Raw genomic sequence first — 114177 nt, 5'->3', positions numbered from 1 at the left:
AGGTGACCCGCGTGTCCCGCGTGCGGCGCCGCGGCGGCCGGGTCCAGCCCGGCGCGGGTGACGATCCGGTGCGCGTCGGCCGGGCTCAGTGCCGAGCCGCCCGCCCCGCACACCAGTTTGGCCGCCATCCGGACCAGTGCTTCGTCCGCCCGGTCGCCGATATCCACGGTGAACTGCTGCCGCTGCCCGAGCCCGAACAGCGCGTGCAGGCCGAGCTGGCCGACGGCCAGCGCCGTGGTGATCACCGGGAGCGACCGCTCGCGCCCGGCGAACGGCACGGTGAGCGCGAGGACACCGAGGAACCCGAGGGCCAACGTCCACCAGGGGACGGTCTCGCAGGCGGCGAGTGCGTGCCCCAGCGCGGACAGCACGACGCAGACCGCGGCGAACACCGCGGCCCGCAGCAGCCGTGGACCAGCGGAAGGGGCAGACATGGCCGGGCCATCATCGCACTGCGCCCCCCGCCGCCACACGGCAGGTCCGGAAGGTCACCGTTTCACCGTCGGAGTCCGTAAGGCCCCGACACGATCCGGCACGGGACGACATACACCGGCGTACGGGCTACGCATATCCGCCGAACGGGGGCCGTGGCGTCAACGCGGCGCTTACGACCGACAGCGGGGGGCAATACGTATCGGTATGTCGAGCCGCAGCCAGGAGGCTGGAGCATGAGCATCTGGTGGTCTCTCCATTTGCGGCGCGAGGCCGCGAGCGTCCCGCTCGCCCGTCGCCTCCTCCTCGGCACGATGGAGACCGCGGGCGTCGACCCGGAGATCTCCTACGACCTGTCCCTCGCCCTCACCGAGGCGTGCGCCAACGCGGTGGAGCACGGCGGGCGGACGGGGACCGGGGACGTCTCGGCGGAGTACCGGGTGACGGCGTACCTGGACGGGGAGAAGTGCCGGATCGAAGTGGCGGACTCGGGCCCGGGTTTCCCCGCCGGCCCGGCGCCGACGGTCCGCCGGGCCGTCCCGGAGGCCGAGAACGGACGGGGCCTGCGCCTCATCGAAGAGCTGGCCGACCATGTCCACTTCGGCAACAGATCGGGCCGCGGCGGTGCGGTGGTGAGCTTCGACAAGATCGTCAAGTGGCGTACGGACGCCCCGCTGGTGGCCTCCTGACCCCGCTCGGCCCCTGCCCGCTCCTCCGGACGGCGGTTCACCGGCGGCGGCCCCCCGGCGGCACGCACGAGGCCCCCCGCCGGCGTACCGGCGGGGGGCCCGGCGCGAAGGCGCCGACACGACTCAGGGGGCGAGGCGCCCTAGCCCTTCAGGCTCGCCATCCAGGCCTCGACCTCGTCCGAGCGGCGCGGCAGCGCCGCCGACAGGTTCCGGTTGCCGTCCTCCGTGACCAGGATGTCGTCCTCGATCCGGACGCCGATGCCCCGGTACTCCTCCGGCACGGTCAGGTCGTCGGCCTGGAAGTACAGGCCCGGCTCGACGGTCAGGCACATGCCCGGCTCCAGCACGCCGTCCACGTACGTCTCGGTCCGCGCGGCCGCGCAGTCGTGGACGTCCATGCCCAGCATGTGACCGGTGCCGTGCAGGGTCCAGCGGCGCTGGAGGCCCAGCTCCAGGACCTTCTCGACGTCCATGTCGCCGAGCAGGCCCCACGACACCAGCCGCTCGGCGAGCACGCGCTGGGCGGCGTCGTGGAAGTCGCGGTAGTCCGCGCCCGGCCGCACCGCCGCGATGCCCGCCTCCTGGGCGTCGTACACCGCGTCGTAGATCTTGCGCTGGAGGTCGGTGAAGCGGCCGTTGACCGGCAGCGTCCGCGTCACGTCCGCCGTGTAGAGCGTCGTCGTCTCCACGCCCGCGTCCAGCAGCAGCAGGTCCCCGGAGCGGACGGGCCCGTCGTTGCGCACCCAGTGCAGCGTCGTGGCGTGCGGCCCGGCGGCGCAGATGGAGCCGTAGCCGATGTCGTTGCCCTCGACGCGGGCCCGCAGGAAGAAGGTGCCCTCGATGTACCGCTCGCTGGTCGCCTCCGCCTTGTCCAGGACCCGGACGACGTCCTCGAAGCCCCGGGCGGTGGAGTCGCAGGCGCGCTGGAGCTCGGCGATCTCGAAGGCGTCCTTCACCAGGCGCGCCTCGGAGAGGTACACCCGCAGTTCCTCGTCGCGTTCGGCGGTGACCTTGTCGGTCAGCGCCGCCTCGATGCCCGCGTCGTGGCCGCGGACGTTGCGCACCGGGCCGGTGGCCTCCTTGAGGGCGGCGGGCAGCTCGCGCACGTCCTTGGCGGGGATGCCGAGCCGCTGCTCCGCCTCGGCGAGGGAGTGCCGGCGGCCCACCCACAGCTCGCCCTGGCCGTCGAGCCAGAACTCGCCGTTCTCCCGGTCGGAGCGGGGCAGCAGGTAGACCGTGGCCTCGTGGCCGCCGCTCTTGACCGGCTCCAGCACCAGCACGCTGTCGTGGGTGTGGTCACCGGTGAGGTACGCGTACTCGGTGGACGGCCGGAAGGCGTACTCCGTGTCGTTGGAGCGGGTCTTCAGGTTGCCCGAGGGGATGACGAGCCGCTCGCCGGGGAAGCGCTCGGACAGCGCGGCACGGCGGGCGGCGGTGTGCGCCGCCTGCGGGATCGGCTCCAGGTCGTGGAGCTCGGTGTCGGCCCAGCCGGACTTCATGTTCTCGGCCAGCTCGTCGGACACGCCCGGGTACAGGCCGTTCTTGCGCTGCTTGATGGGCTCCTCGGGCTCTTCCGGGCCCGCCGCGGTAGCAGCAGAATCCGGATCAGCCGGGGTGAGCTCTTCGGCCACGGGTCCGCCTCCTGTTAGTACGACCATCGAACGGTCCCCGGCCTCCCGACGGTGGTCGGGCCGGCGAGGGGACCCCCACCATCGTACGGTCGTGCGGAAGACCGCACCGGGGCGTCGGGTCACTCGAAACGGGCGGCCAGCACCACCACGTCCTCGTCCCCGGAGCCGCCGTCCGGCAGTACCGTCCGCAGCACGTGGTCGGCGATCGCGCCGGGGTCGGTCCGGTCCGCCGCGGGCACGGCGGCCGCCGCCGCGTGCAGCCGCGCGAACGCCCTGTCCGTCGACTCCCCGGTACGGCGCAGCAGCCCGTCCGTGTAGAGGAGCACCGTCTCGCCGGGCTCGGGGGCGATCTCCACGCTCGGCGCCTCCCAGCAGGCCAGCATGCCCAGCGGCGCCGACAGCGAGGTCTCGACGTACTCGGTGCGCCGCTCGCCCACGACCAGCGGCGGGGTGTGCCCCGCGCCGGCCAGGACGATCTTCCGCCGGGCGGGCTCGGCGTAGGCGAAGAGCGCGGTGGCCGAGCGCGCCGGCTCCGTCAGCCGCAGCAGCAGCTCCAGGTCGGAGAGCACGGCGACGGGGTCCTCGCCCTCCATCACCGCGTAGGCCCGCAGGGAGGCCCGCAGCCGTCCCATCGCGGCCAGCGCGCTCGGGCCCGACCCGGACACCGAGCCCACGGCCAGGCCCAGCGCGCCCTCCGGCAGCGGCAGCGCGTCGTACCAGTCGCCGCCGCCCTGCGGGCCGGTGCGGTGCCGGGCGGCGAGCTGGACGCCGGGGACGCGGGGCAGCCGGCTCGGCAGCAGTTCCTCGGCGAGGGTGGCGAGCCGGGCGCGGCCCCGCTCCAGCTCCAGCAGCCGGGCCAGGTGCTCGGAGGCGTACCGCCCGTAGAGGCCGACGAGGTGGCGCCGCCCCTCGGCCGGCTCGGCGGGCTCGTCGTACAGCCAGACGGCGGCGCCCAGTCGCCCCGCCCCGTCGGTGACGAGCGGGACGGCGTAGCTGGCGGCGTAGCCGAGGCGGGCGGCGACCTCCCGGTGGCGGGGGTCGAGGCCCTCGTCGGCGAACAGGTCGGGGACGGCGACGGCGCCGGTGCGCCGGCCGGTGAGGGGGTCGCCGGGCGCGTCGTCGAGGATGCGGCCGTAGGAGGTGGCGCTGCGCGGCACGGTCTCGATGGTGCCGAGGTCGGCGTGGGCGAGGCCCAGCCCGGTGGTGGCGGTGGGACCGAGGCCGTCGGCGGGTTCGAGGACGGCCATGCCCCGGCGGGCGCCGACGAGCGCGGCGCCGGCGCGGAGCAGTTCCTGGAGGGCGTCGTCGAGGGTGCCCGTGCGGGAGAGGCGCTCGGTGAGTTCGTGCAGCGTGGTGAGGCCGGAGACCCAGCCCGCCAGCTTGTCCTGGATCATGGCGCCGGGTGCGACCGGTGGGGTCGGGAGGTTCGGAAGAGGCGCCGCAGTGTGCGCGGGCGCCGGAACGGTTGGATCGATTCCAGCCACTTTCGGCAGGTGAGGGGCGGTCATGGCAGCCGGCTCTTCGACGGGTGCGTGTCGCTGGATAGCATCGCAAACCCCCATGTCAATCTGCGCCGCTGTCACTGCCACCACATCTACACGCAGAAGTGAGGGGATGTCCAGCATTGTCACGGAGCGGGCACGCGGTATTTACCTGAGCCGCAACTTGGCTCAAAAATGCCCCCCATGGACAGTATTTGCGGTCGACTGAGCCCCGTTCGAAAAGGGGCACCCCTCGGAAGCGGCGTCGCCAGGCGCGGTCCGGGAGTGCGTCGTTCCGAACGGGCTGGGTACGTAACCGGTGTCGGCCAGGGGCAGTTGGGGCGAGCCCGGAACCCCGCGGGGAGCCCTGGCGTCCTTGACCCCGAAGGCCACGCCCCATCCCCGAGTGGCGGGGAAAGAGAACAGCGGGACGAGCGCGACAGCCAGTGCGCGCCACGGGTGCGCCACCCCTCGCCACGCGTTTAATGGACGGACGGCCGCACCGGGCCGCGGCCCGGTCCACGCTCGGCGGCCCCTATGCGGTGTTCCTTGCCGCGGGCGAAGACAGGCCGGTCCCCACACCGGCACCGGCACGGGGCGGTGACGCGCCGGACCGTACGCACAGTGACGTGACCACACCTGTGGTGATGTGGATGACCTCGGCGTTCAACGGAAAGGAACGAGCGCTCATGCGCGAGATCCTCGGAAGGCGACGCAGGCTCCGGTTGCGGCGCAAGAGGGGGCCCGCCCATCTGGACGCGGCCCTCCTGTGCGCAACCGAGTGGCACTGGCCCGTCCTCCCCGGCGTGGGACTCGGGGCGGCCGGAGGCACCTCCCGGGGCGGCGCCCCGGGGCGGGGCCGCGGGGGCGACCGGCAGCGCGGCTGTGCCTGTCCCGACCCCGAGTGCGTCGTACCCGGCGCACACCCCTTCGACCCCGGCCTGCTGGCCGCGTCCACCGACGAGCGCCTGGTGCGCTGGTGGTGGACCAACCGCCCCGACGCCCCGGTCGTGCTCGCCACCGGGGGCCGCGCGCCGTGCGCGGTGAGCCTGCCCGCCGTCGCGGGGGCGCGGGCCCTGGCGGTGCTCGACCGGATGGACATGCGGCTGGGCCCGGTGGTGGCCACCCCCACCCGCTGGTCCCTGCTGGTCGCCCCGTACACCCTCGAACAGCTCGGCGAGCTGCTGTACGCCAAGGACTGCGTGCCCAGCTCGCTGCGCTTCCACGGCGAGGGCGGCTACCTGGTGCTGCCGCCGTCGGACACCGGGACGGGCCAGGTGCGCTGGGAACGCGCGCCGCTCACCGGGTCGGCGTCGCCCTGGCTGCCGGACGTGGAGGCGGTGGTCGACGCGCTCGTCGAGGCGAGCACCAGCGCGCCGGACGGCGGCAGCCGGCTGCGCTACTGACGCCCGGTCGCGACCCCGGCCCGGTTTCCGGCCCCGCCGTCACCCCTGCGTCACTCGTACGGGTGTGAGCGGGGCCGAGTTGTACGGGATTCGGGGGCACGGACCCCTGGACGACGGCGTTCCGTCGCTATCGTCGCCTCACCGTCAGCGATCCCGGGCAGTTGGGCAGGTCCCCATGAATCTCCGCGTGACCGGGCTCGGGGCCGCCGTGGTGCTGACCGCGCTGCTGCCGCTGGCCGCCTCCGCCGGACCGGCGTCCGGCCCCGGCACCCCCGCGCCGGACGGTGGAGGGGGAGTGGCGCCGGCACTTCTGGCCGGAACGCGTGCCCCGTCCGGCGCCACCGCCGCGGCCGTCCCCTCCGCGCCCGTCCCCGCCCCGTCCGGGCCGTCAGCGGCCGATCCGTCCGCGCCGGGGCCGGGGGCGCGTGCCGCGGAATGCGGTCCGGAGGTCGCCTCGCCGGACGGGGTCGAGGCGCAGACGTGCGTACTGACCGAGGGGCGCGACATCTGGGCGCGGACCTACTACCGCAATGTGACGGGCGGGGAGCTGGGGGCCGTCCTCACCTTCATGGGCCCCGGCGGGCGCACCGTACAAGCGCAATGCGACGTACCGGCGGAGGACGAGCCGGGCGTATGCGAGACACCCAGGGAGCGCTCGCGCGGGACTTCCGCCGAATACACGGCGGTGGCGGAGTTCGCGGAGAGCGGGGAAAGCGCGCTGCTGCTGCGGTCGGGGAGCAACTCACCCGGCCCGGCGGCCAGTTGAGGCCAGATCCGGAAGATCGTATTCCGAAGAAATTGAAGGGCCCGGTCGCTGGCGACGGGGGATGCACCAGCGACCGGGCTTCAAGCACCGTAACAAGAGATCGGCTGTTCGCAAATTCGATCTCAGTTATTCGGACAGCGATTTACGCCTCAGTACGGGTTCGTTGTGGCGGAAGTCACCGACCGGTCGGGATGTCGGGTCCTCGCGAAGATCAGCTCAGCGTCACCTGGCGGTTGGTGAGACCACCGCGCGCCCGCCGCTCCTCCGCCGTCAGCGGCGCGTCGACGGCGAGCGCGCCCGCGAGCCGCTCGGCGAATTCGGCGGCCGGCCGCTCGCACTCCTTGGCGCCCATGCCCGTCGGCAGGTCCCACACCGGGACCACCAGCCCGTGTGCCCGGAACGACCCGACGAGCCGGGTGCCCTCGCCGAGCGAGGACGTGCCGGCGGCGTGCAGCCGGGCCAGCGCGTCCAGCAGCCGCTCCTCGGCGTGCGGCATGACCCAGCGCAGGTGGTTCTTCTCGGGCGTCTCGCACCAGTAGGCGGCGTCCACGCCGGACAGCTTGACGGTCGGGATCGCGGCGGCGTTGGCCCGCTCCAGGGAGGCGGCCACCTCCGGCGAGGCGCTCTGCTCCGAGTCCGGCACCCAGAACTCGAAGCCCGCGTGGACCACCGGCTCGAAGGCGGCGTCCGCGTCCAGCAGGTCCTGGAGGCGCGGCCCGTCCGCCGGTACGCGGTCGGCGGTGACCGGCGTGCCCGGCCGGGCGTCCAGCGCCCGCTGGAGCGTGTCGGCCAGGTCGCGGCTCAGGTCGCCGGAGGAGGTGTCGTTCTGCAGCGCGAGCAGGACGGAGCCGTCGTCGCGGCGCAGCGCCGGCCACGCCATGGGCAGCACGGTCGCGAGCGTCACGGAGGGCACACCCTCGGGCAGGCCGCCCTTGAGGTGCAGCGGCGCGGTCGCGGCGGGCACCAGCTCGCGCAGGGCGACCCAGTCGCACTCGCCGGGCAGGCCCTCGAAGGGGCGCTGGACCAGCTCGGTCACCGCGTGCGCGGCCGCCCGCCCGTGACAGGCCTTGTAGCGGCGGCCCGAGCCGCAGGGGCAGGGTTCGCGGGCCCCGACGACCGGGATCTCCACATCGGTCGCTCGCTGCTTCCCGGCCTTGGTCTGGGGACGCTTCTTGCCCATGGTTCTGACTTCTCCCGTGACGGCGGTGCGGCACTGCTGTACCGGCCGCGAGCCTAGCCGCCCGGCGGCGCGCTCCCCGTCATCGCGCGGCCCCCGCCGGGGCGCGCACCGGGAACGACCGCGCGGGGCCCGCCGTCCCCCGACTCCCCGGCGCCCGGGGTCAGTCGGCGTCCTCGCAGGCGTCGTACACCCCGTACACGTCCAGGAAGTCGAAGCCCGGAGCGGTGACGCGCGTAGCGAAGTCGTCGCGCCGGTGGCCCCCCGTGAGGACCACCCACACGGTCACCTCGCCGGCCGCGCCGTCCCGTACGCCCCAGTCCTGCGCCAGCGCGCTGATGATGTTGAGCCCCCGGCCGCCGCGCGCGGTCACCGAGGGCGTCGACGGAACCGGTCGGGTCGGACCACCGCCGTCCGTCACCTCGACGGTCAGCGCGCCGCGTTCGTCGACGCGCCAGGCGGCGCGGACGTCGCCGTCACCGACCTCCACCCCGTGGCCCAGCGGTCTGCCGTGCCGGCAGGAATTGCTGAGCAGTTCGGACAGGACCAGTACGGCATCGTCGACGACCGTGTCGGCCACACCGCCGCTGCGGAGCTGCTCCCGCATGCGGTGCCTCGCCTCACCCACGCCCGCAGGGCCATGGGGTACGGCCATGCTCGACGACGTGGGCACCTGCTGTGCCACCACCAACGCCACCCCCGAGACCTCCTTCGCCCCACGCCACGGTGTGAATGCCCCAATGGACTGGACCGGAAACCGGCCGACCGGTGTGTGGTGACGCACGCGGTACGGGCGGACACGGAGCGGACGCGCCGGAGCACTCCGGGTAACGGGAGTTACAGGCGGCCCAGTTGGGACAGGACCTGTTTGGGGCGGTTGGTGATGATCGCGTCCACACCGAGCCGGGCGCACAGCTCCACGTCCTCCGGCTCGTTGACCGTCCAGACGTGGACGCGGTGCCCGGCCCGGTGGAGCCGGGCGATGTAGCCGGGGTTGTTGCGGACGATCCGGATGGAGGGGCCGGCGATCCGCGACCCGGCGGGCAGCCGGCCGTCCCGCACCCGCGGGGTGACGAACTGCATCAGGTACACGGTCGGGACGGCGGGCGCCGCCGCGGTCACCCGGTGCAGGGAGCGGGCGGAGAAGCTCATGACCCGTACCGGCGTGGTGGTCCCGGTCCGCGGCCGGGCCAGCCCGTACCGCTCCAGCAGCTCCACCAGCCGCGCCTCGACCTGGCCGGCCCAGCGGGTGGGGTGCTTGGTCTCGATCGCCAGCTCGATGCGCCGTCCGGCGTCGGCCACGAGCGCGAGCAGCCGTTCCAGGGTCAGGACGGAGGTGTACTCGGGGTCGCCCCAGTCCGGGCTCTCGTTCGGGTCCTTCCAGGCGCCGAAGTCCAGCGCGGCCAGATCGGCCAGCTCCAGGGTGGAGACGGCGCCCCGGCCGTTGGAGGTGCGGTTGACGCGGCGGTCGTGGACGCAGACCAGGTGGCCGTCGGCGGTGAGGCGTACGTCGCATTCGAGGGCGTCGGCGCCGTCCTCGATCGCCTTCATGTACGCGGCCAGGGTGTGCTCGGGCGCGTCCTCGGAGGCGCCCCGGTGGGCGACGACCTGGATCGTGTGCTGCCGTGCGTGGGTCACCGCGTCATGGTGCCACCGCTGTTCGGCCCTCTTCGACAGGCATCCGATTTGTCGTGAATAAAGGATGACCCGAAGATGCACAGCTCCGGCTTACAGTGGCCTGACGGGCTGTGGGAAAGGCTGTCCGCAGACACGTGTGACCCCCGACGACGTGGAACCCAGAGGAGACCGAGCCGTGAGCACTGAGAACGAGGGAAACGCGGACCCGTCCGTTCCCTCCGCCCCGTCCACACCTCCGGTGCCGCCCTCGTCGTCCGCGCCGGCGGAGAGCACCCGCGAGACGCCGGCAGCGGCGCCGGAACCGCCCCGCACGCCTCCGCCGGCTCCCGGGCACGCCCCGGCACCTGCGCACGCCCCGGCACCCGCGCACGCCCCGGCACCCGGGCACGCCCCGGCACCCGGGCCGTCCCCGGTCCCGCCGGCCGGTGCGGGCTGGGCGGCCCCGCCGCCTCCTCCGGTTTGGGACGCGCCTCTGCCGCCGGCCGCCGAGCCGCCGCGCAAACGTTCCGGCGGCGGGCTGGTCGCCGCCGTCCTGGCCGCCGCCCTCGTCGCGGGCGGCATCGGCGGAGGCATCGGCTACTGGGCGGCCGAGCGGGGCGACGGCGCCGGCAGCTCGACGACCGTCGCCGCGGGCGAGGCCCCGGCCGACTTCAAGCGGGAACCGGGCACGGTCGCCGCGGTGGCGAACAAGGCCCTGCCGAGCGTCGTCACCATCGAGGCCAAGTCGGGCGGCTCCGCAGGTGAGGGCGGCACCGGCACCGGGTTCGTGTACGACGAGGAGGGCCACATCCTCACCAACAACCATGTGGTCGCCTCCGCGGCGGAGGGCGGCACCCTCTCCGCGACGTTCTCCAACGGCAAGAAGTACGACGCCGAGGTCGTCGGCCGCGCCGAGGGCTACGACGTCGCCGTGCTGAAGCTCAAGAACGCCCCCTCGGGGCTCGCCCCGCTCGCGCTGGGCAACTCCGACAAGGTGGCCGTCGGCGACTCGACGATCGCGATCGGCGCCCCGTTCGGGCTCTCCAACACCGTCACCACCGGCATCATCAGCGCCAAGAACCGCCCGGTCGCGTCCGGCGACGGCAGCGGCGCCGGCCGCAACTCGTACATGAGCGCCCTCCAGACGGACGCCTCGATCAACCCGGGCAACTCCGGCGGCCCGCTCCTGGACGCGCGCGGCGCGGTGATCGGCATCAACTCCGCGATCCAGTCGGCCGGGAGCGGCGGTCTCGGCCAGTCCCAGGCGGGCTCCATCGGCCTGGGCTTCGCCATCCCGGTCAACCAGGCCAAGAGCGTCGCCGACCAGCTCATCAAGACGGGCAAGCCGGTCTACCCGGTGATCGGCGCGACGGTGAACATGGCCGAGGAGGGCGAGGGCGCCCGTATCGCCGCCCAGGGCGAGGGCGGCACCCCGGCGGTCGTGCCGGACGGCCCCGCGGCGAAGGCGGGCCTCAAGCCGGGTGACGTGATCATCAAGTTCGGCAACCGCACGATCGACAGCGGCCCGACGCTGATCAGCGAGATCTGGACCCACAAGCCCGGCGACAAGGTCACCCTGACCTACGAGCGCGGCGGCAGGACGGCGACGGTCGACGTCACCCTCGGGCAGCGCAAGGGCGACGGCTGACGAACCCCCGGGGCCGCGACGTCTCGGCCCCGCGCCGGAGCCGGGCCGGAGCCGGGCCGGAGCCGGCTCCGGATCCGGAGCCCGGGCCCGCGCCCGTCACCCGCTTCCGGCCCCCGGCGTGCCGGGAGCCGGGCCCCGGGCCACAGTGAGTGCATGACCGCACAGCCGCCGCCCGTGACCGTCTCCCCGCCGAACCCCACCGGCGGCCGCAGCGTCCACGCCGAAGGCCGCCCCCTCGGCCTCGCCCACAGCGTCGCCGACCTGGTCGACCTGCTCGGTGCCGTGGGCCTGGAGCTGGGCGCGGACGACGTGGCCACCAGCGGTCTGATCCACTGGCAGGGCGGCGGCCCCGCCGTCTGGGCCGAGTCCCCTCCCTGACCGGCCCGTCACCCACCCCCAACCGGTAGGCTGTAGCCCGCTCCGCGGCAGGTGCCGCGGGGCGAGGGTGGGTTGCCCGAGCGGCCTAAGGGAACGGTCTTGAAAACCGTCGTGGCGCGAGTCACCGTGGGTTCAAATCCCACACCCACCGCAGCACGCCGGACCGCGTACCGGCCAGGAAGGGGCGCCCCTCACGAGGGGCGCCCCTTCGGCGTTGCGGCTTTCGGCTTTCGGTGTCCGGCCGGTCGGGGTCGGTCCGCGGTCGGCCGTGCCGTCGGGTCAGGGGTCGACGATGGCGCGGAGGGCGGCGAGGTGGGCGTGGTAGGCGTCGCGGCCGGGGCGGGTGAGGCGGAGCCAGACGCGTTGGCGGGTGTCGCGCACGGCCTTGCGCTGCTCGACGTACCCGGCGTCGACCAGCACCGTGACGTGCTTGCTGAGGACGGAGGCGGAGACGCCGAGCCGGCCCTGCACGGTGGCGAACTCGGCCTCGCCGGCGGTGTCCAGGAGCGCGCAGATGCGCAGGCGGTTGGGGGCGTGGATGGTGGCGTCGAAGCCGTCCATGGGGTCGGCGGTGGCGTCGCTCATGAGGCCTTCCGGTGCAGGCGGACGAAGACGAGGTGGAAGGCGACCGACACCGTCGCGCCGATGACGGACGCAGCGAGGAGCCACAGCGGCTGGTGGGTCGCGCGGAAGACGAAGGCCGAGCCGATGAGGACGACGGGCAGGCCGGCCACCAGCGGCACGGTGGCTCGCTTGGGCAGGACGTCGAAGCGGAGCGCCACGCCGGTCCGGCGGCGCCAGGCGGAGGCCGCGACGGCGAACAGCGCCAGGAACACCGCCGTCATCACCGTCATGACGATGCTCCAGACGGACCGCGACAGCAGCCAGTCGTGGTCGGCCAGCGTGCCCCCGTAGACCGGTGGTATCGCGGCCACGTACAGCGTGAGCACGGCGACGAACCAGCGCGGCCACGGTGTGGCGGACACGGCCGCGGTGCTCGCGCTGACGCGCTCGGTTTCGGCCAGGGCGGCAAGGGCCTGCTCGGCGGTCGGTCGGACGACATCCCCGTTGGTTTCCATGTTGGAAACACTAGGGGTTGGTTTCCAACATGGCAAGTGGAGATTTTCCGGAGCGGAAAGAGGGGGCCGGGTGTCGCCGTACCGCGTGGCGTAAATGCGTTGCCCGGGCGGGCCGGGCGGCCTCAGCATCGGGGGCATGACTTCCCTGACGCGTCTCCTGCCGCCGCCCTCCACCGACCGACCGGTGCGCGAGCAGCAGCAGCGGCGCGGGCCCTGGCGGGAGCCGGCTTCCGTGCGCGCGTGATCGGGGCCCTGGTCGCGGGGGCGCTCGCCGGGTACGGGATCGCCGTACCGGTGGGGGCCGTCGGGGCTTATCTGGTGGCACTCACCGCGCGGACCTCGTTGCGGGTCGGGGTCGCCGCCGCGCTCGGGGTGGCGACCGCCGACGGGCTGTACGCGCTGGTCGCCACGGGCGGCGGGTCGGCACTGGCGCCACTCGTCGCACCGGTCGTCGTGCCCCTCCGGTGGGCGTCGGCCGTGGTGCTCGTGGTGCTGGCGGTACGGAGCGGCGCCGTCGCGCTCGGGCAGTACCGCGGCCGGCGGACGGCGGCGCGGGAGGACGAGGCGCCGGTCGGCCCGTGGCGGGCCTACCTGGCGCTCCTCGGGATCACGCTGCTCAACCCCATGACCGTGATCTACTTCGCCGCCCTGGTGCTCGGCAGCCGCGCCACCGGCTCCCCGGAACCGCTCGAACAGAGCGTGTTCGTGCTCGCCGCCTTCCTGGCGTCCGCGAGCTGGCAGGTGCTGCTGGCCGGTGGCGGAGCCCTGCTCGGCCGGGCGCTGACCGGCAGCCGGGGCCGGCTCGTCACCGCCCTCGCCTCCAGCGCGCTGATCATCGCGCTCGCGGTCCATCTGCTCCTCGCGGCGCCGTGAGGCGGGCCGCCGAGGCGATGGTGGCGCGCGCCTCCCGGGCGCTGAGCCCCGTGTGCGCGGCGGCATCGGTGAGGACGTCCGCGAGGGCGTCGCCGATGCCGTCCTCGTACGCCCGGCAAGCCGCCCAGAACAGCCGGGCGTTGCGTTCGCCCTCGCGCGCGGTCGCCACGAAGTGCACCAGGGCCTCGCCGCGCGACGCCCCCGGGCGCCGGGCGCGGGCCGGCGGCGGTGAGGGTGACCGGGGCGGTGACGGTGACCGGGGCGGGGGCGTCAGGAGGCGGAGGAGGGCCGGAGGGCAGGGGGCCGGGCCGAGCGCCGCCGTGCCGGGGACCAGGCGGTAGGCGCCGCGCGCGGTGACCGAACCGGGGCCGGCCAGGTAGCCGCCGTGGCCGCGGATGTCGATGCCGGGGGCGAGGCGGCCGGCCGAGTTCGGCACCGTGACGCCGGGCGGGGCGGTCAGCCAGAGGTGGCGGCCGCCGCTCGGGGTGAGGACCGTGACGGTCTCCGGGACGGTGAAGCCGTGCGCCCGGGCGAGACGCCCGAGGACGGCCGGCTCGGTGTCGAGGTCGACGCCGATCAGGTGGTGGGGCGGGCACCCGCAGGCGATGCCGTAGCCGGTGGCCCAGGGTGCGAGGGCGAACAGGGCGCGGACGGCCGCGGGGTCGGTGGTCGCGTCGTGCACACCGTGCCCGGGCCGGCCGCACTCGCCGCGGCAGGGGGCCGGTGCGGAGGCGGGCACGGAGGCGGGGGCGGGCGCGGGCGTGGATGCGGGGGCGCCGCGGTGCGGGGACGGCAGGGCCGGGAGCTTGTGGGGGGACAGCGGGAAGACGGGCAGTCCGCGCTCGGCGGCGGACAGCGCGTGGGCCAGGGCTAGGGTGGCGGTGCGCCGGTAGGGAGCGGCCATGCACTCATTTTCGTACGTCTGTTCGAGTCTGGCCAGAGGGTGTCCCGTGGCGTCGCCCGTGCGCCGATACCGCCGGACGTTTACCGGCCTCTCCTCACGCTTGCGGGGGAAAGATCCCTTCCGGGCGGGTTCGCCGGGGATCCGGTGGGCAGTTCTTGGGCCACGACGTCGAGAACAGGCCGCAGTCGGCGCCTGGTCGAGGGAGGACACATGACAGGCATCCGTACCGCTCCCGCCGTCCCGGCGGTGGGCTTCACCGTCTGGTAGGACCGGCCCGGGGGACAAGGGGACGAGGTGGGCGACGGCCCGCGCGGCGGTGCTCCGGTACCGGCGCGCGGGCCGTCGTCGTGCCCCGGTCCCGCCCGCGCCCTGCCGCCCGGCGGTGAACCGACGGTCGGCGCCGGGCCGGCCGACCCTGAGCCGGCGGGCCGCGCCTCCACCTCCAGGAGGTGCGGCGGCCCACCGCCCTACAACCTGAGGCGGACCCCCGGTCGGCACCTCTGGGCGATCCCCCGGGGCGGTACCCGCTCATAGCGTGGTTCCCATGACCGCGACCGCCGGCACCGTCTGCACCGGGGCCTCCACCGCCGCCACCGGACACGCCTCCTACCCGTCGTTCTCGTCGTACGTACGGGCCCGGGGGCCCGTGCTGCTGCGTACGGCCCGGTCGCTGACGGCCAACCCGTGCGACGCCGAGGACCTGTTGCAGACCGCCCTCGCCAAGACGTACGTCGCCTGGGGGCGCATCGAGGACCACCGGGCGCTCGACGGCTACGTACGCCGGGCGCTGCTGAACACCCGTACCTCGCAGTGGCGCAAGCGCAAGGTCGACGAGTTCGCGTGCGACGAGCCGCCCGAGCCGCTCGGGCCGGCCGGGCCCGACCCGGCGGAGCAGCAGGCGCTGCGCGACGCGATGTGGCGGGCGGTGACGCGGCTGCCCGACCGCCAGCGGGCCATGGTCGTGCTCCGGTACTACGAGGACCTCAGCGAGGCCCAGACGGCGGAGCTCCTCGGGGTGTCCGTCGGCACGGTCAAGAGCGCCGTCTCACGGGCGCTCGGCAAGCTCCGTGAGGACCCCGAGCTCGCCCCCGTCCGGTGATCGACCGAGGCGGATGTACTCCCGGGTAGTGACATACCGCGTGGTATGTGCGCAGAATCTGCACACCTTCGATGCCACGCGCCCAACGGGAGGACGCCGTGCTGAGCACCATGCAGGACGTACCGCTGACTGTGACCCGCATCCTCCGCCACGGGATGACGATCCACGGGCGGTCCGTGATCACCACCTGGACGGGCGAGCCCGAACCGCACCGCCGCACCTTCGCCGAGACCGGGGCCCGGGCCACCCGGCTCGCCGGAGCGCTCCGCGACGAACTGGGCGTCACCGGCGACGAACGGGTCGCCACCCTGATGTGGAACAACGCCGAGCACGTGGAGGCCTACCTGGCCATCCCGTCCATGGGCGCGGTCCTGCACACCCTGAACCTCCGCCTGCCCGCCGAGCAGCTCGTCTGGATCGTCAACCACGCCGCCGACCGGGTCGTCCTCGTCAACGGCAGCCTCCTCCCCCTCCTCGCCCCGCTGCTCCCGCACCTGCCGACGATCGAGCACATCGTGGTCTCCGGCCCCGGCGACCGGTCCCTCCTGGACGACGCGGCGGCCACCGTCCACGAGTACGAGGAGCTCATCGCCCGCCACCCGGCCACCTTCGACTGGCCCGAGCTGGACGAGCGCGCGGCCGCCGCCATGTGCTACACCTCCGGCACCACCGGCGACCCCAAGGGCGTCGTCTACTCCCACCGCTCCATCTACCTGCACTCCATGCAGGTGAACATGGCCGAGTCGATGGGCCTGACCGACAAGGACACCACCCTGGTGGTCGTCCCCCAGTTCCACGTGAACGCCTGGGGCCTGCCCCACGCCACGTTCATGACCGGCGTCAACATGCTGATGCCCGACCGCTTCCTCCAGCCCGCCCCGCTCGCCGAGATGATCGAGCGCGAGAGGCCCACCCACGCGGCGGCCGTCCCCACCATCTGGCAGGGTCTGCTCGCCGAGGTCACCGCCCACCCCCGCGACCTCTCCTCGATGGCCACCGTCACCATCGGCGGCGCCGCCTGTCCGCCCTCCCTCATGGAGGCCTACGACAAGCTCGGCGTACGCCTCTGCCACGCCTGGGGCATGACGGAGACGTCCCCGCTCGGCACCATGTCCAACCCGCCCGCCGGCCTCTCGGCCGAGGAGGAGTGGCCGTACCGCATCACCCAGGGCCGCTTCCCGGCCGGCGTCGAGGCCCGTCTCGCCGGGCCCGGTGGCGACTTCCTGCCCTGGGACGGCGAGTCGGCGGGCGAGCTGGAGGTCCGCGGCCCGTGGATCGCCGGCGCGTACTACGGCGGCGCGGCCGGCGAACCCCTCCGGCCCGGGGACAAGTTCACCGAGGACGGCTGGCTGAAGACCGGCGACGTCGGCGTGATCAGCCCGGACGGCTACCTCACCCTCACCGACCGGGCCAAGGACGTCATCAAGTCGGGCGGCGAGTGGATCTCCTCCGTGGAGCTGGAGAACGCCCTGATGGCCCACCCGGAGGTGGCCGAGGCGGCGGTCGTCGCCGTCCCCGACGACAAGTGGGGCGAACGGCCGCTGGCGACGGTGGTCCTCACCGAGGGCGCCACCGCCGACTACGGGACGCTGCGCGCCTTCCTCGCCGAGTCCATCGCCAAGTGGCAGCTCCCGGAGCGCTGGGCGATCGTCCCGGCGGTGCCGAAGACCAGCGTGGGCAAGTTCGACAAGAAGGTGATCCGCAAGCAGTACGCCAACGGCGAGCTGGACGTCACGGAGCTCTGACGGCGTGACGGAGCTTTGACGACGTCACACGGTACGCACGAGCGACGAGGGGCGCCCTTTCCGGGGCGCCCCTCCCGCGTCAGTTCGTACCGATCTTCGCCAGCAGGTCCACGATCCGCGACTGCACCTCGGCGCTCGTCGACCGCTCCGCCAGGAACAGCACCGTCTCGCCCGACGACAGCTTCGGCAACTCCGCCTGCTGGAGGCTCGCGGAGGTGTAGACGACCAGCGGCGTACGGTTCAGCTGCCCGTTCGCCCGCAGCCAGTCGATGATCCCGGCCCGCCGGCGGCGCACCTGCATCAGGTCCATCACCACCAGGTTGGGCCGGGTCTGCGCGGCCAGCGTGACCGCCTCGCTGTCCGTGGCCGCCCGTGCCACCTGCATGCCGCGCCGCTCCAGCGTCGCCGTCAGGGCCAGCGCGATCTCCTCCTGCTCCTCGATCAGCAGGACCCGCGACGGGTGCTGTTCACTGTCCCGGGGCGCCAGGGCCTTGAGCAGTACGGCCGGATCGGCGCCGTACGCCGCCTCCCGCGTCGCCTGGCCCAGTCCCGCCGCCAGCAGCACCGGCACCTCGGCGGCCACCGCCGCCTGACGCAGCGACTGGAGCGCCGTGCGGGTGATCGGCCCGGTCAGCGGGTCGACGAACAGCGCCGCCGGGAACGCGGCGATCTGCGCGTCCACCTCCTCGCGGGAGTGCACGATCACGGGCCGGTAGCCCCGCTCGCTGAGCGCCTCCTGAGTGGAGACGTCCGGCGCGGGCCAGACCAGCAGGCGCCGCGGGTTGTCCAGCGGTTCGGGGGGCAGTTCGTCGTCCACGGGCAGCGGGGCGGGCTCGTTGGCCACCTCGACCGCACCGCCCGGCCCGTCCAGCGGCTCCGGGCCCTCGGCCGCGTCCTCGTCCGGTGCCCCTATCTCGTACGCCCGCCCCTGCGGCTGGGCGGCCGGGGCGGCGGGCGCCGGGGCCGGTGCCATGGGCGCGGGTGCCGTCGGGGCCGGGGTCGCCGGGGCCGGCGTGGCCGTGGCCGGCGGGACGACCGGCTCCTCCGCCGGGGGCGTGGCCAGCTTGCGGCGCCGCCCGGATCCGGAGGACTGCTGCTGGGCGACCTGCTGGGCGAACGGCACGCCCTGCCCCAGCGTGCGCACACTGAACGCCCGCCCCTGGGTGGACCCGTTGGCGGCCTCGTCACCGGCCGGCGCACCCGAAGGCACCTCCGGCGGCAGGGGTACGGACCCGGTGCCGGTGCCGGTCCCGGTGCCCGTGGCGGTCTCCGGGACCGCCCGGCGACGCCCCGTGGGCGCGGGCGCCGGGGGCTGGACCGGGTGCGGCTGCGCCGGGGTGTGGTCGGCGTCCGGCTCGATGGCCGCCGTGCCGTGGTGACCGTCGGGCGCCGGTGCGCCGGCGCGCTCCTCGGGGCGCCGGTCCGCCTCGGCGGGCGGGAGCGCGAACGCGGTACGGGCGCCCCCCTCGGGGGCCGGCGGAGTGCGGTCCTGTGCCGACCCGAGCGCACGGCGGGCCCGGCGGCCCCCGGCCGGTTCCCCGGCCCGCTCGTCGGTGGCGGGAGCGGCGGCCCCGGCGGCGGCCGCGGGAGCCGGGGCGGGTACCGCGCCGGGAGCACCGGCGGGCGTCGCGGCCGCCGGGAGCGCCGGCATGGCGCCGCCCTCGCCGGCCCGCCGTGCCCGCCGCCCGGCGGGCGGTACCGGCACCGCGTCCGCGGGCACGCCCTGCGGGGGCACCGTCTCGCCCAGCGCGGGGCGGCCCTGCGCGCTCTCGGCGGCCGTCACCACCGCGCCCTCGGCGGGGACGCCGGCCGGCAGGGCCATGGCCCCGGCCTCCGCCGGGCTCGGCCGGCCGCGCCGCCGCCCGGTCGGCCTGGCCGCCACCGGGTCCTCGGCCTGCACGGGGCTCGCGCCCGGCTCCAGGAAGGCGTCCGTCGAGGCGCGCCGCGCCCGCCGCCGCCCACCGCCCGAGGTGCTGCCACCGGATGTACCGCCCCCGGACGTACCGCCCCCGGACGTACCGCCTCCGGAGGTGTCGCCCGATGTCTGCGCGGGCACCACCGGCGGGGCCACCGCGGGGGCCCCGGAGGGGGCCGCCCCGGACGGCACGCCCGGCGCGGGCGTACCCGCCGCCTGGGGGCCGGCCGGTGCCTCCGGCGCGCCCGTGCCGCGCGGCTCCGCCAACGCCACTTCCGCGGCCGGGGCCGGGTCCGCCGGCTTCACCGTCCCGGCACCGTCACCGAGCGGCACCTCCAGGACGTAGGCGCTGCCGGGCATCCCCGGCACCTCGTGCGTCTGGAGCACGCCCGCGTGCGCCCGGACGATTCCGCGCACGATCGGCTCGTGCACCGGGTCGCCCCCGGTGAACGGCCCGCGCACCTCGATCCGTACGACGTCCCCGCGCTGCGCCGCCGCCACGACGATCGTCGAGTCGACGTACCCGCCGCCCGGCACCAGCCGCGCCTTGCCGGTCGAGTCGACCCCGGCGACGTCCGCGATCAGATGGGCGAGCGCGGTCGAGATCCGCACCCCGTCCACCTCGGCCTCGATCGGCGGGGCGTGCACCGCGAACTGCACCCGCCCCGGGCCGATCAGCTCCACCGCGCCCTCGACACCGGCGGCGACCACCGCGTCGAGCAGCACCTTCGTCTTGTGCAGCGGCTCCTCGCCGACGTCGAGCCGCTGGTAGCCCAGCACGTTGTCCACGAGCGTCGTCATCCGGGCGTACCCGGCGGCCAGGTGGTGCAGCACCTGGTTGGCCTCGGGCCAGAGCTGGCCGGCCGGGTCGGCGGCCAGCGTGCCCAGCTCGCCGCGCAGCTCCTCCAGCGGCCCGCGCAACGACCCGCCCAGTACGGCGGTGAGCTGGGCGTGCCGCGCGGCGAGGGCCGCGTACCGCTCCTCGTGCCGCTCGATCTCCACGGAGAGCCGCTCGCTGAGATCGGCCATCTCGGTGGCGTGCTGCTCGGTGAGGTCGGCGACCTCGGCCGTGTGCCGCTCGGTCAGCCCGGTCACCTCGGCGGCGTGCCGGGTCTCCTGCTCCTCGTACGGGCGCCGGTCGGTGAAGGTCATCACCGCGCCGACGAGCTGGTCCCCGTCCCGTACCGGCGCGGTCGTCAGGTCGACCGGCACCGCCGAACCGTCCTTGGCCCACACCACCTGCCCGCGCACCCGGTGCTTGCGCCCGGACCGCAAGGTGTCGGCCAGCGGCGACTCCTCGAACGGGAAGGCCTCCCCGTCCGCCCGCGAGTGCAGCATCAGCGGGTGGAGTTCCTTGCCGCCCAGGTCGCTGGCGCGCCAGCCCAGTATCTGGGCGGCGGCCGGGTTGACCAGCACGATCCGCCCGTCGGTGTCTGTGCCCACGACGCCCTCGGAGGCGGCGCGCAGGATCATCTCGGTCTGCCGCTGGGAGCGGGCGAGCTCCGCCTCGGTGTCGATCGTCCCGGAGAGGTCCCGCACCACGAGCATCAGCAGCTCGTCACCCGTATAGGCACTGCCGTACGAGTCGTACGCCTCGCGTCCGTCCTCCAGGCTCGCGCTGGTCACCTCGACCGGGAACTCGCTCCCGTCGGTGCGCCGCGCGACCATCCGCGCCGGCTTGGTTCGGCCCCGCGCGTCGGCGGCCTCGGGGCGGCGCATCGAGCCGGGGATCAGCCGGGAGTCGAACGCGGGGAGGAGGTCCAGCAGCCCGCGCCCGACCAGTGCCGTACCGGGCGTCTCGAACATCTCGAGGGCGATGGTGTTGGCGTTGACGACCGTGCCGTTGCAATTGACGAGTACGAGCCCGTCCGGCAGCGCGTCGAGTATGGCTGCGAGGCGAGCAGCGCCTCGGGATGGCCTGCTGCTCACGACGACGCTTCCTCCCACTCGGCCTGTCACTGGAGGGAGTCTAAAGGCAGGGGGTGTGGGCCCGACGGCGGTTGTGTGCGGGTTCCTCTACGACCGGGCCATCGGAAGCACCGGCTTCAGGGCGTCCCACCTGGCGATCTCGCAGCCGTCGGTCCGCTTGAAGTGGGCGTCGACGTCCTGGCCCTGCCAGGTGCCGGTGATGTGGGCGGTGGCGGCGCCGCCGTGCTGCATGGTGCACATCCGGTCCTTGCCCACGGGTGCGAACGGGTCCTTGCCCTCCTCGGCCAGCTCGTCGAGCCGGTCGCACGCGCCCTGCACGCGCGGGTGGTTCCCCTCGGCGGTCCGCAGCCCGCACTTCAGCTCGAAGGTGCCGTCCGCCATCGGGTTGCCCGAGTTCTTCACGGTGACGGTCAGCGAGTCGGTCCCGGCCAGCAGCGGCAGCGGCAGGGGCCCGCCACCGGCCATGGCGGCGGGCGCGGCGGCACCGAGCGCGGCGAGGGAGGCGGCGGAGGTGAGAACGAGACGGCGCAGCATACGAACTCCTGGGGGTACGGATCCGTCGGGATGCCCGGCATCCCTCACCCCACTAACGCTCCAGCCCCCGCCGCGTTGCGCAACCCGGCCGCCCCGCCCCCGTCCCGCCCGCACCGCCCGCCCGGAACGCCTTTGCCCTGCGCCCCGCCCGCCTAGTACCGTGGGGACCGATTGGTGACACCCCCTTGGGCTGTGTCATCATCTGCACGCACCACTCGCGCCCGCGCGGGTGCGGGCAAACAACTGGAGGCGTCGCCTAGTCCGGTCTATGGCGCCGCACTGCTAATGCGGTTTGGGTCTTAAAGCCCATCGAGGGTTCAAATCCCTCCGCCTCCGCCGCACCACCCGAAGCCCCGGCCCCACGGCCGGGGCTTCGGTCGTTCCCGGCCCGGAAATCCCCCCGCCGCACCCGCACGGGTGATCCCCCGCCGCACCCCCGGACAGCGCCCGTATGGGCGTTTTCCCAGGTCAGAGGGGGTGTGGTTAACGGATTTCGCGTCACGGCGCAGGTCATGTAATGTTGTTCCCGCAACGCCGACCGGGCAGAAAAGCCCGGGAAGCACAAGCACTCGTAGCTTAACGGATAGAGCATCTGACTACGGATCAGAAGGTTGCAGGTTCGAATCCTGCCGAGTGCACACAGACAGAAGGCCCCCGGGATTGTTCCGGGGGCCTTCTGGCGTATCCGGGTCGACATCACCGTCCACGGCCGGTCCCTCGGCAAGGACGAGCCCGCGTCACCGGGTTGGCGCTCCGGCCAGAGCCCGCGGCCCCGCGCGGATGCCGGGACGGACGTTCGGGGGCTTCGGGGGCGTTCGGGCGTGGGGTCGTACCGTTGCGCGCATGGGCTGGCGATGTGAGGGGCTGCGGTGGCGGGGCGGGGTGCCGGTCCTGGTGTGGGAGGGCGGGCGGGTCAGTTCGCCGGGGGTCGGGCGGGAGATCGCCTTCCGGGCGGTGGGGGAGCGGCGGTGCGTGGGGGCGCGGGGGAACCGGTGTCCTCTCGGGGCGGTCGTGGCGGGGCGGGGGACCGGGGCGCGGTGCGGGGAGTGCGCGCGGCTGGAGCGGGCGCACTCCGTGGCGGCGGACACCGTGGCGGACGACCCCCGGACGTACCGCGTGTATCTCGCCTGGTTCGGGGCGGGCATGGTGAAGGTGGGGATCACGGCCGAGGAGCGCGGTGACGCCCGGCTGCTGGAGCAGGGTGCCGTGGCGTACGGCTGGCTGGGGCGCGGGCCGCTGATGGCGGCGCGGCGGACCGAGGAGGTGCTCGGGACGGCGCTGGGGGTGCCCGACCGGATCCCGTACGCGGCGAAGCGGGCGGCACGGGTGGGGCTGCCCGGCCGGGCGGAGCGGGCGGCGGAGGTGGCGGAGCTGTACCGGCGGGCCGTGGCGGTGCCCGGGTGGGCGGACACGCTGGAGCCGGTGGAGCTGCGGGTGGCCGACCACGCGGAGGTGTTCGGGCTGGACCGGGTCGGCCGGATCGACGGGGTGGTGCGGGAGCTGGTGGACGGGGGCCGCGTGGCGGGCACGCTCGTCGCCGCCGCGGGGCCCGACCTGCACCTGGAGGCGCCCGACGGGCGGGCGCTGGTGCTGGACACGCGGCTGGTCACCGGGTGGGAACTGGTCGCGGCCGGGCGCGGGGAGGGGACGACCGTGCCGGTCGCCGGACCGCCGTCGCCGGGGGAGCAGGGCGGGCTGTTCTGACCGGGTGCGGGCGCGGGCGCGGGCGCCGGTGCGGGCCGCTGGAGGCGGGTGCCTGGGGGCATGTCGGAGGCGGACGCGTCCGGTGGGAGGCACCGGGGCCGGCGCCGGGGCACCACGGCGCGGGCGGGGGCCGGGCGCGGGCCGGGTAAAGACTCGGATCCCGTTCGCCGGGAGACCTGGACACCCCGCCGGGCCGCGACGGAGGGTGAGCCGCATGAGTGATCACCTTGTGAGCGGTCTCGAACCGCCTTACTACACCGTCGTCTTCACCTCCGTCCGCGCCGCCGACGACCAGGGCTACGCGGAGACCGCCCGGCGCATGGAGGAGCTGGTGCGGGACGTCCCCGGCTTCCTCGGGTACGAGTCGGCCCGGACGCCCGGCGGTCTGGGCATCACCGTCGGGTACTTCAGGGACGAGGAGGCCATCGCCGCCTGGCGGGCGAGCGAGGAGCACCAGGCCGCCATGCGGCGCGGCCGCGCCGACTGGTACGAGCGGTACGCCGTGCACGTCGGCCGGGTCGAGCGGAGCTACGGCTTTGAGCGGGGATGACGAGGCGCCGCGCGTCCGGGCGTTCTGGGAGCGGCTGGGGCTGCCCGGGCTCGTCGACGTGCACACGCACTTCATGCCGGAGCGGGTGCTGCGGAAGGTGTGGGCGTACTTCGACGACGTGGGGCCGCTGACCGGGACGCCGTGGCCGATCACCTACCGCGAGGAGGAGGACCGGCGGGTCGGGCTGCTGCGGGAGTTCGGGGTGGTGGCCTTCACGTCGATGGTCTACCCGCACAAGCCGGGCATGGCGGAGTGGCTCAACGACTGGGCGGCCGGCTTCGCCGGGCGGGTGGACGGGTGCCTGCGGACCGCGACGCTGTTCCCGGAGGAGGGCGTCGAGCGGTACGTGGCCGAGGCGGTCGACGGGGGCGCGCGGGTGTTCAAGGCGCATGTCCAGGTCGGCGCGTACGACCCCAACGACCCGTCGCTGGACGGCGCCTGGGGGCTGCTCGCCGAGGCCGGCGTACCGATCGTGATCCACTGCGGTTCGGGCCCCGCCCCGGGCGAGCACACCGGGCCCGGGCCGGTCGCTCGGCTGCTGGCCCGGCACCCCCGGCTGCGGCTGGTCGTGGCGCACATGGGCCTGCCCGAGTACGCCGACTTCCTCGGCCTCGCCGAGCGGTACGAGGAGGTGCGGCTGGACACGACGATGGCGTTCACCGACTTCGGCGAGCGCCTGGCGCCCTTCCCGAAGGGCGAGCGGGGGCGGCTGCTGGAGTTGGGGGACCGGATCCTGCTCGGCAGCGACTTCCCCAACATCCCGTACGCCTACCTCCACCAGCTCCGGGCGCTGGAGGCGCTCGGGCTGGGCGACGACTGGCTGCGGGCGGTCTGCCACGGCAACGCGGCGCGGCTGTTCGCGCTCCCCTAGACGGTCCCGGGGCCCGGCCCCGCCCCCCCTTTTCTCAGCCTTTTCACAGAAAGGGGAAAGGGACCTCTCAGGGACGCGCGGGAGCGTCGGACCATGACCGTCTCCTCGCCCCAGGGGCGCACCGAACTGCTCAGGCCCGACGGAAGCGCCGTACGGGTGCTCGTCGTGGACGACGAGGACCCGCTCGCCGAGCTGCTGTCCATGGCCCTGCGGTACGAGGGGTGGGAGGTGCGCAGTGCCGGGGACGGCGCCGGGGCGCTGCGCTCGGCGCGGGACTTCCGGCCGGACGCCGTCGTCCTGGACGTGATGCTGCCGGACATGGACGGGCTGACGGTGCTCGGCCGGCTGCGGCGCGAGGCGCCCGACGTGCCCGTGCTGTTCCTCACCGCGAGGGACGCGGTGGAGGACCGGATCGCGGGGCTGACGGCGGGCGGGGACGACTACGTCACCAAGCCGTTCAGCCTGGAGGAGGTCGTGGCCCGGCTGCGCGGGCTGATCCGCAGGTCCGGTACCGCGCCGGCGCGGGGCGAGTCCGTCCTGGTGGTGGGTGACCTGGTGCTGGACGAGGACAGTCACGAGGTGACGCGCGGCGGGCAGGGGATCCACCTGACCGCCACCGAGTTCGAGCTCCTGCGGTTCCTCATGCGCAATCCGCGCAGGGTGCTCAGCAAGGCGCAGATCCTGGACCGGGTGTGGAGCTACGACTTCGGGGGCCAGGCCAACGTGGTCGAGCTCTACATCTCGTACCTGCGGAAGAAGATCGACGCGGGTCGCTCGCCGATGATCCACACCCGGCGGGGCGCGGGGTACCTCCTCAAGCCGGGCGAGTGATGCGGCGCCGGTCGCTGCGGACGCGGCTGGTGGTGTCGGCGGTGGCGCTGATCGCGGTCGTCGCCGCCGTGATCGGCACGGTCACCACGGTCGCGTTGCGCTCGTACCTGACGGGCCAGAAGGACGAGCAGCTCACGGAGGCCGTCAGGAGGGCGGCCGGGCCCCGGTGGGACGACCTCCGGTTCGTCACGGCACCCGGGCAGGACCTCGGCACCGTCGGCGGGCGCGCGGACGGGCCCGAAGCGCCGCTGAGCACGGCCGGCCGGTCCGTGGGCGAGCGGCCCGACGACCCGCCCGGCCCGCTGGACCGGGCGCAGACCGCCGCGCTGTCCGCCGTCCCCCGGGACGGCCGGGTCCACCCGGCCTCCCTGCCCGGGCTGGGCGACTACCGGGTGCTGGCGTCCCCCGACGGCACGCTGGTGCTGGGCTTCCCCGTCGGCGACGTCCAGGACACCGTCGGCACCCTGATCCTGGTCGAGGTGTGCGTGACGGGGGCCGGCCTGGTCGCCGCCGGCCTCGCGGGCGGCGCCCTGGTCTCCGTGGCACTGCGCCCGCTGCGGCGGGTGGCCGCCACCGCCCGGCGGGTCGGGGAACTGCCCCTGCACAGCGGCGAGCCGGCGCTGTACGAGCGCGTCCCGGCCGCCGAGGCCGACCCGCGCACCGAGGTCGGCCAGGTCGGCGCGGCCCTCAACCGGATGCTCGACCATGTGCACGCGGCCCTGCGCGCGCGTCAGGAGAGCGAGATTCGGGTACGCCGGTTCGTCGCGGACGCCAGCCACGAGCTCCGGACGCCGCTGGCGTCGATCCGGGGGTACGCCGAGCTGACCCGGCGGGGCCGGGAGAGGCCCGGGCCGGACACGGAGCACGCGCTGGGGCGGATCGAGGCGGAGGCCACCCGGATGACCGGGCTGGTGGAGGATCTGCTGCTGCTGGCCCGGCTGGACGCCGGCCGCCCGCTCTCGTACGGCAGCGCCGATCTCGCGCCGCTCGTCGTGGACGCGGTGAGCGACGCCCGCGCCGCCGGGCCGGACCACCACTGGCGCCTGGAGCTGCCGGACGCGCCCGTCACCGTCCGGGCGGACGCCGCGCGGCTGCACCAGGTGCTGGTCAACCTGCTCGGCAACGCCCGCACCCACACCCCGCCGGGCACCACCGTCACCGCGCGGGTCCGCTCCGAGGGGCCGTGGTCGGTCGTGGAGGTCGAGGACGACGGGCCGGGCGTCCCGGACGGGCTCCTGCCGCACGTCTTCGAGCGCTTCGCGCGCGGGGACACCTCCCGTTCCCGGCACGCCGGCTCCACCGGCCTGGGGCTGGCCATCGTCCAGGCGGTGGTCGTCGCGCACGGGGGCGAGGTGGGCGTGCGGAGCGTCCCGGGCCGGACCGTGTTCGCCGTACGCCTGCCGGGCCCGGACCGGCAGGACTCACAGGCGGACCACAGGGTCGTCACACCGGTGTGACAGCGCCCGTCGCGACGGTCGACGGCATGGCAACCGAATGCATTGCCGGGGCCCTGCCCGCCCGGGAACACCTTCCCGTGGACGGCGCCGGGCGGCCCGTACTCGACGTCGTCGTACCCGTGTACAACGAGGAGAAGGACCTCGAACCGTGCGTGCTGCGGCTGCGCGAGCACCTGGCCCGCACCTTCCCCTACGGCTTCCGCATCACGGTCGCCGACAACGCCAGCACCGACCGCACGCCGGAGGTGGCCGCCCGGCTGGCGGCCCTGCTGCCGGAGGTGCGGTCGGTGCGGCTGGAGCGGAAGGGGCGTGGCCGGGCGCTGCGGACCGTCTGGTCGCACTCCGACGCGCCCGTCCTCGCCTACATGGACGCCGACCTGTCCACCGACCTCAACGCCCTGCTGCCGCTGATCGCCCCGCTGATCTCGGGCCACTCGGACCTGGCGATCGGCTCCCGGCTGGCGGGCGGTTCACGGGTGGTGCGGGGGCCGAAGCGGGAGCTGGTCTCCCGTACGTACAACCTCATCCTGCGCGGCTCGCTCGCCGCCCGGTTCAGCGACGCCCAGTGCGGGTTCAAGGCGATACGGCGGGAGGTCGCCGAGCGGCTGCTGCCGATGGTCGAGGACACCGGCTGGTTCTTCGACACCGAGATGCTGGTGCTGGCCGAGCGGGCCGGGCTGCGCATCCACGAGGTGCCGGTCGACTGGGTCGACGACCCCGACTCGACCGTCCACATCGTGCGGACGGCGGTGGAGGACCTGAGGGGCGTGTGGCGGGTCGGGCGCGCCCTCGCGAAGGGGACGCTGCCGCTGGACCGGCTGGCACGGCCGTTCGGTGACGACCCGCGCGACCGGACGATCGGCGGCGTACCGGGCGGGCTGGCCCGGCAGCTCGTCGGGTTCTGCGTGGTCGGTGCCCTGTCGACGCTCCTCTATCTGGCGCTGTACGCGGCCCTCCGGGCCGGGACCGGGGCGCAGGCGGCGAACGGGGCGGCCCTGCTGCTGTCGGCCGTCGCCAACACGGCCGCCAACCGGCGGCTCACCTTCGGCGTACGGGGCCGGGACCGGGCCGTGCGCCACCAGGCTCAGGGGCTGGTGGTGTTCGGCATCGGGCTGGCGCTCACCAGCGGCTCGCTGACCGCGCTGGACGCGGCGGCCGGGAACGCCTCGCGGAGCGCCGAGTACGCGGTGCTGATCGCCGCGAACCTGGCGGCGACGGTGCTGCGCTTCCTGCTCTTCCGCACGTGGGTCTTCCCCGACCGGCGCGCCCACGACGACACGGCGGAGGACGCCCGATGACGACGACACCCCGGCCGGCGACGGCGACGGCGACGGCGACGACGACAGGGCCGGGCGGCGCGGCCCGGCGGGTGTGGCGGGGGCGGGGCGAGGACGCCCCGTGGGCACGGCCCGCGTTCCTCGCGCTGCTGCTGGCCACCGGTCTGCTGTACCTGTGGAACCTGGACGCCTCCGGCTACGCCAACTCCTTCTACTCGGCGGCGGTCCAGGCCGGCGGCGAGAGCTGGAAGGCCTTCTTCTTCGGTTCGTCCGACGCCGCGAACTCCATCACCGTCGACAAGCCCCCGGCCGCCCTGTGGCCGATGGCCCTGTCCGTACGGCTCTTCGGGCTCGGCTCGTGGCAGATCCTGGTGCCCGAGGTGCTGATGGGGGTGGGGACGGTCGCCGTGGTGTACGCGGCGGTGCGGCGGCGGTTCAGCCCGGCCGCCGGGCTCCTCGCGGGTGCCGTGCTGGCGCTCACGCCCGTCGCCGCGCTGATGTTCCGGTTCAACAACCCCGACGCGCTGCTGGCCCTGCTGATGTCGGTCACCGTGTACGGCGTGCTGCGCGCGCTGGAGGGTGCCCGGACGCGGTGGCTGGTGGGGGCGGGGGTCGCGGTCGGCCTCGCGTTCCTGACCAAGACGCTCCAGGCGTTCCTGATCCTGCCGCCGCTGGCGGTGGTGTACGCCGTGTGCGCGCCGGCCCGGCCGCTCCGCCGGCTCGGTCAACTGGCCCTGGCCGGGCTGGCGATGGTCGTCTCGGGCGGCTGGTGGGTCGCGGTGGTGGAGCTGTGGCCGGCGTCGTCCCGGCCGTACGTCGGCGGGTCGCGGACCAACAGCTTCCTGGAGCTGACCTTCGGCTACAACGGGCTCGGCCGCCTCAACGGCGACGAGACCGGGAGCGTCGGCGGTGGCGGCGCGGGCGGGGCCGGTGGCGGTGGCCGTGGTGGCGGCGGCTGGGGCGAGACCGGCGCGGGGCGGATGTTCGGCGACGCCGTGGGCGGCCAGATCTCCTGGCTGCTGCCCGCCGCGCTGGTGCTGCTGGTCGCCGGGCTGGTCGTCACCCGGCGGGCCGCGCGGACCGACACGGCCCGGGCCGCGTTCCTGGTGTGGGGCGGCTCGCTGCTGACGACCCTGGCGGTCTTCAGCTTCATGGCCGGCATCTTCCACGAGTACTACACGGTCGCCCTCGCCCCGTACATCGCCGCCCTGGTGGGCATGGGCGTGACGGTGCTGTGGGAGGAGCGGTCGCGGGCGGCCGCCTCGGTGACGCTGGCGGTGGTGGTGACCGGGACGGCCGGGTGGGCGTACGTGCTGCTCGGCCGGACGCCCGACCACCTGCCGTGGCTGCGGTGGGCGGTGCTGGTGGCGGGCGCGGTGGCCGGAGCGGGGCTGGCGGCGGGCGCGCGGCTGGGGCGGCGGGTGGCCGTCGGGGCGGCCGGCCTCGGGCTGCTGGCCGCGCTCGCCGGGCCGGCGGCGTACACGTGGTCGACCCTCGGGACGGGGCACACCGGCTCCATCGTCACGGCCGGCCCGGCCTCCGCGCGGGGCGGCGGACCGGGCGGCTTCCGCCCGGGCGCCGACGGGCCCGGCGGGGCGGGCCCGGGCGGCCTGGGCCCGGGGGCCCCGGGCGGTCAGCTCCCGGGCGGCCAGGGCCAGGCGCCCGGTGGCCAGGTCCCCGGCGGCCAGCTCCCGGGCGGCGAGGGCCAGGCGCCCGGCGGTCGGGCCCCGGTCCCGGGCCGAGTCCCGGCGCAGGGCCAGGCCCCGGAGGGCCGGCCGCCGGGCGGTGGACGTCCCGGCGGCATGGGCGGCCTCCTGGACGGTGCCGACGTCGGCTCCGCCGTGAAGGCGAGGCTCGGCCGCGACGCCGGGGACTACACCTGGGTCGCCGCCGCGATCGGCTCCCAGAACGCCGCGAGCCACCAACTCGCCACTGGGAAGCCCGTGATGGCCATCGGCGGCTTCAACGGCAGCGATCCGTCCCCCACGCTCGCCCGGTTCCAGCGGTACGTGGCCGACGGCCGGATCCACTGGTTCATCGGCGGCGCGGGCGGCGGCGCGAGCGGCGCCATGGGCGGCGGTCCCGGCGGGGGCACCGGCGCCGCGATCACGGCGTGGGTGACGTCCACCTTCACCGCCGTGACCGTGGAGGGCGTCACCCTCTACGACCTGACCGACCCCGCGTAACCCCGTCCCCCGCCATCACCACGAAAAAACGTTATACAGCGTAAGGGTGACCTTGTACGGTGTACGAGACCGAGTCCCGTACACCGTACAAGGAGCCTTCCGTATGACGGCGACCGCCGCCGGGAAACCCCCGACTCCCGCCCCCACACCCGGTGGTGGCCACCCGCAGCGCTGGCTGATCCTCGGCGTGATCTGCCTCGCCCAGCTCACCGTGCTGCTCGACAACACCGTCCTCAGCGTCGCGATCCCCTCCCTCACCAAGGAGCTCGACGCCTCCACCGCCGACATCCAGTGGATGATCAACGCCTACTCGCTGGTCCAGTCCGGACTGCTCCTGACCGCCGGCAACGCCGCCGACCGCTACGGCCGCAAGAGGATGCTGCTCTCGGGCCTCGCGCTGTTCGGCATCGGCTCGCTGGCCGCCGGACTCGCCCAGACCTCCGCCCAGTTGATCGCCGCCCGCGCGGGCATGGGCGTCGGCGGCGCGCTGCTGATGACCACGACCCTCGCGGTCGTCGTCCAGGTCTTCGACGACACCGAGCGCGTCAAGGCCATCGCCCTGTGGTCGACCGTCAGCTCGCTCGGCTTCGCGGCCGGACCGCTGCTCGGCGGGTTCGTGCTCGACCACTTCTGGTGGGGCGCGATCTTCCTGATCAACATCCCCGTCGCCGGCATCGGACTGGGCGCCGTCGCCGCCCTCGTACCGGAGTCCAGGCACAAGCAGGGCGACCGGCCCGACCTCGTCGGCGCCGTGCTGTCCACCCTCGGCATGACGGCGGTCGTGTTCGCGATCATCTCCGGTCCCGACCACGGCTGGACGTCCGGCCGGGTACTGCTCTCCGCCGCGCTCGGCGTGGTCGTCCTCGCCCTCTTCGCGCTGTGGGAGCTGCGCGTCCCGCACCCCATGCTGGACATGCACTTCTTCCGCGACCAGCGGTTCGTGGGCGCGGTCGCGGGCGCCGTCCTGGTCGCCTTCGGCATGACCGGCTCGCTGTTCCTGCTCACCCAGCACCTCCAGTTCGTCCTGGGGTACGGGCCGCTCGACGCGGGCCTGCGCACCGCGCCGCTCGCCCTCACCGTCGTCGTACTGAACCTCGCCGGCGTCGGCGCGCGGCTGCTGCCCCGGCTCGGCACGCCGGCGACCATCGCCACCGGCATGGCCCTGGTCGCCGCCGGGCTCGCCGCGATCGCCGTCCTCGGCGGGGAGCACGGGTACGGCGGCATGCTGCTCGGGCTGGTCGTCATGGGCGCGGGTGTGGCTCTGTCCATGCCCGCCATGGCCAACGCCATCATGAGCGCGATCCCGCCGGAGAAGGCGGGCGTGGGCGCCGGGATCAACGGCACGCTCGCGGAGTTCGGCAACGGGCTGGGCGTCGCCGTCCTGGGCGCGGTGCTCAACGCCCGGTTCGCCGCGCTCGTCGCCGTCCCGGCCGCGTCCCTGCCCGCCGCGCTCGCGGCGGCCGGCGGGCCGGCCGAGAAGGCCCGTATCGCCGACGCGTTCGCCACCGGGCTGGAGACCAGCCAGCTTGTCGGCGCGGCGGCGGTCCTGGCGGGCGGTCTCCTGGCGGCCGTGCTCCTGCGGCGGGCCGAGCGCGCCGGAGCCGCCCCCTCCGAAGTCGCGTCCGGGACATAGCATCGGGCCAGGAACGAGGAGGAGAGCCATGGTGTCGGCGCGACGGACGAGCGTGTGGCTGGAGGGCAGGCCGTCCCGGGCCCGGAAGGCCGACCAGCCGTCCGGGCTCGACCGGGAGAAGATCACCGAGGTGGCGGTCCGGCTGCTGGACGCCGAGGGCCTCGGCAAGTTCTCGATGCGCAAACTCGCGGCCGAGCTGAACGTGACGGCGATGTCGGTCTACTGGTACGTCGACACCAAGGACGACCTCCTGGAGCTGGCGCTCGACCGGGTGGTCGGCGAGCTGACCCTCCCCGCCTCCGGGCCCGGGGCGGACTGGCGCGAGCGGCTCCGGGAGCTGGCCGGCTCCTACCGGGCGCTGTTCGTCGCCCACCCCTGGGCGTCCTCGCTGGTCGGCCGCTTCCTCAACATGGGGCCCCACTCGATGGAGTTCGCGCGCACGGCCCAGCAGGTGATCGCCGACACCGGGCTGCCGCTGGGGCTCCAGACCGGCGCGCTGGCCTCGGTGTTCCAGTTCGTCTACGGCTTCGGCACCGTGGAGGGGCAGTTCCGCGTGCGGTGCGAGGAGGCCGGGACGACCCAGGACGAGTACTTCCGGGACGCCATGGGGTCCGTACGCGAACAGCCCGCCTACAGCGAGCACTTCGCGCAGGCCGAGCGGATGATGGAGGCCCGTGGCGGGGACACCGTGGCGGAGATGCGCGACCGGGACTTCCGGTTCGCGCTGGACCTCCAGATCGCGGGCATCGAGGCCATGGTGGCCAGGGGCGCCTGAGGGCGCTCCCGCTCAGCCCTGGGGCAGCGCGTCCCCCTGCACGGCCTGGATGTCCAGCTCCACCCGCAGGGTGGTGCCGATCGCCGAGATCCCCGCCTGGACCACCTGGTTGTAGTTCATGGCGAAGTCCTCCCGGCGCAGCTCGGCGGTCGCCCGGAAGGCGGCCCGCACCCCGCCCCACGGGTCGGGGCCCGTGCCCAGGTACGTGAGGTCCAGGTCGACGTCCCGGACCACGCCGTGCAGGGTCAGCGCGCCGTGCACGGTCCAGCGGTCCGGGCCGGCGGGGCTGATGCCGCGGCCGCGGTAGGTGATCTCAGGGTGGGCCTCGACGTCCAGGAAGTCGGGCGACTTCAGGTGCTTGTCCCGCAGCGCGTTGCCCGTGTCGATGGACGCGGCCGAGATCACGGCGTCCACGCGCGAGGCGGTGAGGTCCGTGGCGATCTCGATCCGCCCGCCGAAGTCCGTGAAGCGGCCGTGCACGCTGGAGATGCCCAGGTGCTGCGCGACCGCGCCGACGGTCGAGTGCGCCGGGTCGAGCGTCCAGGCACCCGGCGGCGGGAGCTCGACGCCGCCCGCCCGGGCCAGGACGACGGTGCCGACCTCGGCCCGGCCGCTCGCCGTCACCAGCGCGGTGGACGCCGCCGGGGCGTAGCCGACCGCCGTCACGATCACCGTGTACGGGCCGGGGGCCAGGGGCGCGTCGGCGACCACCGCCCCCTCCGTGTCCGCCTCGGCCCGCAGCACCTGCCCGCCGGTGGTGTCGGTGACCGTCACCACGGCGTGCTGGACGGCCCAGCCGTCCCGCGTCCGTACCTGTGCGCGAAGTCCCATTCCCGTTTTCTCTCCTCGTACCGCGGCACCGGAGCGCCGAAAAAAGAAGGGGGCGGCAGGCCGTCCCCTGCCTGCCGCCCCACCCGGCCGCGCCTCCGCTCGACGTGCGGCCGGGGGTCTCGTGTCCCGGCTACGCGCCGGGGTGGGCCAGCTCGACGTCGTGGTCGTCGGCCCCGTGGCCGGCCACCGTCAGGGCGGCGGCCACCGGCGGGTAGCCGGTCGCGATGACCGTGTACTCGCCCGTGTCGAGGTCGGCGAACGCGTACGCGCCGTCCTCGCCGGTGGTCGCCGTCGCCACCACGTTCCCGGCCGCGTCGACGAGCGTCACCCGCGCGTCCGCCAGCGGCCGGCGGGCCGCCCCGGCGCGCACCGTGCCGCGCAGCCGCGCGCCGGACCGGAGCAGGGCCTCCACCCGGGTCACGCCCTGGCCGCCGATCTCGACCGGCAGGGCGAGCGGCCGGTGGCCCTCGGCGGTGACCGCGACGGTCACCGTGCCCGGCACCAGCTCCGCGAAGGCGAAGGTGCCGTCCTGGGTGGACGCACCGGTGGCGAGGACGTCCCCGCGCACGTCCGTCACGATCACCATCGCGCCCTCGACGGGCTCCCCGCTGTCGGCGGCCCTCACGGCACCGACGAGTCCGCTCGTACCCGACAGCAGGACGTCGTAGGCCAGGGCCTCCCCGTCCACCACGACGGTGGACGCCTGCGGCTGGAAGCCGTCGGCCGAGGCGATCAGGACGTACGAACCGGGTCCGGGCGCGTCCAGCGCGTAGGCGCCGTCGGCCTGGGCGACCGAGCGGCCGAGCTGCCGTCCGCCGAGGGAGATCAGCGTGACCGCGGCGCGGGCGACGGGCGTGCCCTCGGCGGTGCGGACGGTGCCGTGGACGGGCGTGCCGTTCCCGGCGGGGGCCGCGGCGGGTCGGACCTCCGGCGCGCCGGCCGTGTCCGGTGCGAGGGCCGTGTCCGGCGCCAGGGCCGCGGAGGCGGCCGTGGCGGTGGCGCGCCGCGCGGCGGTTTCCACCGGGGCGCCAGGGGTGCCCGTGGTTCCCGTCGTTCCCGGGGCCGCCGTGGCGTCCGTGCCGGGCTCGGGCTTCGCGTGGCTCTTCAACGCGACCTCCTTGATGAACAGCGTCACGAGGAAGGCGATCAGGGCGAAGGGGGCGGAGTAGAGGAAGACGTCCGCCACACCGTGCCCGTACGCCGTCTCCATGACCGTGCGGAGCGGGGCGGGCAGCGCGTCCAGGTCGGGGATGCCCCCGCCGGCCGTACCGCCGTGGCCCAGTGCCGCGCCCTTCGGGCCCAGGTCGGCGAGGCCGTCCTGGACGTAGTGGGTGACCCGGTTGGCCATGACCGCGCCCAGCGCCGAGACGCCGATGGCACCGCCGAGGGACCGGAAGAAGGTGACCACGGACGAGGCGGCGCCGAGGTCCGAGGGGTCGACCTGGTTCTGGGTGCAGAGCACCAGGTTCTGCATCATCATGCCCAGGCCCAGGCCCAGGACGGCCATGAAGACCGCGATGTGCCAGTACTCCGTGTCGTACCGGATGGTGCCCAGCAGACCGAGGCCCGCCGTCACCAGCACACCGCCGCTGACCAGCCACGCCTTCCAGCGGCCCGTCTTGGTGATGACCTGGCCGCTGACCGTGGAGGACAGGAACAGACCACCGATCATCGGGATCGTCATGACGCCGGACATCGTCGGCGACTTGTCCCGGGCGAGCTGGAAGTACTGGCTGAAGAAGACCGTGCCGGCGAACATCGCGACACCGACGAAGAGCGAGGCCAGCGAGGCCAGCGTGATCGTGCGGTTGCGGAACAGCCGCAGCGGGATGATCGGCTCGCTCGCCCGCGACTCGACGAGCAGGAACAGCGCACCGAGGACGATCGAGCCGCCCACCATGGTGTACGTCTGCCACGACAGCCAGTCGTACTTGTCACCGGCGAAGGTCACCCACACCAGCAGCAGCGAGACCGCGGCGCTGATGAAGAAGGCGCCGGACCAGTCGACCTTGACCTGGCGCTTGACCACCGGGAGCTTGAGGGTCTTCTGGAGCACGATCAGCGCGATGACGGCGAAGGGGACGCCGACGTAGAAGCACCAGCGCCAGCCGAGCCAGTCGGTGTCGGTGATGACGCCGCCGAGCAGCGGGCCGCCGACGGTGGCGACGGCGAAGGTGGCGCCGAGGTAGCCGCTGTAGCGGCCGCGCTCGCGCGGGGAGATCATCGCGGCCATCACGATCTGCGCGAGGGCGGACAGACCGCCGACGCCGATGCCCTGGACGACGCGGCAGGCGATGAGCATGCCGGAGTTCTGGGACAGGCCGGCGACGACCGAGCCCAGGACGTAGATGACCAGGGAGATCTGGACCAGCAGCTTCTTGGAGAAGAGGTCCGACAGCTTGCCCCACAGCGGGGTGGTAGCCGTCATCGCGAGCAGCGAGGCGGTCACGACCCAGGTGTAGGCGCTCTGGCCGCCGCCGAGGTCGGAGATGATCTCGGGGAGGGCGTTGGAGACGATCGTCGACGACAGGATGGCGACGAACATCCCGAGCAGCAGCCCGGAGAGCGCCTCCATGATCTGTCGGTGCGTCATCGGCGCGCCATCGTCACGGGTCTTGGCGTGGCCGCCCCGCACACCGGCCGGTGTGGTCGTAGCCATGGACTTCCTTTACGTCGTTGATGCGGGTGTACGGGTGGGGTGCGCCCGGCAGTCTCCGAAGGAGTCCCGGAGGCGGGCGAGCAGCGCGGTCAGCCGTCCGACGTCGTCGTCGGACCAGTCCTTGAGGGTGCGGGCGAACATGTCCGTGGTACGGCGCCCGAGGTCGTCGAGCATGTCCTGGCCCGAGGGGGTGAGCCGCAGGATGCGGGAGCGCCGGTCGTCCGGGTCGGGCAGCCGCTCGATCCAGCCCCGGTCCACCACGTGCGCCACATGGCGGCTGGTGACCGACGTGTCGACGGCGAGCAGCTCGGCGAGCCGGCTCATCCGCATGTCCCCGTGGTGGGCGAGGAGGGACAGCACCGCCGCCGATCCGCCCGGGCACTCGGCGGGCAGGGCCCGCGTGAGTCCGCGCTTCACGGCGCCGATGGCGCTGAGCTGCCGGGCCAGTTCTTCGTACTGACTCCGCTCGGCCATGGCACCCCCACGCATCTTGTTGCTTAGGGCAACCATAGAAGCTGTTGGTTGCTACAGGCAAACTAAAAAGGGGCGAAGGTGCCTAAAGTCCTGGCAAAGGAAGGCGGAGGTTGGGTGGCAGGGTGAGGTTCGCTAGGGTCCTGCTCCATGGCACACAACCCCCAGGGCCCCGACGGCAACTACGACCCGGCGGGCAGCACGCAGATGTTCCGCGCCTTCGTCGACGAGGGCACCCCGCGGCAGCCGCAGCAGGTCGCCGCCCAGTCCGGCTCGCGGGTCGGCCTGATCGCGGGCATCATCGCGGCCGTCGTCATCGTCGCCGCGGTCGCCTGGCTCGCGCTGGGCTGATCTGCTTTTCCGAAGGCTCGGTTCGCCTCCGGGGCGCCTTCAGTCGGCACCGACGGTCGATCGTGCTCGGCCCTCTTTTTCAGGCTCGGTTCGCCTCCGGGGCGCCTTCAGCCGGCACCGACGGTCGATCGTGCTCGGTTCCTCGTTCCTCGGAACCTCCGCGCGTTCTCCCTTTTGGCACCGCCGGCGCCCCTTCGGCTCACTCGCCCTTGATCCCAGGCGGCGGTGACGCGGCGGGGCGCGGGTGGTGGCGGGCCGGGCACGTCGAGGGCCGGAGGGCGGCCGGCGCCCCGCGCAGGCGGAGCGCCACCGCCACCCGGCCGTACCGGCGCGTCATCGCGCCAGTGTGGCTGACGGCCCGTCAGTCATGAAGTCCGCGACCGGGCTCAGTCCGAGATGAGTCCTTCGCGGAGCTGCGCGAGCGTACGGGTCAGCAGCCGCGAGACGTGCATCTGGGAGATGCCGACCTCCTCGCCGATCTGCGACTGCGTCATGTTGGCGAAGAACCGCAGCATGATGATCTGCCGTTCGCGGGGCGGGAGTTTGGCCAGCAGCGGCTTGAGGGACTCCCGGTACTCCACGCCCTCCAGGGCGCTGTCCTCGTACCCGAGCCGGTCGGCCAGGGAGCCCTCGCCGCCGTCGTCCTCGGGGGAGGGCGAGTCGAGCGAGGACGCCGTGTAGGCGTTGCCGACCGCGAGGCCGTCGACCACGTCGTCCTCGGACACGCCCAGCACGGCGGCGAGTTCGGGGACGGTCGGCGACCGGTCGAGCTTCTGTGCCAGCTCGTCGCTCGCCTTGGTCAGGGCCAGCCGCAGCTCCTGGAGCCGGCGCGGCACGCGCACCGACCACGAGGTGTCGCGGAAGAACCGCTTGATCTCACCGACGACCGTCGGCATCGCGAACGTCGGGAACTCCACGCCCCGTTCGCAGTCGAACCGGTCGATCGCCTTGATCAGCCCGATGGTGCCGACCTGGACGATGTCCTCCATCGGCTCGTTGCGCGAGCGGAAGCGGGCCGCCGCGTACCGCACGAGGGGCAGGTTGAGCTCGATGAGCGTGTCGCGCACGTAGGTGCGCTCCGGGCCTTCCACGCCTTCGGCGTCCAGGGCCGCGAGCCGCAGGAACAGGGAGCGGGACAGCGTGCGGGTGTCGAGGGGCTCCGAGGTGGTGTCGGGAGCCGTAGCGGGTCCGCTCTGCGCGGGTACGGGCACGGGCGCCGGGACGGACTCCGGCGCGGGCACGGACTCCGGCACGGGCGTGAGCGTGAGCACCTTCGAGCTGCCCTGTTCTGCGGACATGCCACCCCCTTGAGGTCGCGGACGGTCGCGTGGGCCGCGACCATCGGAGGAACGCAGCCTCCACCTGAATACCGGAGCCGAGACTGCGGCAAACGCGGTTCCAGCAGAATGTCACATGTCGGCAACACGCTGTAGTGACTTGTCGACAAGAATGCGGCAAGTATGCGCTGGAAACAGGGGGTGTGGGGCCTTTTGGCCACCCGTTAAGGGGCTGAACGGGTCTACCTGATCAGGTTACGCGTCGATTCGATTTGCGGATCTGAGCCGGGCGAAACTGCGGGCCAGGAGTCTTGACACGTGCATCTGGGAGACGCCCAGCTCCTGGCTGATCTGGGACTGCGTCAGGTTGCTGTAGTAGCGCAGCATCAGGATCCGCTGCTCCCGCTCGGGGAGTTGGACGAGGAGGTGCCGCACCAGGTCCCGGTGCTCGACGCCGGCCAGTGCCGGGTCCTCGTAGCCGAGCCGGTCCAGCAGCCCCGGCATGCCGTCGCCCTCCTGGGCGGCCTCCAGGGACGTCGCGTGGTACGACCGGCCCGCCTCGATGCAGGAGAGCACCTCGTCCTCGGAGATCTTCAGCCGCTCGGCGATCTCGGCGGTCGTGGGCGACCGTCCGTGGGCCGTCGTCAGATCCTCGGTCGCGCCGTTGACCTGCACCCACAGTTCGTGCAGCCGGCGCGGTACGTGGACGGTGCGGACGTTGTCGCGGAAGTACCGCTTGATCTCGCCGACCACGGTGGGCATCGCGAACGTCGGGAACTGCACGCCGCGGTCCGGGTCGAAGCGGTCGATCGCGTTGATCAGGCCGATCGTGCCGACCTGGACCACGTCCTCCATCGGCTCGTTGCGGGAGCGGAAGCGGGCGGCCGCGTACCGCACCAGGGGCAGGTTCGCCTCGATGAGGGCCCCGCGCACCCGGTTGTGCTCCGGGGTGCCCGGCTCCAGCGTTTTGAGCTGGCCGAACAGCACCTGGGTGAGGGCTCGGGTGTCGGCGGCCCGCCCCTGTGCCGCGGTGCGGGCCTCCGGCTCGTTCTGGGGCGGCACCTGTTGAGGCGTCGTACTGGCCGGCACGTTCACGCCACCCCTTCGCGGTCGATCTCGCGGTCAATTACGTCAACTCATCCGTCAAAAGCGGTCATAGCATCACAAGACATGTGCACTGTGTGCAAGCACCTGATAACGTCGTGTTGTCGGCGTACGGGTAGCGAAAAGCCCCGCACCGGCGGGGTGCGGGGCTCGCGTCAGGGACCGGCCGGAGGCGGCGGGCGGGGTCAGAACTCGTAGTCGGCGATCACCCATGTGGCGAACTCTCGCCACTGACCGGCGGCGGCCTGGTGGGCCGGGTGCTCGATGTACCGCTTCAGGGCGTCCTTGTCCGCGACCGCCGAGTTGATGGCGTAGTCGTAGGCGATGTCCCGGTCGGTGATGTTCCAGGCGCACTCCCAGAACTCCAGCTCCGGGACGATCCCGCCGAGCTCCTCGAACGCCCTCACGGCCGCGGTGACGCGCGGCTCGTCGCGCCGCACTCCGTCGTTGAGCTTGAAGAGGACCAGGTGGCGGATCACGGGGACTCCTAGTTGACGAGTTCGGTCATGAAGTCGCCGACGCCCTGCGCGGCGCTCGAAATGCCCTCGAACCCTACCTGCACCAGGTCGGCCGCCCGGGCGGGGGAGTTGATGATCGTGTACAGCACGAAGACGACGACCACGTACAGCGTGATCTTCTTGGCCTGCACCATCGACCCGGCTCCCCGTCTCTCCCCTGTGATCCCCTCGGCGGTCGGGTGAGTCTAACCGAGCCTCCCAGGTCCAAGGCCCCGCCCGCCGGGGCCTCTTGCCGGCCGCGGGCGGCAACGCGAAGGGCCCCGACGCCGATGCGCCGGGGCCCTTCACACAAGAGCGGTAGCGGAGGGATTTGAACCCTCGGTGACTTGCGCCACACTCGCTTTCGAGGCGAGCTCCTTCGGCCGCTCGGACACGCTACCGAGAGAGAGCTTAGCCCAAAGGTGCCGCTTCACAGAAATCCATGGTCGACACGGATCCGCGGCCGCCTCAGCGGTCCCGGAAGAAGCGGGTGAGGAGCGCCGCGCACTCCTCCGCCAGCACCCCCTGCACCACCTCGGGCCGGTGGTTGAGCCGCCGGTCCCGTACGAGATCCCACAGCGAACCGACCGCTCCCGCCTTCTCGTCCAGGGCCCCGAACACCAGCCGGTCCACCCGGGACTGCACCAGGGCGCCCGCGCACATCACGCACGGCTCCAGCGTGACGACCAGCGTGCAGCCGGTCAGCCGCCACTCACCGTACGCCGCGGCGGCCCGGCGCAGCGCCAGCACCTCGGCGTGCGCGGTCGGATCGCCCGTCACCTCGCGTTCGTTGTGGCCGGTGGCGAGGACCGTGCCGTCCGGGGACAGCACGACCGCGCCGACCGGTACGTCACCGGCCCGCGCGGCACGCCCGGCCTCCTCCAGCGCGCGCCCCATCGGCGCGCGCCAGGGGTCCCGGACGGGATCGGTCGTGGTGGGCGGGAACATCGGGGCCGGGCGCACTAGCGGACGGCCTCCAGCACCTCCGCGGCGCCCAGCGCGTCCGCGATCTCGGACAGGGCGTCGGTGTCGAGGCCCAGCAGTTCCTTCTCGGACAGGCCGAGGTCGGCCAGGATCAGCCGGTCGCCGACCGGCTCCGCGGGCACGGCCTCGGCCGCCACCGCCGATTCCTCCTCGTCGTCGTCCTCGACCGGCTCTCCGTCCTCGGTGCCGTCGAGGTCCAGCGCGTCCAGGTCGGGGCCGTCGTCGTCCTGGTCGTCGCCCAGCAGTTCCTTGGTGAGGATCTCCCCGTAGGAGGAGCGGGCGGCGGCCGCTCCGTCGGACACGTAGATACGAGGGTCGTCCTCACCCTCCACGCGGACGATGCCGAACCATGCGTCCTCCTGCTCGATGAAGACGATCACCGTGTCGTCGTCCACCGAGGCATCACGGGCCAGCTCGGTCAGATCCGACAAGGTCTCCACATCGTCGAGCTCTGTGTCGCTCGCTTCCCACCCGTCTTCGGTGCGCGCGAGCAGTGCGGCGAAGTACACCGTGACTCTCCCACTGATCAGAGGTGTGACGATCGGGCGGCACGCTCCTTCGATGCCCCGCCCACTCGGCATCGTGGCAGATCCGGGGCCCTCAGGAGAGGTGTTCCGCTCTTGCGTCGTGCACCAGTCTGAGTCCGATGCCCGGTCCGTGTCACCAGCGAATCACCGGCGACCGCCCACGGAACGGGCCCGAGGTCCCGGGCGGATCACCAGCGGAACGTACGCATCCGCATCTGCTGGCGCATCCTCGCGGCCCGGGCCCGGCGCGGCTGGACGCGGTCGCGCAGCGCCTTGGCCTCGTTCAGTTCCCGCAGGAACTGGGCCCGGCGCCGCCGGCGCTCGGCGTCGGCCTCCTGACGGTCCGGCGCCCGGCCGTCCTGCTTCCGCTCCGGCTCTTGCGGGTCCGGCATCACGACCACCCCCAGGCTGGGTCCGTCCACCCCACCTTCCCTCCGCGGCGGGGGTTGATGCCAGTGCGGGCTACTGTTGAGGGCATGCGGATCCACGTCGTCGACCACCCGCTGGTGGCGCACAAACTCACCACGCTGCGCGACAGGCGCACCGACTCCCCGACCTTCCGGCGGCTCGCCGACGAGCTGGTCACCCTGCTCGCGTACGAGGCCACCCGGGACGTGCGCACCGAGCAGGTCGACATCGAGACCCCGGTGACCCGGACGACCGGTGTGAAGCTGACGAGCCCCAAGCCCCTGGTGGTGCCGATCCTGCGGGCCGGGCTGGGCATGCTCGACGGCATGGTGCGGCTGCTGCCGACCGCCGAGGTGGGCTTCCTGGGCATGATCCGCAACGAGGAGACGCTGGAGGCCTCCACGTACGCCACCCGTATGCCGGAGGACCTCTCCGGGCGCCAGGTGTACGTACTGGACCCGATGCTCGCCACGGGCGGCACGCTGGTCGCGGCGATCCAGGAGCTGATCAAGCGCGGCGCGGACGACGTCACGGCGGTCGTGCTGCTGGCGGCGCCCGAGGGCGTCGAGGTCATGGAGCGCGAGCTGGCGGGCACGCCGGTCACCGTCGTCACGGCCTCGGTCGACGAGCGCCTCAACGAGCACGGCTACATCGTCCCGGGCCTCGGCGACGCGGGCGACCGGATGTACGGGACGGCCGACTAGGACACGGCCTGCCGGGCGGCGGTACCGCTCAGCACTTTCCGGAGGGCGCGGGTGCGGGCCTGGCCAGGGCGGTCAGGGCCGCGGTCGCGTCCTTCGGCGGTGTGAGGGCCTTGAAGGCCGTGCCGATGACGAGGTCCACGTCCGCCGTCGCGCGGGTGTCCACCTTGACCGCGGCCCCCTTGAGCTGCGTACGGAGGACGGGGAAGGCGTTGTCGCGGGCGCCGGTGGCACCCAGCAGCATCCCGGGGCCCGGCACCTTCTTGTCGTACGCGGCGGGGGCGTTGCCCACCTTGCCGATGGCGAAGCCCCGCTTCCTCAGCTCGTCGGCGGTCGTCTTGGCCAGGCCCGCGCGGGGCGTCGCGTTGTAGACGTTGACCGTGATCTGCGCCGGTTTGAGCGGTACGTGGACCGGGGTGACGGCGTTCTTGCGGGGCTTGCAGCCGGGCCCGGCGGTGGTGCGGGCGCGGCCGTCGGCACCCCGTCCCCCGAAGACGTCGATGAGCTGCAGGGTTCCCCAGCCGGCCAGGCCGAGGGCGACCACTGCGGCGAGGGCCGCGACCACGATCCGGCGACGGCGTCGGGGGCGGCGCATGCGGGGGTAGGCATCACCCGTGATGCGGTATTTTCCGCCCATACCGGGGGGAGTGAGCATGCTCATGGGCGCAGCGTAATGCCGCCCGGGGACTATGCCTACTAAACGATCAGCCCATGGGGGCCGGACGGGTGGGAATGGGCCCGAAAGGCTGACAGCGCCGGGTGCGGCGGCTCAGTCCAGTTCGAGCACGCGGGCGTGCAGCACCTGGCGCTGCTGGAGGGCCGCGCGCACGGCGCGGTGCAGTCCGTCCTCGAGGTAGAGATCGCCCTGCCACTTCACGACGTGCGCGAAGAGGTCGCCGTAGAACGTCGAGTCCTCGGCGAGGAGCGTCTCCAGGTCCAGCTGGCCCTTGGTGGTCACGAGCTGATCGAGGCGGACCGGGCGCGGCGCGACATCCGCCCACTGCCGGGTGCTTTCCCGGCCGTGGTCGGGATACGGCCGCCCGTTACCGATGCGCTTGAAGATCACACGGAAAGCCTACCGGGCGAGCGGCTCCCGGCGCAGCCACGCGACGCCGGTGCGATGCGAATGAAATGTGAGCGAACCGGGACGGGCGGGGGCCGGGAGGCGGGAAGGGCGAACGCCGGAGCGGCGCGCCGCGGACGTGACCCGTGGCGCGCCGCCCGGAAGGTGTTACTCGGTCACGTCGTGATCGTGACCGTCGTGCAGGCCGCCGCCGCTGCCCGCGTCGCCGTCCGTGGGGACGGTGACGACCGGCTTGCGCAGCGAGCTGAGGTCGTGGGCGTAGGTGCCCACGGCGTTGGCGATGACGTCGACGTTGACGTCGAACGCCGTCATGTCGATGTTCTTCAGGTCGTCGCACTTGGCGTGGTAGCACGCGTCGTACGCGACGCCCGCCGTGCCGCCGAACTTCTCGGCCTGCTTGGCCGTCTTCAGGCCCTCGGCGCCGGTGAAGGTGCCGCCGGACGGGATGCCGACCTCGATGAACGGGCCGTAGTCGGAGCGCCCGGTGAAGTCGGTGCCCTCGTGCGGCCGGCCCTGCTTGTCCATGAACGCGTTGATGTCCCGCTCGATCTGCGCGGACCCGGCCGGGCCGGCGGGCGAGCCGACGCCGTCGGAGTTGTCCCCGTCGTACACGAACAAGCCGTAGTTCGGCGAGGCGATCATGTCGAAGTTCAGGTAGAGCTTGATCTCCTTGCGGTCCAGGTCGCTGAGGTTCGCGACGTAGTGCTCGGAGCCGAGCAGGCCGTTCTCCTCGGCGGACCACCAGGCGAAGCGCACCTTGTTGGCGGGCTTCTCCTTGGACTTGGCGAGCTCCAGGGCGACCTCGAGCAGACCGGCCGAGCCGGAGCCGTTGTCGTTGATGCCGGGGCCGGCGGTCACCGAGTCGAGGTGTGAGCCGAGCATCACGGTGTTGGCGGCATTGCCGCGGGCGGTCTCCGCGATGACGTTGTTGGTGGACCGCTTCTCCTGGAGCTGGCGGATCTCGAAGCTGACCTCGACCGGGCCCTTGGCCAGGTCGGCGGCGAGCTTCTCGCCGTCGGCCTGGGAGACACCGCCGGTCGGGATCTTGCCGGCGGCCGGGTCGCCCAGGGTGCCGCCGAGCGCGCCCGGGACGTTGTTGTAGATGATGGCGCCGGTCGCGCCCGCCGCGGCGGCCTGGGCCTGCTTGTCGGCGAAGGTGCAGCCGCCGCGCTTGATCAGGGCGATCTTGCCGGTGAAGGTGCCGGACGCGTAGTCGGCGGCCTCGCAGCCGGGCGTCGTGTCCTCCGCGGGGGCCGGGACGGCGGCGAGGCCTGCCTTGATGCCGCCGACGGGGGTCGACTTGGTGTACGTCATCGCCCCGATGGTGATGTCACGCGGCGCCGGTGAGACGACCGAGAGCTTCTCCGCCTGGGTCTGGGTGTAGATGAAGTCGAACTTCTGGTACGAGACCTGGTAACCGGCCTTTTTGAGCTGCTGGTACACGTACGCCGCCGAGGCGTCGTGTCCGAGCGAGCCGGCCGCCCGGTGGCCGCCGGCGGAGTCGGCTATCTGCTGGAACTTCTCCAGGTGCTTGTAGGCGTCCTTGGCGGACGCCTCCCGGACCAGCTTCTTGGAAAGTTTCGCGGCGTCCTTGGCCGCCGCCTTACCGGGGTCGTGCCGGTCGGCGGAGGCGGGGGACGCGGAAGCCAGCAGGAGCGGGGTCGCGAGTGCGGCTGCGGCCAGGGTGGCCGCGGCTCTGCGATGGGATGCGTTCACAGAGGTCCTTCCCGGTGCGAACGAGGTTGAAGGGAAGCTAGCGATCTCCCAGGCTCCTGTGAACAGATGTGCCTCAACTCACGTGATTTTCCGTACGTTTGGCCACGGAACGTGTCACTCCGCCGCCGAAGGTCCCGTGTTCCGGGCCGATTTGGCTCCCTTGGTGCCACCGGTGTCCGTCGAGGCCCCGGCCTTCCCGGCGGCCTTGGCGGCGCGCTTGGCCTCCTGCTTGTACGCGCGGACCCGGGCGAGCGACTCCGGCCCGGTGATGTCGGCGGCCGAGCGGTACGCGCCCTCCTCGCCGTACGCGCCCGCCGCCTCCCGCCAGCCCTCCGGCCGCACGCCGTACTGCTTGCCCAGCAGGGCCAGGAAGATCTGCGCCTTCTGCTTGCCGAACCCGGGCAGCGCGAGGAGCCGGGCGAGCAGCTCCCCACCGGTGGCGGCGTCCGACCAGACGGCGCTCGCGTCACCGCCGTACTCGTCCACGAGGTACTGGCAGAGCTGCTGCACCCGCTTGGCCATCGAGCCCGGGTAGCGGTGCACGGCGGGCTTCTCGGACAGCAGGGCGGCGAAGGCCTCGGGGTCCCGCGCCGCGATCGCGTGTGCGTCCAGGTCGTCGGAGCCCATGCGCCGGGCGATCGTGTACGGGCCGGAGAACGCCCACTCCATGGGGACCTGCTGGTCCAGCAGCATCCCCACGAGTGCGGCGAGCGGACTGCGGCCCAGCAGTTCGTCGGCCTCGGGTTGCTGGGCGAGGTGGATCGTGGTCGTCATGTGTCGATGATCGCGCCGGTGGGGGCGGGCCGCACGACGGGCACCGGGGCGGGGCGGCTCCCGTCGGCCGCGCACGGCCGGGTGCCCGGGACGGGGGCGGTGCCGCCGCCGCCCCGCCGGGTCCGCCTCACCCGGCGAGCAGTTCCTCCTCCCCGCCCTCCATGACCGGGCGGATGACGACCGGGTGGTCGGGGGCGCCGGCCGGCTGCGGGGACCGGGCGATGCGGGTGGCGATCTCGGTGACCCGCTCCAGGCTCGCGCAGTCGAGCACCCAGTACCCGGCCATCAGCACGTCGGCCGGCCCGTACGGGTCGTCCGTGATCACCGGCCGGCCGTCCTCGTCCAGGCCGACCAGCCGGGTCAGGCGCGGTGCGGCGAGGCCCTGGGCGTCGAGGAGCTCACCGGTCCGGGCGAGCTCGTCGTTCAGGCCCTGCATGAAGGCGAACATCGCCCGGATGTCCTCCTCGTTCCAGGCCGGGCCGCCGGCGGAGGCCCCGCCGCCCATCGCGTCGTAGTCGGCCTGGGTGCCCTGCACCATCACCAGGTACTTCATGCTGCGGCTCCTCGTCCTCGGGGCTCGGCCCCCTCACCTCTGACGCTCATGAGCCTCACAAGAACCCGCGCGGAGCGCCGGGCGAGTGCGCCCGTTGGCGGTGTCCGTCGCCCTCCCGGCAGCGGGGGCACGGCCGTTCGGGCGAAATCGCTCCTCCGTCCACCGCCCCGGTCATACGATCATCGTCGGATTCCCGACCTTCCGACCAAAGGGCTCCTGTGAAGATCCGCCGTATCCTCGCGACGGCCGCCGTCGCCGCCGTGACCGCCCCCGCCGCACTGCTCTGCGCCCCGCCCGCGTTCGCGGAGACGGCTCCGGCGGCGCCGCCGGCCCAGGAACCGCCCCTCGGCCGGCCGGTCGCGGACAAGGCCGCCGGGGCCGCCACGGCCGACCGGGGCGCCGCAGCGGTCAAGGCCGCCAAGGCCGCCACGCCCTCCCTCGCGGAGCTGGAGAAGGCGGCCGCCGCGGCACAGAAGGCGTACGACGCCGCCGTCGCCGCCGAGGAGGCCGCCGCCCGGGCGCTCGCCGACGCGCTGTCGGAGACCGCTCCGCTCGCCTTGGCCGCCGGCAAGGCGGCCGAGGAGGCCGCCACGGCCGCCACCGACCAGCGGGCCGCCGACGCGGAACTGGCCGCGGCCCGGGCCGCCCTCGCCGCGCTGCCGGAGACCGCCACGCAGGCGGAAAGGGCCCGGGCGGAGAAGGACGTCGCCGACGCGGTCACCGCCGCCGAGGCCGCCGCCACCGCCCGGGACGCCGCCGACGCCGCGGCGCGGAAGGCAGGCAAGGACCGGGACGACGCCCGGGTGGCCGCCGCCCGGCGCGTCCACCTGGCGCGGGAGGAGAAGGCGAAGGCCCTCACCGCCAATGAGGCCGCCGACAAGGCGCTCGCCGACGCCAGGAAGGAGGCCGAGGCGGGCGCCTGCGTCCCCGAGGACCGGCTCACGGTCACCGCCACCGGACTCCCCGCGAAGGTCACCGCCGGGACGACGGTCGACTTCACCGTCCGCGTCACCAACGGCACCGGCCGGACCCTGGACGAGGTCTGGCCGTACGTGGAGGTCGAGGCCGCAGACGACCTGCTCGACGTCGAGTGGTCCACGGCCGGCTCCCCGGACTGGCAGGACGTGGACGCCGACCACTACGCGGGCGCGGTCGAGACGCTGGCGGCCGGCGCCCACGCCGACGTCCGGCTGCGCATGAAGGTCGGCGCCAAGACCCCGGCCGGCGCCGGAGTCGCCTCCATCGCCGCGGACTACCTCAACGACGACCGGTCGTGCGGCGGGACGCCCGAGTACCACGAGTACCCCTTCGACGTCGTCGCCGCGGCCCCCCGGCCCGGCGCCACCGCCACCCCGGCGGTCACCCCCGCCCCGCGGGCGCAGGGTGCGGTCTCCACGGTGCCCGTCACCACGGGAACCGTCACCACCGCCGGCACCCTCGCCGCCACCGGCTCCTCCTCCGCCATGCCGAAGGTCGCCCTCGCCGGCGCGGCCGCCGTGCTCCTGGGCGGCGGCGCGGTACTGGCCGTACGCCGCCGCGCGACCGACGCGGTCGACTGACCACCCGCCCGCGGGCCGCACCGGACCCACCGGTTCCGGCCCGTCGGGCCCGTCCCCGGCGACCGCTGATGCGGTCCGGCCCTCTGAGCCGGCGCCGGAGCGGTTCCACCACCCCGTCCCGGATGTGTCACCGCGGTGTCACGACGGCGGGGTCCGGGCAACCGCCGCGCGGTTCCGCCTGTGTACCTGGGGGAGTGCGGGCGCTGGACCGGCACGGTAACCACATCCTTGGGGGGCTTCATGCGGTACAGGAACGGCATCGGCAGAGGGGCGGCGGCGTTGGCCCTCGTCTCGGCGGCCACCCTGCTGGCGGCGGCATGCCAGCCGGCCGGCGAGGAGACGGTTTCCGCCACGCCGTCCGTGACCGGGAAGCCCTCGGGTGCGCCCGGCCCCGTCGCCTCCGAGGGCGGCGGGACGAGCGTGCCGCCGGCCGACCCTGCGGGAGGTTCCTCGTCCGGGGGCTCCGGCGGCAGCGATGCCGGTTCCGGTGGTGCGGCCCCCACCTGTGCCGACAAGGACCTCAAGGGGGAGACGCAGCAGGCGTCGACCTACCCGCCCGGCACGGGGACGGGAGCCGTGGTGGTCGGGTTCACCAACACCTCCGGCCGTCCCTGCACCGTCCAGGGATTCCCCACGGTGGCCGCCGCGGGAATGACGCGGCCGGACATGAACCGGCCGCTGGCGGTGACGCGAACTGGCTCCGCCTCGACGGTGCGTCTGGCACCCGGTGGCAAGGCATGGGTGAAGCTCACCTTCGTCCAGGTCCAGGGCGAGGCCGACGGCTACTGCGAGTCCGGCGCCGAGCCGGCCTCCTACCCCTCGTTGATCGTCGGCCTGCCCGGATCGGGCAAGCACCAGGTCCAGATGGACGACGCCCGGGCGATCGTGATGTGCGACGACAAGGCGACCGTCACCTCGGTGTCCGAGTCCAAGCCGTCCTGAGTCAGGCCGTTCGTCCCGGTGGGCCGGCGGCACGTCGCCGGCCCGGCGCTCTCGGCGCGCACGGCGCCCCGCGATACGCAGCCCCCGGGATGACCGCTGTGGACGAAGACCCGGACAACGAGGGCTGAGACACGTCGAAGGGCCCCACCGCGAACGGTGGGGCCCTTCGACATCGTGCCCGGTGAGGCACTGGCGGAGGATACGAGATTCGAACTCGTGAGGGGTTGCCCCCAACACGCTTTCCAAGCGTGCGCCCTAGGCCTCTAGGCGAATCCTCCGCCGCAAACAATACAAGACGTTGAGGAGTGCTCGCGAACCCTCTTCCCCGGCCGCCTCCCGAGGTGACCCGGGGTGCCCCCGGGCCGTCGTGGATCAGGTAGTCTGGGCGCAGCCCCTCACGTGGCGCTATCTGACTGAACTCCCCCAGGGCCGGAAGGCAGCAAGGGTAGGTCGGCTCTGGCGGGTGCGTGGGGGGCGCTTGCGTTGCCGGGGGAGCGGTCCGGTGGGCCGGGTCGATTGTCGGTGGGGCCCGATATCGTCGTAAGGGTGTCGTCCCTTGCGCTGTACCGCCGCTATCGTCCCGAGTCCTTCGCCGAGGTCATCGGGCAGGAGCATGTCACCGACCCGTTGCAGCAGGCCCTGCGGAACAACCGGGTCAATCACGCGTACCTGTTCAGCGGGCCGCGCGGATGCGGCAAGACGACCAGCGCGCGCATCCTCGCCCGCTGTCTGAACTGTGAGCAAGGTCCCACGCCGACGCCCTGCGGCGAGTGCCAGTCCTGCCAGGACCTGGCCAGGAACGGGCCGGGGTCGATCGACGTCATCGAGATCGACGCCGCATCGCACGGAGGCGTGGACGACGCCCGTGACCTGCGGGAGAAGGCCTTCTTCGGCCCGGCGAGCAGCCGGTACAAGATCTACATCATCGACGAGGCCCACATGGTCACCTCGGCGGGCTTCAACGCCCTGCTGAAGGTGGTCGAGGAGCCGCCGGAGCACCTGAAGTTCATCTTCGCCACGACCGAGCCCGAGAAGGTCATCGGGACCATCCGGTCGCGCACGCACCACTACCCGTTCCGGCTGGTGCCGCCCGGCACGCTGCGGGAGTACCTGGGCGAGGTGTGCGGCAAGGAGCGGATCCCCGTCGAGGACGGGGTGCTGCCGCTGGTCGTGCGCGCCGGCGCGGGCTCGGTGCGTGACTCGATGTCCGTCATGGACCAGTTGCTGGCCGGTGCCGCCGAGGACGGTGTGACGTACGCCATGGCGACGGCCCTCCTCGGTTACACGGACGGCTCGCTGCTCGACTCGGTGGTGGACGCCTTCGCCGCCGGGGACGGGGCCGCCGCGTTCGAGGTCGTCGACCGGGTCGTCGAGGGCGGTAACGACCCGCGGCGGTTCGTGGCCGACCTGCTGGAGCGGCTGCGCGACCTGGTGATCCTGGCCGCGGTGCCGGACGCCGCGGAGAAGGGCCTCATCGACGCTCCCGCCGACGTGGTCGAGCGGATGGCGGCCCAGGCGTCCGTCTTCGGCGCCGCCGAGCTCAGCCGGGCGGCCGACATCGTGAACACCGGGCTCACCGAGATGCGCGGTGCCACCTCGCCGCGGCTCCAGCTTGAGCTGATCTGCGCGCGGGTGCTGCTGCCCGCCGCCTTCACCGACGAGCGGTCGCTGCTGGCCCGGCTGGACCGGCTGGAGCGCGGCTCGGCGGTCCGTGGCGCCGCCTTCCAGGCGACGGGCCCCGGCCCCGCCATGGGGTACGTCCCCGGGCCCGAGGCCCACGACCAGGTGGCGCCGGCCGTCCCGGGCGGGGGACCCGCGGCGGCCCGTGCGGCGGTACGGGGACCGGGCGAGGCCCCGGCTCCGGGACCCGTGCCCGCGCCCGCCACCCCGCCCGTGACCGGCGCGCCGGCCGCCGCGGCGCCGCCCGCACTCGCGCCCGAAGCCCCCGCGCCGGCTCCCGCGGCCGGGCCGGAGCCGGGCCCCGCGCCCGCCGCCCCGCCCGCCGCGTCCCGGCCCGGAGCCTGGCCCTCCGCCGCCGCGCCCGGGTCCCAGGAGTCCGGCGGCCGGCCGGGCGCCTGGCCCACCGCGTCCGCCACCCCCGCCGCCCGGCCCGAGCCTCCGGCGCCCGCGCCCGGCCCCGCGGCCGCCGCGCCGGCGCCCGCCGCCCCGCCCGCAGGCGGTCCCGGGATGGCGCAGGGCGCCGCCCAGGTGCGGAACATGTGGCCGGACATCCTGGAGGCGGTCAAGAACCGCCGCCGCTTCACCTGGATCCTGCTCAGCCAGAACGCCCAGGTGGCCGGCTTCGACGGCACCACCCTCCAGCTCGGCTTCCTCAACGCCGGGGCCCGCGACAACTTCGCGAGCAGCGGCAGCGAGGACGTCCTCAAGCAGGCGCTCGCCGAGCAGTTCAACGTCCAGTGGAAGATCGAGGCCATCGTCGACCCGTCGGGCGGCTCCGCGCCCCCGCCCGCCCCGGGCGGCGGAAGCGGCGGATACGGCGGCGGTGGGTACGGCGGTGGCGGCGGCTACGGCGGCCGCCCCCAGGCGCCCGCGCCCGCGCCGCAGGCCGCCCCCGGGCCCGTACCGCGGGCGCCGGAGGCCTCGGCGCCCCGGCCCCCCGCCCAGGCCCCCGGCGGGAGCGCGCCGGAACCCCCGCGGACCCCGCCCGCCCGCCCGCCGGTCAGACCCGAGGACGACATGCCGGAGGACGACGACCCCGACCTCGTCGACTCGGCGCTCTCCGGCCACGAGCTGATCGTGCGCGAGCTCGGGGCGACGGTGGTGGAGGAATATACGAACGAGTAGCGGGGCCCTCCTCGGTGGCCCGCACAAAGACCGCGCCGCCCCGCGGGCTACCCTGGCTGGCGTGAAGGTCCTCGTCATCGGCGGCGGCGCCCGCGAACACGCCCTGTGCCGCTCTCTCTCCCTCGATCCCGACGTCACCGCTCTGCACTGCGCGCCCGGCAACGCCGGAATCGCGGAGGTCGCCGAGCTGCACCCGGTCGACGCCCTCGACGGGGCGGCCGTGGCCCGCCTCGCCACCGACCTGGAGGCCGGCCTCGTGGTGGTCGGCCCGGAGGCCCCGCTCGTCGCGGGTGTCGCCGACGCCGTACGGGCCGCCGGCATCCCGTGCTTCGGCCCCTCGAAGGAGGCCGCGCGGCTGGAGGGCTCCAAGGCGTTCGCCAAGGACGTGATGGCCGCCGCCGGCGTCCCCACCGCCCGCTCGTACGTCTGCACCACCCACGAGGAGATCGACGGGGCGCTCGACGCCTTCGGTGCCCCGTACGTGGTCAAGGACGACGGCCTCGCGGCCGGCAAGGGCGTCGTCGTCACCGAGGACGTCGAGCAGGCCCGCGCCCACGCGCGCTCCTGCGACCGGGTGGTCATCGAGGAGTACCTGGACGGCCCCGAGGTCTCCCTCTTCGCGATCACCGACGGCACCACCGTGCTGCCGCTCACCCCCGCCCAGGACTTCAAGCGCGCCCTCGACGGCGACGAGGGCCCCAACACCGGCGGCATGGGCGCCTACTCGCCCCTCCCCTGGGCCGACCCCAAGCTGGTCGACGAGGTCATGGCGAGCGTCCTCCAGCCGACCGTGGACGAGCTGCGCCGCCGCGGCACGCCCTTCCAGGGCCTGCTGTACGCGGGCCTCGCGATCACCTCGCGCGGCGTGCGGGTCATCGAGTTCAACGCCCGCTTCGGCGACCCCGAGACCCAGGTGGTCCTCGCCCGCCTCCGGACGCCGCTCGCCCAGGTGCTGCTGCACGCCGCCAACGGCACCCTCGACAGCGAGCCGCCGCTGACCTGGCGCGACGAGGCCGCCGTCACCGTGGTCGTCGCCTCGCACAACTACCCCGGCACGCCCCGCACCGGTGACCCGATCGAGGGCCTGGACGAGGTCGCCGCCGAGGACGCCCCGCACGCGTACGTCCTGCACGCCGGGACCCGGCGGGACGGCGACGCGATCGTCAGCGCCGGTGGCCGCGTGCTGTCGGTCACCGCGACCGGCAAGGACCTCGCGGAAGCCCGCGAGCGGGCGTACGCGGCGGTCGGACGCATCCGGCTCGACGGCTCGCAGCACCGGACGGACATCGCGCGCAAGGCGGCGGGGGAGTGAACCGCCCCGGACGCTGAACCGTCTGCACCTTTGCCCAAAGCCATTCCATCGAGTGAGGGCTGGCCCATCCGGATGACGCCTGCCGGTGCCCCAACTAGGGTGCCGCGCAAGCGTTCCGGCACTTGGCCCACCGGCATTGCGATGTCAGTGGCGGGTGCCACAGTGGGGGAGTGACCAACACCGCGAGGCAGTCCGCCGCAGGGCAGAAGGGGGTGACGTACGGCCGTGTCCGATTCCGGTGCTCGTTTCGGGATGGGTGAGGAGCTCGGCGCCCGGGCCGCGCGCGTCCGCGCCCTGGCGGTGCTGCGGATCCGCAGCCGGGCGCTCGCCGTGGCGCTGCTGCCCGCGGCCCTCGCCGTCGTGCTGCTGGCCGGCGGTGCCACGGGCCGTATGACCGGCGCCGGCTGGGACGCCGCGCGCTGGGCGGTGTCGGTGCTCGCCGTGCTCGTGCTGGTGGCCGCGGTGGCGGTCGGCGCCCTGATCGCGCGGGCCAGACCGGCACTCACACCGACGGTGGAGATCCCCCGCGAGTCGGCCCCCGACCTGTACCGGCTGGTGCAGGACCTGGCCGGGCGGCTGGACGTGCCGGCGCCGTCCGGGATAGCGCTCACCCCGGACTGCGACAGCTGGCTGGAGGACCGCACCCACCCGGCGCACGGCCGGGCGGGCATACCGGGCGTCCACCGTTCCGGCACCCCTCCCGTCCTGGTCATAGGGTCGCCGTTCCTGTGGTGGATGCGGGTCGCCGAGCTGCGGGCGGTGCTGGCCCCCGTCGTGGCCGGCACCGGGCCGTCCGCCCACCCCGACATAGCGGCGGCCCGCCGCTTCGTCCGGGGCCTGGACGCGGCGGTCGCGGTGGCGGACCGGCCGGGGCTCGATCCGGTACGGCGCCTGGGCGCCCGCTGCACCGGCGGGGTGGTGCGGGTGCTGCTGCGCGGCTGCCGGGTGCACGCCGCCGAGATGGAGCGGGGCGTGGCGGCGGCCGCCTCGGAGCGCGCGCAGGCGGTGGACTACGGCCTGCGGATCGCCGCCCAGGAGCAGGTCGGCCTGGCGTACGCGGGCTGGGACCGGCTGCTGACCCGGGTGGCGCTGCCCGCCTGGCGCATGGGCCGGTGGCCCTCCCGGCTGGACGCGGGCGTCGTCTCGGCCCTGACCGAGCTGTCGCGGCGCGACCGGCTGGCGGAGGGCTTCGCCTCCCGGCTGGGCGAGCGCCCGGCCTGTGACCTGCTGGAGGAGCCGGGCCTGGTGGACGAGGCCACCTCGCTGCTCGCCGCCCGCCTCTTCCACGGCGGGCCCCCGCAGGCGGGCCCGGACTGGGCCCCGGTGGACTGGCAGCAGTATCCGGACGAGGTCGTCGACCGCAAGTGGCGTACGGAGGCGGCCCGTCTGCACCGGGTCCTCGACCGTCTAGGGGTCGACCGGGACGCGGAGGCGACGCTGACCCGGGTGATGGACCACCTCGCCGCGGGCCCGGCCGGCGAGACGCTCGCCGCCGCGATCACCGCCGAGATGTCCCGCGAGGCCGTCACCGGACCCGCCACCCCGAGCACCGCCCCGGCCCCCGGCGCCGTGACCGCCGGCCCCGCACCCACGGACGCCGCCCCGGCCGCCGAAGCCCCGCCCACCCCCGGCACCGAAGCCGCCGACACCCCCCACGCCCCGGCCCCCGACGCCCCGGCCGCCGACACCCCCCACGCCCCGGCCCCCGACGCCCCGGAGCCCGCCACGGACGCCCCCGACGCCCCGGACGCCCCGGACGATCCGGACGGCCCCGCGCCGGCCCCGATCTCCGTCCCCGGCGACCTGGACCACGCCGCGTGGGGCCCGGGCGGGGACGCGCTGCCGCTGTTCCCGTTGCAGCCGCCCCGCAGCGGGCGTGAGCTGCTGGCCGACCACGTCACGGCCATGGTGTGCTGCTCCGCCGTGGACACCGCCGGTGCCGCACCCGGCCTGGACTGGCTCGACGGACCGACGCTCCTCGTCGGCGGCAAGCGCCATCCCGACCTCTCCGCCCGGGTCCTGAGCCTCATAGAGGAGGCCGATCCGGAGCCGCTGCGTTCCTGGCTGGCGACCGTCGGGGTCCGTCCCGAGAAGCCCGTCCGTCTCGTCTGACCGCCGGACGACCGGCGCACCCGAAGCGGAATGCCACCCTCCGTTCTTGCCGATTAACGACGAACGGTGACGGAGTGCGTGCGGTATGTGATGTGCTGGAGACCGGCACTGACAGTCGCGGGGGAGTCGAGGGAGGGGCGCAGCATGGGGGCGGAACAGACGCGGCGGTGGGAATCGGGAGCCCTCGCCCATGCCGTGACGGACCCGTTCGGCCAGGGGCCGCTGCCCTGGCTCCGCGGCAGCGAGCAGTACTTCGGCGACACCGGGCAGGTGGTCCCCTGGTACGTGGATCCCGGCCTCGCCCGCGGCGGTCACGGCGGCCCGCGCTCGGCCGACGACGTACGCCGCCAGATCAAGGGCTTCTCCTCCGCCGGCGCGGTCGCCCCCGGGGAGGCGATCGATTTCCACATCACCGTGGACCCACCCCAGCAGTTCTCGGTCGACGTCTACCGGATCGGTCACTACGCGGGGGACGGCGCCGCCAAGATCACCACCAGCCCCCGTCTCTCCGGGATCGTCCAGCCGCCCCCGCTCACCGCCGACCGGACCGTCTCCTGCCACCACTGGTGGCTCTCCTGGCGGCTCCAGGTGCCGTCGTACTGGTCGATCGGGGCGTACGTGGCGGTCCTCACCACCGCCGACGGCTACCGCTCCCACATCCCCTTCACCGTCCGCGACAGCCACCCCGCCGACCTGCTCCTGCTCCTCCCCGACGTCACCTGGCAGGCCTACAACCTCTATCCGGAGGACGGGCACACCGGCGCCAGCCTCTACCACGCCTGGGACGAGGACGGCCGGCTGCTCGGCGAGGAGGGCGCCGCCACCACGGTCTCCTTCGACCGTCCGTACGCGGGCGCCGGCCTCCCGCTGCACGTGGGCCACGCCTACGACTTCATCCGCTGGGCCGAGCGGTACGGCTACGACCTGGCGTACGCCGACGCCCGCGACCTCCACGCCGGCCGCATCGACCCGACGAAGTACCGGGGCCTGGTCTTCCCCGGCCACGACGAGTACTGGTCGGTCCCGATGCGGCGCACGGTGGAGCAGGCCCGGGACCAGGGCACCTCGCTGGTGTTCCTGTCCGCCAACACCATGTACTGGCAGGTCGAGCTGTCGCCGTCCCCCTCCGGCGTCCCCGACCGCCTCCTCACCTGCCGAAAACGACGCGGGCCGGGCAAGCCCGCCCTGTGGCGCGAGGTCGACCGGCCCGAGCAGCAGCTCCTCGGCATCCAGTACGCGGGCCGGGTGCCCGAACCGCACCCGATGGTCGTCCGCAACGCCGAGCACTGGCTCTGGGACGCCACCGGCGCCGGTGAGGGCGACGAACTGCCCGGCCTGGTCGCGGGCGAGGCCGACCGGTACTTCCCGCGCACCGCCCTCCCCGAGCACCGGCGCCGCATCCTGCTGGCCCACTCGCCCTACCGGGACGGCGACGGCAACGTACGCCATCAGGAGACGTCCCTCTACCGGGCCCCCTCGGGCGCCCTGGTCTTCGCCTCCGGCACCTTCGCCTGGTCACCCGCCCTGGACCGGCCGGGTCATGTCGACCTCCGTATCCAGCGCGCCACGGCCAACCTCCTGGACCGCATCTGCAAACGGGACTAGAACGCAACCGGGAGTCCGGTCCCGTCCCGGGCGAAGATCCTTCCCGACCCTCCCGCGCGGTTCGCGAGACCCCTGGCCGAAGCCTGGCCCCGCATGCGGGAGAATCGGAGCCGATTGGACAGAACCACGGGGAGGAACCGTGTCCGGATTCGTCGTAAAGCCCGAGCCCGTCCAGGTGCCGGGTCTGGTGCATCTGCACACCGGCAAGGTGCGCGACCTGTACCAGAACGAGGCGGGCGACCTCGTGATGGTCGCCAGTGACCGCATGTCCGCCTATGACTGGGTGCTGCCCACCGAGATCCCGGACAAGGGCCGTGTCCTCACGCAGCTCTCGCTCTGGTGGTTCGACCGGCTCGCCGACCTCATCCCCAACCACGTCATCTCCACCGAGCTCCCCGCCGGCGCCCCCGCCGACTGGGCGGGCCGCACCCTGATCTGCCGGTCGCTGCGCATGGTCCCGGTCGAGTGCGTGGCCCGCGGCTACCTCACCGGCTCGGGCCTCGCCGAGTACGAGGAGTCCCGTACGGTCTGCGGCCTGGCGCTCCCCGAGGGCCTCACCGACGGCTCCGAGCTGCCCGCGCCGATCTTCACCCCCGCCACCAAGGCGGCCGTCGGCGAGCACGACGAGAACGTGTCGTACGAGGAGGTCGCCCGCCAGGTCGGCGCGGAGACCGCCGCCCAGCTCCGCCAGTCGACCCTGGCGATCTACTCCCGCGCCCGTGAGATCGCCCGGGACCGCGGGATCATCCTCGCCGACACCAAGTTCGAGTTCGGCCGGGAAGGCGACGGTCTGGTCCTCGCCGACGAGGTGCTGACCCCGGACTCCTCCCGCTTCTGGCCGGCCGGTGCCTGGGAGCCGGGCCACGCGCAGCCCTCGTACGACAAGCAGTACGTCCGCGACTGGCTGACCTCGCCCGCCTCGGGCTGGGACCGCAAGAGCGAGCAGCCGCCCCCGCCCCTGCCGGAGCAGGTCGTGGCGGCGACCCGGGCGAAGTACCTGGAGGCGTACGAGCTGCTGACCGGCACGAGCTGGAGCTAGCGACGACGAAGCCCCCCGGCCGACCGGCCGGGGGGCTTCCATGGAGCGGACGACGAGGCTCGAACTCGCGACCTCAACCTTGGCAAGGTTGCGCTCTACCAACTGAGCTACGTCCGCATGCGCCGTAGCGCGAGACCACTATACCCAACCTCGCTCGCGGGCGAGACGCGCCGCCGTATGACGGTTCTCCGCCCCCAGCTTCGCGGCTGCGGACGACAGGTAGTTCCGTACCGTCCCCGGGGACAGGGAGGCCCGCTGGGCGATCTCCGCGACGGGCGCCCCGTCCAGCGCCAGCTCCAGCACCTCCGCCTCCCGGGCGGTCAGCGGCGAGTCCCCGGCCGAGATCGCGTCGGCGGCCAACTCGGGGTCCACGTAACGGTTCCCGGCGTGGACGGTACGGATGATCTCGGCGAGCCGCTGGGCGCTGACGGTCTTCGGCACGAAGCCCCGCACCCCGGCCGCGAGGGCCCGCTTCAGGTGACCGGGACGCCCGTGGCCGGTGACGATCATGGTGCGGCAGCCGGGCAGTTCGGTCCGCAGTGATGTGGCGACCTTCACACCGTCGGCGCCGGGCATCTGGAGGTCCAGCACGGCCACGTCCGGCCGGTGGGCCCGCGCCATGGCGAGCGCCTCGGGACCGGACGCCGCCTCGGCGACGACCACGAGGTCGTCCTCCAGTCCGAGGAGGGCGGCCAGGGCGCCCCGGATCAGGTGCTCGTCGTCGGCCAGCAGGACGCGTACGGGGGCGCTCACCGCACCGCCTCCGCGACGGCCGCCGCGCCCGGCGCCCGTACCGGCACCCGCGCCGTGACCCGGAACCGCCCGCCGCCCACCGGGCCGGCCTCCAGCGTGCCGTCCAGCGCGGCCAGCCGCTCCCGCAGCCCGGCCAGTCCCGATCCGCCGCCCGAAACCCCGCCAGACACCCCGCCGGGCACGCCCCTCGGCCCGGCGCCCGGCCCGCGACCCGAACCGGAGGACCCGGGACCGGAACCCGCCCCGGCGTCCCCGTCGGCCCCGTCGTTCTCCACCACCAGCACCGCGCACCCCTCCTCCGCGCCCACCGGCACGGACACCGACACCGACACCGAGCACCGCCGCGCGTCCCCGTGCCGCAGCACGTTCGTCGTGCCCTCCCGCACCACCCACGCGAGCGCCGACTGCACCCGCGCCGGCAGCGCCGGGCCCGCCGCGTCCTCCGGTCCCGCCACGTCCACCGCGCAGGCGATCCCGGCGGCCGTCAACACGGCCCTGGCGCCCTCCAGTTCCGTGTGCAGGTCCGCCTCCCGGTAACCGCGCACCACGTCACGCACCTCCCGCTGGGACTCCTGTGCCAGCCGCTGCACCTCGGCCATCTGCTCCACCGCCGCCTTTGCCCTGCCCCGCCGGGCGAGCTGCACCGCCAGCTCGCTCTTGAGCGCGATCACCGACAGGTTGCGGCCCATCACGTCGTGCAGGTCGCGCCCGAACCGCAGCCGCTCCTCGGCGACCGCGAGCCGCGCCTGGAGCTCCCGCGCCGCGTCCAGCTCCCACACCGCCCGCAGCAGCCAGCCGGAGAACCCGCTGGTCGCCGCGAGGAACACCCCGGCCACCAGGACGCCGAGCGTGAACCCGCCGACCTCCGCGGGCCTCAGCCCCAGGGCCCCGCAGAGCAGCGCGGTACCGGCCGCCGCCGCCAGCACCAGGCAGAGCATGTGCCTTGTCCGGGGCAGGCCCAGTACCAGCCCGCCGATCCCGAAGCCCAGGACGCCGACCACCATGGTGGGCACGACCTCGCCCGCGTCCGCGCCGCCGAACCGGTACACCACCAGTGCCGCCGCCGCGAGCGCGCAGGACGTGACGCCGTGCGCCACCATCAGCCGGACGGGGCGGGCCCGCCGCCCCACCGTCCAGTCCAGCGCCCGGGAGGCCAGCACCCCGCCCAGCACGGCGTGCGCGACCACCAGCAGGAACAGCCAGCCGCCCAGGGGCGGCGCCATCCGGCCCAGCATCCCCAGGCCGATCGAGGCCACCTCGATCAGGGTGAACGAGTGGTACGACCAGCGGGTGTAGAGCTCGACCTTCTCCGGATCGCTCCGCCGGTTCCACCAGCCCGTCAGCCTCACGTCCCGCTCCCCCTCACGTCCGTACGCACCGGGCTCCCCCGCCCGGCCGACCCCACGGGCCCGCCCGGGGGCCGGCCGGCCCCCGGGTACCGCCCGCGTCCGGTCGCGTTGCGCCCGTCCCGCGCCGGCCCTCAGCGCCGTGGCTCCCAGCGGAACCACCGCTGCACAGCAAACACCGAGATCACCGTCCAGGCCACTGCCGTCAGCGCCGCCCCGGCCAGTTCCCCGGCGCCGCTCCCGCCGCCCAGCCAGCCGGCCCGTACGAGGGTCATCACACCCGTCAGCGGCAGCAGTTCGCACACCGAGGACACCGTGTCGGGGAGGATCTCCAGCGGGACGAACAGCCCGGAGCCCATCGCCGAGACCAGGAACAGCGGCATGGTGGTGATCTGCGCGCTCTCCACGGTGCGGGTGAGGGCCGCCGTCGCGCCGGCCAGCGCGATCAGCATCACCACCCCCGCGAGCACGCCCCCGACGAGCAGTTCGGGCCGCCGCGGCGCCCCCATGCTGAGGAACGCCACCCCCGCCACCACGATCAGGACGCTCTGCGCCACCGCCAGCACCACCGCGGGCAGCGCGGTCCCGAGGAGGACCTCCCGGTCGGAGGCCTCGCCCGTGCGCAGCCGCTTGAGCACCAGCTCCTCGCGCCGCGCCACGTACGCCGAGACGAGGTTGAGGTAGACGACGAGGATCAGCATCATCACGATGCCGCCGCTCATGGCCGCCTCCAGGGCGCTCATCCCGGCCTCGTCGAGGTCCACCTGGTTGAGGGAGGACCGCAGCACGCCCACCATCAGCAAGGGCATCAGCAGCGCCGTGAACAGCGCGTACCGGTTACGGACCAGGAGCGTCAGTTCGGCCCGGCCCAGCGCGGCCAGACGGTCCGTCGTCGTGGTCGCCATGTCACACACCCACCGTTTCGTCACGCGCGATGTCGAGGAAGGCCTCTTCCAGGGAGGCGGACCGGGCGTCGAGCCCTTCGAGCCGTACGCCCGTATCGCGGGCCCACAGCAGCAGTTCACCGAGCGTGTCCTGGAGCTCGTGCGTACGGATCTCGACGTCCCGTCCCGTCGCGGCGGCCCGCAGCGACAGCGGCAGCCGGCCGGCCGGGACCCCTTCGGGCAGGGTGAAGCGGATGCGCGCGGGCCGGGCGGCCGTCACCTCGCCGGGCGTCCCGGCGGTGACGATCCGCCCCCGGTGCATGATCGCCAGCCGGTCGGCGAGCGTCTCGGCCTCCTCCAGGTAGTGCGTGGTGAGCAGCACCGTGGTGCCGCCGTCCCGCAGCCGGCGCACCAATTCCCAGGTGTCGCGCCGCCCTTCGGCGTCCAGCCCGGTCGACGGCTCGTCCAGGAACAGCACCTCGGGGCGGCCGAGGAGGGCCAGGGCCAGGTCCAGCCGCCGCTTCTCGCCGCCGGAGAGCTGCTTGACGCGCACCCGGGACCGGCCGCCGAGCCCGACCATCTCCAGCGCCTCGGGCACCGGCCGGGCACCGGTGGTGCAGCCGGCCCACATGCGTACGGTCTCGGTGACGGTGAGGTCGGCCGGGAAGCCGCCCTCCTGGAGCATCACGCCGATCCGGGGCCGGACGGCGGAGCGTTCGGTGTACGGGTCGTGCCCGAGGACCCGCACGGTGCCGCCGCTCGGCCGGGCGAGGCCCTCCAGCAGTTCGACCGTGGAGGTCTTGCCGGCGCCGTTGGTGCCCAGCAGGGCGAAGACCTCGCCGGGTGCCACGGAGAAGGTGATCCCGCTCACGGCTTCGAACCCGCCCGCGTAGCCGCGCCGGACGTCTTCCGCCTCAATCACGTTGGTCATGTCCCCAGGCTCGTACCGCCCGGACGGCGAGGGCAGGCCGCGCCGTCACCGGTCCGCGATGACAAATGTCATCGGGCGGGCCGCCGGAGGGCTCGGGGAACGCCGAAGGCCCCGGTCGTGATGACCGGGGCCTTCGCACTCTGAGCGGACGACGAGATTCGAACTCGCGACCCTCACCTTGGCAAGGTGATGCTCTACCAACTGAGCCACGTCCGCAGTGCTCCCGACCGGCTTTCACCGGGCGGTGCGAACACCACTGTACCTGATCCACAAGAGTGGGAGGTAAGCGATGCAGAGCGGGTGACAGGGATCGCACACTGCGCCTTCCCCCTGGAAGGGGGATGTTCTACTACTGAACTACACCCGCACGCTCCGTGAGGTTCGGGCCTTTCGGCCTTGCCCCTCGGCGTGATCCAGACTCTAGCGGATCACCAGGGGTGGTGCGCAACTCGGCGTCCGAGGGGCCGGCCGGAGGGAGGCGCCGGGGTCTCGGTCCGGGGGCGTTTCCCCGGTGTCAGCTCGCCTCGCGGAAGGCCTCGTAGACCCGCTTGGGGATCCGGCCGCGGGCGGGGACGTCCATCTTGTTGGACTGCGCCCAGGCGCGGACGGCCGCCGGGTCGGGTTCGAGCGAGGTGCGGGTGTAGTCGGCGCGGGACGTGCCCGCGCCGCCGCGGCCGCCGTCGCCCCGGGCGGAGCGTCTGCGGCCGGCCGCCAGGTACGGCGCGAGGGCCGTGCGCAGTTTCTTTGCATTGGCGGGATTGAGGTCGATCTCGTACGTCTTACCGTCGAGGCCGAAGGTGACCGTTTCCGCCGCTTCCCCTCCGTCGATGTCGTCGAAGAGCGTGACCACTACGCGCTGCGCCACGGATATCGGTCCTTTCCCGCGGTGTGCCGCCCAGGCCTGTCCGGCGCGGTGGTTTCCCCGTCGGACGTGCGGCGATACCGGATTTACGGCTGTTGAGGGGCAATGCTGCTTTCCTCTGTATTCCTTTGTACAGCGGAACGCGTGACATTGTGAAGCCCAGCCAATTGCATCAGCGTGTCCGGCGGCAATGGCCGGGGTCATTTTTTTCCGGGATTTTTCCCGGCGGTTCCGGGTCGGTTCTCCGGGGCATTTGTAGGGACCTCCAGATGTCTACTCGCGTAGATTTTGGAGACAGGTACGCTGAGGGAACCGCCCACGCAACACACCACCGGGAGTGCCAGTGGCACGCGTCGTAGTCGACGTCATGCTCAAGCCGGAGATCCTCGACCCGCAGGGCCAGGCGGTGCAGCGCGCACTGCCCCGCCTCGGTTTCGAGGGGATCGCCGACGTCCGTCAGGGAAAGCGTTTCGAGCTCGATGTGGAGGGGCCGGTCGATGACGCCGCCCTCGCCCGCATCCACGAGATGGCCGAGACGTTCCTCGCCAACACCGTCATCGAGGACTTCGTCGTGAAGGTGGAGTCGTGACCGCTCGTATCGGGGTCGTCACCTTCCCCGGGACGCTCGACGACCGGGACGCGCTGCGCGCGGTCCGGCTCGCGGGCGCGGAGCCCGTCTCGCTCTGGCACCGCGACAAGGACCTCAAGCAGGTCGACGCGGTCGTCCTGGCGGGCGGCTTCTCCTACGGCGACTACCTGCGCGCCGGAGCCATCTCCCGGTTCTCGCCGGTGATGGACACGATCATCGAGCAGGCCAGGGCGGGTATGCCGGTCCTGGGCATCTGCAACGGCTTCCAGGTGCTGACCGAGTCGCACCTGCTGCCCGGCGCGATGCTGCGCAACAACCACCTGCACTTCATCTGCCGCGACCAGAAGCTGCGGGTGGAGAACGCGGGGACCGCCTGGACCGCCGACTACGAGCAGGGCCAGGAGATCGAGGTCCCGCTCAAGAACATGGACGGCCGGTACGTCGCCGACGAGCGCGTGCTCGACGAGCTGGAGGCCGAGGGGCGGGTCGCCTTCCGCTACCTGGACGTCAACCCCAACGGCTCGCTGCGCGACATCGCGGGCATCACCAACGCCGCCGGCAACGTGGTCGGCCTCATGCCGCACCCCGAGCACGCCGTCGAGCCGCTGGTCGGCACCGGCAAGACGGACGGCCTCGGTTTCTTCACCTCGATCCTCAAGAAGCTGGTCGACGCCTGATGACCCTCGACACCGTCAAGCACGCCACCGAGACGCCGGACAGCGAGCAGCCCTGGAAGGAGCTCGGCCTCAAGGAGGACGAGTACGCGCGCATCCGCGAGATCCTCGGCCGCCGTCCCACCGGTGCCGAGCTCGCCATGTACTCCGTCATGTGGTCCGAGCACTGCTCGTACAAGAGCAGCAAGGTCCACCTGAAGCAGTTCGGCGAGAAGGCCCCCGAGAACGACGCGATGCTCGTCGGCATCGGCGAGAACGCGGGCGTCGTCGACGTCGGCCAGGGGTACGCGGTGACCTTCAAGGTCGAGTCGCACAACCACCCCTCGTACATCGAGCCCTACCAGGGCGCGGCCACCGGCGTCGGCGGCATCGTGCGCGACATCCTGGCCATGGGCGCCCGCCCGGTCGCGGTCGTCGACCCGCTGCGGTTCGGCGCGGCCGACCACCCCGACACCAAGCGCGTCCTGCCCGGCGTCGTCGCGGGCATCGGCGGCTACGGCAACTGCCTGGGCCTGCCCAACATCGGCGGCGAGGTCGTCTTCGACTCCTGCTACCAGGGCAACCCGCTGGTCAACGCCGGCTGCATCGGCGTGATGAAGCACGAGGACATCCACCTCGCCAAGGCCTCCGGCCCCGGCAACAAGGTCATCCTGTACGGCGCCCGCACGGGCGGCGACGGCATCGGCGGCGTCTCGGTCCTCGCCTCGGAGACGTTCGACGACACCAAGCCGACCAAGCGGCCGGCGGTGCAGGTCGGCGACCCGTTCCAGGAGAAGCTCCTCATCGAGTGCACCCTGGAGATCTTCCGGGAGAAGCTCGTCGCGGGCATCCAGGACCTCGGTGGCGCGGGCCTGTCCTGCGCGACCAGCGAGCTCGCCTCCGCCGGCACCGGCGGCATGCGCGTCGAGCTGGACACCGTGCCGCTGCGCGACGCGTCGCTCTCGCCCGAGGAGATCCTCATGAGCGAGTCGCAGGAGCGCATGTGCGCGATCGTCGAGCCGCAGCACGTCGACCGCTTCATGGAGATCTGCGAGAAGTGGGACGTCATCGCCACCGTGATCGGTGAGGTGACCGACGGCGACCGCCTGGAGATCTTCTGGCACGGCGAGCAGATCGTGGACGTGCCCCCGGGCACCGTCGCCCACGAGGGCCCGACCTACCACCGCCCCTACGCCCGCCCGGAGTGGCAGGACGCGCTCCAGGCGGACGACGCGGGCGCGCTGCCCCGGCCCGCCTCCGGCGCGGAGCTGCGCGAGCAGGTCCTCCGGCTGGTCGCCCACCCCAACCAGGCCTCCAAGGCGTGGATCACCGACCAGTACGACCGGTTCGTGCAGGGCAACACCGTTCTCGCCCAGCCCGAGGACGCCGGCATGATCCGCATCGACGAGGCGACGAACCTCGGCGTGGCGATCGCCACGGACGGCAACGGCCGGTACGCCAAGCTCGACCCGTACACCGGGGCGCAGCTCGCGCTGGCGGAGTCGTACCGCAATGTGGCCGCCTCCGGTGCCAAGCCGCTGGCCGTCTCGGACTGCCTGAACTTCGGTTCGCCCGAGGACCCGGCGGTCATGTGGCAGTTCGCCGAGGCCACCCGCGGCCTGGCGGACGGCTGCCAGAAGCTGGGCACGCCGGTCACGGGCGGCAACGTCTCGCTGTACAACCAGACCGGTGACGTGGCGATCCACCCGACGCCGGTCGTCGCCGTCCTCGGTGTGATCGACGACGTGAACCGCCGTACGCCCATCGCCTTCGCGGAGGAGGGCCAGCTCCTCTACCTGCTGGGCGACACGCGTGAGGAGTTCGGCGGCTCGGCCTGGTCCGAGGTCGTCCACGGACACCTCGGCGGCCTGCCGCCCCAGGTGGACCTGGACCGCGAGAAGCTGCTCGGCGAGATCCTGATCGCCGCCTCCCGTGACGGCATGATCGACGCCGCCCACGACCTGTCGGACGGCGGCCTCGTCCAGGCGGTCGTCGAGTCCTGCCTGCGCGGGGGCAAGGGTGCGCGCCTGGTCGTCCCCGACGAGCTGGACGCGTTCACGTTCCTGTTCAGCGAGTCGGCCGGCCGCGCGGTCGTGGCCGTCCCGCGCAGCGAGGAGCTCCGCTTCACCGACATGTGCGGTGCGCGCGGTCTGCCCGCGACCCGCATCGGTGTCGTGGACGGCGACGAGCTCGACGTCCAGGACGAGTTCGCCGTCACGCTGGGTGAGCTGCGCACGGCGTACGAGGCGACCATCCCGGGCCTGCTGGCCTGACGCGTCCGCTCCGGGAGCCCCCGCTCCGGCCGCCCGGCCGGGACGGGGGCTCCCGCCGTCCCGGCCCGGCGGGGCCGCCGTGCCGTGAGCCCGTCGTGCGGGCGGGCACCGTCAGGCGGGCGTGTCCCAGAAGGCGTCCGTCTCGTCGATGTCCTCGACGCACTCGTCGATGTCGGTGAACTTCCCGCCGACGATCGTGAAGACGAGCCCGCCCCTCATCTCGATCCCGCGGTCCCCGCGCTCGGCGAACCACTTGTGGGACGTGACGGCGTGCCCGCGCCCGTCCACGAAGACGCCGCCGAGCTCGACGCGCAGTGACCCACCGGTCAGTTCGAAGAGCCTGCCGAACAGGGCCAGGACGTTGTCACGGCCCTTGGCGTGGCCGGACACCTGGCTCGACCCCGGCAGGTGGTAGGCGCAGTCGGACATCATCAGGGAGCCGAGGGTCGCCATGTCGCCCTTGGTGAAGGCGTCGTATCCCTGGCGCACCAGGGCACTGTCCGGGTGTTCGCTCATGGTCGTTTCCCGCCTTTCGTACCCGTCGTTGCCGTCCTCTCCCATCGTCCGCCCGCACCCACTGCCGTGTCATGCGGCGGAGGGCTAACCTCACCCCATGCCACCGGCCAAGCGCACCCAGCGAACCCGTAGTTACGACCCGGCGAAGACCCGGGCCGCCGTGCTCGCGCAGTTCGACCACGTCCACCGGGGAGTCCTGTCCCTCACGCCCGAGCAGCTCGGGCGGCCGACCAGGCTGGGGGAGTGGACGGTCCGTGAACTGGCCGCGCACGTCACCATGGCGATGCGGTCGCTCATCCGCGGGGTGGAGGCGCCCGCGCCGCCCACCCGCGACCTGACCCTGCTGGAGTGGCCGCTCGCCACCCGCCGGTTCGCCGGGGACGTCGACCACGACACCCGGGAGATCGCCGAGGCGGGCGCGCGGGACCCGGCCGCCCTCGCCGCGCTGTACGAGGAGACCGCGCGGGGGCTCGCCGCCGCCCTGGAGGCCCCGGACGACCGGCTGGTCGTCACCCGCTTCGGGGGCGTGCGCCTGGCCGACTTCGTGGTCACCCGGACCGTCGAACTGATCGTCCACACCGACGACCTGAACGACGCGACCGGGCTCGACGTCCCGTACGACCGCGGTGCGCTCGCCACCTGCACCCGGCTGCTCGCCGACGCGCTGGCGGGGAAGGCGCCGGGTGCCTCGGTGGAGGTACGGGTGCCGCCGCACGCGGTGGTGCAGTGCGTCGAGGGGCCCCGGCACACGCGCGGGACGCCGCCCAACGTCGTCGAGACCGACCCGCTGACCTGGATCCGGCTCGCCACGGGACGTACGGCCTGGGCGGACGCCCTGTCCGCGGCCCGGGTCCACGCGAGCGGCGAACGGGCGGACATCTCCGCCCATCTGCCCGTGCTCGGCTGAGCGCCCCGCACCCCCCGTACGGCCCCGCGACGGAACCGGGCCCGCGCCCGGTCCGTCCCATCACCATGCCGACGAAGACGACCATGCCGACCCAGCCGAAGAAGCAGCAGCGCCCCGCCCGGGCCGCCGCGGCCGCGCTCGTCCCGCTCCTCGCCCTCGCGGTCACCGCCTGCGGCGAGGGCGGGCGCGCGGGCGCGGGCGACGGCAGCGGCTCCGTACGCCCCGACGTCCCGGTCACCGGCGTGCACTGGACGGTCGAGAGCGTCACCGTGGACGGCAGGCGGACCGATGCCCCGGCCGGCGCGCACCTCGCGATCGACGGCAGCGGCCGGGCCAAGGGCAACCTCGGCTGCAACCACTTCACCGCGAAGGCCACCGTCGAGGGCGACACCGTCACCCTCAGCGACACCGGGATGACCGAGATCGGCTGTCCCGAGCCCCTCCAGAGCTTCGAGGACGCCCTCGGCGCCACCCTCACCGGGCGCCTCACGGCCGAACTGACCGACGGGCGGCTGACGCTGACCACCGCCGGGGGCGACACGGTCCGGCTGAGCGAGCAGCCCCCGGCGCCGCTCACCGGCACCAGGTGGACGGTGGACTCGCTGATCGCCGGCAAGGCCGCCACCTCCCTGCCGCCCGGCACCGAGGGCAAGGCGTCCCTGGTGTTCGGCAAGGACCACTCCGTACGCGGGAACCTCGGCTGCAACCAGTTCAGCGCCTCCGTCACCAGCGACCGCGGGACGCTGACGTTCGGCCGCGTCGTCACCACCCGCAAGCTCTGCGCGGGCCCGGCGATGGAGCTGGAGCAGGCCCTGCTCAAGGTGATGAAGGGCAAGGTCGGGTACGTGATCGACCACCGCTCCCTCACGGTCACCGCCCCGGGCGGGACCGGCTTCGCGGCGGGTGCCGACGGCGCGGACGGGCGCACGGGCGGCGCGGAAAAGCGGGCGACAGGCGCCCCCACCGCCCGGTAACATCCGGCCCCGCTGCGAGGTCCGTCACACCCGGTGGGCCCCGTGGCGGCGGGCACCGGTCCGCGGCGGCCGCGGACCGCCCGCCGGGCCGCCCCCGGACGCCCCGGGCGAACCCGCCATGGACCCGCTCAAGGCCTGGTCAGCGCTTGATCGGCACCCGTCCGGCCGGGGAACGGCGGCTGACCAGCGGTGGGTCCGGGAGCCACCCGTCGGCGGGCCGGGCGGAATCCTCGCCTCAGCGCCTCGGCCCCGGGCCCGTCCCCAATTCGGACCAGTGGTCGATCTCGCCTACACTCGGTGGCGTGCCACGTGGTGACGGTCGACTCAATCACGATCTGCTTCCCGGCGAAAAGGGCCCCCAGGACGCTTGCGGCGTCTTCGGTGTCTGGGCTCCGGGTGAAGAGGTCGCAAAGCTCACGTACTTCGGGCTCTACGCCCTCCAGCATCGGGGTCAGGAATCCGCGGGAATCGCGGTCAGCAACGGCTCCCAGATCCTCGTCTTCAAGGACATGGGCCTGGTTTCCCAGGTCTTCGACGAAACCTCCCTCGGTTCCCTCCAGGGTCATATCGCGGTCGGTCACGCCCGCTACTCGACCACCGGTGCCTCCGTGTGGGAGAACGCGCAGCCGACGTTCCGGGCCACCGCCCACGGCTCCATCGCGCTCGGCCACAACGGCAACCTGGTCAACACGGCCCAGCTCGCCGAGATGGTCGCCGACCTCCCCAAGAAGGACGGCCGTGCCACGCAGGTGGCGGCCACCAACGACACCGACCTCGTCACCGCGCTCCTCGCGGGCCAGGTCGACGACGACGGCAAGCCGCTGACCATCGAGGAGGCGGCCGCCAAGGTCCTTCCCGAGGTCCGGGGCGCCTTCTCGCTGGTCTTCATGGACGAGCACACCCTCTACGCCGCCCGTGACCCGCAGGGCATCCGCCCGCTGGTCCTCGGCCGGCTGGAGCGCGGCTGGGTGGTCGCCTCCGAGTCCGCCGCCCTCGACATCTGCGGTGCCGCCTACGTCCGCGAGGTCGAGCCGGGCGAGATGATCGCGATCGACGAGAACGGCATCCGCACCTCGCGATTCGCGGAAGCGAAGCCCAAGGGCTGTGTCTTCGAGTACGTGTACCTGGCCCGCCCGGACACCGACATCGCCGGCCGGAACGTGTACCTCTCCCGGGTGGAGATGGGCCGCAAGCTGGCCGCCGAGGCGCCCGTCGACGCCGATCTGGTCATAGCGACACCGGAGTCCGGCACGCCCGCCGCGATCGGCTATGCGGAGGCCAGCGGCATCCCGTTCGGCGCCGGCCTGGTGAAGAACGCGTACGTCGGCCGGACCTTCATCCAGCCGTCCCAGACCATCCGCCAGCTCGGCATCCGCCTGAAGCTGAACCCGCTGAAGGAAGTCATCAAGGGCAAGCGCCTGGTGGTCGTCGACGACTCGATCGTCCGCGGCAACACCCAGCGCGCGCTCGTCCGGATGCTCCGCGAGGCCGGGGCCGCCGAGGTCCACATCCGGATCTCCTCCCCGCCGGTGAAGTGGCCGTGCTTCTTCGGCATCGACTTCGCCACCCGGGCCGAGCTGATCGCCAACGGCATGACGGTCGAGGAGATCGGCAAGTCCCTCGGCGCCGACTCCCTCTCCTACATCTCCATCGACGGCATGATCGCGGCCACCACCATCGAGAAGCAGAAGCTGTGCCGCGCCTGCTTCGACGGTGAGTACCCGATGGAACTGCCGGACCCCGAGCTGCTCGGCAAGCAGCTCCTGGAGACCGAGCTGGCCGCCGGTCCGGCCGCCACGGCCGCGGCCGACGCCCTCCGCCGCCCGTAGGACCACCCGCAATCCCTGCAGTACGACACGAAAGTTCTCACAGTCATGTCTGAGACTGAGACCACCGGTGCCAGCTACGCAGCCGCGGGCGTCGACATCGAAGCGGGCGACCGCGCCGTCGAGCTGATGAAGGAGTGGGTGAAGAAGACGCAGCGCCCCGAGGTCGCCGGCCTCGGCGGCCTGGGCGGCTTCGCCGGCCTCTTCGACGCCTCCGCGTTTCTGCGCTACGAGCGCCCGCTGCTGGCCTCCGCCACCGACGGTGTCGGTACGAAGGTCGACATCGCCCGCCGGATGGGCGTCTACGACACGATCGGCCACGACCTGGTCGCGATGGTCATGGACGACATCGTCGTGTGCGGCGCCGAGCCGCTGTTCATGACGGACTACATCTGCGTCGGCAAGGTCCACCCCGAGCGGGTCGCCGCCATCGTGAAGGGCATCGCCGAGGGCTGCGTCCTGGCCGGCTGCGCCCTCGTCGGCGGCGAGACCGCCGAGCACCCCGGCCTGCTGGGCCCGGACGACTTCGACGTCGCCGGTGCCGGTACGGGCGTGGTGGAGGCGGACCGCCTGCTGGGCGCCGATCGCATCCGTACGGGGGACGTGGTCATCGCCATGGCGTCCTCCGGCCTTCACTCCAACGGGTACTCGCTCGTCCGCCATGTGCTGTTCGACCGGGCCGGCATGCGCCTGGACCAGCAGGTCGAGGAGTTCGGCCGGACGCTCGGCGAGGAACTGCTGGAGCCCACCAAGATCTACTCGCTGGACTGTCTGGCGCTCACCCGGACCACCGACGTGCACGCGTTCAGCCACATCACCGGCGGCGGCCTGGCCGCGAACCTCGCCCGGGTGATCCCGGACGGGCTGCACGCCACGGTCGACCGGTCGACCTGGGCGCCCGGCGCGGTGTTCGACCTGGTCGGCCGGGCCGGCCGGGTGGAGCGGCTGGAGCTGGAGAAGACCCTGAACATGGGCGTCGGCATGATGGCGGTCGTCCCCGCCGAGTCGGCCGAGGTGGCCCTGACCACGCTGGCGGACCGGGGCGTCGACGCCTGGGTCGCCGGTGAGATCACCGAGCGCGGCGAGCACACCACCGGTGCCGAGCTGGTCGGGGACTACTCCGCCTGAGCAGCACAGAACCCGGTCCGGGGCGGGCCCCGGACCGGGTCGAGTGGAAATCAGGCGTCAAGCACCGCGACGCTGTGACGACGGACCGGACTCCTCGTCCTCGTCATCGTCGTCGTTGTACAGCTCCGCGTAGCGGGCGTACGGGTCGTCTTCCTCGTCGTCGTCCTCGAAAGGCTCGCCGTTCGGCGGCTGCGAGAGCGGTTGCGGAGTAGAAGCGCCCAGCTCGCTGGCCAGACGCGACAGGTCAGTCCCGCCGCTGTTGTACTTCAGCTGGCGGGCGACCTTCGTCTGCTTGGCCTTGGCCCGGCCGCGCCCCATGGCTCGACCCCCTCGGTGACGGGGCTCGACGGCCCCAGAGTCTTGACACGCGTTCATGAGTCGGAACGGACTCTCCGCGGAGAGACCGGCCCGTAGGGCTTCAACGGTACCTGCTTCCGCGGCCATACGGTACGCCGCCCGCATGACGCGCCTCGGAGCAGGACCGACGAGGAGCCCCGTCCTCGCTGGTCAGCTGCGATTTTAACCCCTTCTCGCGGGTCGACCCGCCGACCGGCGTGAGCCATGTCTCCCTGCGGGGGGACATGGTCGAGCCGGCCGGCGGGTCGTCGCCGTCGACCACGGCTCACCGCGACTCACCGGGAGCTACCCCCGGCGGGCCTCCGCCATGCGCTGCTCGGCGATCCGGTCGGCCGCGGCGGCCGGCGGAATGCCGTCTTCCTTCGCACGTGCGAATATCGCCAGCGTGGTGTCGAAGATCTTCGCGGCCTTCGTCTTGCACCGGTCGAAGTCGAACCCGTGGAGCTCGTCGGCCACCTGGATCACGCCACCGGCGTTGACGACGTAGTCGGGCGCGTAGAGGATGCCGCGGTCCGCGACGTCCTTCTCGACGCCGGGGTGCGCGAGCTGGTTGTTGGCCGCGCCGCACACCACCTTCGCCGTCAGTACGGCAACGGTGTCGTCGTTCAGCGCGCCGCCGAGCGCACACGGGGCGTAGACGTCCAGGCCCTCGGTGCGGATCAGCGCGTCGGTGTCCGCGACCACCGTGACCTGCGGGAACTTCTCCGTGATCCGGCGAACCGATTCCTCGCGCACGTCCGTGATGACGACCTCGGCGCCGTCCTCCAGCAGGTGCTCCACCAGGTAGTGGCCCACCTTGCCGACACCGGCGACGCCGACCTTGCGGCCGCGCAGCGTCGGGTCGCCCCAAGCGTGCTGGGCGGAGGCGCGCATGCCCTGGAAGACGCCGTAGGCGGTCAGGACGGAGGAGTCGCCGGCGCCGCCGTTCTCGGGGGAGCGGCCGGTGGTCCAGCGGTTCTCCCGGGCGACGACGTCCATGTCGGCGACGTAGGTGCCGACGTCGCAGGCCGTCACGTACCGGCCGCCGAGGGAGGCGACGAACCGGCCGTAGGCCAGCAGCAGTTCCTCGGTCTTGATCAGTTCCGGGTCACCGATGATCACGGCCTTGCCGCCACCGTGCTCCAGACCGGCCATGGCGTTCTTGTACGACATGCCCCGGGACAGGTTCAGCGCGTCGGCGACGGCGTCTTCCTCGGAGGCGTACGGGTAGAAGCGGGTACCGCCGAGGGCGGGGCCCAGAGCGGTGGAGTGGATGGCGATGACGGCCTTGAGGCCGGAGGCGCGGTCCTGGCACAGCACGACTTGTTCGTGGCCCCCCTGCTCCGAGCGGAACAGGGTGTGCAGGACGCCGTCGGTCACATCGGTCACGGTGGTGACTCCCAAGTACGAAGCGGCGGATGAGGCCCTCCTGTGGGTGGGGGAGGACCTTGACGGCAAGAGAGTAAGTCCTACCTGCGCGTAGATGAGAGCGAGTGCGGCGGATCACCCCCTCGCGGAGTACGGGCGTGGAAGGATTCGGGCATGCCCGCCGTCTCCTCGGTCCTCGTCCCCTACGCGTCGTACCTGCGCGTGTACGAGCCGCTGGCGGCCTTCCCCGAGCCGGAGCGCGGCCATTGGGCCCGCTACGCGCGCCGCGGGACCGCCCCGACCGCCCAGGACGAGCTGCGCCGCTCGCTCGCCGGCCTGCTGGCCACCCCGCCCGTGGTGGTGCCCGTGCGGGAGAGCGCCGACGCGTTCGTCGCGGAGGTGGACGGGGTGGTGTGCGTGTGTCCGTGGCGGACCCGGCTGCGCGGGTGGCTGGCCCTGGAGGAGCTGCCCGGGCTGCTGCCGCCGTCGGTGCTGGACGCGGCGGTGCCGCCGGTGGTGCGGGGCCAGGCGGAGGCGGACCACGAGCGGTGGCGGGAGCGGAACCCGGACGCCCGGCCGTGGATCCGCTCGGAGCTCTGGCAGGTCCCGGTGCGGTGGTTCGCGCTGTTCGCGGACGAGGAGCGGGAGTACGTCGCCCCCGGCGGCCCGGGCAAGGCGCCGGGGCTGCGGTACCGGACGCCGATGGTGCAGGCGCGGCGGCGGGTGGCGCGGGCGCTGAAGACGCTGCGGGACGCGCTGGAGGAGGGTCCGCTGACGGAGGGTCTGGTCGACGTGGGGCGGTGGCTGGAGGAGTTCCACCCGCGCTCGCTGGTCGAGCTGGACTACGGGGGCCTGGTGCACGCGCTGCCGGAGGAGTTCCTGGCCGACGACCGGTCGGCGGCGGACGTGGCGGCCGGGCTGGCGGCGTTGCGCGCCGGTGACGGCGCGGGGGCCGGGGAGGCCTACGAGCGGCTGACGGAGCGCTGGCGTTCGGTACGGAACCGGCAGCACGCCAACTGACATGATGTCGCCGGCCGGGGTCGCGCCGGCGGTCCGGGGTCCCGGCTGTGGACCCGGCGGCCGATCTCCCGCATGATCTCGCTGCGGGGTGCAGCCTGCCCGCGGCGACGTCCGGTCGGGCCCTTGGTCCCGATCCGGGCCTTTGTGTCAAGCGTGATGGATAGCACTAACTGGGCTCTTGCGCCCATCGCCCAACCTCATGCCAAAATAGGACAAGGAGTCCGGGGAGGGCTCCTTCCGTCCACCTATGGGCGGAAGGCTCAGCATTGCACGCTATGGGGGGTCTGGTGGCTCCTGATCGCTCTGTGACTGATCGTCACTGTGACGTGACTGTCCGCTATGGCATGGTCCATCGGCTTCCGCCGCTGATGGACACCTGAGAGGGCAATTCCATCGGTTTGGCCGAACGTGGCTGGACAGATGGTGTAGTTGTAGTGCCGAGGACAAGCCGTTCGTCCTATAACCGACTCGGCTCGCGTCCGCCATTTCGGGCAACGCGGGTCAAGGTGCAGAATTTAGAGGAAAGAACCGAGAAGGTTCGGTTCTCCCGAGGAGGCCGCTCATGACCGCTCGCACCCCTGATGCCGAGCCGCTGCTGACCCCCGCTGAGGTTGCCACGATGTTCCGCGTGGACCCGAAGACGGTGACCCGCTGGGCAAAGGCGGGCAAGCTCACGTCCATCCGCACGCTTGGTGGACACCGCCGGTACCGCGAGGCAGAGGTCCGCGCCCTGCTGGCGGGCATTCCGCAGCAGCGCAGCGAGGCCTGAACACCCTGTATGAACCGGGCATTTCCGGGTCCCCCAACCCGGGCCGCCCACCCCTAGTTCCACCGATGGGAGCCCGCCCCAACGGGCCCCGTCACCGATCGCGCTGGACTCCGCCGGGTCCAGCGCGATCTTTTTTGTGTCGAGGGCCGCCCCATGGGCACTCCGACGGAGGTCCTCCCGGAAGGTGCAATTGCACATATTAAATCGGGCTGTTGTAGGGAGGGTGTAAGTTGAGCGGTTTTCAAAACGTATTTCGTGACTCGCGTCACACCCGTCCGGCCTCGTCCTCCGGCTCGGCCGGCTCCTCCTCGACCGCCCGTTCGGCGCCCTCCCGCTCCTCCTCGGACGCGTCCGGGTACTCCATGGCCAGTCTCAGGAGGCGGTGGCAGACGGGGCAGTGGCGGGTGATGTGGCGGTAGCCGGAAGCGGCCGCCAGATGGGCGCGGAGCAGTGCGCGTGTCTCGTGCCTGGCTGTGGATGCCGCCGCCATGCGCGTCACCTCCGGTGAAGGGCCCCCGATTCCCTGTTGCTTGGGTACCGGTGGCGGATGACCGCGTCAAGGCGCACGACAGAAGGGCCCGCATCCCTGGGGGATACGGGCCCTTCTGTCACTGCTCTCTGCGATCCTGACGGGACTTGAACCCGCGACCTCCACCTTGACAGGGTGGCGAGCTAACCAACTGCTCCACAGGACCTTGGTTTGCGGCCGTCGTGCGGCTGCGAACCAAACTGTACAGCAGGTCAGAGGGTCCGGTCGACCTCACTCCCGGCGACCGTCCCCTCACGCCCGTCAGGGCGCCGCCGCGTCGATCGCCTTGATGATGCGCTTGTCCGAGACGGGGTACGCCGTCCCCAGGGCGTGCGCGAAGTAGCTGACGCGCAGCTCCTCGATCATCCAGCGGATGTCCAGGACCTCCTGCGGCACCGGGCGGCCCTTGGGGAGCTGCTCCAGCAGCCAGGCGTACTCGTCCCGCATCTCGTGGACCTTCTCCATGCGCGTGGTGTCGCGCTGGACGGAGGTGGGCATCTGCTGGAGCCGCCGGTCCACCGCCACCAGGTAGCGCATCAGGTCCGGCAGGCGCCGCAGCCCGGTCGCGGTCACGAAACCGGGCGGCACGAGGGCCGCGAGCTGCTCGCGCACGTCCTGGACGTTGTTCACCAGCACCAGGCTGTTCGTGGCCTTCAGACGGCGCTCACAGGCCTGCCAGGCCGCCAGGACCTGCTGCACCTGGTCCACCGTGCGGATCGTCAGCTCGACCAAGTCGGCGCGGACCCTGTCGTACAGCTTCCTGAAGGACTCCTCGTCCCACGCCGGGCCGCCGTGCTCGGCGATCAGCCGGTCGGCGGCGGCGGTCGCGCAGTCGTCGAACAGCGCCTGCACGGAGCCGTGCGGATTGCGGGAGAGGGCGAGCTTCTGCTGGTTCGTCAGCCGGTCGGAGGCGAACTTGGCCGGGTTCACCGGGATGTTCAGCATGATCAGCTTGCGGGTGCCGCGCCACATCGCCCGCGCCTGCTCGGCCTCCGTGTCGAAGAGCCGTACGGACACGGTCTCACCGGCGTCGACGAGGGCGGGGTACGCCTTGACGGGCTGGCCGGCCCGGCGGGTCTCGAAGACCTTGGTGAGCGTGCCGATCGTCCAGTCCGTCAGCCCCGTGCGCTCCAGGGACTGCCCCGAGCCCGAGGGGCCCGCCGTGGCGGCCTGGGCGGCCTTGGAGAGCGCCTGCCGGGCCTTGGGCCGCAACCGGAGCTTCAGCGCCTCCAGGTCCTTGTCCTCGGCCAGTTTGCGGCGCCGCTCGTCGACGATCCGGAAAGTGATCTTCAGGTGGTCGGGGACCCGGGAGAGGTCGAAGTCGTCCGCGTCCACCGGGACGCCGACCATCCGCTGGAGCTCGCGGGCGAGCGTCACGGTCAGCGGCTCCTGGAGCGGCACCGCCCGCTCCAGGAACTTCTTGGCGTAGTTGGGCGCCGGGACGTAGTGGCGGCGCACCGGCTTGGGCAGCGAGCGGATCAGCTCGGTGACGACCTCTTCGCGCAGGCCCGGGATCTGCCAGTCGAAGCCCTCGTCGGTGACCTGGTTCAGCACCTGGAGCGGGACGTGCACGGTGACGCCGTCCGCGTCCGCGCCCGGCTCGAACTGGTACGTCACCCGGAACGTGAGCGCGCCCTGCCGCCACGAGTCGGGGTAGTCGGCCTTGGTGACCGCGCCCGCCTTCTCGTTGATGAGCATCTCGCGCTCGAAGTCGAGCAGGTCCGGCTCCTCCTGGCGCTTGTGCTTCCACCAGGAGTCGAAGTGCGCGCCCGACACGACGTGTTCGGGCACCCGCTGGTCGTAGAAGTCGAACAGCGTCTCGTCGTCCACGAGGATGTCGCGGCGCCGTGCCCGGTGCTCCAGCTCCTCTACCTCGGTCAGCAGCTTGCGGTTGTCCGCGAAGAACTTGTGGTGGGTGCGCCAGTCGCCCTCCACCAGGGCGTTGCGGATGAACAGCTCCCGGCTGACCTCCGGGTCGATGCGCCCGTAGTTCACCTTGCGCTGGGCGACGATCGGCACGCCGTACAGGGTGACCTTCTCGTACGCCATCACCGCCGCCTGGTCCTTCTCCCAGTGCGGCTCGCTGTACGTGCGCTTCAGGAGGTGGCCGGCCAGCGGCTCGATCCACTCGGGCTCGATCTTCGCGTTGACCCGCGCCCACAGCCGGGAGGTCTCCACCAGCTCGGCGGACATGATGAAGCGGGGCGGCTTCTTGAAGAGCGCGGAACCGGGGAAGACCGCGAACTTGGCGCTGCGAGCGCCCAGGTACTCGTTCTTCGCCGTGTTCTTCCCGCCCTCCCCCCCGGCGGTCTTCACGTCCTTCATCCCGATGTGGGAGAGCAGACCGGCGAGCAGCGAGACGTGCACGCGGTCCTCGGGAGCGTCCTCGTCGTTGAGATGGATGCCCATCTGCTTGGCGACCGTACGCAACTGCGTATAGATGTCCTGCCATTCGCGGATGCGCAGGTAGTTGAGGTACTCCGACTTGCACATCCGGCGGAACGCGGACGACGACAGCGCCTTCTGCTGCTCGCGGATGTACCGCCAGAGGTTCAGGAACGCCAGGAAGTCGGACGTCTCGTCCTTGAAGCGGGCGTGCTGCTGGTCGGCCTGCGCCTGCTTCTCGGCCGGCCGCTCGCGCGGGTCCTGGATCGACAGGGCCGCCGCGATGACCATGACCTCGCGGACGCAGCCGTTCTTGTCGGCCTCCAGCACCATCCGGGCCAGCCGCGGGTCGACGGGGAGCTGGGCGAGCTTGCGGCCCGCTGGCGTGAGCCGCTTCTTGGGGTCCTTCTGCGCCGGGTCGATCGCCCCCAGCTCCTGGAGGAGCTGCACGCCGTCGCGGATGTTGCGGTGGTCCGGCGGGTCGATGAAGGGGAACTTCTCGATGTCGCCCAGCCCGGCGGCCGTCATCTGGAGGATGACCGACGCCAGGTTCGTCCGGAGGATCTCGGCGTCCGTGAACTCCGGACGGGCGAGGAAGTCCTCCTCGTCGTACAGCCGGATGCAGATGCCGTCCGACGTACGGCCGCAGCGGCCCTTGCGCTGGTTGGCGCTGGCCTGGCTGATCCGCTCGATCGGCAGGCGCTGCACCTTGGTGCGGTGGCTGTAGCGGGAGATGCGGGCGGTGCCGGGGTCGATGACGTACTTGATGCCGGGGACCGTCAGCGAGGTCTCGGCCACGTTCGTCGCGAGGACGATCCGGCGGCCGGAGTGCGCCTGGAAGACCCGGTGCTGCTCGGCGTGCGAGAGGCGCGCGTAGAGGGGGAGGACCTCGGTGTTCCGCAGCTTCTTCTTGACCAGCGCGTCCGCCGTGTCGCGGATCTCGCGCTCACCGGAGAGGAAGACCAGGATGTCGCCCGGGCCCTCGGCCTGGAGCTCGTCGACCGCGTCGCAGATGGCGGTGATCTGGTCGCGGTCGGACTCCTCGGAGTCGTCCTCCAGGAGCGGGCGGTAGCGCACCTCGACCGGGTACGTACGGCCGGAGACCTCGACGATCGGCGCGTCGCCGAAGTGGCGGGAGAAGCGCTCGGGGTCGATGGTCGCGGAGGTGATCACGACCTTGAGGTCGGGCCGCTTGGGGAGGAGCTGGGCCAGGTAGCCGAGCAGGAAGTCGATGTTGAGGCTGCGCTCGTGCGCCTCGTCGATGATGATCGTGTCGTAGGCGCGCAGCTCGCGGTCCGTCTGGATCTCGGCGAGCAGGATGCCGTCGGTCATGAGCTTGATGAAGGTCGCGTCCTGGTTCACCTGGTCGGTGAAGCGGACCTTCCAGCCGACGGCCTCGCCCAGGGGCGTCCTCAGTTCGTCCGCGACCCGCTCGGCGACCGTGCGGGCGGCGAGCCTCCTCGGCTGCGTGTGGCCGATCATGCCGCGCACCCCGCGGCCCAGCTCCAGGCAGATCTTGGGGATCTGGGTCGTCTTGCCGGACCCCGTCTCACCGGCGACGATCACGACCTGGTGGTCGCGTATCGCCTCCAGGATGGCGTCCTTCTTCTGGCTGACCGGAAGCTGTTCGGGGTACGAGACCTCCGGCACGCGCGCCGCGCGCTCGGCGGTACGGGTGGCCGCCTTCCCGGCCTCGGCGGCGATCTCGTCCAGCACGGCCTGCCGGGCTTCGGGCTTGCGGATGCGGCGGGCGCCTTCGAGACGGCGGCCGAGCCGGTGCGCGTCGCGCAGCGAGACCTCGGCCAGCAGGGTCTGGAGGTCGGCGAAGGAAGTAGACATACCTGGTCCAGGATCTCACCCGCGGCGACGGAGTGGCGAACCGATTTCCCCGTACCATTTCCGGCGAGTCGATGACCCCCGGACGACCCTGGAAGGCGGTGCCCATGCGCTGTGCCGGCGACCGGTGGAGCCGCGCCGCGGCCGCCGTGCTGGTGCTGCTGGGCACCCTGCTGCTCGCGGGCCCGGGCCCCGGCGCCGGTCCGTGGCCGGGGTACGAGGCCGGCGGGGCGGCGCCCCGTGCGGTGGGTGCGGTACACGCGGTGCCCGCCGTGCCCGCCGTGCCCGCCGTGCCCGCGGTGCCCGCGGTGCGTGGCAGGGACGCGGCCGGTGCTCCGGGGCGGCCGCCCGGGTGCGATCCCTTCGACGACCGGGGCGGTCTGACGCCCGCCGTGCCGCCCCGCCCCGGTCCCCGGGGCGAGCCGCTGTCCGCCCCGCACGTGGCGCGCGCGGCGGACGGGGCGGCGTGGGACGCGGCCGCCGCGGTCCCGGACGTCCGGCCGGAGCGGGGGCCGCCCCCGCTCGCGCCGCCCTCCCCCCAGGACCTGTCGATCCTGCGCGTATAGCCGGCGTGCCGTCCCCTCGTCCCGCCGGTCATTTCCCCATGCGTACAGGAGTTCCCCCATGCCCACGTCCAAGCCGTACCTCCTCGGCGCGGGTGTCGTCGTCGCGGCCGCGCTGCTCGGCCTCGTCTCGTACACCGCCACCAAGCCGGCCGAGCGGTCCCCCGCCGTCGTCGCCGAGGCTTCCGAGGGGGCGCCGGCCGGCGTTCATCCGGAACTGGAGCGGTACGCCCGGCGCGACGCCGGGGACCCGCTGGCCGTCGGACGCGCCGACGCCCCCGTCGTCCTGATCGAATACGCCGACTTCAAGTGCGGCTACTGCGGGAAGTACGCCCGCGAGACCGAGCCCGAGCTGATCGAGAAGTACGTCGACGGGGGCGTCCTGCGCATCGAGTGGCGCAACTTCCCCATCTTCGGCGAGGAGTCCGAGCGCGCGGCGCGCGCCGCCTGGGCCGCCGGCCGGCAGGGACGGTTCCGTCAGTTCCACCGGGCCGCCTTCGCGGAGGGCGCCAAGGAGCAGGGCTTCGGCCCCGAGCGGGTGACCGCCCTCGCCCGGGCGGCGGGCGTCCCCGACCTCGGCCGCTTCGCCCGCGACCTCGACAGCGCGGCGGCGCGCGAGGCCGTCGCCGACGACCGGGAGCAGGCGTACGCCCTGGGCGCCACGTCCACCCCGTCGTTCCTCGTGAACGGCCGGCCGATCGCGGGCGCACAGCCCATGGAAACGTTCACAAGTGCGATCGAGGCCGCCGCGCGGGAGGCCGGACGGTGACGGACATCGGCTACCTGGCTGCCTTCCTCGGCGGGCTGCTGGCGCTGCTGAGCCCGTGCAGCGCACTGCTCCTGCCGGCGTTCTTCGCGTACTCGATCGACGGCCGGGCCCGGCTCCTCGCCCGTACCGGGATCTTCTATGCCGGTCTCGCCACCACGCTCGTCCCGCTCGGCGCGGCCGGCTCCTTCGCGGGGCGGCTCTTCTACGGCCACCGGGACCTGCTGGTCGCCACCGGCGGCTGGACGATCATCGCGCTGGGCCTGGCGCAGGCCGCCGGCCTGGGGTTCGCCCCGCGCCGGATCACCGAGGTGAGCGGACGGATCCGGCCCGTGTCGGCGCTTCCGGTGTACGCCCTGGGCCTGGTGTACGGGCTGGCCGGGTTCTGCGCGGGCCCGATCCTGGGGAGCGTCCTGACGGTCGCGGCGCTCAGCGGCAGCCCGGCGTACGGGGGCCTGCTGCTGGCGGTGTACGCGCTCGGTATGGCGGTGCCCCTGTTCGTGCTGGCCCTGCTCTGGAACCGCTACGACCTGGGGCGGCGCGGCTGGCTGCGGGGGCGTGCGCTGCGGGTGGGCCGCTGGGAGGCGCACAGCACGTCGCTGCTGTCGGGCCTGTTCTTCGTCACCCTGGGCGTGCTGTTCCTCGTCTTCGACGGTACGACCGCGCTGCCGGGCCTGCTGTCGGTCGACGACTCGTACGCGGCGGAGGAGTGGGCGTCCCGCGTGGGACGCGTGGTGCCGGACTGGGCGCTGCTGCTGGGGGTCGTCGCGGTGGTCGCGGTCACCCTCGGCGTACGCGGCTGGCGCGGCCGCGAGCGGGCCTGACACCGCTCCGGGGGGCCGGCTCCGGCCGGGCCCCCCGGGGCGGTGCGCTCCTCCGTGTACCGCGTCGAGCGGACCCGGGACGCCGTCCTAGGGAGTGTCCGGAAAGTATCGGCGTCCGCCCGGAGGGCGGGCCAGGCGAGACTTTCCGGACACGACCTTAAGCGGTGGCGTAGTCGGACAGGGCGGGTTCCAGGAGGCCGAAGGCCCGGTCGGCTTCGGCGGTGATGGTCCGGGCGATCCGGTCGCCGGGGTGTCCGGCGAGGGTGAGCTCCTGGATGCGGTGGAACAGCATGCGGTGCACCGTGCCCAGCAGTTCGGCGGCGGTCCGGACGGTGATGTCGTCGGGCCGGGCACCGGTGGCCTCGGCGAGCGCCTGAGCGAGGTGGTGCGCGCGCCGGTCGTGGAGGCCGCGCACGCAAGTGCTCAGGGTGGGGCTGTCGGCGATCATGCGGGCGAACTCCTGGCCGGAGAACCCGGCGACCGGGTCCTGGGAGGCGACGGACTCGGCGAAGGCGCGGCGCAGCGCGGCCAGCGCCGATTCGCCCGGCTGCCGGGCCTCGACGGCCCGGGCCAGCGAGGTGGCGAACTGCTCCTGGTGGTCCAGTGCCAGGTCTTCCTTGCGCGGGAAGTAGTTGGTGACGGTCTTCTTGGCGACGCGGGCGGCGGCGGCGATCTCGGCGATGGTCGTTCGCTCGAATCCCTGGTCGATGAACAGCCGTGTCGCGTGGTCGGAGATGAGCTGCCGTGTCTCCTGCTTCTTCGTCTCGCGAAGTCCGGCCCCCGGGGCCGGCGTCTGGGTATCCATGACGCAATCTTACCCTCGTAGCATTTTTATGTTGACAGTAACGGTGGCTCGGGCTAACTTTGCCATCGTCGTAAATTTACGCCGGTCGACGGCGGGCATGCCCAGGCGTGCGCCGCCGTGGCCGCGGAGTCCGTCCGTACCGTCCCGCACCGCATCCAGGGAGTCCCGTGCAGTTCACCGCCTCCACCGTTTCGCTCACCGTCGGCGACGTCACCCGTTCGCAGGACTTCTTCACCACCCACCTGGGCTACTCCGTCCGGCAGGCCGCCGACGGCTTCGTCGCCCTGTCGCACGACGACGCCTTCGACGTCATCCTGCTCGCCCGCGGCACCGAGGTGCTGCCGCCCGAGCAGCGGGATCAGCGCGTCGGTGGTCTGATCCTCGCCTTCACCGTCGCCTCGGGTCTGCGGGAGCAGGAGGAGCGGCTGCGTGAGGCGGGGGTTCCTATCACCCTGCCGTTGCGCGAGGAGCCCTGGGGCGAGCGCCTGTTCCAGGTCACCGATCCGAGCGGGGTGATCGTCCAGTTCGTCGAGTGGGCCGCTCCCGAGCACGGCTGACCCTTCCGGCGCGCGGAGATCCCGGGCCCTCGCCCGATCCGCCCCGTACGCACCGCCACCCGTTACCCCCCACCGCCACCCGGCCACCGATCCTCCAGGGAGTCTCCGTGCGCAAGCTCGTCTACTACATCGCCGCCACCGTCGACGGTTTCATCGCCGGGCCCGACGGCGCCGACCCCACGGGTCCGGACGGCTTCTGGCCGGTCCCCGCCGACTACGTGCGGTACCTGGCCGCGGAGTACCCCGAGACCCTGCCCGCCCCGGCCAGGCAGGCCCTGTCCATCACCGCGGCGGGCACCCACTTCGACACCGTCCTGGAGGGACGCAAGACGTACGAGATCGGCCTCCGGGCCGGCCTCACCGACGCCTATCCGCACCTGCGGCACCTGGTGTTCTCCACCACTCTCACCGAGAGCCCCGACCCGGCCGTGGAACTGGTCGCGACCGACCCGCTGGCGAAGGTCCGGGAGCTGAAGCAGGAGGACGGCAAGGACCTCTGGCTGATCGGCGGCGGCGAACTGGCGGGCGCGCTCTACCCCGAGATCGACCGGCTGATCGTCAAGCTGGGCCCCTTGACCATCGGCACCGGCATCCCCCTCTTCGGTCGCACGGCAGCGTTCGATCCGCGCGTCTGGGACCTGACGGCCCACACCGTCCTGGAGAGCGGGGCGGTGTTCCTCACCTACACCCGCGGCTAGGTCGTGTCTCGCCGACCGTCGGCGCGCGGACATGAGAACGGCCCCACCGATGATCATCGGTGGGGCCGTTCGCCCTGATGGGCTGCGGTGGCTGGGGCCGGGGTCGAACCGGCGACCTTCCGCTTTTCAGGCGGACGCTCGTACCAACTGAGCTACCCAGCCACGCGGCTCTTGCGAGCCGCAGCGGTCCTGACGGGATTTGAACCCGCGGCCTCCACCTTGACAGGGTGGCGAGCACTCCAAACTGCTCCACAGGACCAAGCGATGCGCGAGAACAAGTCTCGCACACGGTGATGCGTGCCCCCAACGGGATTCGAACCCGTGCTACCGCCTTGAAAGGGCGGCGTCCTGGGCCACTAGACGATGAGGGCTAATTGGCCCGCCTGGGCGCTTCGTCAGCGCGTCGGGGACGTGAGAAGCATATGGGATGCGGCGACCGTTCGCCAAAACGGTTAAGGGGAACGGGTGGCGGAGGGGGTCCTGGCAGGGCCGGTCGAGTGGTCCCCGGCGGGGCCTGCCGGGGTGTTCTCCTCCGGGACGTGGCGGCTGACCTCGGCCGTCGTGAGGCCCAGGCCGCCCAGCGTGATCTCGTCCCAGGCCTGGAGCCGGCGGGTTTCCCGGTCCAGGTAGAGGACCGAGGCGTGGACCTTCTCCGGTTCCTCCTTCTCCAGGGCGCGCAGGCCGCCGCCGCCGGTGGAGCCCTCGATCTTGAGGCGGGTGCCGCCCGGCAGCAGCTTGTTCACGCGGCGGTGCACATGGCCGGCCAGCACCAGGGGGACCCGGCCGTCGGTCTCCTGGGCGGCCACCGGGTTGTGGGCCACCGCGATGTCGACGGGCGTGCCCGCCGCGGCCTGGGCGCGCAGCGCGGCCGCCAGCCGGGCCCCGGCCGCCCGCTCGGCGTCGTCGCCGGCCGCCAGCACCGAGCGGTCCGGGGTGAACTGCGGGTCGCCGGTGCCGGCCACCCGCAGGCCGGCGACGGTGACGGCGCGGCCCCCGTCGAGGACGTGGACGTTCCGCAGGCCGGACATGTACCGCTGGGTGACCTGCGAGTCATGGTTGCCGCGCACCCAGACGTAGGGCGCGCCGAGGTCGGGGACGGCGTCGAGGAAGCCGTTCTCGGCGGCGGTGCCGTGGTCCATGGTGTCGCCCGAGTCGATGATCACGTCCACCCGGTACTGCTCGACCAGCGAGCGGACGATCTCCCACGCGGCCGGGTTCAGATGGATGTCCGAGACGTGCAGCACCCGCATGGTGCCCGGGTCGGGCTGGTACGTCGGGAGGGTGGAGGCGGCGTCGTACAGCTTCGTCACATTGGTGACCAGGCGGGCCAGTTCCTTCTGGTAGACGTCGAACTCGCTGACGATCGAGCGGGCGTTGCCGACCACCGAGGGGGCGGAGGACAGCAGCCCGGAGAAGCGGGGCTCCAGCACGGACTTGGGGTTCCACGTGGCGTACGCGGACACGCCGGCCGCCCCCAGCAGCGCGAGCGCCAGCCCGCCCGCCGCGAGGGCGCGGCGCGGGCGGCGGTAGACGGCCAGGCCGAGTGCGGTGGCGCCGGACACGACGGCGACGCAGGAGCGCAGCGCCAGCTCGCGGGTGCCGTCGGCGACGTCCTGGGTGATCTCGTCCTGGAGGCCGGTGATCCGCTCGGGGTGCTCCACCAGGGCCTGGGCGCGGACCGGGTCGAGCTGGTCGACGTCCACGTCGAGGCGGACGGGCGCGATGTGCGAGTCGAGCTCCAGCGCGCCCAGCGGCGAAACGTTGATCTTCGTTCCGCCGTTCAGGGAGGGCCGCAGGGTCATGCTCGTGTCCATCGGCCCCACCGGGGTGCGGACGCTGCCGACGATCAGGAGGCCCAGCCAGGCGCCCAGCAGGACCACGGTGAGCAGCCCCAGGGCCCGGACGTACGGGTGCGGGGTGTGGACCAGGGTGAGGGTGGGGCTGACGCGACGGGAGCGGTAGTGGCGCAGAAGGCGGGCGTGGGTGGTGCGGAGGGCAGCTCGGGCGGCCATGGGCGCCGTATGCCCATGTGGACGGGCCACTATGCCCGGCCATCCGTGACAATGGCCCCGTGCTGGAGATGACGCGCGAGGAGTTCGAGGAACTGGTCGCCGAGGCGCTGGACAGGATCCCGCCGGAGCTGACGCGGCTGATGGACAACGTCGCGGTGTTCGTGGAGGACGAGCCGTCGCCCGACGACCCGGACCTGCTGGGGCTGTACGAGGGGACTCCGCTGACCGACCGGGGTGAGTGGTACGCGGGGGTGCTGCCGGACCGGATCACCATCTACCGGGGGCCGACGCTGCGGATGTGCGACTCGCGGGAGGACGTGGTGGCCGAAACCGAGGTGACGGTGGTGCACGAGATCGCCCACCACTTCGGGATCGACGACGAGCGGCTGCACGAGCTCGGCTACGGCTGACGGGCCCGCCGATACCGGGCCGGAGGCGGGCGTGTCCTTGTGGGGCCTGGGGAGTTGGGCAGGGAAACCCGGTCCCGCACCCATGGAGGTGCCCTCGTGCGCCATCTGCCCGCCCCCGTCCGATGGGCCGTCACCGCGTTGGCGGTAGCGGCCTCCGCAGGCTCCGTCAGCGGCTGCATGAGCGTCTCCGACGCGGGCTCCGGGCCGGGGCCCGCCCGGTCCGCTGGGCCGTCCGGTGCCGCGGCGGCCGAGCCGGACGTGGTCGCCGACGCGCCGGGCGGCGGGCACGACGTCCGTACGGCGCACGGGGCGGACGGCCAGGCCGGCGCGCCCGGCGAGGAGGACGGGGCATCGCCGGAGCCGAGCGGCCCGGCCGGGGCGGCAAAGCCGTCCGCGGCGCCCTCGGGCAAGCCGCCGACGGACGGGAAGCCCGGGGCGCGGCCCGCGCGGCCGCCGGCGCCCTCGCCGTCCGGGGACGGGGGCGGTGGCGGCGGAGAGGCGGGCGGCGGCGGTTCCTCGCCGAGCCAGCCGCCCGCGCCGCCGGAGCCCACGCCGCCCCCGGCGTCGTCGCCCCCCGCGACGCCGCCGGCAGAGCCGAGCCCGGACCCGTCCGACCCGCCGTCCGCCTCGCCGGCCGCCGACATCCGTACCCAGACGCTGCGGGTCCCGGAGCGACGCTGGGACGGCCCGGGAGCGGAACCGGCGGCATCCCCGCAGGTCGCCCCCGCGTGAGGGACCGGGGGGCGGACCGGGCGGGGGCCGGCGGGCGGGCGGTGGGCGGCCCGTCGAGGCGGACCGGGCGGGGCCGGTGGGCGGCCCGTGGGCGGCCCGTTGAGGCGGACGTCACACGCGGGGCGACGTGGACCGGTTTGCGCTGAGTGGGGGAGAGTGCGTATGGTGGTAGATCGTTTGATCCCATGTTCCCCTTTGCCCGGCGCCACTACCGAGAGCGCCGCGTGTGGCGCGTACTCTCCCTTGCCGTGGCTGACCGCATCGAGGCGGTCGTTTTGCGAAACACGGAGTTGACGGGCGCGTGCCGAGACTCCGGAAGGTTTCGCATTTCGCATGTCCATTTTCAGTCCTGACCACGCCGTCATGCCCGAGAACACCGACCTCGACGAGACCGTCGTCGTGGGCGCCGACCTCGAGGCCGACGAGACCGCCGACACCGCCGGGGCCCCCGAGGCCCCCGAGCAGGAGGCGGCGGACGAGGCGCAGGTCACCTTCGGCGACCTGGGCCTGCCCGAGGGCATCGTCCGCAAGCTCGCCCAGAACGGCGTGACCGCCCCCTTCCCGATCCAGGCCGCGACCATCCCGGACGCCCTGGCCGGCAAGGACATCCTCGGCCGCGGCCGCACCGGCTCCGGCAAGACCCTCTCCTTCGGCCTGCCGCTGCTCGCCACCCTGGCCGGCGGCCACACCGAGAAGAAGAAGCCCCGCGGCGTCATCCTCACCCCGACCCGTGAGCTCGCGATGCAGGTCGCGGACGCCCTCCAGCCGTACGGCGACGTCCTCGGCCTCAAGATGAAGGTCGTCTGCGGCGGTACGTCGATGGGCAACCAGATCTACGCCCTGGAGCGCGGCGTCGACATCCTCGTCGCCACCCCGGGCCGGCTGCGCGACATCATCAACCGCGGCGCCTGCTCGCTGGAGGCCGTGCAGATCGCGGTCCTCGACGAGGCCGACCAGATGGCCGACCTGGGCTTCATGCCCGAGGTCACCGAGCTGCTCGACCAGATCCCCGAGGGCGGCCAGCGCCTGCTCTTCTCCGCCACGCTGGAGAACGAGATCGACAGCCTGGTCAAGCGCTACCTGGTCGACCCGGTCACGCACGAGGTCGACCCGTCCGCCGGTGCCGTCACCACGATGACCCACCACGTCCTGGTCGTGAAGCCCAAGGACAAGGCGCCGGTCACCGCCGCCATCGCCGCCCGCAAGGGCCGCACCATCATCTTCGTCCGCACCCAGCTTGGCGCCGACCGCATCGCGGAGCAGCTCCAGGACACCGGCGTCAAGGCCGACGCCCTGCACGGCGGCATGACGCAGGGCGCCCGTACCCGCGTCCTGGAGGACTTCAAGAAGGGCTACGTCAACGCCCTGGTCGCCACCGACGTCGCCGCCCGCGGCATCCACGTCGACGGCATCGACCTGGTCCTGAACGTGGACCCGGCCGGTGACCACAAGGACTACCTGCACCGTTCCGGCCGTACGGCCCGCGCGGGCAAGTCCGGCGTGGTCGTCTCGCTGGCCCTGCCGCACCAGCGCCGCCAGATCTTCCGCCTCATGGAGGACGCGGGCGTCGACGCCACGCGCCACATCGTGGGCGGTGCCGGGGCCTTCGACCCGGAGGTCGCCGAGATCACCGGCGCCCGGTCGCTGACCGAGGTGCAGGCCGACTCCGCCAACAACGCCGCCAAGCAGGCCGAGCGCGAGGTCGCCGACCTCACCAAGCAGCTTGAGCGGCTCCAGCGCCGGGCCGTCGAGCTCCGCGAGGAGGCCGACCGCCTGGTCGCCCGTGCCGCCCGCGAGCGCGGCGACGACCCCGAGACCGCCGTCGCCGAGGTGACGGAGGCCGCGGAGGCCGAGGTCCAGGCCGCGGTCGCGTCCGTGCCGGAGCAGCCGGCGCGCGAGTCCCGGGACGACCGTCCGTCGTACGACCGTTCGTCCTCGTACGAGCGCCGTGACCGCCGCGACGACCGCGGCAACTACGAGCGCCGTGACCGCCGGGACGACCGGGGCGGCTACGAGCGCCGTGACCGCGACGACCGCGGTGGCCGCTCCTTCGAGCGCCGTGACGACCGTGGCGGCTTCCGTCGCGACGACCGCCGCGACAACGACCGTCCGTCCGGTGGGTTCCGCCGTGACAACGACCGTCCGTCCGGTGGCTTCCGCCGCGACAACGACCGTCCGGCCGGCGGGTTCCGCCGTGACAACGACCGTCCGGCCGGCGGGTTCCGCCGTGACAACGACCGTCCGGCCGGCGGCTTCCGCCGTGACAACGACCGTCCCGCCGGTGGCTTCCGCCGCGACGAGCGCCGTGACGACCGCCCCACCGGCGGCCACCGCGGCAGCGACCGTCCGTTCAACCGCGACCGTCGTGACGACCGTCCCGCGGGCGGCGGCTTCCGCTCCGGCGGCCACGAGCGTCCTTACGGCCGCCGTGACGACCACCGCGGTGGCTCGAACTCCGGCTCCTCCTTCGGGCGCCGCGACGACAAGCCGCGCTGGAAGCGCAACGGCTGACGCGTAGTCCACCGAGCAGGGCCCGTTCCTCCCACGAGGGGGACGGGCCCTGCGCCGTTGTCGCCGGGCGCTGTTACGATCCGTCCACCTCGCAGTGGGGGGCACTGGGGGCGGGGCCGGGGGGCTCTGGTTCATCTCGACGCGTACGCGGCATGTCACTTGCCGCGCCAAGAGCCGCGCACCGGTGAGCGCCACCCCGTGGGCCCGATCGATCCGATCGAGAAGTGCGGAGTTCCGTGTACGGCAAGCAACCCTTGCGAGTCATCGCCGCCGCCGTCGTCCTGGCGTCGGCCGCGATCGCCGGTCCGGCGGTGTCCACCGCCCAGGCGGCACCCACGACGGACGTGGTGATCCCGGCCACCACCAGCGCCCTGCCCGTGCGCGGCGCGCTGCTCGACACCGGGCCCCAGGGCTTCCTGCGCCACGAGCAGGGGCGCGGCACCCTGTGGCGGGCCTACGGCGCGGGGACCGACGTCCAGGTCGACAGCGTCCAGGAGTACGACGGCGGCAACTTCCAGCGCGGCACGGGCTCCGACGTCGTCGCCCGGCTCCTGGAGTCACCGCAGCGGGTCGAGCTGCGCGACATGGTCGCGGGCGGGACCGTCACCGTGCCCCTGCCGGCCGGGCACACCTACGTGGGGGCGTTCGGCCGGAACGTGCTCACCTACGACTCGCCCGGCGACGGCATGCGCTTCCACGTGCTCGACACGGAGACCGGGCAGGTGCGCGACCGGCTCGTCGAGGGCGTGCCGACGGGCGTCCACAGGTACGCCGTCCTGCCGGGCCTGGGGGACGCGGGCGGTCTGGTGATCGACCTGCCGGGGGCCGGCACGGTGTGGATGGACGTGACCCAGCGGCGGATCGTGCCGATCAGGACCGACGCCGAGCTGGCGACGAAACGTTACGCCCTCACCCCGGACCGGCTGCTGGTCTGGTCGGGCGGCCAGGTGTCCGTCTTCGGGCGGGGGAACCTCACCACGCCGGAGCGCGTGGTGCCGCTGCCCGAGAGCGCCGCCGTGCGGCTGCTGGGCCTGGTGGGCGGCGAGCTCGTCGTCGCCCGGCACGACCCGGCGCTCGGCCGGCTCGACGAGGACCTGCCGGTGTGGCGGGTCGAGGCCCGCCCGCTGGACGGGAGCGCCGCGCGCACCCTGCTGGCCCGGTCCAGCGGCAGGGCGTCCTTCACCCCCGACGGCGGGGTGCTGGTCCTGGGCGGCGCGAGCATGGCCGAGTGGGGCGTCCAGGCGCTGCGGGCCGACGCGGCGGGACGGGCCGTGGTGTCCCGCGAGGCGACGGTCCCGGTGAAGGCCGTACCGAACGCGATCCACCAACTGTCGTTCCAGCACGGGCGGCTGACCAGCGTGGAGGCGGTCGCGGCGGCCGGCCAGGCCGGTCTGTACAGCCGTACCGCCGGGCAGTCCGGCGGCGTACCCGTCCATGGCGAGCGCATGGACCGCGGCTGGGTGCCCGACCAGCCCGAGGCCTGCTTCCAGGGCTACTGCCCCACCTTCGCGGACACCGGCGACGGGCGCGTCGCGTACGGCGGGACCATGCGCATCTGGGGCGAGCCCGTCGTGCCCCTGCACCGGCTGGACGACGGCGCCCGGCTCCCGGCCACCCGGATCGACACCGGAGCCGACTACGCGGGCTTCATCGGCAGCTCCGGCCGCTGGGCGGCGGTCCGCGCGACCGTGGACGGGGCGGGTGTCACGCGGATCGTCGACCTCGACACCGGCAAGGTGACCAGGACGCTCCCGGTGTACGGGCTCTCCCTGTCGGGGACCACCCTGTGGACCGCCGCGAGCAAGGACGAGGTCGTGGGGTACGACGTCAGGACGGGTGCCCGGACGAAGGAGGTGTTCCTGCCCGGGTGCTTCCTCGGCGGCGTCGAGGTGGTCGGCCGCTGGCTGCACTGGAACTGCACCGGGTCGAGGAACGACGAGGGCGTGTACGACCTCGAGACCCGCACCGACACCCCGCTCGGCATCGGTCCCGGGGCGGGCGCCCGGCTCGGCGACGGGTTCGTCGTCTACCCGGCCGGCAGCGCCCTGAAGCTGAAGGACCTGCGGGACGGCGGCACGGTGCACACCCTCACCGAGGGACGCCGCTCCTACGACCCGTGGGCGGTCGACCCGGCCACCGGCTCCGTCGCCTGGGCGGACACCGGGAGCGCCGTCCACCTGGTCGGCAGCGGCGTGGCGCCGTCCGCGCCGGCGGTCGTCGACTCCGACGTGTTCGCGACGCAGGCGGTGAACGGCGGCGCGGCGCCCTGGCGGCCCCGCTGGTGGCTGTCCACGCCGACCACCTCGTGGCAGCTCACCCTCAGGAGCGCGACCACCGGCACCGTCGTGCGCACCCTGAGCGGCGGTCCGGCGCGGGCCGTGGTCGCCCCCGCCTGGGACGCCAAGGACGCCGCCGGCCGGCTGGTGGCGAACGGCGGGTACGCGTGGACGCTGACCGCGCAGCCGGTGGACGGCCGGGGAGGCGCCCTGACCACGTCCGGCACGGTGAACCTGACCGGTGCCGCCGCCGTGCGGCGCGACCACGCCGGCCCGGCCGGCCCGGACGCCGTGGGCGACCTGGTGTCGCTGAGCGGGACCGGTTCCCTCGCCTTCCGGCACGGCAGCGGGACGGGCACCCTGGCGGGTGCGACGACCGCCACCGGCTGGTCGACGTCCGCGCTGGTGGTGCCCTTCGGGGACCTGAGCGGCGACCGGTGCAACGACCTGCTGGTGCGGCTGGGCGGCGAACTGCGCGCCTACCGGCCGGGCTGCGGCAAGGCGCCGGCCACGACGACCCCGTACACCTCGCTGGGCACGACCTGGGCGCAGTTCAACGTGCTGACGTCACCCGGCGACCTGACCGGCGACGGCCGGGCGGACCTGGTGGCGCGTCAGACGACCACGGGTGACCTGTACCTGTACGCGGACGACGGCGCCGGCAAGCTCAAGGCGCGGGGCCGGATCGCGACGAACTGGAAGGGCTACCGGGCCGTGTTCGGCGCCGGCGACCTGAACGGCGACGGGGCCGGCGACCTGCTGGCGGTGGACGGCGCCAACTCCCTCTGGCGGTTCGACGGCACCGCGGCCGGCACGGTGAAGGCGCGCGTCCTGGTGTTCGGCGGCAACTGGGCCACCGGCCGTAACGCCTTCGTGGGCGTCGGCGACCTGAACAAGGACGGCAAGCCGGACCTGGTCTCCCGCAACGCCGCCGGTGACCTGCTGCGCAACAGCGGCAACGGGGCCGGGTCGTTCGGCTCCACGGTCAGGATCGGTACCGGCTGGCAGGGCTACAAGGGCCTGTTCTAGGTCGTGTCCGGCAGGGCCCGTACGGCGCGTGTTCTCCGTGCCGTACGGGCCCTGCCGTGTCGTACGGGGCGGGGCGCGGGGCGGTGGGGCGGGAGGGCCGCCGGGGCGGCGCGACGGCGCCGGTTCCCCCGATACCCGATCGGACGGCGGGCGCCATGGGGCTATGCTCAGGGGTGACTCGTCGAGGGCCGTTAGCTCAATTGGCAGAGCAGCGGACTTTTAATCCGTTGGTTGTGGGTTCGAGTCCCACACGGCCTACGCACTCGGCCCCGGTCCGGAGATCCTCCGGACCGGGGCCGTCGTCGTTCCCGGGCCCGCGGGCCGGTGCGTGTCCGGGCGGGCGCACCGGCCGGGCGGCTCGTCCGCGGTGCCCCGGCCGGTCAGGACAGGAACGCCGCCGCCGTCGCGGTGAATTGGGCGGGGTCGTCGAGCCAGGGGAAGTGCCCGGCTCCCGGCTGGACGCGGAGGTCGGCGTCCGGGAACAGGGCGGCGTAGGCGGCCATGGCGCCGGGCGGGGCGGCCACGTCGAACTCGCCGGCGAGGACCAGCACCGGTGAGGTCCGGCGGGCGAACGCGGCACGGACGGTGTCCGGGGCGAAGGCGCCTTCGGAGGCGTGGACCCGCGCGGCCTCGTCGTTGCGCTGTTCGTCACCGGCGGCGTGGTGGGCCCGCGCGGCCGCGTCCCAGCGGCCGTAGGTGAACGGCGCCATGGCCCGCCACGAGTCGGCGGTCCCCCTTCCGGCGACGATCGCCTCCAGCGCCGCGTACGCCGCCGGGAACCACGGCTCGTCCCGGCGCCGTGCCGCCGTGGCGAGACGCGCGTCGCCGGTGATGGGGACGTCCACGGCCAGCACGCTCGGCGTGACCAGCGCGAGCCTGCCGACGCGCCCGGGGTGGCGGGTCAGGTACAGCGCCGCCAGGTTGGCCCCGGCCGAGTGGGCGAGCAGGTCCATCCGCTCCAGGCCGAGGTGGCGCCGGAGGGCCTCCACGTCGTCGACGAGCCGGTCGCACCGGTAGGAGCCGGGGTCGGCGGGCACGTCCGAGCGCCCGGTGCCCCGGAGGTCCGGCATGACCAGCCGGCGGTGGGCGGTGAGGCCGCCGAGGTCACCGAGGTAGGCGGAGGCCTGCATCGGGCCGCCGGGCAGGCAGATCAGTGGGGTGCCGGCTCCGGACACGCGGTAGGCCAGCGTGGTGCCGTCGTCGGCGGTGAAGGAAGACATGGACGTGACCATGTCACCCCTGTCGGAGGGCGGCAACGAGGTTCCGGTGGGAGGGCGCCCGGGGGTGTTTCGTCCTCTCCGGGCGGCTACCAGCGATATTGGTTAGGGATCGTGCGCCGGATGGCGTAAGGTGGTGTTCACCGACGCGGGGTGGAGCAGCTCGGTAGCTCGCTGGGCTCATAACCCAGAGGTCGCAGGTTCAAATCCTGTCCCCGCTACTGAAGGCGAAGGCCCGGTGCATTGCGCACCGGGCCTTCGTCGTGCCCGGCCCTTTCCCGTGGCGCCTTTCCCGGGACGTGTGCACCCGTTCGCTCCGTGGGCACGCTGCGTAGTCGGTGGGTGTCGCAGCGCGGATGACGTGACGGTCCGTCAGTATCAGTGTGGTCGGTGCATGTTTCTGAGGCATGGTCAACTCGCCCGTATGTGCCCGGTTGTCGTCCGGTATATCCGGGGGCCGGGCGGTTAATGATCAGTAGGAACAGCTTGGAATCCGGAGCCCCCGTCTATTAACGTTCGATAACGCAGCGCGGTCGTCCCAGTCGTCGCAAGAGACGGCACCGCGCGCGTGCGCCGAATTCCGCAAGGGAACCGGGGAACCACCACCTTGGGGTGAATCGGGCCGAAGTGGGCCCGTAGGAGACCTTCCTGCTCCGAACCCGTCAGCTAACCCGGTAGGCGAGAAGGAAGGAAAGGAGTGCGCCTCCGTGGCGTCCAACAGGCCTGCCCCCGAAGCTCCATACGGCTCTCCCGCCTCGTTCCAGTCTTCGGGTATCCCGGACGCCGCACCCGTAAACGGGCAGTGGGAGGAATGGAACCCCACCGAGGAGACCGTCCGCCCCGTCCGGGGCCGGCACCGGGTGGCCAAGCAGCGCGGCGGACTCGCCCGTAGCTCCACCGTCCTCGGTGTCGGCGTGATCGCGGCGGTCGGCGCGGGCGGCATGGCCACCGCGCAGGACAAGCCGGCGGTCTCCATATCCCTGCCGGACGTCATCACCGACCACCTGCCGGACGCCGAGTCCCTGCCCGGCATCGGCTCGCTGATGTCCGACGACTCCGGATCCGGCGAGGACCGCCACGACGACGGGGCGCTCACCACCGCCTCCCTCACCACCCCCGCCGCCGACGCGGACGGGAGCGGCGGCGCGGACGCCGGCGAGGCGCTGCGCGCCCGCATCCTCCAGCAGGCCGAGCAGCAGCAGGCCACCGCCGACGCCGAGGCGAAGGCCGCCGCCGAGGCCGCCGCGGCCGAGCAGGCGGCCGCCGAGGCGAAGGCGCAGCAGACCGCCGCCGAGAAGCAGGCCGCCGAGGAGAAGGCGAAGGCAGAGGCCGAGGCGGAGGCCGAGGCGGAGGCCGCCGCGAAGGCGAAGGCGGCCGAGGCGGCCGCGGAGGCGGCCCGGCTGGCCGAGCAGGCCGCGAGCTGGTCCCTGCCGACCTCCTCGTACACCATCACCTCGACCTTCGGTCAGGCCGGCAGCATGTGGTCCTCCGGCTACCACACGGGCCTCGACCTCGCCGCTCCCACCGGCACGCCCGCCAAGGCCGTCCACAGCGGCACCGTGAAGTCGGCCGGCTGGTCGGGCTCGTACGGCTACCGCATCGTCCTGGAGCTGGAGGACGGCACGGAGGTCTGGTACTGCCACCTGTCGTCGATGACGGTCGGCGCCGGGCAGCAGGTCGGCACCGGCGAGACCATCGGCCGGGTCGGCGCCACCGGCAACGTGACCGGACCGCACCTGCACCTGGAGGTGCACACCGCGGGCGGCGAGGGCATCGACCCCATGGCGTGGCTGCGGGACAAGGGCCTCACCGTCTGACCCGTCCGAGCGCTCGCTCCGGACCACCCGTCCCCGGCAGCCCTGGCGGCGACCCCCCGACGCCAGGGCTGCCGGTTTCGTGGCCGAACACCCGGAATATCCCGTCCGGCCGCCGCGTTGATCCACGCCATGACCTCTCTGCGCACCCTGGGCACGTCCGACCTCCACGTCTTCCCCCTCGCCCTCGGCGGCAACGTCTTCGGCTGGACCGCCGACGAGGCGCAGTCCTTCGCCGTCCTCGACGCGTATGCGGCGGCGGGCGGCAACTTCGTCGACACGGCCGACAGCTACTCGGCGTGGGCCGCGGGCAACGAGGGCGGCGAGTCCGAGGCCGTCATCGGCAGGTGGATGGCCGCGCGCGGCAACAGGTCCGACATCGTCGTCGCCACCAAGGTCGGCGCCCACCCGGACTTCAAGGGACTCGGCGCCACGAACATCAAGGCCGCGGCCGAGGAGTCGCTGCGCCGCCTCGGCACGGACCACATCGACCTGTACTACACGCACTTCGACGACCCGTCCGTGCCGGTCGAGGAGATCGTCACCGCCCTCGACCAACTGGTGCGGGACGGCAAGGTACGCGCCGTCGGCGCCTCCAACATCTCCGCCGAGCGCCTCCGGGCCTCGCTGGACTTCGCCGAGCGTGAGGGCCTGGCGAAGTACGTCGCGCTTCAGCCGCACTACAACCTGGTCTCCCGCGACACCTACGAGGGCGCTCTCCAGGACACCGCCGAGCGCGCCGGCCTCGGTGCCGTGCCGTACTTCGCGCTCGCCTCCGGCTTCCTCACCGGCAAGTACCGGCCGGGCGCCCGGGTGGACAGCGCGCGGGCGGGCAGCGCGGCCAAGCACCTGGACGGCGAGCGCGGGCGCGAAGTCCTCGCCGCGCTGGACGCGGTCGCGGCGGCCCGGGGCGCCGAGATCGCCACCGTCGCCCTGGCGTGGCTCGCCGCCCGCCCGACCGTCACCGCGCCGCTCGCCTCGGCCCGTACGGTCGAGCAGCTACCCGCCCTGCTGGCGGTCGCCGAGCTGGAGCTCACCCCCGACGAGCTGGCGACGCTGACCGCCGCTTCGGCTTGACGGCCGCCTCGGCCTGACGGGCCGCGCCCCGCCGCCGCGCCTCGGCCTGACCGCTGCCTCGGCCTGACGGCCGGCGGGCGGGGTCAGAAGCGGTACGGGTTGTAGCCGCCGTAGTCGAGGTGCGGGGGTGGCGTCCACACCCGGCCGGTGGCCTGCGCGGCGTACGTGAGCGCCGGTCCGGCGACCTCCTTGCGCTGCCACAGGTGGTGCAGCAGCTCCTGCTCCCGGGCCGCGAAGTCCGCGCCCACCGCGCCCCGGCGGGCCCGGTGGCGGAGGAACGCCAGGGACGTGGCGAACGCCTCGTACTCGCCGACCGCGCGGGCCGCCGCCGGGCCGAAGCAGCGCGCCGCGTACCCGCGCGCCAGCCCGCGCGCCCGCATTGAGGAGAGCGCGAGCGGTTCGGCGGGGGAGAGCCAGCCCGCCGCCGCGTACGCCGGGAGCTCGCCGGACACCGTGCGCAGCTCGCGCTGGCGCGACCAGATCGCCAGCCACGTCAGCAGTCCGAACGCGGGCAGCATGAACGCCCCGTACACCGCGTAGAACCCCCACGGCCCGTACGCCGCCGACCCGTTCCACAGCGCGTGCATGCCCATCGCCAGGGCCAGCCCCAGCAGCGGCAGCGCCACGCGGCGGATCCTCCGGCGGCGCGCGGTGAGCGCGGCGATGCCGAAACCGATGCCGGTGAGCACGGTGAACAGCGGGTGGGCGAACGGGGACATCACGATCCGCACGAAGAAGGTCGCGGCCGTGACCGACGCGAAGCCGGACGTCCCGAACTCCTGGTCCTCGCCGAAGGCGTTGCCGAGGTACAGGATGTTCTCGGTGAAGGCGAAGCCGGTGGCGGTGAACCCGGCGATGACCACGCCGTCGACGATCCCGGTGAAGTCCCGTCTGCGGAAGACGAAGACCAGCAGCACGGCGGCGGCCTTCGCGCTCTCCTCCACGACCGGCGCTATGACGGTCGCGCCGAGCGTGTCGGCGGAGGCGGGGTCGGCGGTGGCGGTGGCTATCCAGCGGGTCGCGAAGGTGTTGGCGACGATGGCGACGAGTGCCGCGGCGCACGCCCCCCACGCGAAGGAGAACAGCAGGTTCTTCCACGGACCCGGCTCGACCCGGTCGAGCCAGCGGAACGCGGCCATGAGGAGCGGAACGGGCAGCAGGGCGAGGCCGAGCCCGACCAGGAAGCCCTCCGTGCCGGTCTGCTCCCGGACCAGCGCGAGGATCACCAGCCCGCACAGGGCGAGCACGATGACCACCGCGGAAGCCCGCACCACCTTGCTGCGCCAGAACGCGCGGCGGGGCTTGTAGCGCCAGCGGGCACGCTCCGGCACGGCGTCGAACGACGGTCGTGGTTCGTACGCCGGGACGGCCGGATACGGCGAGTGGGCTTGCGCAGGCGAAGGGGACACGTGATCGACCCTAACGACCGCCACCGACAGTCCGCGACGACATCGGCCACGGCCTGGACGCCACACCGTCCGGGCGTCAGGCCCGGGTGCTCGCGCCGTCCGGTGCGGCGCGGCGCGCGGTCAGGTTTGCGCCCGGGCGAACAGCAGGTCGTGCACCACGTGCCCCTTGTCCAGGCCCTGGCCCTCGAAACGGGTCAGCGGCCGGAAGGCGGGGCGCGGCGCGTACCCCCCGTCGGGCATGGTGTTCTCGAAGTCGGGGTGGGCCGTCAGCACGTCCAGCATCTGCTCGGCGTACGGCTCCCAGTCGGTGGCGCAGTGCAGTACGGCACCGGGCTTCATCCGGGTGGCGACCAGGCCGAGGAACTCGGGCTGGATCAGCCGGCGCTTGTGGTGCCGCTTCTTGGGCCAGGGGTCGGGGAAGTAGACGCGTACGCCGTCGAGGGCGTCCGGAACCAGCATCTCGCGCAGCAGGATGATCGCGTCGCCGTTGGCCACCCGTACGTTCGTCAGGCCCGCCTTCTCGGCGAGGGACAGCAGGTTGCCCTGGCCGGGCGTGTGCACGTCCACCGCGAGGATGCCGGTCGACGGATCGTCGGCGGCCATCTGCGCGGTGGCCTCACCCATGCCGAAGCCGATCTCCAGCACGACCGGGAGCCCGCCGAACATCTCGTCCAGGTCGAGCGTGCGCTGCCCGTCGATGTCCAGCCCCCAGGCGCCCCACAGCCGCCGCAGCGCGTCGCCCTGCCCGGGCGTGACGCGGCTGCGCCGGGGCTGGAAGCTGCGGATCCGCCGCTCGAAGTGCGACCCGGCGGGGTCGGGCGCGGGGCCCTCGGGGAAGCGGGGCTCGCCCTTGGGTCGGCGGGGGACGGCGGTTTCACGGGACTCAGACACAATGCCCCGATTCTACGGCGCCCCCGGGGCGCGCCGCCCCGGCCGGCGGCCCACCGGCGGCCGCCGGGGTCACCCCAGGTGCGTCAGGGCCCGCCGGGCGACCTCGCGGCCGATCGGCAGGGACGCCGTCGCCGCGGGGGACGGGGCGTTCAGCACGTGGACCGTCCGCGGGGCCTCGCGGATCAGGAAGTCGTCGACCAGGGTCCCGTCCCGCAGCACCGCCTGGGCGCGGACGCCCGCCGGGGCGCGGTGGAGGTCCCCGGGCTCGACCGCCGGGAGCAGCCGCCGCACCGCCGTCGTGAACGCCCGCTTGGACACCGACCGGTGCACCTCCCCCGCCCCGTACCGCCAGTGGCGGCGGGCGATCCGCCAGGAGCCCGGCCACGCCAGGGTCCCGGCCAGCTCGCCCGGCCGGACGACGGACCAGCGGTACCCCTCGCGGGCCGACGCGGGCACCGCGTTCGGCCCGACGTGGACGCCCCCGTCGATCCCGCGCGTCAGGTGCACGCCCAGGAACGGGAACGCCGGGTCCGGCACCGGGTACACCAGGCCCCGGACCAGCTCCGGCCGGGCCAGCTCGTAGTACTCGCCCCGGAAGGGGACGATCCGCATGCCCGGGTCGTCACCCGCCAGCCGGGCCACCCGGTCGCAGTGCAGGCCCGCGCAGTTCACCAGGACCCGGCTGCGCACGATCGCCCCGCCGGCCGTCCGCACGGCGACGCCCCAGGGGCGCCGGTCCACGGCGGTGACCTCCGCCCCGTACCGGACCTCGGCACCGGAGGACTCCGCGAGCTGGGCGGCCACCGCCCCGTAGTCGCACACCCCGGTCGTACCGACGTGGATCGCCGCCAGGCCCCGCACCCGCGGCTCGTACTCGGTGATCTGGGCCGGGCCCAGCTCGCGCACCGGGATGCCGTTCTCCCGGCCCCGCTGGACCAGCGCGTGCAGCCGGGGCAGCTCGGCCCGCTCGGTCGCCACGATCAGCTTGCCGGTGACCTCGTGGGGCAGGCCGTACTCGGCGCAGAACTTCACCATCTCCGCGGCGCCCCGCACCGCGTACCGCGCCTTGAGGGAGCCGGGCCGGTAGTAGATGCCGCTGTGGATCACGCCGCTGTTGCGCCCGGTCTGGTGGAGCGCGGGGCCCCGCTCCTTCTCCAGCACCACCACGCGCGTCCCCGGGGCGGCGCGCGTGATCGCGTACGCCGTCGACAGACCGACGATCCCGCCGCCGATCACGAGCACGTCGCAGTCGAATCTGCCATCGCCGAACGCGGACACCTGTGCCACCTCCCACCCCAGATAGTGCACTGGCCCACTGACAATGGCCTTAAACCAGGTGGGACACGGCTCACGCCGGAGCCATCAGCAGCGGGCGGGCCCGCTCCCGCAGCTCCGCGACCCGGGGCTCGTCCCCGTACGGCTCCAGGCGGTGCAGCAGGTCCCTCACGTACTCGGTCGTCCGCGCCGAGGAGATCCGCCCGGCCACCTCCACCGCGCGCGTGCCGGCCGCGCAGGCCGCGTCCAGGTTGCCCGACTCCAGCTCGGCCACGGCGCTCACCACCAGGCGTAAACCGTGCGAGCGGACGTACTCCTCCGTCGGCCGCGACAGGGCCTGTTCCGTGAAGCGGCGCACCTGGCGCGGTGCCTTGAGGTCCCGGTAGCACTCCGCGGCGTCCGCGCAGAACCGGTCGTAGGAGTAGAAGCCCAGCCAGGACGGGTCCGGGTCGCCCTCCCGGGACCGCTCCAGCCACCCCTCCGCGGCCCGCAGCGCCGCCCCCGCCGCCGCCGCGTCCCCGGCCTTGGCGTGCGCCCGCGCCTCCACCAGCCGGAAGAAGGACATGGTCCGGGCGGTGGCCAGGCCCCGGTTGCGCTCCAGCGCCGCCTGCGCCAGGTCGACGCCCTCGTCGGCGAAGCCCCGGTAGGTCGCCTGGAGCGACATGGACGCCAGCACGTACCCGCCGAGCGGCACGTCGGCGGCCGCCCGCGCGAGCCGCAGCGCCTGGATGTAGTAGCGCTGGGCGGCCTCCTGCTGACCGGTGTCGAAGGCCATCCAGCCCGCCAGCCGGGTCAGCTCCGCGGTCGCCCCGAACAGCGCCCGGCCCACCTCGTCCGAGTACGAGCCGAGCAGCAGCGGCGCCGCGTCCACCCGCAGGCACTCGGGCACCATCGAGGAGCGCCAGTCACCGCCCCCGTACTTGGAGTCCCAGCGCCGGGCGTCCTCCGCCGCCTCCCGCAGCTTCGCCACGTCGCTGTGCCCCACCCGCACCGCACCGGCCTCGTCGGCGGCGCCGTCCGGTGCCGGGTGCACGGACCGTTCCACCGAGGAGTCGGCGGGGGTTATCAGCCAGCGCGAGGCGGGCGTCGCATAGGCGCTGACCGCGAAGGATCCGGCCAGCGACTGCCAGATCCCGCCACCACCGGCCCGCCGTCCGGCCAGATCCAGCCGGTACAGCTCGGTGGCGGACCTCACCGCCTCGCCCACGTCGCGCGGGAAGGCCAGCCCCACCTCGGGAGCGGGGTCGGCGTCGGCGAGGCCGATCTCGTGCAGCGGCACCGGGCGGCCCAGCTTCTGCCCGATCGCGGCCGCGATCAGGTGCGGCGCGGCGCCCTGGGGGACCATCCCCTTGGACACCCACCGGGCGACCGACGTCTTGTCGTACCGCAGGGTCAGACCGCGCTGCGCCCCGAGGTCGTTGACCCGCCGGGCCAGGCCGGCGTTGCTGATTCCCGCGAGGGCGAGAACGGTGCCGAGCTTCTCGTTCGGCCCGCGTTGCTCCCTGGACATGCGCCACCCCTCGACCCACAGACGGCCGCCGAGACGCCATGCATAGGCGCGCGGCATTCGTAAACCCAGCGTAGTTCGCCGCATCCCCACCGTTAAGGGGCGGTGTTCCGTATGGCGAGATTGTTGTGCGCGAACGGGGCACACCGCCCGGCGGCGCCCGAAGGGTGCGCGGGCGCTGCGCGGCCGGGTCGCACGGCCCGCCGGTGGCGGCCGGCGGACGGCGCGCGCCCCGGGCCGGCGGGGGCGCGCCCCCGCCGTGCTCCGGGTGTGTGGCCGTGCGCCTGTCCGTGCGCTCTGGCTCGTGGCGTGGGGGAGCGCTTCCATGGGTCTGCGTGGGTCGGCCCGCCGTACTGGAAGCGGTGGGCTGGGGGACACCGCCGCCTCAATCCCCGCGGGTGGCGGACCGGTCCGGGAGGCGGACAGCGCCTCCCGGACTGAGCTTGTGGGTAACTCTGTCAACATTTGTACGGTTCGGGCGGTCACGAAAGTTGGCTGAATGATGCCCCTCGTTCAGCTCGTCGAACCCTCGCCCGTTCCGGCGCCAAGTGGCCAATGCCAGGGGCGCGTTCCCATTTGACGGGGCGCGCCCCGTAGTCCCTCCCGCACGCCGTTGTCGTGGCAGCATGTCTCCATCAAGAGTGCTGAGTTGTCCACAGGCTGTGGAGGCGGCGATGCGGTGGCTGGTGGGGTGGAGCAGTATCGCCGCGAGTTTCGGTGCGGGCTTCGCCGCCGCCGGGGCCGTCGGCGGCGATGACGAGAACCGCACCGTGCACCCCGTCGGCGCCCAACTGCTGTGGGGCGACCCCGATCCGCTGTGGGCGGTCGGCGACTGGCGTCCCGACGAGATCCGCCTCGTCAGCCTCGACCCCGGCTCCCGCCTCCCCGGGAGCACCCCGGGCAACCACTACGGCGGTGCGAACGGCGGCAACCACCACGGCGGTGCGAACGGCGGCTCCCACGGCGGGGCCCCCGTCGCCCGCCTCGCCGTCCTGGGCTGCTGCGCCGCCGACGACGACCAGCTCAGGCTCGGGCTGCTCGCCGCGCGCGGCGGCGCCATGCGCCACCTCACCGCCTGGCCGGGCAGCTACACCGCCGTCGTCCAGGTCGGCCGCCGCATCATCGTCACCGGCGACCTGGCCGGCGCGCGGCCCGTCTTCCACACTCCCTGGGCGGGCGGCACCGCGTACGCCACCGCCGCCCTGCCTCTCGCCGACCTCATCGAGGCCCAGCTCGACATCGGGCACCTCGCCGCCCTGCTCGCCTGCCCCGAAACCCCGGAGGCGCTCAGCGACTCGACCCCGTACGTGGGTGTCAGGCGCGTCCCGCCCGGCCACGCCCTGGTGCTGCGCGAGGGCTCCCGCGAGATCACCGGGTACGAACCGGTCGCCTCCCTCGCCGTCGCCGCGCCCCAGGTCGACCCCGACCGGGCGGTGGACGGCGTACGGGACGCGCTGGTCGAGGCGGTACGGGCGCGCCTCACCGCCCCCCGGCACGCCCCCGAGACCCTGCCGCCCGACCCCGGCCCCGTCCCCGGCATGGGCCCCGCCGAGCGGCGCGCCGCCCGCGGGGCCCCCGTCCCGGGCATCGGCGCCGACCTGTCCGGCGGCAGCGCGTCCGGGACGCTCGCGCTGCTGGCGGCCGGCCTGCCCGGCGTACCGGGCACGATCCTGGGGCAGGGCACCGGCGCGGGCGAGCGGCTGCTCGCCGTCACCTTCAACGATCTGGCCACCGGCGGGCGGGACGCCGAGGCGGAGCGGACCCGCGCCCGCGCCATCGCCGAGAACCCGCGCCTGCACCACGTCGTCGTCGCCGCGTCCGAGGAGGCCCTGCCGTACGCCGAGCTGGAAGGCCCCCTCACCGACGAGCCCGGGCCCTCCCTGGTGACCGCCGAACGGCACCGGCGGCGCCTCGCGGCGGGCAGCGCCGACCACTTCACCGGACACGGCGCACGGCAGGTGCTCGACGCCCACCCCGCGCGCCTGGCCGACCTGCTGATGGACCGCAGACGGCGCCACCTGCTGCGGCCCGTCACCGCCCTCGCCAAGGCCACCGGGCCCTCCGCCGGCTCCCTGCTCGTTCCGCTGACCGTCTACCGGGCGGCCCGCAGACTCGCCCGTACGCCCTACCGCGCCGGTCTGGAATCGGCCGCCGGCCGGCTCCTGGAGGCCAACCGCAGCCCCGGCGCCCCCGGCGGGCCGCTCGGCGCCTCGCTCGCCGCCCTCACCTGGGCGCGGCCCGGGCCCGCCGCCCGCTGGCTCACCGGTGAGGCCCTCGCGGAAGTATCGGTTCGCCTCAACCAGGCCGCGACCAGACCCACGTCCGTCCAGCGCCCCGGCGAGGCACGCGCCCGGGCGGCCCTGGCCCGGTACGCGGCGGACCACCGCATCCTGGAGCAGGCCGCCGAGGTCCGCAGCCAGCGCCTGCACTCGCCGTTCCTCGACAACCAGGTCGTACGGGCCTGTCGCGACCTGCCCGAATCGCTGCGGGTCCGGCCCGGCGCCCGCGCGGCGATCCTCCGCGCCGTCCTCGCGGGCGCCGGCATCCACGACCTGCCGCCCGGCTGGGGCGCCACCTCCCACGCCCCGACGGCCGCCGCCAACCGGGCCGGGCTGCGGGCCGCGCTGCCTGGGCTGCTGGCCCTCTTCGAGGCCCCGCTCCTCGCGGACGCGGGCCTCATCGAGGCGCGGGTCGTCCGCAAGGCCCTCCGCGCCGCCACCGAGGGCGAGCCGGTCCCCCTGGACGGGCTCGCCGACCTGGTCTCCACGGAACTGTGGCTGCGCCGCCTGCTGGCCCGCCGGGGCACCTGCTGGACCGGCTCGGCGGCCCCCCGGCAGCGCGCCGTGGCCGGCGGGGTCCCCCCGCGCCCCACCCTCCGCTCCTGACCGCCGGGCGCACGCCCCGGTGCGGCACCGGGGCGTTGACGTACGGCGAAGGGCCAGGCGAGACCTTGCGGACACGACCTAGCCGCAGATGATCCGCGACTCCGCCCAGCCGACGGGCGCCACCGCGCCGAGGGGGGCGCCGGGAGCGGGTTCGACGACCAGGCGGACGGTGCCGATCCCGGTGACGGGGACGCGCACCGGTACGGCCGCGTCGCCGCCACGCAGCACCGGGGAGCGCCACAGCCGCGCCCCGTCCCCGTACACGGAGAACCGCACCGCGCCGAGCCCCAGCGCCATGTCGTCCACACCGGCGAACGCCCGGAAGGACGAGCAGGGGCGGTGCAGGTCGATGGTCAGCGACGAGCGGGCGCGCACGGTCACGCCGTGCCCGTACCGCCGGCCGCCGATCGACATCCCCCAGCGTTGCCACATCCAGCTCGACGCCCCGAGCCGGACCTCCGGCCCGGTGTGGTCGCCCTGGAGGTCGTAGCCGAGCCGGTCGACCCGGTACACGGCGGGCGGCGGGGAGGGCGGCACGGGCGCCGTCGGAGGGGCGGGCACCGGGGCCGGCGGGGCGGGTGGCGCGGGGCGTGGCGCGGGCGGCGGCGTGGGCGCGGGCTCGGGTGCGGCGGGGGCCGGCGACGCGGGTACGGGCGCCGGGGCGGACGGGCCGGCCGGTGCCGGTTCCGCCGGGCGGGCGCCGGGCCGGGCCACTGGTTCCGGCGCGGGCGCGGGGTCCGGGGGCGGGGCCGGGGTGCCCGGCTCGGCCACCGGCCGCGGCGGGGCGGGTCCGACGGCCGGTGGCCGCGCCTCCGGGCCCGCCGGGGGTCCGGGGCTGCCGGACAGGGCCCACACCACGCCCGCCACGGCGGTGACGGCCACCGTCACCGCGATACCCGCCTTCGCCGGGGCACCGAGCCCCTCGGCGGCGGCGCCACCGGCCACTCCACCGGCCCCCGCCGCCGCACCACCCGCACCACCCGCACCACCAGCGCCACCCGTCACGGCCGCCGCTCCCGCACCGGCGCCCACCGCACCCGCCGCGCCCGCCGCCCCACCGGCCACCAGCCCGGCGGCCTTGACGGAGTACCCGGCCGCGAACCAGCCGACGACGGCGGCCGGCAGCAGCGCCGGGATCCCGGCGTTGACCTGCTCCAGCTCACCCGCCGCCAGCCTGCACCGGGCGCACTCCTCCAAGTGCCGGCGCAAGCCCCGCTCCGCCCGCATCCGCAACCCGCCCCGGGCGTACGCCCCGAGCCGGTCCGCGTACCGCGCGCAGTCCCCGCCCGCGGTCAGCGACCGGCTCACGTGCGCTTGCAAGTACGCCTGCTTCAGCCCTTCACGGGCCCGGCTGGCCAGCACCGCCGTGGCGTTGGCGGTCAGCCCGAACAGCGGCGCCACCTCGCTCGGCGACTCCTCCTCCACCGTGGTGTGCCACAGCACCGCCTGCCACCGCTCGGGCAGCGAACGGAACGCCCGCATGGCGAGCGACTGCTCGGCCTCGTGCATGGCCCGGACGTCGGCGCCCAGCTCCAGCGTGGCGGCGTCCGACACGGCCGACGCGCGCACCGCGTCCGCCGCGAACACCGCGAAGTCCTCGACCAACTGCTCCCGCCGGGACGTGCTCGTCCACGAGGCGGCCACCCGCCGCACCGTCGTCAGCAGGTACGCCCGCACCGCCTGCCGGGGCCCCGCTCCGCCGCGCACCGCCTGGAGGGTCCGGGCGAACACCTCCGCCGTCAGGTCGTCCGCGGTGTGCGCGTCACGGCAGCACGTCCGGGCGTAGCGCCGCACCGCCTCCGCGTGCCGGCGGAACAACTCCTCGTACGCGGAGTCGTCACCGCCGCGCGTCCGGCGGACCAGCTCGGCGTCCGACGGGGGCCGCTCGACGGGCGGCGGCAGCACCGAACCGGCGCTCCCGGCCGACCGGTGCTCGCGCTGCGCGGGCACGGGCGCCTCGACGTCGTCCCGCGCGGGCGGCGCCGGGGCACCGCCGGGCCCGCCCTGACTCGGCACCTTGGGCGAGGCCCCCACCGCGGGCGTGGACGGCCCGGACGCCGACGGCAACAACCCGTCCGCCTCCGTGGCCCCGCCGCCGAACGGCTCGTCGCGACCGTCACCGCTCATCGCGGAAGCCCCCGTACCACTGCCTCAGACCCGGACAGGGGTCAGAGTGCCACAGGGAACCGGCCTCGCCGGGGGCAAGCGCCCGTCAACCACCCGTCCGTGGAAACGACCCGAACGCCGGAACCGGAGCTGCCCCGTTCGGGTGACCCGGCTCCCCGGGCCACCCCACGCCCCGCGCTCACGCCGGCCGGGAGCGGAGCCCTTCCAGCAGGATCTCCAGGAGCCGTGCCGACGCGGCGCTCTGCTGTGCCGCGTCCGGCAGCGAGGGCGCCGCCGTGGCGATGACCAGCAGCACGTCCGCCACCGTCACGTCACCGCGCAGCTCGCCCGCCTCCCGGGCCCGGTCGACCAGCTGGCCGACGACCTCCAGCAGCTCCGACGCACCCGCGTCGTCCAGCTCGGCCACCGGCACCGCACGCGGCGGGACCACCCGCAGCTCCGGCTGCCCACCGACCGCCGGGACGGCGGACCCCGCACGCTGCTGCGGCACCCGCGTCGTCTCCTCGGCCACGCCGACGGCCACCGGCGCCTCGCCCGGCTCGTCCACGCCCACGCGCAGCACGTGCGGCGGCAGCAGACGCCCCGCGCCCGAGGCGACGGACGTCCGCAGGAACCGGGAGAGCGCCGACCACGGCTCCTCCTCCTGCCCCAGGGCCGTACGCGCCTGCTCGGTGAGCCGGGCGGTCTCCTCCTCGGCTATCCGGCGCACCAGCACGTCCTTGCTCGGGAACCGCCGGTAGACCGTCCCGACCCCGACCCGCGCCCTGCGCGCCACGTCCTCCATCGGCGCCCCGTACCCGAGCTCGCCGAACACCTCCCGAGCCGCCCGCAGCACGTGCTCGAGGTTCCGCTGCGCGTCCACCCGCAGCGGCGCCGTACGACTCGACGGCCCGCCCGCTCCGACCCGGCCGCTCATCCCGCCGCCCAGCCCGTCCGCGGACGGGGACGTGGACGCCGATGCGACGGCGGTCGACCAACGCGAATCCTGAATATGCATGAATGTTCCCCCGGTAATGATGTGTCTCCCCCCGGAGACTCCCCCACCCTGACAACCGGGGACCGGTCCACACGCTCAGGTCATGCGCAGTGACCCGACTCCCCGACGACATACGAACATAGTTGAGTCGAGGTCAATTCAGAAGGGGCAGTTCCGACCGGTGCGCCCCCCGATCGGAGCAAGGACCGGAAGACTCCCGATTCTGCCCCCTCCCGCCACCCCTCTCCCGCCCCCTGACCTGCGGGCCTTTCGCCGTGCCCACCCTCCGCGCCACCCCGCGCCCCGCCCTGCCTCCGGTCACATGATGTGCCGGGCCTGTGGACAAACCCCGAAGCCCGTTGCGTCATGGGAGGGTGACCGAACCTGTGCGCATTCTCGTTGTCGGCGGTGGCTACGTCGGGATGTACACCGCGCTGCACCTCCAACGGCTGCTCAAGGCCGAGCTGAGAAGCGGCACGGCCCAGATCACGGTGGTCACACCGGACCCGTACATGACGTACCAGCCCTTCCTCCCCGAGGCGGCCGCCGGCAACATCTCGCCACGGCACGTCGTCGTCCCGCTGCGCCGGGTCCTCGACAAGTGCAGGATCGTCATCGGCGAGGCCAGGTCCGTCGACCACGCCAAGCGCACGGCGACCGTCACCACCCTCGCCACCGACGAGGAGGGCGCCGGGCCGGTCCAGCTCACCTACGACGAACTGGTCCTCGCGCCCGGATCCGTCTCCCGCACCCTCCCGGTCCCCGGCCTGGCCGAGTACGCCATCGGCTTCAAGACCGTCGAGGAGGCCATCGGACTGCGCAACCACGTCATCGAGCAGATGGACATCGCCTCCTCCACCCGCGACCCCGCCATCCGCGACGCCGCCCTCACCTTCGTTTTCGTCGGCGGCGGCTACGCCGGGGTCGAGGCGCTCGGCGAGCTGGAGGACATGGCCCGCTACACCGCGCGGTACTACCACAACATCAAGCCACAGGACCTGAAATGGGTCCTCGTCGAGGCGACCGGCCGCATCCTGCCCGAGGTCGGCGAGGACATGGGCAAGTACACCGTGCGCGAATTGCGCGCCCGCAACATCGACGTCCGCCTCGAAACCCGCCTGGAGTCGTGCGAGGACCGGGTCGCCGTCCTCAGCGACGGCAGCCGCTTCCCGACCCGTACCGTCGTGTGGACCGCCGGGGTCAAACCCGCACCCGTCCTCGCCCACACCGACCTGCCCCTGAACGAACGCGGCCGCCTCAAGTGCACCGCCCGCCTCGCCGTCGAGGGGGTCGAGCACGCCTGGTCGGCCGGCGACTCCGCCGCCGTCCCCGACATCACCGCCGACGAACCGGGGAGGGAGTGCGCGCCCAACGCCCAGCACGCCGTGCGCCAGACCAAGGTCCTCGCCGAGAACCTCGTCGCCACACTCCAGGGGCGGCCCCTCAAGGACTACGGCCACAAGTACGCCGGGTCCGTCGCCTCCCTCGGCCTCCACAAGGGCGTCGCCCACGTCTACGGACGCAAACTCAAGGGTTACCCCGCCTGGTTCATGCACCGGGCGTACCATCTCAGCCGCGTCCCCACCTTCAACCGCAAGGCGCGCGTGCTGGCCGAGTGGACCCTCGCCGGCCTGTTCAAGAGGGAGATCGTCTCCCTCGGATCCCTGGAGCATCCGCGGGCCGAGTTCGAACTCGCCGCGGGGCCGCCGCCACCCGAACCCGACGACGAGGCGTCGAAGGGCGGAACCGCCGACGGCGGAGCCAAGTCCGACTGAGGGGAGCGGCAACGGGCCGCTCCTGACGACAGGGCGCCACCGACGAGGCGGAGTGACGACAGACGCCCGCTGTCAGTGCGGTCGGTCACACTGGACGTGTGACCATAGGTGGGCTCACACCTGCACAGAGTGACTCAGCACGGCAACGACACCATGAGGCATACAGATCCGTGAACTTCACGCGTTGGAGCGCCCGGCTCCCCGGCACGCAGCGCCGTGCCGCCGCGCGCGGCACCGACCCCGGGGTCCCGCCGGCGCAGCGGGGCGACTCCGTACCCGCGGCGCGAGGTGAGTCCGACCAGCGGCTGGAGCCCGTGCCCGACGACGTCCCCGCCCTGGAGGACTTCTCCGTACGAGAGCTCCTCGGCCGCCTCCCCGGGCTCGTCGCCCTCACCTACGGCGCCGACCACCGCGTCGCGTACGTCAACGACGCCTACGCCGCCGCCTTCGGCCCCCGCCCGGCCGGCACGACGGTCGCCACCACCTGCCCGGAGCTCGCCGAGCTGGGCCTGCCGCCGCTGATGGACCAGGTGCTGCGCAGCGGCAGGCCCCGCACGGTCAAGTCCCGCCGCACCCGCGCGGGCGGCTCGTACACGGTGACCTGCCTGCCCGTCGGCCTGCGGGGGACGACCGGCTCCGGCGTCCTCGTCCACGCCGCGGACGTCACCGACCACGCCGAGGCGGCCGAGCGGCTGCGGGCCAGCGAGCGCCGCCACCGCGAGACCGCCGTCACCCTGCAAAGGTCACTGCTGCCCCAGGAATTGGAACAGCCCGACGACCTCCGCGTCGCCGCCACCTACCAGCCGGGCGGTACGGACGCGGCCGTCGGCGGCGACTGGTACGACGTGATCACCCTGGGCGCCGGCCGCACCGCGCTCGTCATCGGCGACGTGATGGGCCGCGGCGTCCGCGCGGCCGCCGTCATGGGCCAACTGCGCACCGCGGTCAGGGCCTACGCCCGCCTGGACCTGCCTCCCCACGAGGTGCTCCAGCTCCTGGACGGCCTCGCCGCCGAGATCGACGCCAGCCAGATCGCCACCTGCGTCTACGCCGTCCACGACCCCAACGAGGGCCGCCTCGTCTACGCCTCCGCCGGGCACCTCCCGATCCTCGTCCGGGACGAGGACGGCACCGTCCGCCGCGCCGAGGAACCGACCGGCCCCCCGCTCGGCACCGGCGGCTGGCTCCACACCTCCGGCACCATCGCCCTCCCGCCCGGCTCCACCGCCGTCCTCTACACGGACGGCCTGGTCGAGCGGCGCCGCGAGGACATCGACGAGGGCGTCGCATCCCTTGAGCGCGCCCTGTCCGGTGCCGACGGCACCCCCCAGGTCGTCTGCGACCGGCTGCTGCGGGCCCTCGGCGTCACCGCCGAGCACGACGACGACGTCGCCGTCCTGGTCTGCCAGCACCCGTCCCGGTCGGGCCCGGACGCCGAGCTGTTCCACAACGCCGCCCTCGACCTGCTCGGCGGCATCGAAGCGGCGCCACGCGCGCGTGCCTTCGCGTCCGGGGTCCTCTCCAGCTGGCGCTTCCCCGTCGAGCTGCGCGACCTGGGCGTGCTCGCCACCAGCGAGCTGGTGGCGAACTCCCTCCAGCACGGCACCCCGCCGATGCGCCTCAGACTCCGCCGCACCGACCGCCGCCTGATCATCGAGGTGACGGACGGCGACGACCACCTGCCGCGCCGCCGCCGCGCCGAAACGGAGGACGAGGCGGGCCGTGGCATCTCGATCATCGCCACGATCGCCTCGTCCTGGGGAAGCCGCCGGACCCCGGGCGGCGGCAAGGCGGTCTGGTGCGAGTTCGCCCTGCCGGGCTAGGTCAGGCGGCAGCCTCCACGGCCCTCTCCGGCGTGCGCTGCGCCACGACCCGCGACCCGGCCACCAGGTACGGGTGGTCCTGCGCCGGGGTGAGCCGCCTGCCGAGCCGCACCGCCAGCAGGGTGATGCCCAGCGAGAAGAGGACGAACGTCACGATGTACGGCCCGTGCAGCGCGGCCCCCATGGGCCCGCCCACGGCCGGCCCCACCGCCAGCGCGAGCTGCTTGACCAGCGCGAAGGCCGAGTTGTACTGCCCGACCATCGACTCCGGCGCCAGGTCGGCGACCAGCGGCGCCACGGTCGGCGACAGCATCGCCTCGCCCAGCCCGAACAGGCCGTACGTCACGATGAACGCGGCCGTCGCCATCGTCCGGCTGCCGTGCCCCAGCCCCGCGTACCCCGCGCACAGCCACGCCACGGTCCAGATCAGCCCGACCCAGGCGATCACCCGCGTCCGCCGGCGCCGCTCCACGAACCGCAGCACCAGGAACTGCGCGGCCACGATGACGGCCGTGTTCGCCGCCAGGGCCATGCCGAGCGCCGACGGCTCGATACCGGCGGCCTCGGTCCCGTACGCGGCCAGACCCGACTCGAACTGTCCGTAGCAGGCGAAGAACAACACGAAGCCCAGGACGCACAGCTGCACCATGGCCCGGTGCCCGAGCAGGGCCCGCAGCCCGCCGGCGGCCCTGCCCGCCGTAGGTGCCTGACCGATCGACGGCGTACGCGGCATGGACACGGTGGCGGCGATCCCGGCGAGGACCAGGAACATCGCGGCCTCGATCGAGAAGAGCAGCAGGAAGCTGCCGGGCCGGCTCTCGTCCACGAGCTGGCCGCCGATCAGGCCGCCGATGCCGAGGCCGAGGTTCTGGAGGAAGAACTGCATGGCGAACGCGCGGGTCCGGGTCGCGGTGGACGAGCACCAGACGATCATCGTCGCGAGCGCCGGCTGCATCACGGCCGTACCGGCCCCCAGCAGTGCCGCCGCGCCGACGACGGACGGGACGCTGCCCGCCAGCCCCATGCCCAGGGCCCCGACGGCGGCCAGCAGCGCGGCCCCCACCAGGACGGGCAGCGGGCCCCGGCGGTCGATGGCCCGCCCGGTGAAGGGGAGGACCACCAGAGCGGCCATGGCGAAGACCGCCAGCACGGCCCCCGCCGTACCGGCGCCCAGGTCCCGCACCTGAGCCACATACACATAGAGATACGGAACGGTGAACCCGAGCCCGAACGCGCTCAGCACGTTCCCCGCCTGGATCCGGCGCATCGCAGCGCCCATCGCCTTGGTCACACTCACCTACTTCGAAACCGGAGGACTCAGTCCTGAAGACTTCAACACTAAAGTTCGATGCTTAACTGTACACATCGAAGGACTTCAACGCCAACGAGTGCCATGGGATACTCCCCGCATGTCCGACACGCAGGAACCGAGCCTCGACGAGCAGATCGCCGCCTACCAGCGCGAATTCCGCGACCTCGACCCCCAGGTCGAGAAGGTGGTCTCGGCCCTCGGCCGGCTGAACCGCCGGATGAACGTCGCGTACGGCCGCCAGGTCGCCGAGCTCGGCATCAGCAACGCCGAGTGGGAGGTCCTCAAGCACCTCGTCCTCTCCGGCGCGCCCTACCGGCTCGGCCCCGGCGAGCTCGCCAAGCGCCTCGGCCTCACCCCCGCCGCCATGACCCACCGCATCGACCGCATGGCCGCCGAGGGCCTCGTCACCCGCGACCGGGACGAGAACAACCGGGTACGCGTGATCGTGGAACTGACCGACGAGGGCCGCACCAAGTGGCTGGAGGCCATGCGCATGGCCACCGCCTTCGAGGAGGACCTGCTCCAGGACCTCTCACCCGACGAGCGGGGCGCCCTGGGCGACATGCTGATCCGCCTGCTGCGCCGCGTGGAGCACGCCCAGCCGGACGCGGGCGGCCGGCTCACGGACCTGGACTAGCCGCCCTCGGGGCGGGGTTGACACACCCCTCCCGGATCCGTAAAGTTCTTCGGGTTGCCACGGAGCCGTAACGGTTCTGCGGCAGCCGATCCCGCCGCAGCAGCGGCAACCAAACTCAGCACGGACTCCCGACCGGGACGTATTTCGGCGTGCCGAAATACATTTCGAAGACTCGATTATGAGTCGCCCGGGAAATCCGCTAGGGTTTGAAACGTCGGAACGGCCCAACAGCCGGAAAGACAAACCCCGCTGACTGGGAATCAGGCCCGAAAGGATCTGATAGAGTCGGAACCGCCGGAAAGGGAAACGCGAAAGCGAAGAACGGCCCGGCAGCCCGCTCCAGCGGGTGGCGGAAACGGAAAACGGATCTGCTAGACTGGAAACACGAAAGACCGAAGGGAAGCGCCCGGAGGAAAGCCCGAGAGGGTGAGTACGAAGGAAGCGTCCGTTCCTTGAGAACTCAACAGCGTGCCAAAAATCAACGCC

97 protein-coding genes, 14 tRNA genes, 1 other RNA gene and 1 riboswitch (1 of these 113 only partly in view) are annotated in these 114177 nt (G+C 73.6%); of the genes, 56 read left to right on the top strand and 56 right to left on the bottom strand.

Annotated elements, in window-relative coordinates; translation table 11 throughout:
- Positions 1–434, bottom strand: partial view of a hypothetical protein gene (locus ACZ7LK_RS27520; RefSeq protein WP_469463539.1) — the 5' portion only. Its footprint begins 373 nt before the window's first position; 434 of the gene's 807 nt are visible here — the first part of the coding sequence; it begins with the start codon at positions 432–434; its stop codon lies beyond the left edge, outside the window.
- Between the two features lie 234 nt (positions 435–668).
- Between ACZ7LK_RS27520 and ACZ7LK_RS27515 the strand changes: the two genes are divergently transcribed.
- Positions 669–1121: an ATP-binding protein gene (locus tag ACZ7LK_RS27515; RefSeq protein ID WP_392276792.1), complete on the top strand. Its 453-nt coding sequence runs from the start codon at positions 669–671 to the stop codon at positions 1119–1121.
- A 140-nt stretch (positions 1122–1261) separates the two neighbouring features.
- On the opposite strand, the gene ACZ7LK_RS27510 is transcribed toward ACZ7LK_RS27515, so the two are convergent.
- Entirely contained in the window at positions 1262–2752 is a 1491-nt protein-coding gene (locus ACZ7LK_RS27510; RefSeq protein WP_392276793.1) for an aminopeptidase P family protein, read from the bottom strand.
- A 119-nt stretch (positions 2753–2871) separates the two neighbouring features.
- Positions 2872–4377: a PP2C family protein-serine/threonine phosphatase gene (locus ACZ7LK_RS27505; protein ID WP_392276882.1), complete on the bottom strand. Its 1506-nt coding sequence runs from the start codon at positions 4375–4377 to the stop codon at positions 2872–2874.
- Positions 4378–4922: 545 nt separating this feature from the next.
- Here ACZ7LK_RS27505 and ACZ7LK_RS27500 point away from each other — a divergent pair.
- Both ACZ7LK_RS27500 and ACZ7LK_RS27495 read left to right on the top strand, forming a co-directional pair.
- Entirely contained in the window at positions 4923–5639 is a 717-nt protein-coding gene (locus tag ACZ7LK_RS27500; protein WP_392276883.1) for a bifunctional DNA primase/polymerase, read from the top strand.
- Positions 5640–5814: 175 nt separating this feature from the next.
- A complete protein-coding gene (locus ACZ7LK_RS27495) occupies positions 5815–6405 on the top strand; it encodes a hypothetical protein (protein ID WP_471143921.1) in 591 nt (196 codons plus the stop codon).
- 211 nt (positions 6406–6616) lie between these two features.
- Here ACZ7LK_RS27495 and ACZ7LK_RS27490 read toward each other — a convergent pair whose 3' ends face one another.
- From ACZ7LK_RS27490 to ACZ7LK_RS27480, 3 genes are all read right to left on the bottom strand, one after another.
- Positions 6617–7585: a DUF5926 family protein gene (locus ACZ7LK_RS27490; protein ID WP_392276795.1), complete on the bottom strand. Its 969-nt coding sequence runs from the start codon at positions 7583–7585 to the stop codon at positions 6617–6619.
- A 160-nt stretch (positions 7586–7745) separates the two neighbouring features.
- Positions 7746–8366 (bottom strand): ATP-binding protein, encoded by a 621-nt coding sequence (locus ACZ7LK_RS27485; protein WP_471143919.1) that lies wholly within the window; start codon positions 8364–8366, stop codon positions 7746–7748.
- Positions 8367–8419: 53 nt separating this feature from the next.
- Entirely contained in the window at positions 8420–9220 is an 801-nt protein-coding gene (locus ACZ7LK_RS27480; protein ID WP_392276797.1) for a glycerophosphodiester phosphodiesterase, read from the bottom strand.
- Between the two features lie 175 nt (positions 9221–9395).
- Between ACZ7LK_RS27480 and ACZ7LK_RS27475 the strand changes: the two genes are divergently transcribed.
- From ACZ7LK_RS27475 to ACZ7LK_RS27465, 3 genes are all read left to right on the top strand, one after another.
- Positions 9396–10847 (top strand): S1C family serine protease, encoded by a 1452-nt coding sequence (locus ACZ7LK_RS27475; protein ID WP_469463538.1) that lies wholly within the window; start codon positions 9396–9398, stop codon positions 10845–10847.
- A 153-nt stretch (positions 10848–11000) separates the two neighbouring features.
- A complete protein-coding gene (locus ACZ7LK_RS27470; protein ID WP_392276799.1) occupies positions 11001–11225 on the top strand; it encodes a hypothetical protein in 225 nt (74 codons plus the stop codon).
- A 66-nt stretch (positions 11226–11291) separates the two neighbouring features.
- A tRNA-Ser gene (locus tag ACZ7LK_RS27465) sits at positions 11292–11376 on the top strand.
- Between the two features lie 128 nt (positions 11377–11504).
- On the opposite strand, the gene ACZ7LK_RS27460 is transcribed toward ACZ7LK_RS27465, so the two are convergent.
- On the bottom strand, positions 11505–11810 hold the full coding sequence (locus ACZ7LK_RS27460) for a transcriptional regulator (RefSeq protein WP_392276801.1): 306 nt from the start codon (positions 11808–11810) through the stop codon (positions 11505–11507).
- Complete coding sequence (locus tag ACZ7LK_RS27455; RefSeq protein ID WP_392276802.1) at positions 11807–12304, bottom strand: hypothetical protein; 498 nt, start codon at positions 12302–12304, stop codon at positions 11807–11809. The genes ACZ7LK_RS27460 and ACZ7LK_RS27455 overlap by 4 nt, the downstream gene beginning before the upstream one ends.
- A 240-nt stretch (positions 12305–12544) precedes the next feature.
- On the opposite strand from ACZ7LK_RS27455, the gene ACZ7LK_RS27450 reads away from it, so the two are divergent.
- Positions 12545–13177 (top strand): LysE family transporter, encoded by a 633-nt coding sequence (locus ACZ7LK_RS27450; RefSeq protein WP_392276803.1) that lies wholly within the window; start codon positions 12545–12547, stop codon positions 13175–13177.
- Here ACZ7LK_RS27450 and ACZ7LK_RS27445 read toward each other — a convergent pair.
- On the bottom strand, positions 13137–14081 hold the full coding sequence (locus ACZ7LK_RS27445) for a bifunctional DNA primase/polymerase (protein WP_471143916.1): 945 nt from the start codon (positions 14079–14081) through the stop codon (positions 13137–13139). The two genes, ACZ7LK_RS27450 and ACZ7LK_RS27445, sit on opposite strands and share 41 nt — an antisense overlap.
- Before the next feature lie 544 nt (positions 14082–14625).
- Here ACZ7LK_RS27445 and ACZ7LK_RS27440 point away from each other — a divergent pair.
- Both ACZ7LK_RS27440 and ACZ7LK_RS27435 read left to right on the top strand, forming a co-directional pair.
- Positions 14626–15180, top strand: a complete 555-nt coding sequence (locus tag ACZ7LK_RS27440) for a SigE family RNA polymerase sigma factor (protein WP_392276805.1) — start codon at positions 14626–14628, stop codon at positions 15178–15180.
- Between the two features lie 98 nt (positions 15181–15278).
- Positions 15279–16925 carry a long-chain fatty acid--CoA ligase gene (locus tag ACZ7LK_RS27435; protein WP_469463547.1) on the top strand — a complete coding sequence of 549 codons (1647 nt, stop codon included), beginning with the start codon at positions 15279–15281 and terminating at the stop codon, positions 16923–16925.
- Between the two features lie 79 nt (positions 16926–17004).
- Here the strand turns inward: ACZ7LK_RS27435 and ACZ7LK_RS27430 are convergent, their stop codons facing one another.
- Positions 17005–20769, bottom strand: a complete 3765-nt coding sequence (locus tag ACZ7LK_RS27430; protein ID WP_471143914.1) for a hybrid sensor histidine kinase/response regulator — start codon at positions 20767–20769, stop codon at positions 17005–17007.
- Between the two features lie 87 nt (positions 20770–20856).
- The gene (locus tag ACZ7LK_RS27425; RefSeq protein WP_392276807.1) at positions 20857–21303 is read right to left on the bottom strand and encodes an SSI family serine proteinase inhibitor; all 447 of its coding nucleotides are present in this window, start codon (positions 21301–21303) and stop codon (positions 20857–20859) included.
- A gap of 245 nt (positions 21304–21548) precedes the next feature.
- Here ACZ7LK_RS27425 and ACZ7LK_RS27420 point away from each other — a divergent pair.
- From ACZ7LK_RS27420 to ACZ7LK_RS27370, 11 genes are all read left to right on the top strand, one after another.
- Positions 21549–21639 (top strand) — tRNA-Ser (locus ACZ7LK_RS27420).
- A gap of 229 nt (positions 21640–21868) precedes the next feature.
- Positions 21869–21941 (top strand) — tRNA-Arg (locus ACZ7LK_RS27415).
- Between the two features lie 205 nt (positions 21942–22146).
- The gene (locus ACZ7LK_RS27410) at positions 22147–23007 is read left to right on the top strand and encodes a DUF2797 domain-containing protein (RefSeq protein WP_471143913.1); all 861 of its coding nucleotides are present in this window, start codon (positions 22147–22149) and stop codon (positions 23005–23007) included.
- Positions 23008–23221: 214 nt separating this feature from the next.
- The gene (locus ACZ7LK_RS27405) at positions 23222–23557 is read left to right on the top strand and encodes an antibiotic biosynthesis monooxygenase family protein (protein WP_469463519.1); all 336 of its coding nucleotides are present in this window, start codon (positions 23222–23224) and stop codon (positions 23555–23557) included.
- A complete protein-coding gene (locus ACZ7LK_RS27400) occupies positions 23544–24428 on the top strand; it encodes an amidohydrolase family protein (protein ID WP_392276810.1) in 885 nt (294 codons plus the stop codon). Before ACZ7LK_RS27405 ends, ACZ7LK_RS27400 begins: the two co-directional genes overlap by 14 nt.
- Before the next feature lie 93 nt (positions 24429–24521).
- On the top strand, positions 24522–25259 hold the full coding sequence (locus tag ACZ7LK_RS27395; protein WP_392276811.1) for a response regulator transcription factor: 738 nt from the start codon (positions 24522–24524) through the stop codon (positions 25257–25259).
- A complete protein-coding gene (locus tag ACZ7LK_RS27390) occupies positions 25259–26716 on the top strand; it encodes a sensor histidine kinase (RefSeq protein ID WP_471143911.1) in 1458 nt (485 codons plus the stop codon). The genes ACZ7LK_RS27395 and ACZ7LK_RS27390 overlap by 1 nt, the downstream gene beginning before the upstream one ends.
- Before the next feature lie 26 nt (positions 26717–26742).
- On the top strand, positions 26743–28014 hold the full coding sequence (locus tag ACZ7LK_RS27385; RefSeq protein ID WP_471143910.1) for a bifunctional glycosyltransferase family 2/GtrA family protein: 1272 nt from the start codon (positions 26743–26745) through the stop codon (positions 28012–28014).
- Positions 28011–30179, top strand: a complete 2169-nt coding sequence (locus ACZ7LK_RS27380; RefSeq protein ID WP_471143909.1) for an ArnT family glycosyltransferase — start codon at positions 28011–28013, stop codon at positions 30177–30179. Before ACZ7LK_RS27385 ends, ACZ7LK_RS27380 begins: the two co-directional genes overlap by 4 nt.
- A gap of 103 nt (positions 30180–30282) precedes the next feature.
- Complete coding sequence (locus ACZ7LK_RS27375) at positions 30283–31812, top strand: MFS transporter (protein WP_392276815.1); 1530 nt, start codon at positions 30283–30285, stop codon at positions 31810–31812.
- Positions 31813–31840: 28 nt separating this feature from the next.
- Positions 31841–32587, top strand: coding sequence for a TetR/AcrR family transcriptional regulator (locus ACZ7LK_RS27370; protein WP_392276816.1), 747 nt, complete (start codon positions 31841–31843; stop codon positions 32585–32587).
- 12 nt (positions 32588–32599) lie between these two features.
- On the opposite strand, the gene ACZ7LK_RS27365 is transcribed toward ACZ7LK_RS27370, so the two are convergent.
- The 3 genes from ACZ7LK_RS27365 to ACZ7LK_RS27355 all read right to left on the bottom strand — a co-directional run bounded on the left by ACZ7LK_RS27365 (position 32600) and on the right by ACZ7LK_RS27355 (position 36551).
- Positions 32600–33418, bottom strand: a complete 819-nt coding sequence (locus ACZ7LK_RS27365) for a YceI family protein (RefSeq protein ID WP_469463515.1) — start codon at positions 33416–33418, stop codon at positions 32600–32602.
- A gap of 130 nt (positions 33419–33548) precedes the next feature.
- The gene (locus ACZ7LK_RS27360; RefSeq protein WP_471143979.1) at positions 33549–36011 is read right to left on the bottom strand and encodes an MFS transporter; all 2463 of its coding nucleotides are present in this window, start codon (positions 36009–36011) and stop codon (positions 33549–33551) included.
- Positions 36012–36086: 75 nt separating this feature from the next.
- The gene (locus ACZ7LK_RS27355) at positions 36087–36551 is read right to left on the bottom strand and encodes a MarR family winged helix-turn-helix transcriptional regulator (RefSeq protein ID WP_471143907.1); all 465 of its coding nucleotides are present in this window, start codon (positions 36549–36551) and stop codon (positions 36087–36089) included.
- Between the two features lie 147 nt (positions 36552–36698).
- On the opposite strand from ACZ7LK_RS27355, the gene ACZ7LK_RS27350 reads away from it, so the two are divergent.
- Positions 36699–36899 (top strand): hypothetical protein, encoded by a 201-nt coding sequence (locus tag ACZ7LK_RS27350; RefSeq protein WP_392276820.1) that lies wholly within the window; start codon positions 36699–36701, stop codon positions 36897–36899.
- A gap of 199 nt (positions 36900–37098) precedes the next feature.
- On the opposite strand, the gene ACZ7LK_RS27345 is transcribed toward ACZ7LK_RS27350, so the two are convergent.
- From ACZ7LK_RS27345 to ACZ7LK_RS27305, 9 genes are all read right to left on the bottom strand, one after another.
- Entirely contained in the window at positions 37099–37236 is a 138-nt protein-coding gene (locus tag ACZ7LK_RS27345) for a hypothetical protein (RefSeq protein ID WP_471143905.1), read from the bottom strand.
- Between the two features lie 49 nt (positions 37237–37285).
- Positions 37286–38197 carry an RNA polymerase sigma factor SigF gene (locus ACZ7LK_RS27340; protein WP_392276821.1) on the bottom strand — a complete coding sequence of 304 codons (912 nt, stop codon included), beginning with the start codon at positions 38195–38197 and terminating at the stop codon, positions 37286–37288.
- A gap of 234 nt (positions 38198–38431) precedes the next feature.
- Complete coding sequence (locus ACZ7LK_RS27335) at positions 38432–39238, bottom strand: RNA polymerase sigma factor SigF (protein WP_392276822.1); 807 nt, start codon at positions 39236–39238, stop codon at positions 38432–38434.
- A gap of 227 nt (positions 39239–39465) precedes the next feature.
- Positions 39466–39759: a Dabb family protein gene (locus tag ACZ7LK_RS27330; RefSeq protein ID WP_392276823.1), complete on the bottom strand. Its 294-nt coding sequence runs from the start codon at positions 39757–39759 to the stop codon at positions 39466–39468.
- A gap of 8 nt (positions 39760–39767) precedes the next feature.
- The gene (locus ACZ7LK_RS27325; RefSeq protein WP_167536386.1) at positions 39768–39932 is read right to left on the bottom strand and encodes a hypothetical protein; all 165 of its coding nucleotides are present in this window, start codon (positions 39930–39932) and stop codon (positions 39768–39770) included.
- 161 nt (positions 39933–40093) lie between these two features.
- A tRNA-Ser gene (locus ACZ7LK_RS27320) sits at positions 40094–40178 on the bottom strand.
- Positions 40179–40245: 67 nt separating this feature from the next.
- Entirely contained in the window at positions 40246–40725 is a 480-nt protein-coding gene (tadA, locus tag ACZ7LK_RS27315; RefSeq protein WP_471143977.1) for a tRNA adenosine(34) deaminase TadA, read from the bottom strand.
- A gap of 14 nt (positions 40726–40739) precedes the next feature.
- Entirely contained in the window at positions 40740–41270 is a 531-nt protein-coding gene (locus tag ACZ7LK_RS27310; RefSeq protein WP_392276825.1) for a tRNA adenosine deaminase-associated protein, read from the bottom strand.
- Positions 41271–41476: 206 nt separating this feature from the next.
- Positions 41477–41680 carry a hypothetical protein gene (locus ACZ7LK_RS27305; RefSeq protein WP_392276885.1) on the bottom strand — a complete coding sequence of 68 codons (204 nt, stop codon included), beginning with the start codon at positions 41678–41680 and terminating at the stop codon, positions 41477–41479.
- A gap of 84 nt (positions 41681–41764) precedes the next feature.
- Between ACZ7LK_RS27305 and upp the strand changes: the two genes are divergently transcribed.
- A complete protein-coding gene (upp, locus tag ACZ7LK_RS27300; protein ID WP_392276826.1) occupies positions 41765–42400 on the top strand; it encodes a uracil phosphoribosyltransferase in 636 nt (211 codons plus the stop codon).
- A gap of 28 nt (positions 42401–42428) precedes the next feature.
- On the opposite strand, the gene ACZ7LK_RS27295 is transcribed toward upp, so the two are convergent.
- From ACZ7LK_RS27295 to ACZ7LK_RS27275, 5 genes are all read right to left on the bottom strand, one after another.
- Positions 42429–43058 carry a LytR C-terminal domain-containing protein gene (locus ACZ7LK_RS27295; RefSeq protein WP_392276827.1) on the bottom strand — a complete coding sequence of 210 codons (630 nt, stop codon included), beginning with the start codon at positions 43056–43058 and terminating at the stop codon, positions 42429–42431.
- Between the two features lie 108 nt (positions 43059–43166).
- Positions 43167–43463 (bottom strand): type II toxin-antitoxin system VapB family antitoxin, encoded by a 297-nt coding sequence (locus ACZ7LK_RS27290; RefSeq protein ID WP_003999914.1) that lies wholly within the window; start codon positions 43461–43463, stop codon positions 43167–43169.
- 165 nt (positions 43464–43628) lie between these two features.
- Positions 43629–45197, bottom strand: coding sequence for a M28 family metallopeptidase (locus ACZ7LK_RS27285; protein WP_469463513.1), 1569 nt, complete (start codon positions 45195–45197; stop codon positions 43629–43631).
- A 114-nt stretch (positions 45198–45311) separates the two neighbouring features.
- Positions 45312–45971 carry an HhH-GPD-type base excision DNA repair protein gene (locus tag ACZ7LK_RS27280; protein ID WP_392276829.1) on the bottom strand — a complete coding sequence of 220 codons (660 nt, stop codon included), beginning with the start codon at positions 45969–45971 and terminating at the stop codon, positions 45312–45314.
- A 127-nt stretch (positions 45972–46098) separates the two neighbouring features.
- A complete protein-coding gene (locus ACZ7LK_RS27275; RefSeq protein ID WP_471143902.1) occupies positions 46099–46524 on the bottom strand; it encodes a YciI family protein in 426 nt (141 codons plus the stop codon).
- Between the two features lie 218 nt (positions 46525–46742).
- On the opposite strand from ACZ7LK_RS27275, the gene ACZ7LK_RS27270 reads away from it, so the two are divergent.
- Together ACZ7LK_RS27270 and ACZ7LK_RS27265 are read left to right on the top strand one after the other, a co-directional pair.
- Positions 46743–48083, top strand: coding sequence for an LPXTG cell wall anchor domain-containing protein (locus ACZ7LK_RS27270; protein WP_471143900.1), 1341 nt, complete (start codon positions 46743–46745; stop codon positions 48081–48083).
- A gap of 240 nt (positions 48084–48323) precedes the next feature.
- Complete coding sequence (locus ACZ7LK_RS27265; protein ID WP_471143898.1) at positions 48324–49025, top strand: DUF4232 domain-containing protein; 702 nt, start codon at positions 48324–48326, stop codon at positions 49023–49025.
- Positions 49026–49215: 190 nt separating this feature from the next.
- Here the strand turns inward: ACZ7LK_RS27265 and ACZ7LK_RS27260 are convergent.
- Positions 49216–49303: transfer RNA gene (locus ACZ7LK_RS27260), tRNA-Ser, on the bottom strand.
- A 108-nt stretch (positions 49304–49411) separates the two neighbouring features.
- On the opposite strand from ACZ7LK_RS27260, the gene ffs reads away from it, so the two are divergent.
- The 6 genes from ffs to ACZ7LK_RS27230 all read left to right on the top strand — a co-directional run bounded on the left by ffs (position 49412) and on the right by ACZ7LK_RS27230 (position 57898).
- Positions 49412–49510, top strand: an RNA gene (ffs, locus tag ACZ7LK_RS27255) — signal recognition particle sRNA small type.
- A 61-nt stretch (positions 49511–49571) separates the two neighbouring features.
- Positions 49572–51830 (top strand): DNA polymerase III subunit gamma and tau, encoded by a 2259-nt coding sequence (locus tag ACZ7LK_RS27250; RefSeq protein WP_392276833.1) that lies wholly within the window; start codon positions 49572–49574, stop codon positions 51828–51830.
- Positions 51831–51891: 61 nt separating this feature from the next.
- A complete protein-coding gene (gene purD, locus ACZ7LK_RS27245; protein ID WP_471143896.1) occupies positions 51892–53142 on the top strand; it encodes a phosphoribosylamine--glycine ligase in 1251 nt (416 codons plus the stop codon).
- A gap of 252 nt (positions 53143–53394) precedes the next feature.
- A complete protein-coding gene (locus ACZ7LK_RS27240) occupies positions 53395–55254 on the top strand; it encodes a M48 family metalloprotease (RefSeq protein WP_471143975.1) in 1860 nt (619 codons plus the stop codon).
- A gap of 144 nt (positions 55255–55398) precedes the next feature.
- Complete coding sequence (locus ACZ7LK_RS27235; RefSeq protein WP_392276835.1) at positions 55399–56859, top strand: N,N-dimethylformamidase beta subunit family domain-containing protein; 1461 nt, start codon at positions 55399–55401, stop codon at positions 56857–56859.
- 139 nt (positions 56860–56998) lie between these two features.
- A complete protein-coding gene (locus ACZ7LK_RS27230) occupies positions 56999–57898 on the top strand; it encodes a phosphoribosylaminoimidazolesuccinocarboxamide synthase (protein ID WP_392276836.1) in 900 nt (299 codons plus the stop codon).
- Between the two features lie 41 nt (positions 57899–57939).
- Here the strand turns inward: ACZ7LK_RS27230 and ACZ7LK_RS27225 are convergent.
- From ACZ7LK_RS27225 to ACZ7LK_RS27190, 8 genes are all read right to left on the bottom strand, one after another.
- Positions 57940–58015: transfer RNA gene (locus ACZ7LK_RS27225), tRNA-Gly, on the bottom strand.
- Positions 58016–58036: 21 nt separating this feature from the next.
- Positions 58037–58651: a response regulator gene (locus ACZ7LK_RS27220; protein ID WP_392276837.1), complete on the bottom strand. Its 615-nt coding sequence runs from the start codon at positions 58649–58651 to the stop codon at positions 58037–58039.
- Positions 58648–60000: a sensor histidine kinase gene (locus tag ACZ7LK_RS27215; protein WP_471143894.1), complete on the bottom strand. Its 1353-nt coding sequence runs from the start codon at positions 59998–60000 to the stop codon at positions 58648–58650. Before ACZ7LK_RS27215 ends, ACZ7LK_RS27220 begins: the two co-directional genes overlap by 4 nt.
- A gap of 131 nt (positions 60001–60131) precedes the next feature.
- A complete protein-coding gene (locus tag ACZ7LK_RS27210) occupies positions 60132–60902 on the bottom strand; it encodes an ABC transporter permease (protein WP_471143892.1) in 771 nt (256 codons plus the stop codon).
- A 1-nt stretch (position 60903) separates the two neighbouring features.
- Entirely contained in the window at positions 60904–61812 is a 909-nt protein-coding gene (locus tag ACZ7LK_RS27205; RefSeq protein ID WP_392276840.1) for an ABC transporter ATP-binding protein, read from the bottom strand.
- Between the two features lie 143 nt (positions 61813–61955).
- Positions 61956–62028, bottom strand: a tRNA-Gly gene (locus ACZ7LK_RS27200).
- A 79-nt stretch (positions 62029–62107) separates the two neighbouring features.
- Positions 62108–62179 (bottom strand) — tRNA-Gly (locus tag ACZ7LK_RS27195).
- Positions 62180–62326: 147 nt separating this feature from the next.
- Entirely contained in the window at positions 62327–62677 is a 351-nt protein-coding gene (locus ACZ7LK_RS27190; protein WP_392276841.1) for a histone-like nucleoid-structuring protein Lsr2, read from the bottom strand.
- 340 nt (positions 62678–63017) lie between these two features.
- Between ACZ7LK_RS27190 and purS the strand changes: the two genes are divergently transcribed.
- From purS to purL, 3 genes are read left to right on the top strand one after another with little or no spacing between them, the layout of a single operon-like run.
- Positions 63018–63263, top strand: a complete 246-nt coding sequence (gene purS / locus ACZ7LK_RS27185; protein WP_073756364.1) for a phosphoribosylformylglycinamidine synthase subunit PurS — start codon at positions 63018–63020, stop codon at positions 63261–63263.
- Positions 63260–63940, top strand: coding sequence for a phosphoribosylformylglycinamidine synthase subunit PurQ (gene purQ, locus ACZ7LK_RS27180; protein ID WP_392276842.1), 681 nt, complete (start codon positions 63260–63262; stop codon positions 63938–63940). Before purS ends, purQ begins: the two co-directional genes overlap by 4 nt.
- Positions 63940–66189 carry a phosphoribosylformylglycinamidine synthase subunit PurL gene (gene purL, locus ACZ7LK_RS27175; protein WP_471143889.1) on the top strand — a complete coding sequence of 750 codons (2250 nt, stop codon included), beginning with the start codon at positions 63940–63942 and terminating at the stop codon, positions 66187–66189. Before purQ ends, purL begins: the two co-directional genes overlap by 1 nt.
- A 111-nt stretch (positions 66190–66300) precedes the next feature.
- Here purL and ACZ7LK_RS27170 read toward each other — a convergent pair whose 3' ends face one another.
- Positions 66301–66705: a nuclear transport factor 2 family protein gene (locus ACZ7LK_RS27170; RefSeq protein ID WP_392276844.1), complete on the bottom strand. Its 405-nt coding sequence runs from the start codon at positions 66703–66705 to the stop codon at positions 66301–66303.
- Between the two features lie 97 nt (positions 66706–66802).
- On the opposite strand from ACZ7LK_RS27170, the gene ACZ7LK_RS27165 reads away from it, so the two are divergent.
- From ACZ7LK_RS27165 to purM, 4 genes are all read left to right on the top strand, one after another.
- Positions 66803–67612 (top strand): maleylpyruvate isomerase family mycothiol-dependent enzyme, encoded by an 810-nt coding sequence (locus ACZ7LK_RS27165; protein ID WP_469463506.1) that lies wholly within the window; start codon positions 66803–66805, stop codon positions 67610–67612.
- A 65-nt stretch (positions 67613–67677) separates the two neighbouring features.
- Positions 67678–68586: an META domain-containing protein gene (locus ACZ7LK_RS27160; RefSeq protein WP_471143887.1), complete on the top strand. Its 909-nt coding sequence runs from the start codon at positions 67678–67680 to the stop codon at positions 68584–68586.
- A gap of 302 nt (positions 68587–68888) precedes the next feature.
- Positions 68889–70415 (top strand): amidophosphoribosyltransferase, encoded by a 1527-nt coding sequence (gene purF, locus ACZ7LK_RS27155; RefSeq protein ID WP_392276847.1) that lies wholly within the window; start codon positions 68889–68891, stop codon positions 70413–70415.
- 45 nt (positions 70416–70460) lie between these two features.
- Positions 70461–71540, top strand: coding sequence for a phosphoribosylformylglycinamidine cyclo-ligase (gene purM, locus ACZ7LK_RS27150; protein ID WP_471143886.1), 1080 nt, complete (start codon positions 70461–70463; stop codon positions 71538–71540).
- A gap of 57 nt (positions 71541–71597) precedes the next feature.
- Here purM and ACZ7LK_RS27145 read toward each other — a convergent pair whose 3' ends face one another.
- Positions 71598–71858: a DUF3073 domain-containing protein gene (locus tag ACZ7LK_RS27145; protein ID WP_126886811.1), complete on the bottom strand. Its 261-nt coding sequence runs from the start codon at positions 71856–71858 to the stop codon at positions 71598–71600.
- 324 nt (positions 71859–72182) lie between these two features.
- On the bottom strand, positions 72183–73265 hold the full coding sequence (locus tag ACZ7LK_RS27140) for a Leu/Phe/Val dehydrogenase (protein WP_392276849.1): 1083 nt from the start codon (positions 73263–73265) through the stop codon (positions 72183–72185).
- Positions 73266–73418: 153 nt separating this feature from the next.
- Between ACZ7LK_RS27140 and ACZ7LK_RS27135 the strand changes: the two genes are divergently transcribed.
- Both ACZ7LK_RS27135 and bldC read left to right on the top strand, forming a co-directional pair.
- The gene (locus ACZ7LK_RS27135; protein ID WP_469463503.1) at positions 73419–74264 is read left to right on the top strand and encodes a DUF8083 family protein; all 846 of its coding nucleotides are present in this window, start codon (positions 73419–73421) and stop codon (positions 74262–74264) included.
- A 562-nt stretch (positions 74265–74826) separates the two neighbouring features.
- Positions 74827–75033, top strand: a complete 207-nt coding sequence (gene bldC, locus ACZ7LK_RS27130) for a developmental transcriptional regulator BldC (RefSeq protein ID WP_003949541.1) — start codon at positions 74827–74829, stop codon at positions 75031–75033.
- 265 nt (positions 75034–75298) lie between these two features.
- Here bldC and ACZ7LK_RS27125 read toward each other — a convergent pair whose 3' ends face one another.
- The 3 genes from ACZ7LK_RS27125 to hrpA all read right to left on the bottom strand — a co-directional run bounded on the left by ACZ7LK_RS27125 (position 75299) and on the right by hrpA (position 79786).
- The gene (locus ACZ7LK_RS27125) at positions 75299–75523 is read right to left on the bottom strand and encodes a DUF6274 family protein (protein ID WP_392276851.1); all 225 of its coding nucleotides are present in this window, start codon (positions 75521–75523) and stop codon (positions 75299–75301) included.
- Between the two features lie 131 nt (positions 75524–75654).
- Positions 75655–75728 (bottom strand) — tRNA-Asp (locus ACZ7LK_RS27120).
- Between the two features lie 95 nt (positions 75729–75823).
- The gene (gene hrpA / locus ACZ7LK_RS27115; protein WP_471143884.1) at positions 75824–79786 is read right to left on the bottom strand and encodes an ATP-dependent RNA helicase HrpA; all 3963 of its coding nucleotides are present in this window, start codon (positions 79784–79786) and stop codon (positions 75824–75826) included.
- A 71-nt stretch (positions 79787–79857) separates the two neighbouring features.
- Between hrpA and ACZ7LK_RS27110 the strand changes: the two genes are divergently transcribed.
- Genes ACZ7LK_RS27110 through ACZ7LK_RS27100 form a run of 3 tightly spaced genes read left to right on the top strand, consistent with a single transcriptional unit; the run spans position 79858 to position 81936 of the window.
- Complete coding sequence (locus ACZ7LK_RS27110) at positions 79858–80349, top strand: hypothetical protein (protein ID WP_471143882.1); 492 nt, start codon at positions 79858–79860, stop codon at positions 80347–80349.
- A 58-nt stretch (positions 80350–80407) separates the two neighbouring features.
- On the top strand, positions 80408–81115 hold the full coding sequence (locus ACZ7LK_RS27105; RefSeq protein ID WP_392276854.1) for a DsbA family protein: 708 nt from the start codon (positions 80408–80410) through the stop codon (positions 81113–81115).
- Complete coding sequence (locus tag ACZ7LK_RS27100; RefSeq protein ID WP_392276855.1) at positions 81112–81936, top strand: cytochrome c biogenesis CcdA family protein; 825 nt, start codon at positions 81112–81114, stop codon at positions 81934–81936. The genes ACZ7LK_RS27105 and ACZ7LK_RS27100 overlap by 4 nt, the downstream gene beginning before the upstream one ends.
- Before the next feature lie 157 nt (positions 81937–82093).
- On the opposite strand, the gene ACZ7LK_RS27095 is transcribed toward ACZ7LK_RS27100, so the two are convergent.
- Positions 82094–82741: a TetR/AcrR family transcriptional regulator gene (locus ACZ7LK_RS27095; RefSeq protein WP_392276856.1), complete on the bottom strand. Its 648-nt coding sequence runs from the start codon at positions 82739–82741 to the stop codon at positions 82094–82096.
- Positions 82742–82908: 167 nt separating this feature from the next.
- Here ACZ7LK_RS27095 and ACZ7LK_RS27090 point away from each other — a divergent pair, with 167 nt between their 5' ends.
- Together ACZ7LK_RS27090 and ACZ7LK_RS27085 are read left to right on the top strand one after the other, a co-directional pair.
- On the top strand, positions 82909–83298 hold the full coding sequence (locus tag ACZ7LK_RS27090; RefSeq protein ID WP_392276857.1) for a VOC family protein: 390 nt from the start codon (positions 82909–82911) through the stop codon (positions 83296–83298).
- Positions 83299–83405: 107 nt separating this feature from the next.
- Positions 83406–83996 carry a dihydrofolate reductase family protein gene (locus tag ACZ7LK_RS27085; protein WP_469463498.1) on the top strand — a complete coding sequence of 197 codons (591 nt, stop codon included), beginning with the start codon at positions 83406–83408 and terminating at the stop codon, positions 83994–83996.
- An 88-nt stretch (positions 83997–84084) separates the two neighbouring features.
- Here the strand turns inward: ACZ7LK_RS27085 and ACZ7LK_RS27080 are convergent.
- The 4 genes from ACZ7LK_RS27080 to ACZ7LK_RS27065 form a co-directional block, all read right to left on the bottom strand.
- Positions 84085–84158, bottom strand: a tRNA-Phe gene (locus ACZ7LK_RS27080).
- 22 nt (positions 84159–84180) lie between these two features.
- Positions 84181–84255: transfer RNA gene (locus tag ACZ7LK_RS27075), tRNA-Asp, on the bottom strand.
- Positions 84256–84294: 39 nt separating this feature from the next.
- Positions 84295–84367, bottom strand: a tRNA-Glu gene (locus ACZ7LK_RS27070).
- An 81-nt stretch (positions 84368–84448) separates the two neighbouring features.
- Positions 84449–86008: a metallophosphoesterase family protein gene (locus ACZ7LK_RS27065; RefSeq protein WP_471143879.1), complete on the bottom strand. Its 1560-nt coding sequence runs from the start codon at positions 86006–86008 to the stop codon at positions 84449–84451.
- A 59-nt stretch (positions 86009–86067) separates the two neighbouring features.
- On the opposite strand from ACZ7LK_RS27065, the gene ACZ7LK_RS27060 reads away from it, so the two are divergent.
- The 5 genes from ACZ7LK_RS27060 to ACZ7LK_RS27040 all read left to right on the top strand — a co-directional run bounded on the left by ACZ7LK_RS27060 (position 86068) and on the right by ACZ7LK_RS27040 (position 93224).
- A complete protein-coding gene (locus ACZ7LK_RS27060; RefSeq protein ID WP_064072095.1) occupies positions 86068–86418 on the top strand; it encodes a metallopeptidase family protein in 351 nt (116 codons plus the stop codon).
- Between the two features lie 177 nt (positions 86419–86595).
- Positions 86596–87150: a hypothetical protein gene (locus ACZ7LK_RS27055; RefSeq protein WP_471143877.1), complete on the top strand. Its 555-nt coding sequence runs from the start codon at positions 86596–86598 to the stop codon at positions 87148–87150.
- Positions 87151–87483: 333 nt separating this feature from the next.
- Positions 87484–89661 carry a DEAD/DEAH box helicase gene (locus tag ACZ7LK_RS27050; RefSeq protein WP_471143876.1) on the top strand — a complete coding sequence of 726 codons (2178 nt, stop codon included), beginning with the start codon at positions 87484–87486 and terminating at the stop codon, positions 89659–89661.
- A 224-nt stretch (positions 89662–89885) separates the two neighbouring features.
- Positions 89886–92966 carry an FG-GAP-like repeat-containing protein gene (locus tag ACZ7LK_RS27045; protein ID WP_471143875.1) on the top strand — a complete coding sequence of 1027 codons (3081 nt, stop codon included), beginning with the start codon at positions 89886–89888 and terminating at the stop codon, positions 92964–92966.
- Positions 92967–93151: 185 nt separating this feature from the next.
- Positions 93152–93224: transfer RNA gene (locus ACZ7LK_RS27040), tRNA-Lys, on the top strand.
- Between the two features lie 122 nt (positions 93225–93346).
- Here the strand turns inward: ACZ7LK_RS27040 and ACZ7LK_RS27035 are convergent.
- The gene (locus tag ACZ7LK_RS27035; RefSeq protein ID WP_392276863.1) at positions 93347–94186 is read right to left on the bottom strand and encodes an alpha/beta fold hydrolase; all 840 of its coding nucleotides are present in this window, start codon (positions 94184–94186) and stop codon (positions 93347–93349) included.
- Positions 94187–94330: 144 nt separating this feature from the next.
- Between ACZ7LK_RS27035 and ACZ7LK_RS27030 the strand changes: the two genes are divergently transcribed.
- The 3 genes from ACZ7LK_RS27030 (at position 94331) to ACZ7LK_RS27020 (ending at position 97074) form a co-directional block, all read left to right on the top strand.
- Positions 94331–94404 (top strand) — tRNA-Met (locus ACZ7LK_RS27030).
- 340 nt (positions 94405–94744) lie between these two features.
- Positions 94745–94879, top strand: a riboswitch (cyclic di-AMP (ydaO/yuaA leader).
- An 11-nt stretch (positions 94880–94890) separates the two neighbouring features.
- Entirely contained in the window at positions 94891–96000 is a 1110-nt protein-coding gene (locus ACZ7LK_RS27025; RefSeq protein ID WP_392276864.1) for a M23 family metallopeptidase, read from the top strand.
- Between the two features lie 129 nt (positions 96001–96129).
- Complete coding sequence (locus ACZ7LK_RS27020; protein ID WP_392276865.1) at positions 96130–97074, top strand: aldo/keto reductase; 945 nt, start codon at positions 96130–96132, stop codon at positions 97072–97074.
- 83 nt (positions 97075–97157) lie between these two features.
- Here ACZ7LK_RS27020 and ACZ7LK_RS27015 read toward each other — a convergent pair whose 3' ends face one another.
- The 4 genes from ACZ7LK_RS27015 to ACZ7LK_RS27000 form a co-directional block, all read right to left on the bottom strand.
- Positions 97158–98483, bottom strand: a complete 1326-nt coding sequence (locus ACZ7LK_RS27015; protein WP_392276866.1) for a PrsW family intramembrane metalloprotease — start codon at positions 98481–98483, stop codon at positions 97158–97160.
- Between the two features lie 120 nt (positions 98484–98603).
- Positions 98604–99374, bottom strand: coding sequence for a tRNA (guanosine(46)-N7)-methyltransferase TrmB (gene trmB, locus ACZ7LK_RS27010; protein WP_392276867.1), 771 nt, complete (start codon positions 99372–99374; stop codon positions 98604–98606).
- A gap of 69 nt (positions 99375–99443) precedes the next feature.
- Positions 99444–100661 (bottom strand): L-2-hydroxyglutarate oxidase, encoded by a 1218-nt coding sequence (gene lhgO, locus ACZ7LK_RS27005; protein WP_392276868.1) that lies wholly within the window; start codon positions 100659–100661, stop codon positions 99444–99446.
- A 61-nt stretch (positions 100662–100722) separates the two neighbouring features.
- Positions 100723–102159 carry an MFS transporter gene (locus tag ACZ7LK_RS27000; protein ID WP_392276869.1) on the bottom strand — a complete coding sequence of 479 codons (1437 nt, stop codon included), beginning with the start codon at positions 102157–102159 and terminating at the stop codon, positions 100723–100725.
- A gap of 671 nt (positions 102160–102830) precedes the next feature.
- Between ACZ7LK_RS27000 and ACZ7LK_RS26995 the strand changes: the two genes are divergently transcribed.
- The gene (locus ACZ7LK_RS26995; protein WP_471143873.1) at positions 102831–105041 is read left to right on the top strand and encodes an asparagine synthase-related protein; all 2211 of its coding nucleotides are present in this window, start codon (positions 102831–102833) and stop codon (positions 105039–105041) included.
- 78 nt (positions 105042–105119) lie between these two features.
- On the opposite strand, the gene ACZ7LK_RS26990 is transcribed toward ACZ7LK_RS26995, so the two are convergent.
- Positions 105120–107168 carry a sigma-70 family RNA polymerase sigma factor gene (locus ACZ7LK_RS26990; protein ID WP_471143871.1) on the bottom strand — a complete coding sequence of 683 codons (2049 nt, stop codon included), beginning with the start codon at positions 107166–107168 and terminating at the stop codon, positions 105120–105122.
- 178 nt (positions 107169–107346) lie between these two features.
- Positions 107347–108165, bottom strand: coding sequence for a TetR/AcrR family transcriptional regulator (locus tag ACZ7LK_RS26985; RefSeq protein WP_392276872.1), 819 nt, complete (start codon positions 108163–108165; stop codon positions 107347–107349).
- A gap of 353 nt (positions 108166–108518) precedes the next feature.
- Between ACZ7LK_RS26985 and ACZ7LK_RS26980 the strand changes: the two genes are divergently transcribed.
- Both ACZ7LK_RS26980 and ACZ7LK_RS26975 read left to right on the top strand, forming a co-directional pair.
- Complete coding sequence (locus tag ACZ7LK_RS26980; protein WP_392276873.1) at positions 108519–109919, top strand: NAD(P)/FAD-dependent oxidoreductase; 1401 nt, start codon at positions 108519–108521, stop codon at positions 109917–109919.
- Positions 109920–110089: 170 nt separating this feature from the next.
- Positions 110090–111742, top strand: a complete 1653-nt coding sequence (locus tag ACZ7LK_RS26975) for an ATP-binding SpoIIE family protein phosphatase (RefSeq protein WP_392276874.1) — start codon at positions 110090–110092, stop codon at positions 111740–111742.
- 1 nt (position 111743) lies between these two features.
- On the opposite strand, the gene ACZ7LK_RS26970 is transcribed toward ACZ7LK_RS26975, so the two are convergent.
- Positions 111744–113021 (bottom strand): MFS transporter, encoded by a 1278-nt coding sequence (locus tag ACZ7LK_RS26970; RefSeq protein ID WP_392276887.1) that lies wholly within the window; start codon positions 113019–113021, stop codon positions 111744–111746.
- A 130-nt stretch (positions 113022–113151) separates the two neighbouring features.
- Between ACZ7LK_RS26970 and ACZ7LK_RS26965 the strand changes: the two genes are divergently transcribed.
- A complete protein-coding gene (locus ACZ7LK_RS26965; protein WP_392276875.1) occupies positions 113152–113691 on the top strand; it encodes a MarR family winged helix-turn-helix transcriptional regulator in 540 nt (179 codons plus the stop codon).
- Positions 113692–114177: the final 486 nt, after the last annotated feature.

The sequence above is a fragment of the Streptomyces sp. NPDC039423 genome (genome assembly GCF_055598725.1).
Note: the sequence above shows the minus strand (reverse complement) of the source record. Positions and strands in the feature narration are given on the sequence as shown.

Coding starts and splice junctions, on each gene's coding strand:
- ACZ7LK_RS27515 (WP_392276792.1), top strand. CDS start 669: ATGAGCATCTGGTGGTCTCTCCATTTGCGGCGCGAGGCCGCGAGCGTC.
- ACZ7LK_RS27505 (WP_392276882.1), bottom strand. CDS start 4,377: ATGCTGGACATCCCCTCACTTCTGCGTGTAGATGTGGTGGCAGTGACA.
- ACZ7LK_RS27500 (WP_392276883.1), top strand. CDS start 4,923: ATGCGCGAGATCCTCGGAAGGCGACGCAGGCTCCGGTTGCGGCGCAAG.
- ACZ7LK_RS27495 (WP_471143921.1), top strand. CDS start 5,815: ATGAATCTCCGCGTGACCGGGCTCGGGGCCGCCGTGGTGCTGACCGCG.
- ACZ7LK_RS27490 (WP_392276795.1), bottom strand. CDS start 7,585: ATGGGCAAGAAGCGTCCCCAGACCAAGGCCGGGAAGCAGCGAGCGACC.
- ACZ7LK_RS27470 (WP_392276799.1), top strand. CDS start 11,001: ATGACCGCACAGCCGCCGCCCGTGACCGTCTCCCCGCCGAACCCCACC.
- ACZ7LK_RS27460 (WP_392276801.1), bottom strand. CDS start 11,810: ATGAGCGACGCCACCGCCGACCCCATGGACGGCTTCGACGCCACCATC.
- ACZ7LK_RS27455 (WP_392276802.1), bottom strand. CDS start 12,304: ATGGAAACCAACGGGGATGTCGTCCGACCGACCGCCGAGCAGGCCCTT.
- ACZ7LK_RS27445 (WP_471143916.1), bottom strand. CDS start 14,081: ATGGCCGCTCCCTACCGGCGCACCGCCACCCTAGCCCTGGCCCACGCG.
- ACZ7LK_RS27440 (WP_392276805.1), top strand. CDS start 14,626: ATGACCGCGACCGCCGGCACCGTCTGCACCGGGGCCTCCACCGCCGCC.
- ACZ7LK_RS27425 (WP_392276807.1), bottom strand. CDS start 21,303: ATGCTGCGCCGTCTCGTTCTCACCTCCGCCGCCTCCCTCGCCGCGCTC.
- ACZ7LK_RS27410 (WP_471143913.1), top strand. CDS start 22,147: ATGGGCTGGCGATGTGAGGGGCTGCGGTGGCGGGGCGGGGTGCCGGTC.
- ACZ7LK_RS27405 (WP_469463519.1), top strand. CDS start 23,222: ATGAGTGATCACCTTGTGAGCGGTCTCGAACCGCCTTACTACACCGTC.
- ACZ7LK_RS27395 (WP_392276811.1), top strand. CDS start 24,522: ATGACCGTCTCCTCGCCCCAGGGGCGCACCGAACTGCTCAGGCCCGAC.
- ACZ7LK_RS27390 (WP_471143911.1), top strand. CDS start 25,259: ATGCGGCGCCGGTCGCTGCGGACGCGGCTGGTGGTGTCGGCGGTGGCG.
- ACZ7LK_RS27385 (WP_471143910.1), top strand. CDS start 26,743: ATGGCAACCGAATGCATTGCCGGGGCCCTGCCCGCCCGGGAACACCTT.
- ACZ7LK_RS27380 (WP_471143909.1), top strand. CDS start 28,011: ATGACGACGACACCCCGGCCGGCGACGGCGACGGCGACGGCGACGACG.
- ACZ7LK_RS27375 (WP_392276815.1), top strand. CDS start 30,283: ATGACGGCGACCGCCGCCGGGAAACCCCCGACTCCCGCCCCCACACCC.
- ACZ7LK_RS27370 (WP_392276816.1), top strand. CDS start 31,841: ATGGTGTCGGCGCGACGGACGAGCGTGTGGCTGGAGGGCAGGCCGTCC.
- ACZ7LK_RS27365 (WP_469463515.1), bottom strand. CDS start 33,418: ATGGGACTTCGCGCACAGGTACGGACGCGGGACGGCTGGGCCGTCCAG.
- ACZ7LK_RS27360 (WP_471143979.1), bottom strand. CDS start 36,011: ATGACGCACCGACAGATCATGGAGGCGCTCTCCGGGCTGCTGCTCGGG.
- ACZ7LK_RS27355 (WP_471143907.1), bottom strand. CDS start 36,551: ATGGCCGAGCGGAGTCAGTACGAAGAACTGGCCCGGCAGCTCAGCGCC.
- ACZ7LK_RS27350 (WP_392276820.1), top strand. CDS start 36,699: ATGGCACACAACCCCCAGGGCCCCGACGGCAACTACGACCCGGCGGGC.
- ACZ7LK_RS27345 (WP_471143905.1), bottom strand. CDS start 37,236: ATGACGCGCCGGTACGGCCGGGTGGCGGTGGCGCTCCGCCTGCGCGGG.
- ACZ7LK_RS27340 (WP_392276821.1), bottom strand. CDS start 38,197: ATGTCCGCAGAACAGGGCAGCTCGAAGGTGCTCACGCTCACGCCCGTG.
- ACZ7LK_RS27325 (WP_167536386.1), bottom strand. CDS start 39,932: ATGGTGCAGGCCAAGAAGATCACGCTGTACGTGGTCGTCGTCTTCGTG.
- tadA (WP_471143977.1), bottom strand. CDS start 40,725: ATGTTCCCGCCCACCACGACCGATCCCGTCCGGGACCCCTGGCGCGCG.
- ACZ7LK_RS27305 (WP_392276885.1), bottom strand. CDS start 41,680: ATGCCGGACCCGCAAGAGCCGGAGCGGAAGCAGGACGGCCGGGCGCCG.
- upp (WP_392276826.1), top strand. CDS start 41,765: ATGCGGATCCACGTCGTCGACCACCCGCTGGTGGCGCACAAACTCACC.
- ACZ7LK_RS27295 (WP_392276827.1), bottom strand. CDS start 43,058: ATGAGCATGCTCACTCCCCCCGGTATGGGCGGAAAATACCGCATCACG.
- ACZ7LK_RS27280 (WP_392276829.1), bottom strand. CDS start 45,971: ATGACGACCACGATCCACCTCGCCCAGCAACCCGAGGCCGACGAACTG.
- ACZ7LK_RS27275 (WP_471143902.1), bottom strand. CDS start 46,524: ATGAAGTACCTGGTGATGGTGCAGGGCACCCAGGCCGACTACGACGCG.
- ACZ7LK_RS27265 (WP_471143898.1), top strand. CDS start 48,324: ATGCGGTACAGGAACGGCATCGGCAGAGGGGCGGCGGCGTTGGCCCTC.
- ACZ7LK_RS27240 (WP_471143975.1), top strand. CDS start 53,395: ATGGGTGAGGAGCTCGGCGCCCGGGCCGCGCGCGTCCGCGCCCTGGCG.
- ACZ7LK_RS27235 (WP_392276835.1), top strand. CDS start 55,399: ATGGGGGCGGAACAGACGCGGCGGTGGGAATCGGGAGCCCTCGCCCAT.
- ACZ7LK_RS27210 (WP_471143892.1), bottom strand. CDS start 60,902: ATGGCGACCACGACGACGGACCGTCTGGCCGCGCTGGGCCGGGCCGAA.
- ACZ7LK_RS27205 (WP_392276840.1), bottom strand. CDS start 61,812: ATGACCAACGTGATTGAGGCGGAAGACGTCCGGCGCGGCTACGCGGGC.
- purL (WP_471143889.1), top strand. CDS start 63,940: ATGACCCTCGACACCGTCAAGCACGCCACCGAGACGCCGGACAGCGAG.
- ACZ7LK_RS27170 (WP_392276844.1), bottom strand. CDS start 66,705: ATGAGCGAACACCCGGACAGTGCCCTGGTGCGCCAGGGATACGACGCC.
- ACZ7LK_RS27165 (WP_469463506.1), top strand. CDS start 66,803: ATGCCACCGGCCAAGCGCACCCAGCGAACCCGTAGTTACGACCCGGCG.
- ACZ7LK_RS27160 (WP_471143887.1), top strand. CDS start 67,678: ATGCCGACGAAGACGACCATGCCGACCCAGCCGAAGAAGCAGCAGCGC.
- purM (WP_471143886.1), top strand. CDS start 70,461: ATGTCTGAGACTGAGACCACCGGTGCCAGCTACGCAGCCGCGGGCGTC.
- ACZ7LK_RS27145 (WP_126886811.1), bottom strand. CDS start 71,858: ATGGGGCGCGGCCGGGCCAAGGCCAAGCAGACGAAGGTCGCCCGCCAG.
- ACZ7LK_RS27135 (WP_469463503.1), top strand. CDS start 73,419: ATGCCCGCCGTCTCCTCGGTCCTCGTCCCCTACGCGTCGTACCTGCGC.
- bldC (WP_003949541.1), top strand. CDS start 74,827: ATGACCGCTCGCACCCCTGATGCCGAGCCGCTGCTGACCCCCGCTGAG.
- ACZ7LK_RS27125 (WP_392276851.1), bottom strand. CDS start 75,523: ATGGCGGCGGCATCCACAGCCAGGCACGAGACACGCGCACTGCTCCGC.
- hrpA (WP_471143884.1), bottom strand. CDS start 79,786: ATGTCTACTTCCTTCGCCGACCTCCAGACCCTGCTGGCCGAGGTCTCG.
- ACZ7LK_RS27110 (WP_471143882.1), top strand. CDS start 79,858: ATGACCCCCGGACGACCCTGGAAGGCGGTGCCCATGCGCTGTGCCGGC.
- ACZ7LK_RS27105 (WP_392276854.1), top strand. CDS start 80,408: ATGCCCACGTCCAAGCCGTACCTCCTCGGCGCGGGTGTCGTCGTCGCG.
- ACZ7LK_RS27095 (WP_392276856.1), bottom strand. CDS start 82,741: ATGGATACCCAGACGCCGGCCCCGGGGGCCGGACTTCGCGAGACGAAG.
- ACZ7LK_RS27065 (WP_471143879.1), bottom strand. CDS start 86,008: ATGGCCGCCCGAGCTGCCCTCCGCACCACCCACGCCCGCCTTCTGCGC.
- ACZ7LK_RS27055 (WP_471143877.1), top strand. CDS start 86,596: ATGAGCGTCTCCGACGCGGGCTCCGGGCCGGGGCCCGCCCGGTCCGCT.
- ACZ7LK_RS27050 (WP_471143876.1), top strand. CDS start 87,484: ATGTCCATTTTCAGTCCTGACCACGCCGTCATGCCCGAGAACACCGAC.
- ACZ7LK_RS27035 (WP_392276863.1), bottom strand. CDS start 94,186: ATGTCTTCCTTCACCGCCGACGACGGCACCACGCTGGCCTACCGCGTG.
- ACZ7LK_RS27020 (WP_392276865.1), top strand. CDS start 96,130: ATGACCTCTCTGCGCACCCTGGGCACGTCCGACCTCCACGTCTTCCCC.
- ACZ7LK_RS27000 (WP_392276869.1), bottom strand. CDS start 102,159: ATGTCCAGGGAGCAACGCGGGCCGAACGAGAAGCTCGGCACCGTTCTC.
- ACZ7LK_RS26995 (WP_471143873.1), top strand. CDS start 102,831: ATGCGGTGGCTGGTGGGGTGGAGCAGTATCGCCGCGAGTTTCGGTGCG.
- ACZ7LK_RS26990 (WP_471143871.1), bottom strand. CDS start 107,168: ATGAGCGGTGACGGTCGCGACGAGCCGTTCGGCGGCGGGGCCACGGAG.
- ACZ7LK_RS26985 (WP_392276872.1), bottom strand. CDS start 108,165: ATGCATATTCAGGATTCGCGTTGGTCGACCGCCGTCGCATCGGCGTCC.
- ACZ7LK_RS26970 (WP_392276887.1), bottom strand. CDS start 113,021: ATGGGCGCTGCGATGCGCCGGATCCAGGCGGGGAACGTGCTGAGCGCG.
- ACZ7LK_RS26965 (WP_392276875.1), top strand. CDS start 113,152: ATGTCCGACACGCAGGAACCGAGCCTCGACGAGCAGATCGCCGCCTAC.